This is a genomic window from Hymenobacter rubripertinctus, assembly GCF_003583925.1.
Taxonomy (GTDB): domain Bacteria; phylum Bacteroidota; class Bacteroidia; order Cytophagales; family Hymenobacteraceae; genus Hymenobacter; species Hymenobacter rubripertinctus.
The window spans coordinates 1-110,707 of sequence record NZ_QYCN01000025.1 but is presented as its reverse complement, the minus strand read 5'-3'; the positions used below and the strand labels follow the sequence as shown (position 1 = coordinate 110,707).

Genomic DNA, 110,707 nt, shown 5'->3' with positions numbered 1-110,707 from the left:
CAGGACGATAAGCAAAATGTCGCTCAGGGCGTGGGAGCAGCGACCCGCTACGCGAAAGTCCTGGACGTCGGCAAAATGGTGGTGCAAGTTCATCTGACGAAGGTACCATCCCAGCCAAAATCACCCTATTTGGTGCGGTAGCCCTATTGTCGGCGGAAGTGTTGCGCGGATCAAATAAAAATGAGCAGGCTGTTGTTTCAGGGCGCTAACATACCATCCCCAGGTGGAAGCCCAACCCCACGCTAACGGCCAGCACAGGTGGTGTCGCGGGCGGCCCGGGCGAAGCCGTAGCCCTGCACCAGTGCCCGCCCAAAATAGTCGCAGGCCCGGGCCGGGTCCTGCTGCTGCTGGGCCACCCGCCCCAGCAAAAAATACAGCTGCCCGCTACGCGGCGTAATATCGAGTACTTCCCAATAGTCCTGCTGGGCCGCCTCGTACTGTTGCTGCTTGAAACGGGCCAGGCCCCGGTACGTCAGCAGCTGGCCCCGCAGCCGCGAGTTGGCTGGGGCGAAACGCAGTCCTTGGGTGAATTGCCGGGCCGCCTCCCCAAACTGCAGCCGCCCGAACAGCCGGGCTTCGCCTCGCAGCAGCCAGGCCCGGGCCAGGGTACTATCGAGTTGAGTGGCCCGGGCGTAGGCGGCCTGGGCGGCTTTGGGGCGGCGCAGGGCGGCTTCGCACTGGCCCAGCCGCAGCCACAGCGCCCCTTGCTCGGCGGGCGGAGCTTCCCGCAGTGCGGCCCGGAAGTCGGTGCGGGCGGAGGCGTATTCGCGCAGGCCCAGCTGCTCCACCTCGGCCCGCCGCCGCAGGGCCGGGTAGTAGCCGGGCCTGAAGTGCAGGGCGTCGGTGAAGTAGCCGTGCGCCCCGGCCCAGTCGTGGCGCACGTAGGCCCGCAGCCCACGCCCGTAGTTGCGCCCCCCCGAAACGTGGTCCATCGTAATCTTGACGGAGGCAATGAACAGCAGCAGGCCCAGGCCAAGCAGGGCAGTCAGCCAGTAGTCGCGCCGCGTGAACTTCACCTGCTGGGACGCAATAGGCTGGTAGTGCCGCTCGTGGGCTCCGGCCGGGCGGCGGGTGCGCAGCGGGGCGGGCGGCGGCATGGGCACCCCGTACACCCGCTGGCCCTGGTGGCGGTACTCCTGCTGGCGGCGCACCTCCGCAGCCTGACGGGCGGCCTGGCGCAGCTGCTGGTCGTAGTGGGCGCGGCGGCTTTCGTGGCCCAACACGTGATAGGCGGCGGCCACGGCCTTAAACAGCTCCTCGTAGAGCGTGTTGCCGCCGTGTTTGTCGGGGTGGTACTGCACGGCCAGCCGCCTGTAGGCCAGCCGGATATCCTGGGCCGAAGCCGTGGCCGCAAGCCCCAATACCTGGTAGTGATTCTGACTCAAGGAAACCGCGCTATAGAGTAAAAGTAACTCAATTTCAGACACGCCGCCGCCTTTTCCGTATGGACGACTACCGCGTATTTCGTGGCCGCGTACTTTCCCGCGCCAGTATTCTGTAACATTGTTCTCCGCAAATAGTCTCCCCATGGGCCTTTTCTCCACCGAAGAAGACACTTCCCAAACGCCCCGCACCGATAACCTGATGGGGAATCTGATGGGCTACCTCGATACCCGCATCGATATTCTGCGGCTGGAAGCGCAGGAAAAAGCGAAGACCACCTTCGTGAGCGTGATGCACGGAGTAGCAATGGCCGTTATTGGGCTGTTATTCTTTGTCTTCCTTAACCTGTTCGTGGCTCTTCTGCTCAACGACGTGCTGGACAGCCCGTACTGGGGCTTTGGCATCGTGGCCGCGTTCTACCTGGCCGTGCTGATCGTCTTTATCGTGGGCGTTGACAAGAAAGCCTTCCAGGGTCTGGCCGACAAGCTGCTGAACGACACTATTTACAAATCCGACAAACGCCAAGCCTAACCTCCCTCCATGTCCGATCTGCACAACCCCCTGTTTGAGGATGAAAAAGAGTTTCTGGAACGCCAGAAGCTGGAATACGAGCGCGCTTTACGCGGCGACGTCGAGCAAATCAAAACCAAAACCCTGGAGGTCGGTAAATATGCCGCCATCGGGGCCAGTGTATTGGGTGGCATCTGGTTGGTATCGAAAGCCTTTGGAGGCCGTAGCCAGAAGGCCAAGGGCCTGAAGGAACAATCGGGGCGTGCCCAGAAACGCCTGACTGCCGGCGGCCGGCGGCTGCGCCCCCTGCCCTCCACCACCGTAGACACTGCCGTGGCGGATGATCTGGGTTTTGGGGCGGGTCATCAGCAGACATCCCGCGCCCCCCGCCCCGATGCCGGCCCGTCCAACTCGTTTTCCGGTACCCCCACCCCAGACGAGCAGCCGGATACTTACGCGGGCAACCAGTACCAGACCCCCAGCCCGGAAGCCGACCATTCTTCGGAAGCGTCTTCCATTATGGCGTCGGCCTTTAAAGCATTTATGCAGTCCGATACGGGCAAAATGCTGATAGCCCAGGCGTCCGCCGTGCTCATCGCCTACGTGGCGAAGAAGGCCGGCGAATATTTGCCAGTCCTCAAAAATGTCGACCTTGCGACTCCGGGCGCAAACCACACGGAGCCGGAAACCCGGGACATCGATTTTACTTACCACCACGACGACGCGGATGCGCCTCACCAGCCTGCATGATACGTTAAGCCACCGCCGTGCCCACGGCCAGAAGTCACTGGCCGTGCTGCTGGATCCGGACAATCTGGATGAGGCAGGATGCCGGCACCTGCTTGACCTGAGTGAGCAACACGCGGTAGATTTCTTTTTTATGGGTGGCAGTCTGGTGCTGAGTTCGCGCCAGGCTGCCCTCATTCGTTTTATCAAGAGCCGTTCGGCCGTGCCGGTTCTGCTGTTCCCGAGCCACAGCCTGCACCTCGACGACCAGGCCGACGGGATTCTGCTGCTGTCCTTGATTTCGGGTCGCAACCCCGATTTCCTGATCGGGCAGCACGTTATTGCCGCGCCCCTGCTGCGCCAGAGCAACCTCCAGATTCTGCCCACCGGCTACATGCTGGTCGATACCGGCCGCCAGACCACGGCCAGTTACATCAGCGGTACCACACCCCTGCCCCACGACAAACCCGCCATTGCGGCCTGTACCGCCATGGCGGGCGAACAGCTCGGCCTGCGCCTGATGTACCTCGATGGCGGCAGTGGGGCCATGTACCCGGTTAGCCCGGCCATGATCCGGGCCGTACGCCAGGCCGTGGATGTGCCGCTCGTCGTGGGGGGCGGCATCAACACCGTGGATAAGGCCCGGGCAGCCCTTCAGGCGGGTGCCGACGTCATCGTTATTGGCAACCAGATTGAAAAGGAGCCGAGCTTCCTGGCCGACATGTCGCGCACTGTCCGTCAGTTCAACCAGGATCACGGATTAGCACGGATTTTAACGGATTCCACGGATTTTGTGGACGACTCCGTGCGCAGTACGCCCAAGCTGTAAGGTCTTAACAAGTTAGTGGCAAGTCAACTTTAGCTGCTGAACATTAAACAGCCAACGCTGCCGCTCCAGATGGAGCGGCAGCGTTGGCTGTTTAAGCGTCTACGAAATCCGTGGAATCCGTTAAAATCCGTGCTAACCCGTGATCAGATATTCATGGCCGACTCGCGGCGGCGCATTTTGCCGGCCGGAATCCCGAACATCATTTTAAAGCGGCGGCAGAAATAAGCGGTATCCTTGTAGCCCACCTCTTTACCGATGTCGCGGATGCTCTTTTTGGTGGTGCGAAGCAGGAACACGGCGCGCTCCATACGCTGGTACTCGATGTAGTCCTGGGGGTTGATGCCGGTCAGCATCTTGAAATACTGGCCCACGTAGTCCTCACTCACGTTGGCAACGCCCGAGAGCACCTTGTTCGAGAGGTCGCCACCGATGTTCTCCTTGATATAGTTGAACAGGTCGATCAGGCGCGGGTCCTTGAAATAGGTGCTGTTGGTGGCCAGCTGCTCCACGAACATCTTGTTCTTGAGGATGTAGCGCACGATTTCCACCACGATATTCTCGGTGTAGATCGTAATCAGCCGCTCGCGGCCGGGCAGCTCCTGGAGGCTTTCTTCCACCACCTTGATCACCAGATTAGCCAGCTTGGAGTTGTTGGTGATCAGGAAGGCCGGCACGTCCAGGGAAGCAAAGAAGTTCACCGAATCGAACACCTTGGCCTCGAAGCTCACGAAGGAGTGGCTTTCCTCGGCATCCCCGATCAGGTCGAGGTCGGAGTTAGAGTGGAAAAACTTGTCCTTGTTGGTAATCAGGTCGTCGTTGGTGATGCTCTTGCTCGACGTTTCGCCGTAGGTTACCTTGGTAGCGCGGCCGCCGGGGATGAACAGCATCTCGCCCTCTTCTACCACCTGCTCCTCATCGCCGAAAGAAACGCGGCCCTTGTGCAGCAGGATCAGATTATTGCCAACGTCGTAGGAATTGCGAACCGTGAACGGCTGCTGGAGTACGAGGTTTTTCGCCTTGATGTATCGAACACCCAGCGACTCTATCACTTTATTATAATCTTCCATCTTTAACGGGCGGGTGAAATTGTTCAGGTGTGGGTGGCAAATGGTATCCCATACTTATCTAATGCAAAATAACATATAAAAATTCACACAAACACAAAACCCAGCCTAAAAAAGGCTGGGTTTTGTGCAACAGTTCTGACTTTTAGGCAATTCGCCCGTTATTTTAATATTTCCCGCGAGATTACAATTTTCTGAATCTCGGAAGTTCCTTCGTAAATCTGGGTGATTTTAGCGTCGCGCATGAAGCGCTCTACGTGGTATTCCTTCACGAAGCCATAACCGCCGTGCACCTGCACGGCCTCCACGGCCGTGTCCATGGCTACTTTGGAGGCAAATAGCTTAGCCATAGCACCCGACTTGGCATAATCCTGATGCGCGTCCTTATCGTGGGCGGCTTGCAGGCACAGCAAACGGGCGGCGTCGATGTTGGTGGCCATGTCGGCCAGCTTGAACTGGATGGCCTGGTGCTGGGAAATCGGCACGCCGAAAGCCTTACGCTCCTTGGAGTATTTCAGCGACAATTCGTAGGAACCGGAGGCAATGCCCAACGCCTGGGCGGCAATACCGATGCGGCCGCCGGCCAGCACCTGCATGGCGAACTTGAAGCCGAAGCCGTCCTCCCCGATGCGGTTTTCCTTGGGCACCTTCACATCGGTGAACATAAGTGAGCAGGTATCGGAACCCCGAATGCCCAGCTTGTTCTCCTTGGGGCCGGTCACGAAGCCTTCCATGCCCTTGTCGACGATAAGCACGTTGATGCCACGGTGCTTGGCCTCGGCATTGGTCTGGGCCACTACCAGATACACCGACGCGGTGGTACCGTTGGTAATCCAGTTTTTGGTGCCGTTGAGCAGGTAATGGTCGCCCATATCCTCGGCCGTAGTGCGCTGCATGGTGGCATCGGAGCCGGCTTCGGGCTCCGAGAGGGCGAAGGCGCCGATGATTTCACCCGAGGTGAGGCCCGGCAGGTACTTGCGCTTCTGCTCCTCGTTGCCGTACTTCTCCAGCCCCCAGCACACCAGCGAGTTGTTCACCGACATGATAACGGAGCAGGAGGCATCCACCTTGCTGATTTCTTCCATAGCCAGCACGTAACTCACGGTATCCATGCCGCCGCCCCCGTACTCGGGGCTAACCATCATGCCCATGAAGCCCAGCTCGCCCATTTTCTTGATCTGCTCGGCAGGGAACTTCTGGTGTTCGTCGCGCTCAATTACGCCGGCCCAGAGTTCGGATTGGGCAAATTCGCGGGCGGCAGCCTGAACGGCTAATTGTTCTTCGGTGAGCTGGAAATCCATGCGGTGAAAGTGGGGTGGGATGGAAAAACGTATCAGGGGGCGGCCGAGCGTAAATTCGCGGGCCGCGTCAAAATTAACGTACAGCTTTTGGAGATTAGGTAGATGAACTGGTTTTTTTCTCCGCGAACGGTTTTATAAGGCCCAGGGCCGGTTTTTTGTTTCCCAGCCACCAAACTATCTGTCAGTAGCGCCCCGGCAGATTGCCGGCTCCTGGTTTTCGGCCCGCAGCAACAGCCTGGGCTTTTGCAGAATTCCAACAACTCCGGCCCAGCTTACAACCAGCAGCGCCACCCCGAAACCGGAGTGGCGCTGCTGGTTTGCCAGATCCGGTGCGGCTAGTCGCGGCGGCGACCCATGAGCATAGTGGCGTAGTAGAACAGCGTGGCCAGGGAGCCCAGGGCCGCTACTACGTAGGTCATGGCGGCCCACCACAGGGCATCTTTGGCCATAACGTGCTCCTGGGTGGTCACGATGCGGCGCTTGTCCATCCAGGCCAGGGCGCGCTTGGAGGCATCGAACTCCACGGGCAGCGTTACGAAGCTGAAAAGGGTGGTGAGCGAGAACAAGACGACCCCGGCTATCAGCGGATAAGGAGTCCGGTTGAGCAGAAACACCCCGGCAAACAGCAGAATGGGCATGAAGCGGGACACGGCGCTCAAAGCCGGCACCAGGGCCGAGCGGAACTTGAGGGCACTATAGGCGGTGGCGTGCTGCACGGCGTGGCCACACTCGTGGGCGGCCACGGCGGCGGCGGCGGCACTGCGCGGCTCGTACACGGCTTCGCTCAGGTTCACCGTTTTATCGGCGGGGTTGTAGTGGTCGGTGAGGCGGCCGGGGGTGCTGATGACGCGCACATCGGTGATGCCGTGGTCGGCCAGCATGAGTTCGGCAATCTGCCGGCCGGAAAGGTTGTTTTGCAAGCCGACCTGCGAATACCGCTCAAACTTGCTTTTCAGCCGCCGTTGAATCAGCCAGCTGGCAATCATCGTGATGATGACGATGATATAGGCGGGGCTCAGGGAATACATCATGGGAGAAGGAAGAGTTGGAAATGACTGCGGCCCGGGGCGAGCAGGCGGCCTTTCGGGGCCGCCCCGCTAACCGGCAAGCTGCTGGCTGATGCGCTCCACGATGCGCGTGGTACTGTAGCCGGCCACCAGCGGTACGGTGAGCACCTGGCCACCGTTCTGCAACACGGCTTCGTGGCCCACAATTCCACTGAGGGCATAGTCGTCGCCCTTCACCAGAATATCGGGCCGCAGGGCTTCAATCAGGGCCAGCGGCGTTTGCTCGTCGAACAGCACGACGGCGTCCACGAACAAAAGCGAGGCCAGCACCCGGGCGCGTGACACTTCGTCCTGCAAGGGCCGGCCGGGCTTGAGGCGGCTCACCGAAGCATCCGTATTCAGGCCCACCACCAGGCGCTGGCCCAGGTGGCGGGCCTTTTCCAGGTAATCAACGTGGCCGAGGTGGAGCAAATCGAAGCAGCCGTTGGTGAACACTACTTGCTCGCCGGCCGCCTGCCAGGCGGCCACCACCGGTAGCAGGGCCGCCCGGTCGATAATTTTATCTTTTGCCCACATAGCGTAGTTGGAGAAGTTTGTAAGCAGAGAAGTTCGGGCGGCAGATGGGCCTTCGCGACGATGGGCAGAATAGCGGCTTGGTATTACCTCGGGGTCCCTTCGCTTTCCAACTGCCCCACCTCTTCTTCCTGGAACTCCGACGCTTTACCGGATTTGAGCATGCTGGCGGCGAAGCTGATGCCGCCCATCACTACCACCAGCAGCGTCTGGGAGCCGTGCACCACCAGCGCGTAGGCAATGCCGGCTTCCTTGCTGATGCCGTAGGCCAGCAGAATGCCCTGCACCATGATGTGGAACGGCCCGATGCCACCGGCCACCGGCGCGGCCATGCCAAAGGCCCCGAAGGTGAGTACGGCCAGCCCGGCCCGCATGCCCAGGTCGTAGGTATCGGGGAAGGCGAAGAAGGCCAGATAGTCCATGAGGTAGTACACGGCCCAGGTGAAGAAGGTGTGAAAGAGGAACAGACCCTTGTTCTCCAGCTTCAGCACGCTGAAGGCCCCGGCGATGATACCCTTCACGAAGCCCATCGTTTTGTTGAACAGCGCGTTCTGGCGCAGGCGCTCCAGGTTGCGGAACACAGCGTAGGCCAGGCCCAGCAGCAGCACCGTGGCAATGCCCAGGGCCAGCACCAGCGGCGCGGGGTTGCGGGCCAGCGCATCGTAGCGGCCGGCCAGCACCTTATCGGTCACAAAGGCCCAGAAGGTAGTGAAATCAAGTAGCAGCGTGCCGCCCAGCAGGCCCAGCAGCACCAGCACGTCAATCACGCGCTCGGTTACTACCGTGCCCAGGGCCACCTGTACCGGTACGCCGCTGGTACGCCGCAGCACCGAGCACCGGATGACTTCGCCCATGCGCGGCAGCACCAGGTTGGCCAGGTAGCCCACCATCATGGCATGGTACACGTCCCAGAAACGCGGTTGGTGGCCGGTGGGGGTAATCTGCATTTTCCAGCGGTAGGCCCGGCTGAAGTAGCCCAGCACCGACAGCACCATCGTCAGCAGCAGCCACCAATAGTTGGCCCCGCGCACGTACTCGCCGATGCGGCTCAGGTCCTGGCCCTGCAAAGCGTACCACATCAGCAGCCCCGATACGGCCAGCAGCAACGTGTATTTGATAACGTTGAGCAGTTGCTTCATAACGTAGTTTGGTTGTCAGGTGAAGGATGGCGGGCGCGCCGCGCCGGGCTACCCGTTCCGGCGGCCGGACGGGGCCGGCAGCGGCCAGAAGCCCGTATCAGGTCAGGCGGTTGTGCTGATCGGGGAAAATGACCGTAGGCTGGTGGGCTTTGGCCTCGGCAAAGTCAATCAGCCCGTACGAGATGATGATGACAATGTCGCCCACGGCCACGCGCCGGGCGGCCGGGCCGTTCAGGCAGATCATGCCCGAGCCCCGCTCGCCTTTGATGGTGTAGGTTTCGAACCGCTCCCCGTTGTTGATATTGACGATGGTCACCTTCTCGTTTTCCACCATATTGGCGGCATCCAGCAGGTCTTCATCAATGGTGATGCTGCCTACGTAGTGCAGCTCCGCCTGCGTAACTTTTACGCGGTGAATTTTCGACTTAAGAACCTCGATATGCATGACATGAAAAGCGGGTGGACGATTATCCGCAAAGATAGGCAAGGCAAACCGGGGAGTTGAGCCGGGGAAGCAAACCGGGCAGTTGGCTCACCGGTCCACCACTACATTGTCGATCAGGCGCACGCCGCCCAGGTGGGCAGCCAGACACAGGGCCACCGGCCGGCCGGGCCACCAGTTCGTCAGGGGTTGGAGGCTGTGCGCATCCACTACGGCCATGTATTCCAGCTCCAGGCCCGGTACTGTGGCCAGAAAGTCGGTTACGGCAGTGTGTACCGCAGCCGGCTCTGTTTGGGCAGCCCGCACCAGCCGTTCGGCCAGTTGCAGACCCTCGTACAGGCGGGGGGCGGCCGCCCGGGCCTCGGCATTGAGCCGACGGTTGCGCGAGGACATGGCCAGCCCATCGGCTTCCCGCACCGTAGGAAAGGCCACCAGCGTCAGGTCAAACGACAGGTCGCTGACAAGTTGGCGCACGATGGCCACCTGCTGAAAATCTTTCTGCCCGAAGTAGGCCCGGTGCGGGCGGCTCAGGTGAAACAGCTTGCTCACTACCGTAGCCACGCCGTTGAAATGGCCCGGCCGGTGCTCGCCTTCCATCACCCGCTCCAGGGCGCCAAAATCGAAGTGCAGCGCCGTGGGGCGCGGGTACATTTCCTCTACCGAAGGCAGAAACAGCGCCGTGCAGCCGGCCGGGGCCAGCAGGGCCGCATCGGCCTCAGGCAGGCGCGGGTAGAGCCGGAAATCATCGGGGTTATTGAACTGCGTGGGGTTGACGAAGATGCTGGCAATGACCACCTCGCACTCGCGGGCGGCGGCCCGCACCAGTTGCAGATGGCCTTCGTGCAAAGCACCCATCGTGGGTACCAGACCGATGCGCTGGCCCTGCTGGCGCCAGATTTCGGTCTGGACTTGCAACGCGGCAGCCGTATTGAGTATCTCCATAGAGTAAAAGCGGCTTTTGGGCGAGCCGGTAACCGGACCAGATTGAAAATTCCCTCAAAAATGCTTAATTTTGTGCATCCCAAAGTGTTGCCCTTTCCCAATAACCCCAACTGACTCTATATGTCCAAGTTGAGAATACTCTATGCTGCCACGGAAATCAACCCGTTTTTGCAAACCACCAAGGTAGCAGAGTTTTTGCGGCGACTGCCGCAGGGAATGCAGGAAATGGGGATGGAAATCCGCATTTTTGTGCCCCGTTTCGGCATCATTAACGAACGTAAAAACCGCCTGCATGAAGTAGTTCGGCTATCGGGAATTAATATCGCGGTCGGTGAAGATGAGAAACCCCTCATTATTAAGGTGGCTTCTATTCCGAATGCTAAGCTGCAAGTTTACTTCATCGACAACGAAGATTACTTCCACCGCAAGTCCGTACTGGTCGACAAAAACGATAAGTTCCACTCCGACAATGATGAGCGCGCAATTTTCTTTTGCAAAGGCGTGCTCGAAACGGTGAAGAAACTGGGCTGGGCCCCGGATATCGTGCACTGCAACGACTGGATGACGGGCCTGATTCCGATGTATCTGAAAACGACCTACAAGAAGGACCCGATTTTCAAGGATGCCAAATCGGTCTTCACCATTTATAATAACGAGTTCGATTTCAAGTTTGAAGGCGACATCGTGGAGAAGGCCAAAATGCTGGACATTGACGACGACATGCTGGCTTCGCTGAAAACCGCCGATTTCGGGGGCTTCATCAAAGTAGGAATGGAGTATGCCGATACGGTGGTAAAATCCGATGAGGATTTCAGCGAGAACCTGAACAAGCTGTTCACGGAATACTCGACCAAAAAACAAATCGAGCAGGTTGCCGCCGACGACAATCTGCTGACGTCTTACTACGCGCTGTATAATGAATTGGCCAACTAGTGCCAGCCGACTTGCTTCGGTTTCCCTCTGTGCCGTCGGTCTGCTCAGTTTCGCTACGTCCTGCGAAAAGGCCAACGACTTAGGCCTCGACCTGCCCGGTACCTCCCCCATTTCGGCTACTTACCTTGATCTACCCTTGCGGGCTTCTACCGTCCGGCAGCAACCCGTGCAAACGGTTAAGGCAGATCAGTTTTTAGTGGGCCGTTTGCAGGATGCGTACGTGGGCACCACCACGGCTTCCACCTTTATGAACCTGCTGGCCTTGTCCAGCCCGGATTCATTGCCCGCCAAATACACGGCGCTTCGGCTGGATTCCGTCATCCTGAACCTTCCCTTCGACCAGGTGTACGGCTCGGCGGCGCGGCCCCTGCGGCTGGACCTGCTGCCGTTGCAACGGCCCCTCGACGAGCGGACTATTTATACGTCGGAGTCCTCGGCGGCAACCGATAATGCCCTTCTTACCGGCTTTGAAGCCCCGCTCAACCGCAACAAAACGGTTAAGCAGCGCGTGCAGTCCGGCAATAGTACGGACACGACCACGACCGTTATTACGGTTCAGGTACCCGACCGGACGATACGCATTCCTTTCCTGAAATCGGCAGGTACCGCTGCGTTGGCCAACTCGCTTTTCGTGGCGATGCAAAACGCTGCTTTTGGCCAGAGTGGTCTTGATGCCATCTGGAAAGGCTTCCTGCTACAGCCCGCCAACGGGCACACGGCCAATATCGTTGGCTTTCCCCGCACCCCCTCGGCCCGGGTAGTTTTCTACTTTCGGGGTACCAGCGCCGATGGGAAGGTGAGAGCCCGGAACTACTCGCTCTATCTGGCTAGCCTTCCTCCTTTAACCGGCAGCTACAGCGACGGGAAGTACTTCACTCAGATTACCACTTCCTTCGCGGGGACGGCTCTAGCGGGGCTCACCCCGCAAACGGCTCTTCCCTCGGCTGCGACAAACGGCCTGACGTATGTGCAGGAAGGTGTAGGACTGGCCACCCGGATTGAGTTTCAGGGCCTGGATGCGTTGCGCGACGATGCAACACTGGCTATCAACCGTGCTGAGTTGCTGATTCCCATCAAGCAATTCAGCAACGGACTGTTCCCGTACAACAGCGGCCTGTACCTGTACGAAGTGAACGATGCCAATCAACCCCTCATTCGGACCTCCGGGGTCAGTACTGCGGAACGATTAATTCAGGTAGAAGGCATTGTCAAGCTGTCGAACGGGTCTACTTTCCGGGCGAGTCCTACAACGGTAGGAGCCCCTGCGGCGGCAACTTTTCCGCTGGGACAAAACCCCGCTCAGTATTATACCGTTTCGGTTACGGAATACCTGCAAGCATACCTCCAGAATCGGCTGGATGGGGAACTCCCGACAGGCTTATTGCTGTCTCCCATTCTGCGCTCTGCTACCAGCCTGAACCTGAACCGGGCTCAACTGGACGCTAACGAATTTAAACTGCGCGTGTATTACTCCAAGCTCCGCTAGCAGCTGCGGCCGCTAACGGAACTTGCCGAACAGGGCGGCACGGCTTTTGCCGTTGCCGCCCGATTTTTGCTTTCTTTTTCGGAAGTTTCTGTTCTGAACCACCCAAAACATTATGTGCGGAATTGTCGCTTACATCGGGTACCGTGAGGCTTGCCCCATCATCATCAAAGGTCTGCGCCGGCTGGAATACCGCGGCTACGACTCGGCTGGCGTCGCCTTGCTTGACGATAACCAGCTCACCGTGTACAAAAAGAAAGGTAAAGTAGCCGATCTGGAGGGTTTTATCAAGGAGAAGAATACGCACGCCCACATTGGAATGGGCCACACCCGCTGGGCCACCCACGGGGAGCCCAATGATGTGAATGCCCACCCGCATTACTCCACTTCGGAGCGGATTGCCATCATCCATAACGGCATCATCGAGAACTACGCGGCGCTGAAAAAGCACTTGCAGCAGCAGGGCCACGTGTTTCACTCCGATACGGACACGGAAGTTTTCGTGAACCTGATTGAGGAGATTCAAAAGAAGAACAAATGCTCTTTGGAGCAGGCCGTACGCCTAGCCCTGCATGAGGTAGTAGGCGCTTACGCCATTGTGGTGCTGAGCAAGGACAACCCCAACCAGCTGATTGCAGCCCGTAAGGGCTCTCCACTGGTAGTAGGTATCGGCGAAAACGAGTTTTTCCTCGCCTCCGACGCTACGCCCATCATCGAGTACACCAACGAAGTAGTGTATGTAAACGACTATGAGCTGGTCGTTATCAAGGATGGGGAAATGGACCTGCGCAGCCGCGAGGATGTGAAGCAGACGCCTTACATTCAGAAGCTGGAGCTGGAGCTGGACCGCATCGAAAAGGGCGGTTACGAGCACTTCATGATGAAGGAGATTTTCGAGCAGCCCCGCTCGATTCTCGACTCCATGCGCGGCCGTCTGGAGCTGGAAGCCGGTCACCTGAACATGGGCGGCGTGCGGGCTTACGAGCGCAAATTCGTGAATGCCGACCGCATCCTGATTGTGGCCTGCGGCACCTCCTGGCACGCTGGCCTCGTGGCCGAGTACCTGCTGGAGGACCTGGCCCGGATTCCGGTGGAAGTGGAATACGCCTCGGAGTTCCGCTACCGCAACCCCGTGATTACGGAGCGCGACATCGTAATTGCCATTTCCCAGAGCGGTGAAACGGCCGATACGCTGGCCGCCCTGGAACTGGCCAAGAGCCGCGGCGCAACCATCTTCGGCATCTGCAACGTGGTGGGCTCGAGCATTGCCCGCGCCACCGATGCCGGCGCGTACACGCACGCCGGTCCTGAAATTGGTGTAGCCTCTACCAAAGCCTTCACGGCTCAGGTGACGGTACTCACGCTGCTGGCTATGATTGTGGGCCACAAGCGGGGCACGCTCACCGACACCCGCCTGCGCGAGCTGATGGTGGAGCTGAGCACCATTCCGGCCAAAGTGGAGAAAGCGCTGGAGCTGAATACGGAAATCATGCAGATTGCCGAAATTTTCAAAGACTCCACCAACTTCCTCTACCTGGGCCGGGGCTACAACTTCCCCGTGGCCCTGGAAGGTGCCCTGAAGCTCAAGGAAATCAGCTACATCCACGCGGAAGGCTACCCGGCCGCCGAAATGAAGCACGGCCCCATCGCCCTGATCGACGAGAATATGCCGGTGGTGGTCATTGCGACTAAGGACAGCTCCTATGAGAAGGTAGTAAGTAACATCCAAGAGGTGAAGGCCCGCAAAGGCCGCATCATTGCCGTGGTAACTGAAGGCGACGACGTCATTCCGGCTATGGCCGAGTTCACTATTGAGGTGCCGGCCACCAGTGAGGCGCTCATGCCGCTGGTGTCGGTGGTACCGCTGCAGCTGCTCTCCTACCACATTGCCGTTCTGCGCGGTTGCAACGTCGACCAGCCCCGTAACTTGGCCAAGTCGGTGACGGTGGAGTAAGTTGCCTTAACCGAATTCGCATACAAAAACTGCCGCCCCGGAAGCTTCCAGGGCGGCAGTTTGCGTGTAGGGCGTCGGCGGGGTTGGTTTTACAGTGCGAATTGCTCTCCGCGCAGGTACATGGTTTTGAGCAGCGGACACACTTTATAGCGCTCCTCGTGCGTGTCCTGATACAGGGCCTCCAGGGTTTCGTACACCCGGTTCACGCCGATGGCATTGGCCCATTCAAAGGGGCCGTGGGGGTAATTGGTACCCAGCTTCATGCCCAAGTCAATATCCTGGATGGAGGCAGTACCCTCCTGCAACGTGTAGCAGGCCTCGTTGATGATCATGCAAATTATGCGGGGCGTGACGAGGCCCACTCGGTCCTGCACCAGCCGGTAGTCGGTGCCCAGGGCGGCGCAGGTGGCGGCCAGCTCGGCGGCATCGGTGGGGCGGTAAAGGATGGTTTCCAGCAGCGGGCGGTCCAGGAGGGTGGGCAGGCCGCAGAAACCGAACACCGGACCGAACGGGGCCGCTTCGCCCTGGAATACCTGGGCCAGGCTGCGGGCCGTGGTGTCGTAGAACAGGGGCTGGCGGGGCTGCTCGTAGTGCAATTCAGGCCAGTCGCGCAGGTCGAAGGCCGCATCGGCGGCGGCGAGGCGGGCGGTCAGATCGGGCGCAGCGGCGGGGCAGAAGTCGTAGGAATGGGCCTCGCCAAACTTACGGCGCAGCTCCGCTTCCACGGCTTCGCCGCCTACAATGAACAGATGCATAGTTTTTCGGCTTACTTTCGCCCAAAGATAGACGTTCCTTTTCCTCACTCGCAGTTCTGCTTCCGGCATGGCCCATACCATCGTTTTTTCGTCCCAGGCTCCCGCGCCCATCGGCCCTTACAGCCAGGCCATTCAGGCCGGCAACACCGTGTACGTTTCGGGCCAGATTGCCCTCGACTCCACCACCGGCCAGCTGGTTGGGGGCGGTGATGTGGCGGCCGAAACCCACCAGGTGATGCGCAACCTCCAGGCCGTGCTGGCCGCCGCCGGCCTCACCCTGCGCCACGTGGTAAAGTGCAGCATCTTCGTGAAAGATTTGGGCAATTTTGGCCTTATCAACGACATCTACGGCAGCTACTTTGAGGCCGACTATGCCCCCGCCCGCGAAACGGTGGAGGTTAGTCGCCTACCCAAGGATGTGCAGGTTGAAATTTCCTGCATCGCCGTGGGGAGCTAGAGAATTGGCAAGTTTGTGAGTTGAGAAGTTAGAAAGTGGCTCTTTGGGTCTGCTTGCTAGCTCCTTTTCCTCCTTTCTGACAGCACTCCTCCGATGCTTCCGGCTCAGCGTCTACTCACTTTCTGACCTATAAACTTCCCCACTTATAACCTTCAGATCATGCGGGAGTTAGGCATCTTTCTGTTTTGCGCCGGGCTGATTGCTATGCTGGCCCCGTACCTGCTGCCCGCCAACTTCCGGTTTCCGCTCCTCGACTGGATTTATACCTGGGGCCAAACGGTGGCCTGGGCCATTAAGGGCGGAGCCGTGTTGGTGGGTTTGGGGCTCTGGCTCAGCTTTAAAAACCGCCCATAATGCGCCGATCAGTCTCCCGCAAACCGGCCAAAGCCCTGGCCAAACCCACGCATTTCCCGCCCGAAAACGTGCTGCACCGCGTGCTCCCGCCCGAGCTGGTGGGCCAGCGCGAGTTCGAGCAGTTCCACTTTATCGGGTTCGATCTGAGTCAGGCCGATTTAGCGGGGCGGCGGTTCAGTGAGTGCCGGTTTGAGAACTGCAACCTGGCCGGAGCCACGCTGGCAAATACCGGCCTGCAAAACGTGGCCTTTGAGGGCTGCAAGCTGCTGGGCCTCCAGTTCACGGCCTGCCGCGACATGCTCTTCGACGTGCATTTCGACCGCTGCCAGCTCGATTACGCCTCCTTCTGGGGCAAGGTGATGCCCAACACCCGCTTCGTGGGCTGCTCCCTGCAAGAGGCCGATTTCACCCGCACCGACCTTACCAACGCCGTGTTCGACGAGTGCGAGCTGCGCGGGGCCGTATTCAGCCAGACCCGCCTGCTGGGAGCCGACCTGCGCACGACCCGGGATATCGTGCTTGACCCCGAGCTGAACGAGCTGAAAAGGGCACAATTCGCCCTGACCAGCCTGCCCGGCCTGCTGGGCAAATATGGGTTGATAGTGGAATAAAACGGGGAATGCGTGACTCGGAGAATACACGAATTGTCATTCCAACGAAGGAGGAAACTGGGGTGAGTGGTTGAACGAGGCCGTTCGCTACCATTGCCTTCGATTCGTCCTTCGTCGGAAGGGCCGTTCACCAACTCCCCTTTCGTACCTTCGTGGCGCGGTTTTCACCCCTGAAGGTGCCGCGAACTGACTTATGGAAAGAGAAGTACGGGTGCGCTTTGCGCCCAGCCCCACCGGCCCGCTGCACATTGGCGGCGTGCGCACTGCGCTGTATAACTACCTGCTGGCCCGCAAGCTGGGTGGCAAAATGCTGCTGCGCATCGAAGACACCGACCAGAACCGCTTTGTGCCCGGCGCTGAGCAGTACATTATGGACGCGTTGCGCTGGTGCGGCATCGAAATCGACGAGGGTATTGAGCAGGGTGGCCCCCACGCGCCCTACCGCCAGAGTGAGCGCAAGCCCATGTACCGCCAGTACGCCGACCAACTCATTACCGACGGCTACGCCTACTACGCCTTCGATACGCCCGAGGAGCTGGACGCCATGCGCGCCCGCCTCACGGCCGCCAAGGTGCCCAACCCGCAGTACAACAGCATCACCCGCGCCCAAATGCGCAACTCCCTCACCCTACCGGCCGAGGAGGTAGCGCAGCTGCTGGCCGACAACATCCCGTACGTTATCCGCCTGAAAGTACCCCGCAAGGAGGAAGTACGCTTCCAGGACCTGATCCGGGGCTGGGTGGTGGTGCATTCGTCGGCCATCGACGACAAGGTGCTGATGAAGTCCGATGGGATGCCGACCTACCATTTGGCCAACATCGTGGACGACCATCTGATGGAAATCACCCACGTGATCCGGGGCGAGGAGTGGCTGCCTTCCGCGCCTTTGCACGTACTGCTGTACCGCTATTTGGGCTGGGAAAGCACCATGCCCCAGTTTGCCCACCTGCCCCTGCTGCTTAAGCCCGACGGCACCGGCAAGCTCAGCAAGCGCGACGGCGACAAGCTCGGGTTTCCGGTATTCCCGCTCGAATTCCACGGCACGGATGCCCAGACCGGCGAGCCAACCGTGAGCAGTGGCTACCGCGAAGCGGGCTACCTGCCCGACGCCTTCATCAACTTTCTGGCCTTCCTGGGCTGGAACCCCGGCACTACCCAGGAGCTGTTCACGATGGAGGAGCTGATTGAGAACTTCTCGATTGAGCGCGTGAGTAAGTCGCCGGCCCGCTTCGACCAGAACAAAGTGCGCTGGTTCAACGAGCAGTACCTGCGCGCCAAGCCCGACGCCGAGCTGGCCCGCTACCTCATGGACGACCTCACGGCCCAGGGCCTGACCGTGGACGCCGCCAAAGCTGAGCAGATTGCGGCCCTGGTGAAAGAGCGTGCTACCTTCCCGGCCGACCTAGCCCGGGAGGCCCAGTTGTTCTTCCAGCGCCCCAGCAACTACGATGAGCAGGTCATCAGTAAGAAGTGGAACCCGCAGGTAGCGGCCGCGCTGACTGAGTTTGCTGACCAGCTGCCAACGCTGAACGACGCTTCGCCGGAGGGCATCAAGGCCCGCCTGACGGAAGTGCTGGAGGCGCAGGGCGTGAAAATCGGGCAGGTGTTGCAGGCCCTACGCGTGGCCGTGACCGGCCAGGCCGCCGGCCCCGACCTGATGCACATCATGCACATCCTGGGCGCCCAGGAAACGGCCGCCCGCATTAAGGCCGCCGTGGCCGCGCTGCCCGCTTAAACCGCCGTATCACCGCTTACTCAAGCCCGCCCGACCTGCGTCGGGCGGGCTTTTTACTGGCCGGCCGCCAGCAGACGGCGGAGTATCCTTCGGGCGGGGGCTTGCGTACCAAGAAGGCACGGACTTCGGTCCGGCGCCTTCCCTTTACTCTAGCATCCCGCATCATGGCTAAAAAGTCCGTCAACCCAAAGAAAAAGAATGAGCCCGAGAAAAAAGCCCGGGTGCATAAGGAGCTGGAAGGCTTCGAAATCAAGGTGAATCCGCTGGGCGAAATCACCTCCAATTACTCCATCGAGGAAATCAACACGTTCCTCAACCGCCACGTCCGCGACAAGAAGCTGGTTAACCGCGACGGGCAGTTTGGGGAAAAAGACGAGGCGGAGGAAGACCTGCCCGTGGAAGAAGTAGAGGAGTCGGAGGAGGATTTCGTGCGCCGCAGCAGCACCGAGGCCAAGAACAAGCAGCCCAAGGCCGATGCCAGAGGCAAGGAAGTAGACGAAGATGAGGTAACGGACGAAGACGACCAATAGCCGTTCAGCCGAGCACCAAAACGCGCCATGGGGGGGCATTATGCGGGATTATCCTCCGGCATAATGCCCCTCATGGCGCGTTTTATTTGTCTTTCGCTATACTTGTCAATAGCCTTTCACCCTTTCCTTTTTCTTTCTGATGCAGTCACACGAAATCGACTACAAAATCCTGGGCAATGACATTCAGGTGCTCGAAGTGGAGCTGGACCCCAACGAGACGGTGGTGGCCGAAGCCGGGGCCATGGTGTACATGAGCGAAGACATTGCTTTTGAAACCAAGATGGGCGACGGCTCGGAAGCCAACCAGAGCGTGATGGGCAAACTGTTTTCGGCCGGCTCGCGCCTGCTCACGGGCGAGTCGTTGTTTATGACCCACTTCACCCACCGCGGCGGATCCGGCAAGGCCCACGTGGCGTTTTCGGCTCCCTACCCGGGCACCATCATCGCCCTCAACCTGCGCGACCTACCCCAGGGCCTGATTGTGCAGAAGGACGGGTTTCTGGCCGCCGCCAAAGGCACCAAAATCAGTATTCACCTCAATCAGAAACTTGGGGCAGGCTTTTTTGGGGGCGAAGGCTTCATTTTGCAGAAAATAACCGGCGACGGCCGCGCCTTCGTGCACGCCGGCGGCACCATCATCGAAAAGACGCTCAACAACGAACTGCTGCGGGTGGATACGGGCTGCGTAGTAGCTTTCGAGCCGGGTATCGATTTTAGCATTGCCCGGGCCGGGGGCCTTAAATCCATGATTTTTGGGGGCGAAGGGCTGCTGCTGGCCACGCTGCGCGGCACTGGCAAAGTGTGGCTGCAATCCATGCCCGTGAAAAAGCTGATTCAGGCCCTGGCCCCTTCGGGAGGCAACGCCAAGAAGGAAAGCGGCAGTATCCTGGGCGGCTTGGTGGGTGGCATCCTCGACGAATAGCACGCCAGAAGCCGGCGGCTTTGCCCGCGCCAACCAAAGATGGCGCGGGCAAAGTCGCAGACGATGTAAACTCAGCAGCGGTTAATGACCGGCGTTGGCGGCAATAACGCCCAGGCTGGCCAGCAAGGCAAATAGGATGAGCCCCAGAATACTGGCCGTAATGTATTTGGAGCGGGTTTCTGCTTTCTGGTCAGTTTGCAGACGGCTGTAATTGCGGCGGCGGCGGCTGCCCGGGCGGTGTGTTGAGGGAGTAACGGCAGACATAACGTGGGAATTATGGGCTGGAACGAAACGAAATATAAGGCTTTTCTCCAATAATAGCTCAAGCTCATCCATTACAAAAACGACAGCCGGATTGCTACTATTCTAGGGATAACCTACGGCAAGTGACCAGATAGCGGATGTGGGAATAGTGTTTTTTGTAGCTCGTTGCCCAGCTTATCCTCCTCTCTTCATCCACTCTCCATCCTACTTTGCTGTCAGGCAGTATTTCCATTGGAAACAGCAAGCGGGGTGGCGGTTTTCACGCCGTTGAGCTACTACCCGCAGGGCAGCGGCCAGCTCGTTTCGGCCTAATACTGCCAATCCCCGAACAGAAAATGCGGGGAACGGATGCTGTTTCCGTAGCGGGCGTGGCCCCGTTTAGTGCCCGTTGGGGTGGCAGAGGGCCGGCGTCAGCAACGCGCCCGACAGGAGTATCCGGGGCGATGAGAAAGCTGCTGAAGGCATGGGAAGCGAGGGCGAATGGGCTCCGCTACTTACACCTGCTTGTTTAGTTGGGAGAGGATTTCGTCCAGCAACTCCCGGGAATTGCTCAGGCGGGGCACTTTGTGCTGGCCGCCCAGCTTGCCCTTGCCGGCCAGCCAGCACTCAAACGTACCGGCGGGGGCCACCGTGAGCGTGGGCAGGGTCAGGGCCAGGTCGCGGTGGCGCTTGGCGTCGTAGTCGGAGTTGAGCTGGCGCAGGGTATGGTCCAGCACTTCGGTGAAATAGCGCGTATCGGCGGGGGGCTGGGTGAATTCGACCAGCCACTGGTGGCCGCCCCGGGAAGCGCCGTCGTGGGCCGCGAAGTAGATGGGGGCGGCCGTATAGTCGCGGACGGTGGTGGCGGTGGCGTGGCAGGCGGCGGCCAGGGCAGCATCGGCGTGCTCAATTACTACTTCCTCGCCGAAGGCATTAAGAAAATGCTTGGTGCGCCCGCAGATGCGAATCCGGTAGGGGGCCAGGGAAGTAAAGCGCACCGTATCCCCGATTTTGTAGCGCCACAGGCCCGCGTTGGTGCTGATGAGCAGGGCGTAAGTCCGGCCGAGTTCTACCGCATCCAGCCCGATGGCCCGGGGTTCGGACTCGTCCCACTGGCTTTGGGGCAAAAATTCGTAGTAGATGCCGTGGTTGAGCAGCAGCAGCAGGTCTTCGGAGTCAGGCTCATCCTGGAGGGCCAGGTAGCCTTCGGAGGCGTTGTAGATTTCGAGGTAGTGCATCCGGGGGCTCGGGATGAGCTGGCGGAACAGCTCCCGGTAGGGTCCGAAGGCCACCGCCCCGTGCAGGAACAAGCTCAGCCGGGGCCACACGTCGTGCAGCGAGTCGGTGCCGGCCAGCGCCAGCACCCGGCGCAGCAGCACAATCATCCAGGTGGGCACGCCGGCCAGCACCCGCACATCGGCCGTGAGCACATGGCGGGCCACGCGTTCAATCTTATCCTCCCACTCATCCAGCAGGGCCAGCTCCAGCGGGGGCGTACGGATAAACTCGGCCCAGGCGGGCAGGTTCTGCATAATCACCGCCGATACATCCCCGACCCGGGAGCCGGCGTCGGCGGGGCGCAGGGGGTTGGGGGCGTGGGTGCCGCCCAACGACAGGGTTTTGCCGCCCAGCACGTCCAGCTCGGGATAGTGCAGGGTGGCCAGGGCCGTCATGTCGCGGCCGGCGCGGTAGTGGCCCTCGTGCAGGGAGGCGTGGGTGACGGGGATGTACTTGCTGCGGGCGTTGGTGGTGCCGCTGCTCCTGGCAAACCACTCCACCCGGCCGGGCCAGAGCACGTCGGCCTCGCCCCGCAACACCCGCTCCAGCTGCGGATAAAATTCCTCGTAGCTGCTGACGGGCACGCGCTGGGCAAACTCGCGGGCCGAGGGCGCATCGGCGTAGCCGTAGCGGCGACCCCAGTCGGTACCGCGGGCCGTGAGTAACAGGTGGCGCAGCAGCTGCTGCTGCACCTCATGCGGATGCTGGCGGAAATGCTCGATGCTGGCCAGGCGGCGGCGCACGGCCCAGGTCAGAACGGTACCAATCATGTACTCAGTTGCTGGTTGTCAGTTGCTAGTTGTCAGTTGTCAGTTGTCAGTTGTCAGTTGTCAGTAAAGAACGTCATTCAGAGCGAAGCGAAGAATCTCGTGTGCTAACGTCGATGCGTCTTTGCAACGTCAGCACGCGAGATTCTTCGCTTCGCTCTGAATGACGTTCTTTACTGACAACTGACAACTAGCAACTAGCAACTGACAACCGAATCACACCTTACGCTTGAGCTCGAAGTGCTTGCCCAGGTACACGCGGCGCACCATTTCATCGGCGGCCAGCTCTTCGGCGGTGCCGGCCTTGAGCAGCTTGCCTTCGAAGAGCAGGTAGGCCCGGTCCACGATGCTGAGCGTTTCGTTCACGTTGTGGTCGGTGATGAGGATGCCGATGTTCTTGTGCTTGAGCTTGGCCACGATGCCCTGGATTTCCTCCACTGCAATGGGGTCGACGCCGGCGAAGGGCTCGTCGAGGAGCACAAATTTGGGGTCGACGGCCAGGGCGCGGGCTATTTCGGTGCGCCGCCGCTCGCCGCCGCTCAGCACCCGGCCCAGGTTTTTGCGCACGTGGGTCAGGCTGAATTCGTGGAGCAACTCCTCCACCTTATCACGCTGGGCTTGTTTGGACATATCGGTCATTTCCAGCACCGAAAGCACGTTTTCCTCCACCGTCAGGTCGCGGAACACGGAGGCTTCCTGGGCCAGGTAGCCGATGCCGAGGCGGGCGCGCTGGTAGATGGGCAGCTTGGTAATGTCGCGGTCATCGAGGAACACCTTGCCCGCGTTGGGCTTCACCATGCCCACCGTCATGTAGAACGAAGTGGTTTTGCCGGCCCCGTTCGGTCCCAGCAAACCCACGATTTCGCCCTGCTCCACGTGCAGCGACATATCGTTCACCACCGTGCGCGACTTGTACTTCTTAACCAGGTGCTCAGCGCGTAGGATCATCTTGAGTTTGTAAGTCGAATAATCGAATTGTCATTCCGACGCAGGAGGAATCTGGGTGAAATCACTACCATCTCCGCAATAAGTTATCCCAGATTCCTCCTGCGGCGGAATGACATGTTCTTCTCCCCTATCCTTTCAGCAGCGCGTCCTGGAGCTGCTGCTGGGTGGGCGTGGGGCGGGGCACGGATTCAACCAGGTTTTTGACCTGCACCTCGAACTCCTTCGGTGTGGCTTCGCGCTCCTGTACGACGCCGCCGCTGCCGTGGCGGAATTTTAGGCGCACGGCGTCGGCGGTAGTGGGTTCCACGAGGGGGCGCAGCAGCAGCTCGGCGTTCTGCATGGTGAGGGCCTGGTTGTTTACGGCCACGATAACGTCGCCTTCGGCCAAACCGAAAGCATTTTCCGCAGCCTTGGTTTTGGCGGCCCGGAACTGGTCCTGACTCTGGTCATAAGCGAAGCCCAGGTTGCCAAACGCCTTGATGCGGGCGTTGGCCACCGGCTGGTACACCCACCCGATTTTGCCCAGCGACTCGGCCAGCGGCAGCGGCTCGGCTCCCTGCACGAAGCGGCTGAAGAAGGCATCGATTTCTGGGTGGGTGAGGGCCACGATTTCGGGAATGAGGGCAGCGTCGTCGAAGGAGCGGGTGGGGCCGTACTTCGCGCGCAGGGCCAGCAGCACGTCGCGCAGGGTCTGGCGGCCCTGGCTCAGCTCCCGGATGCGGATATCGAGCAGCAGCCCGATGAGCGCGCCTTTGTCGTACACATTCTCATACATGTCCTTGTAGGGCGGCTCCAGAATGTGCTTGCTCATGTCGGTGAACGATACCGGGGCGTACTTATCGGCCTTGTCGATTTTGCCCTTGATGCGCGCCTGAAACTCGGCGGGCGTGGTCAGGCCGCCCTGCACCTGCACCAGCTGCGACACGTATTCCGTCACGCCCTCGTAGAGCCACAGGTGCTGCGACATCTGGGGGTTGCGGAAGTCGAACTCCCCGATTTCGCGGGAGTGAATGTTGAGCGGGGCCAGCATGTGCAGAAATTCGTGCGAGGCCACCTCCAGCACCATGCTTTGCAGGCGGGCCGGGTCGGGCACTTCGGGCAGGAAATAGAGCGAGGAGTAGCTGTGCTCCATGGCCCCGTAGCCGCCCTTTTCGCTGCTCAGGGGCGAATTCAGACTGGGGAAGTAGAACAGAAACTGGTAGCGCGGCACCGGCATCTGGCCGAAGTACTTGGTCAGGGCTTCCGACATGGGCCGCAACATCCGGCTCACCTCGGCCGCTTTCACGGCCCCGGTTTCCGAGAGCACCGCCACCGAAATGCGCGCCCCGCCGGTGCTGAAGCTGGCCGTATCGGGTTGGGCGTACAGAATGGGGCCGTCGGCCAGGGTCACGTAATCGGGAGCCGTGAATACGTCCTGGGTGGCCGAGGCACGGCGCACGGGCAGGGCGGTAGCGCCGTAGAGGTTGGCCGGTTTTTCCACCTCCACTTCGTAGGGCTGCATTTTGTAGCCCTCAAAGTAGCCGTAGAAGCCGTAGTGGTTGATGGTGAAGTTGCGGCCGGCATCGATGTTGGTGCCGCCGGGCTGGAAGATGAAGTGGTCGTCCTGCTTGGCGTCCCAGGTGTCGTCTACGAGGTATTCGAGGCGCACCAGCTGGCGGGCGTTGCTGATGACGAACAGATTGGGGCCGTCGTTTTTCACCTTCAGGGCCTTGCCGTTCTTATCGAAGGCCTTAAAGCCCGTCACGAAGCGGCCGTAATCCTTCTTGGAGTAGGAGCCGGGCACCACCGAGGGCATCACGTAGGTGGCCTGGTCCTCCTGAATGGTGGGCGTGTTGATAACCACCTTCACCCGGTCGTTGGTCACGTGCGCCAGATCGAGGCGGATGTGGTAACCGGCGGGCTGTTGGGCCAGGGCCACCGTGGCCGTAGCCAGACTCAGGCCCAGGGCCAACGGAAATAACTTCATGCGGAAAAATTCGGGGGAGTATAGATAGGTAACGCCTTCACGAAGGTACGTAGTGTATGTTTGCCTGCCGTTCACCCCGCCCCTCCCCCCAGTATGAAACTGAAAGAACCCGCCCGGCTGCTACTGGCCCTGTTTTTCCTCACAGCCGGCCTCATGCACTTTCTGCGGCCCGAGGGGTTTCTGCGCATCGTACCGCCCTACCTGCCCCATCCGCTGCTGCTGGTGCACCTGAGCGGAGCCGCCGAAATAGCAGGGGCTTTGGGGCTGCTGGTGCCCGCCACCCGTCGCTGGGCTGCCTGGGGCCTCATCGCGCTGCTGGTGGCCGTGTTTCCGGCCAACGTGTACATGCTGCAAACCGGCGGCGCGGGCATGGTGGTACCGGAGTGGGCCTTATGGGTGCGCCTGCCCCTGCAACTGGTCCTGCTTGGCTGGGCGTGGTGGGTGCGGCGGTGAGGTGATGAAAAAAGACCCGATGGATTGGCTACACCACGTGCTACTCACCGCTGGAACAATGCTTCCAGGATGCTGCACTAGCCATTGAAGCACCCTGCTTGATGGCGGGCGGGGCAAGCCCCGCCCCTACTTCCACCCTACCCCCGCTCCGCAACCGGGGTTTGCTATCCATTTTTCCAAACGCAAAAAATTGGATAGCAAAACGTTGCCTGATTTGCTATCCACTTTTTTGAGCCCGGGAAAATGGATAGCAAAATGTCCCTCGATTTGCTGTCCATTTTTTTGCGTTTGGAAAAATGAATAGCAGAATAGTAGGAGCACGGCGGGCCGGCATGGGGTGAGCCGCACCAACAACAGGCGGGCAGCGGGGCTCCGGTGGGCGTGGTGGGAAGGGTGGAAACAAAATAATAATCTCCGGAACCCGGAAAACGGCCTTTCCTTTGCTGCGCGCCGCCACAGCGCGTAGTACGCGGCTCATTGGCTTATCCTGTCATCATTTCCCTTTACTTTATGCTTGCTAAAATTATCCTGACCGGCCTGCTGGCCGGTGGGGCCGCGCGGGTTTCCGCGCAGGTTATTACGGAACCCGCCCGCGCCCTGGCCGCCCGCGACTCCCTGCTGCAAACGGCCGCCGCTACCCGCCTGGAGCTGGCTGAGCAAACCACACTGGTCCTGAAAATCCGTCGCAAAACCCGGCGGCACATTGCCCGGGGCTACAGTATCACTCCCCAGGGGATGGATCCGCATACCGGCGAACGGAAACGAGGCGTGGTCTGGGAGCACCGCATCATTTACCGCCGCAACGGGCGCATTCAGGAGAAGTACACCGCCTATCTGCTCGACCGCCCGATTCTGGAAGAACGGTGGCTGAATGGCTCGGTGCTCTGGCTTCGGATGGGAAGGCCGCAGGACTTGCGGATGACGAAGTTTGCGCAGGATCAGCCGGCCTACAATGGCACGTACATCCGGGGCGGCTACGTGAGCTGGCAGGGCCGGAAGTACCGGTTGCCCCAGGGGCTGGAGGCCAGGTAGCGGGTCAGCTTCCCTACCCCTCCCACTTGATGTCCTTCACGCGCAGTTGCAGGGTTTTGGTGCCGCGGTACTCGTTGATTTCCACGGTGTAGCAGACGCTGAAGGGCTGGCCCTGGCGGATCTGGTCGTAGTAGTCGCCCAGGCCAAAGCCGATGGCGTCCACGCGGTGGTGGCCGTCCTGGGTGAGGGCCAGCTTGAGGTGGGAGTTGCCCACGATGCGCGCCGAGTCGGTGGCAGCGTACACGTTTTCGGAGGCGAAAACGGGGTTGGGGTTGCCGGGGCCAAAGGGCTCCATCTGGCTCAGAAGCCGGAAAAACGACGGCGTGATGTCGCTCAGCTGAATAGTGCAGTCGATTTCGACGGGCGGAATGAGCTGCTCGGGCCGGATGCGGCCGGCCACGATCTGCTCGAACTTCGCCCGGAAGGCCGGCACGTTTTCCACGGGCAGCGTGAGGCCAGCGGCGTACATGTGGCCCCCGTACTGGTCGAGCAACTCGGCGCAGTCCTCAATGGCCTGGTGCACATCGAAGCCCACCACCGAGCGGGCCGAGCCGGTGGCCTTGCCGTTGCTTTCGGTGAGAATGATGGTGGGCCGGTAGTACTTATCGAGGCAGCGGGAGGCCACGATGCCCACCACTCCTTTGTGCCAGTCTTCCTTGAAAAGCACGGTGCTGGAGGCGGTGCGCAGGGTGTCGTCGTCCTCAATCATGGCCAGCGCCTCCTTCGTGATGCTGGTATCGAAGCCCCGGCGCTCCTGGTTGGTTTTGTCCACCACGCCGGCTTTTTCCTTGGCCTGCTCGGCGCTGTCGGCCAGCAACATGGCCACCGCCCGCTTGGCGTCGCCCATGCGGCCGGCGGCATTGATGCGGGGCGAGAAGCCGAACACTAGGCTGCTGATATTGAGCTCGGTGACTTGCAGGCCAGCCAGCTCGCGCAACGCGTCGAAGCCGGGGCGCTGGCGGCGGGCTTTGTCGTTGAGCAGGCGCAGGCCGTGGTAGGCCAGAATGCGGTTTTCGCCGTAGATGGGCACGATATCGGCGGCAATGCTCACGGCCACCAGGTCTAGCAGCTCGTGCAGCTCCGTGGTGGGCAGGCCCTGGTGCTCGGTGAAAGCCTGCATCAGTTTGAAGCCCACCCCGCAGCCGCTCAGTTCTTTGAACGGGTAGGCGCAGTCGGCCCGCTTGGGGTCGAGCACGGCCACGGCGGCGGGCAGCTCGGCGCCGGGCAAGTGGTGGTCGCAGATGATGAAGTCCACGCCCCGCTCGTTGGCGTAGGCCACCTTGTCCACCGATTTCACGCCGCAGTCGAGGGCAATGATGAGCTGGTAGCCTTCTGCCTGGGCATAGTCGATGCCGGCTTCCGACACGCCGTAGCCTTCCTTGTAGCGGTCGGGGATGTAGTACTCAATGCGCTCGGGACCGAAAAACCGGCAGAGGTAGCTGTACACCAACGCCACGGAGGTGGTGCCATCCACGTCGTAATCCCCGAACACGAGCACCCGCTCCCCGGCGTGCAGGGCGCGCACGAGGCGGTCCACGGCGCGGTCCATGTCCCGCATCAGCAGCGGGTCGGGCAGTTGGCTCAGGTCGGGCCGGAAATAGGCGCGGGCGTCCTCAAAGGTGCCGATTTCACGCTGGCAGAGCAGGCGAACAACGGCCTCGTTGACGCGCAACGCGTCGGCCAGAACCCGGACTTGCTCAACATCGGGCGCAGGCTTACGAATCCACCGTTTCTCAATCACAGATGTTGCAGATAGAAATGATTTGTTCTGCTGCGCGACAGGTTAGTGCCACAGCGCAGGATATCAAAAGTACCCAAAATAATCACAGATGTTGCAGATGCTGCAGATGAAAAAGGATCCGTTCTAACGGCAAGGTAGCCGTTAGAACGGATCCTTTTTTATCTGCAGCATCTGCAATTTCTATAATGCGTCGCCGCGCAGCTGGCGGAACCGTTTGCGGGCTTCGGCCACGTAGATGCTGCCGGGATACTTGGTGATGACCTGCTGGTAGAGCTGCTGGGCCTTTTCGCGGTCCTGGAGGTTTTCCTGCTGAATGGTAGCGGCCAGAAACAGGGCGTCGTCGCTGAGCACGTCGTACTTGGGATTGGCCGTGATGCGCTCCAGGGTGCTGAGGGCCCCGGCGTAGTCGCCGGTGCGGCGCAGCAGCTGGGCCTTCAGGTACCATGCTTCATCCTGGAGGGCGTGGCCGGGGTACTTAATGAGCAGGGCATCGAGGCTGCGCAACGCTTCGGGCACCTTGTTCTGGAACACGAGCTGCTCCACCACGGCGTAGTCGCGCAGGGCCAGGCCGGCCGTGTCCATGGCCGTGTTGTCGGTGATGAGCAGGCTGAGCTGCATGGCGTCGTTGGCAATTTCGCGGCTGGTGGCCTGCTTGAGAATGTCGAGGTGGGACTTGGCCAGCTTGAAGTCGCCGGCGAAGTAGCTCAGGCGGGCGTTGCGCAGCTTGGCATCGTAGCCCAGGGGCGTATCCTTGTGCGACTTCTCCACCTGCGAGTACAGGAGAGTGGCTTCCCAGGGCTCGGCCCGCAGCACGTACATATCAGCCAGGTCGATTTTGGCCTGATCCACCACTTCCAGGCTGGCCCGGGGCATAGTAATCACCTCGTTCAGCAGCTGCATGGCCGGCTCCTGCTCGCCGAGCTGGAAAGCCCGCAGCGCGGCCATACTCCGCAGCACGGGGGCCGTTTCAGGGGTGCGGCCCAGGTCGGTGAGCACTTGCTCGTACTCCCGCAGCAGGCTCCGCAGCTGGGCCATATCCACCGGGTAGGTCGCCCGCACCTGCTCTTCGCGGGTTTGCACCAGGCGCTGGCGGGCCAGCGCGTAGTAGGGGCGGTTGGGGTACTCGCGGGCCACGTACTGGTAGCCGCTGATGGCACTTTCGTAGTCTTTGTTGCGGCGGGCAATTTCGGCCACTTCCAGCACCCGCTGGCCCTCGGTGCGGCCCCGACGGTCGAGGGCCTTGGCCTGCACCAAGGCCCCCGTGAAGTCGCGGCGCTGCACCTGCAACCAGAGCAGCAGCTCGCTGTACACGGGCCGGTCGGGGTTGCGCTGCACCAGCGTGAGCAGCTCCTTTTCCAGGGTAGTGAAGTCCTGATCGTTCTGGAGGCTGTTCTGAAGCATGTTGCGCACGAAGGGCAGCTGGCGCTCATCGTTGCCCACCAAGCGCAGGGTTTCCACCAGCAGCTCGTTGGTCTGGCCGGCGCGGGTGTAGAGCTGGATGAGCTGGGGGCCGAACTCGGTTTCATTGGCCGCCAGCTCCCGCCCGCGCAGGTAGGTGCGGGTAGTCCAGGCCGGCAGGTTGAGCTGCTGGAACTCCGTAGCTACGGGCACCACCTGATCGGGGGTGAGCTGGCCAAGCACCCGCTCCCACTGCTTACGCGCCGCCACCGAGTCAGACACGGCGGCGTACACCTGCCCGAGCGTGACGCCCAGGGCCATTTCCCGGGGCCGCTGCTTCTGGGCCCGCTTCACCAGCTTTTCGGCATCCTTGGTCCGGCGCAGGGCCTGCAAGGCGGCCAGGTAGTCGGGCAGAATATTGGGGGCAGCCTGCTCGTCGTTGCGCAGCCGCCCGAACAGGAAGGCGGCCTTCTCGTGCTCCCCCTTGCGCTCGTACTCGCGGGCCAGCTGCACGTTGCTGTCTTCCAGCACCTGGGCCAGGGCCGCCGGGGCCACCGCCAGCAGGGCCAGCAGACTGGCGCCCCTCATCATTCCACGCAACGATTTTTTCATAAGCAGCTAACGAAGAGAACCCGCCGGAAAGTGCCATCGAAAGCCGGGGCGGCGGCGGGGCATAGGGCCTTGAATGAACGAGCCCGCTGAGCGTGAGAAGAAGAGTTGACGCGCAAAAAAAGGGCCATCCCCGAAGGTACGGCCCTTTTGCTTTTCGGTCTGCGAAGTGGCTTCTGGGTTAGAAGAACTTCGTGCGGTTGTCCTTCACGTTGGCCTGCTGCTTGATGGCTTCGTAGATCAGGCCATCGGCGCGGGCGGTGCGCTGGGCGGCCAACTGCTGGCGGGCGGCCTGCACGTCGGCGGCGGCGGGGGCGGGCGTGGTGCTCACGGGCTCCACCACCAGCACGCCCTGCTCGCCGGCAATCGGGGCCGACTTCTGGCCCACTTTCAGTCCGAAGGCGCGGCCCACGGCTACCGGCTCGCTGCCGAGGCCCGGAATCATGGCCTGACCCAGCACCACGTTGTCGGCCGTTTTCACCTGAGCCCCGTTGCCGTAGGCCTGGGCCATCTGCTCCAGGGTGCCTTTGGCGGCACTCAGCTTCTGCTTGATCTGCTCGGCTTTCAGCTCGTTGCGCACCAGGGCCGTTACCTCGGGCTTCACGCTGGCTACGTCGGCGGTGCCTTTGGTCCGCTCGCCGGTGAGCACGGCAATCACGTACTGGTCGCCCAATTCGAAGGCCGGCGATACATCACCGATACCCTGAGCGCCGGGACCCTGCGAGCCATCGGCTCCGTAGGCCCAGCGCACCAGGTCGCGGGCGCCCTGGAGGTTGTTCACGGCCTGGTCGCCGCGGCCGAGGCCTTTGGCTTCCACCTTCTGGAGGCTCTTATCGGCGGCTACGGCCTTGCGGAACGTTTCCAGGTTGGTGGCCTGGCCTTTCATCTCCTGGGCCTTGTTGTAGGCCGCGTCGCGGGTGCCGTCGGTAGGCTGGATGCTCTTTTTCACTGTGGCTACCTGGTAGCTCTGGGTGGTTTTGGGGGCCGTAATTTTGATGATGTGGTAGCCGAACGAGGTCTTCACCAGGTTGGGCAGCAGGCCGGCCGAGGAAGCACCAAACACGGCCTTCTCGAACTCGGGCACCATGCGGCCCTGCTGGAACCAGCCCAGGTCGCCGCCGGTGGCGGTGGTGCCATCCGTGCCGTACTGACGGGCCATAGCGGCGAAATCAGCGCCGCCCTTGATCTTGTTGAGCACCTCCGTGGCTTTGGCTTTGGCGGCGGCATCCGTTTCCGGGGAGGTGCCATCGGCCTTGATGAGGATGTGGCTGGCACGGGCAGCGGCCTGCTCCCCGGCCTTCTGGCCGCTTATTTTATAGAGCGAGAAAGTGCCGTTTTCGGCGTAGGGGCCGTACACTTTGCCCACTTGCAGGGGCAGCTGCTCGCGCAGCTTCTCGGGCATATCGGCTGGCGAGAGGTAGGCGGGGCTGGTGGGATTCTCGGAGTTGAGCTTCACGAAAGCCGAATCCACGGGGGCGGCGGCAAACTGGGTAGCCAGCTCGTTCACGCTGGTCCGGACGGTGGTGCTGTCTTCCTGGGAGGCCGTTACCGGGATGGTCACGTACTCGATGGAGCGGCCGTCTTCCACTTTGTAGCGGCCCTTGTTCTTGTCGATGTAGGCCTGAATTTGCTCATCCGTCACCTTCAGGCTCGAATCCGACACCGTGAAGTAGGGCACGAACAGGTAGCGCAGGTTCACCTGGGCGGCCTGGGCCTCGTTGTAGCGCTTGGCTTCGGCCGTAGTCACGTAGGTGCTCATTTTGAGCAGGTTGGTGTACTTGGTACCGAGGCGCTCGGGGCGCAGGTTGTTTTCGAAGTTGGCAAACGCGGCCTGGGCCTGGGGGTCCATCTTGTCGAGGTTGCGCAGGTACTCCTTCACTTTGAGTACATCGAACTGGCCGGTCTGCTGGTCAGTAAATGCCTGGCGGATGCTGGGGTGCACGTTGTTGCCCTGCACCATGTCGGTGAGCTCTTCGTCGGATACTTTCAGGCCCAGCTCCTCGAACTGCTTCTGGAAGGCAATGCGGTAGAGCAGCTGGTTCCAGGCCTGGTCGCGCAGGTAGCCCATCGTCTGCTCGTCGGGCTGGCGGCCCTGCTGCTGGATGAACTGCTGCTTGGCCTGCTCCAGGGTGGCCTGAAACTGGTCGTACTCCACCTTTTCGCCGGCTATTTCGCCCACCGAACGGTCGTTGCGACCGAAGAAGCTGTTTTGCCCGGTGAACAGGTCGCCGCCCACCATAAACAGCAGCAGGCCGATGACAATGGCCCCGACGGCCCAGCCCGATTTTTCCCGGATCGTATTGATTAATGCCATTTACTTGAAAAAAAGCGCGGTAAGAAAAGGTGAAAGAGGCGCAAAATAACCAAAAAAGATGGTCAATAGATAATGTTGGTCAAAACCAGTCCGCCCGACTGGAATAGCCGGGCGGGTGGGAACAGGCAGACGGGTAGTGAGGGCCGACCAAAGTGGCCGCCCGCCCGGGTAACTACTTCTTCTTTTTCGGCTTGCGGCCGGTTTTGGAAGCTGGCTTTGCCGCTGCTTTAGCCGCCGTCTTCTGGGCAGCTTCCGCCTCGGCAGCGGCCTCCTTGTCGCGCTGGCGCAGGTAGCGCAACCCGATAACGCAGCCAAACGATACCATGAACAGCCAGTAGTTGTCGTACAACCCATCCATGCCGCCCGTGGCCAGCGTTTGGTAGGAGCCCACCATGAATGTGAACACGCCCAGCACGAACAGTACGGTCTGGCTGATGCCGGGGTCCCAGAATCGTTTCATAGGGCGTTAGCGGTTGGCGGGCACAGGGGGCGCGGTGGGGGCCTCCTGCAACGTGAACACGCCGGTGGGCGTGAGGATGCGGTAGCGCGAAAAATCCTGGTTGGCCGTCAGGCCCCGGCCCGTGAGCACCTCGGTGGGCGTGGTCACCTTGATTTCGGTTGTTTCCTTGGTGTAAATCGAGGCCTTATTCTGGTCGTAGAAAGCTTCCTCGGTGTTCATCCGCTGCTGCTGGGGCACGTTGGTTACGCGCACGTCGCCGCGCATGGTGTAGAGGTTTTTGCTCTTCTCGAACTTGCCGTACTTGCCCGTAATGGTGTTCACCACCGTCTTGCCGTCGGTGTCCATGAAGGTGAGCTTCACTCCTTTCGGATACGCTGAGTCGCCGGACTCGAAATCCTGCTGCAAGGGGGCCGTGAGCCGCACCCGCAGCCGGGCCGAGTCGCTGACGAGCATGAGCACGTTTTCCGTTTCCAGCATTGGCCCCTTGTAGTCCACCGTCTTCACCGGGGCCGCGTCGTCGGCCGGGTGGCAGGCGGTTGCCAGCAGGGCCGTGCCCAGCACCAGCGCCCGGCTCCAGGAAAGCAGGCGCAGCGGTATAAAGGCCACCCTACTCAATGCGCCGTTTGATAAACCAGCGGTTGTTGAGCGTGACGCCCAACTGCATCCGCACGTACTCCTCCTTCACGTTGCGCTCGAATGCGCCCCCGGGAAGCTCGCGCACATCGGTGTTGCCGCGCTGCCCGTAGGTGAAGCCCAGGCTGATGGTGGTGGCATCGACCGAGGTGGCCGTGGGTAGCGGGAAGGCAAAGCCCCAGCTCACCGACCGGTCGTAGAGCGTGGTGCCGCCCGGGCGGTACGGGAGCTGGGCCAGGCTCAGGCCGGCCCGGTAGGTTACCCGGTTGAAGTAGTTATCTACCGACGTAGCATCCGGGGTCAGCTCTCCGCCCACACCGAAGCGGTAGGTGTCGCTGAGCGGAATGCCCGACGAGCCGCCCTGCTCCCCGAAGGCCCGGAACTGCGACCATTGCTGGCGGGTGCCTTCCAGGCTCAGGGTCCAGTTGCGGTTGTTGTCGAAGCTGACACCCAGCTGGGTGAGGGCCGGCACCTGGGCCCGGCCCGGCACTTCGGCATCCAGCACCACCGCCGACGTCTGGACGCCACTGGCGTCCTCGCGCAGCAGGTTCAGGCTTCTATCCCCGTTGAGGTTGGTACGGAAGCTGTAGGTACCGCCCAGGTTGTAGTTGATTTTGTCGCTCATCTTCCCCCGGTAATGCACCCCCGTGCGAAAGGCAAAATCGGAGTAGTACACGTGCTGCTGGTAAATATCCCGGTTGGAGAGGGCCAGACCTACTGTACTGGTGCCGATGCGGGTGCTGGTTTCCTGGTCGATGCTGCCGAACACGTAGCCGGCCGAGGCACCTACCACCAGGCCCTTGGCCACCCGCACGGCGTGGCTCATGTAGGCTTCGGCCAGGCCCCCGCTACCGGTGTACTGCTTTTCTACCTGCGCGTTCGGGTCGCCGGCCACCGTATTGTCGAGGGTCGTCGACTGATAATCGACCATGCTGTAGGGCTTGAGCCCGATAGCCGCCGCCCAGCCCCGGTTGATGGGAACGGCTAGGGCCAGGTAGCCCAGCGTGCCCGTTCCCGTCTGCTGACTGCTGACGTTGTTGCGCAGGGTTTTGAACTGCCCGGTATAGCCCGCCTCGAAGGTGGTGCGGTTGGTGTAGTAGAGCAGAGCCGGGTTAAGCTCGTTCACGTTGACGCCGTTGGGCGCGGCCACGCCGATTCCGCCCATACCCATCTGCCGGACCCCACCCGTGTTGAGGCTGGCGTCGCCCAGGCCCAGGCGCGAATACGGCGAGTTGCCCAGGCCCTGGCCCAGGGCTCCTGACGATGCGGCCAGCAGCCCCAGCAGCGAAAGACCACCGGCCAGGCCGGAGAAGTTAGGTTGCGACATGATGTACTAAAATTCGATGGAGCCCGATTAACACGAGCTCAGGAACAACAAAGATAGGCCGTTTCAGGCGGGCACGGAAAAAAGGCGCGTCGCCGCCGGCCAGCACCACGGCCAGGTGCGGGAACCGGGCTTCGTAGTGGGCCAGCAAGCCGGCCACCTCGGCCACCGCCCCGTTCAGCACCCCACTCCGGATAGCTTCCTGGGTATCGGTGCCGGTGAGGGGTATTTCGGCCGTGGCTTCGGGCAGGCCGGCCACCAGCGGCAGCCGTCCGGTAAACGTGTGCAGGGCCTGAAACCGCATAGTCAGGCCGGGCGCAATGCTGCCGCCCCGGAATACGCCGTCCGCATCCACCATATCACACTTGATGGCGGTACCGGCGTCCACAATCACCACATCCCGCCCGGGCAGCAACCAGGCCGCGCCCACGGCGGCGGCTAGCCGGTCGGCGCCCAGAGTGTGGGGCGTGGCGTAGGCGTTGCCGATGGGCAGCCGGGTGGTAGCGGGCACGAACTCCAGGATTTCACCCGGTACCAGCGCCCGCAGCTCGGCGGCCCAGTCGGCGGTAGGGCCGGCCACCGAGGCCAGCACCACGTGCTCGGGCCGCAACCGCTGCACAGCCGCCCGCACCTGGGCGGGCGTCTGGCCGGTGGCCGACTCCCGCAGCGCATCCTGCTCGAAGTAGCCGTACTTCACGGCCGTATTACCAATATCGAGGGACAGCGTACGCAATTTTTTCAGTGTTCAGTTGCCGGTATTCAGTTGCCCGTTGTCGGGGAGAGTATCGAACGTCATTCAGAGCAAAACGAAGAATCCCGCGTGCTGACGTTGCAAAGATGCACCGACGTTAGCACCCGAGATTCTTCGCTTCGCTCTGAATGACACTCTTTCCGACAACATACTACCGGGAGCCGCAAAGGCCCCGGCAGGTTGCGTGACTACATGAAATACTTGAGGCGGATGACTTCCTTCTCGCTCAGGAAGCGCCACTTGCCCCGGGGCAGGTCCTTTTTGGTGAGGCCGGCATACTGCACCCGGTCCAGGGTCACGACATCATACCCCAGGTGCTCGAAAATGCGGCGCACGATGCGGTTACGGCCAATATGGATTTCCACGCCCACGAAGTGCGGGTTGCCGGCCACTACGGCCACATCATCGACTTCGGCCTTACCGTCTTCCAGCATCACCCCATCGGCAATCTGCCGCAGGTGCTCTTCCGTCAGGGGCTTGTCGAGCTCCACCTGGTAGATTTTCTTGTTGCGGTGCGAGGGGTGGGAGAGTTTCTGGGCTACTTCGCCATCATTAGTGAAGAGCAGCAGGCCCGTGGTGTTACGGTCGAGGCGGCCCACCGGGAACACCCGTTCCTTGGAGGCCGACTTGATGAGCTCCATCACCGTGCGGCGGCCCTCGGGGTCGTCGGTGGTGGTGAGGAAGTCCTTGGGCTTATTGAGGAGCAGGTATACCTGCTTCTCGCGGTTGAGGTTGGTTTTGCCGTACTGCACGGTGTCGGTGGGCTGCACCTTGTAGCCCATCTCCGTCACCACTTCCCCGTTCACCTTGATTTCGCCGGCCGCAATGAGGGCATCCGCATCGCGGCGCGAGCAGATGCCGGCGTTGGCGATGTAGCGGTTGAGGCGTACTTCGTTGCTGTCGGTGTCCTCCTCCTCGCGGCGGCGCTTGTTGCCGCGGGTTTTGTCGTCCTCGTAATGGCGCAGGTTGGCGTAGTCGGGGGCCTGGCCCGCTACCTCGCCGCGCCGGGGCTTGCCGGCCTGGTTGGACGCCGGAGCCGCGTCTGCCCGCCGGTCCTGGTCGTGGGCGCGGCGCGGCCGCTCCTCACCCGGGCGGCTGTCGCGGCGTTCGTTGCCGAACGGGCGCTTCTTATCGAAGCTGCTGCTGCCCCGACGGTCGTCGCGGTCGAAGCCACGCGGCGCGCGGCGGTCGTCGCGCTCCGGACGCTCATTCCGCTCACTGCCAAAGGAGCCGGGCCGGGCTGTGCGCCGCTCCCCGCTGGCTCCGGCCCCGAAGCCCTGGGGCTTCCGGTCGCCGGAGTCGCGCTGGTCGCGGCCGAAATCGTCGTCGCGGCGGGCAGGGCGCACCGGACGCTCTTCCTGATCCTCGGAACGGGCGGGGCGCTGGTCGGCCAGATCCTCGGGGCGACCCCGGAAATCGAAGGAGCGGGCGGGCCGCACGGGGCGGTCGAGGCCGTACTCCTTCGAGCCCTGGAAATCCTCCTGGGGCCGGGGCCGGGGAGCTTCCTGCCGGGGCTCATCGGCGGCGTTGGGGTTCTGCTTCACAAACTTGCGGTTGCGCTCCCCGGGCAAGCCCCGCGGCACGGCCGTCTGGCCATCCTCGCGCCGGTAGGGCTGGCCCTCCCAGGTCTTTTTGCTCTCGAAGTCGCGTACCGGCCGCGCATCACGGGCGGGCCGCTCGTCGCGGGTATCGCGGCGGGGGCGCTCGTCGCGGCCTTCGCGGTTAAAGCCACCACCGTTGCCGCCACTGTTGCCAAACTTGCGCGGACCGCCGAAGCTGCCGCCGCCGTTGCCGAATTTGCGGGGGCCACCCGTACCCCCATCCGCCGGCCGGCCAAAGGAGGGCCGGTCGTTGCCGCGGCTGGGGCGCTCGTCGCGGCGGAACTCGCCCCGGTCGTTGCCGGGGCGCCCGCCACCACCGGGGCGGTTGGCGCGCTCCTGGCCCGGCTGAACGAATTTGCGGAAGCCATCGGCTCCCGGCCCCGTGGGCCGGCTGGAATCGGTGGAGCGGCCTTTGCGGCCGGAGGCGTCGCCGGAGGAATGTTTCTTACCCATGGTGGTAAAAGCGTGCGTGCCGTATCGCTACGGTACAGTGAAAAAAATCAATCAGGAGAAAAGCGAAAACGCCGCTTGTCTGAAAACAGTGCCCGGACCAGCCCCACCGCCGCCGCGAAGCGGGGCCGGGGGCTGGTCCGGGCAAATAAGGCAGCCAGCAGCGGGATTAGTCGCGACGGGCCATTTTGGCTTCGATGGAGTGCTGGGTGTGGGGCACGGCCCGCAGACGCTCCTTCTGGATCAGTTTGCCGGTGCCGATGCACACGCCGTAGGTTCCGTTCTTGATACGAACCAGCGCGTTTTCGAGCTGCTGAATGAACTTCATCTGGCGCGAGGCCAGCTGGTTCATGCTCTCTTTCTCGGCCGTGTCGGCCCCGTCTTCCAGCACCTTCGAGGAAGAGGCCGTGTTGTCGGTGCCCGTATCGTTTTTGCGACTCAGGGTTTCCTTGATAAAAGAAACTTCCTTGCGGGCAGCCGTGAGCTTGTCCTGAATGATTTGCTCAAACTCGGCCAGTTCTTCCCTGGAATAGCGTAGGGATTCGTCATTCATGTCGTTCGGGAAGGAAGTTTAACGGATGTGGTGATTGGCATTGTTGGCGGCGGCAGTAGGGTCCAAAACCCAGGTAGCAGGCCCAACGTCAGTGGGCAGGAATAAGTTTACCTGATTCCTGCACCGATAACCGGGTCAGCGCCACTGGTTTTCCGACAGGCCCGATGGCAGTCGTATTCGGCCGCAAAGCTACGGTTTTGTCCGCTAATCAACCTGATACCGTTCGGACACTCTGCGGCGGGCCGGGCTAAAAGCCCAACATATGGATGGCCGCAACCGCACCCTCCACGCCCTTGTTGCCGTGCTTGCCGCCGGCCCGGTCCCAAGCCTGCTCTAGGGTGTTGGTGGTTACGAGTCCGAAAATGACGGGCTTGTTGAACTTGAGGCCCACGTTGGTGATGCCGCTGGCTACCGCGTGGCAGATGTAGTCGTCGTGCTTGGTTTCGCCCTGAATAACTACCCCGAGGCAGATGACGGCGTCAATTTCCTCGTGCTGGGCCAGCAGCTGAGCCCCCAGCGTGAGCTCGAAGCTGCCGGGCACCGTGTTGCGGAAGATATTCTCTGGCTTGGCCCCGTGCTTGAGTAGGGTATCGTACGCCCCCTGGGCCAGGGTATCGGTGATTTCGCGGTTCCACTCCGCCACCACCAGCCCAAAGCGCTTGTCGGTAATGTCGATGAAGTGGTCGGAAGTATAATCGCTCAGGTTTTTGAGAGAAGTAGCCATGAAGGTTAGGCAGAAATGATTGGTGTCGCAAAGATAGCGTAGTGGCCGTGGGTGGCCCGGAGTTCACTACCCAACAAAAAAGGCGGCCAGTTGGCCGCCTTTCTGTTCAGCGAAATCAAGCACTACCTATTTACCCGACATACCCTCGGCCCGGGCTTTGTACTCCTTGGCCTCGTTGGCTTCGGCAGCGGCGGGGTAGTCGGTCAGGATTTTATCGTAGGCCGTAATGGCGGCAGCATAGTCCTTGGCCTGCTCGCGGGCGGTGGCTTCCTTGAGCAGGTAGCCGGGCGAGAAGAACTCGTTGGCGTTGTAGTTGGCGGCCTTGTTGTAAAAGTCGGCGGCTTCCTTGGCCTGGTTGAGCTCCAGATGGGCATCGCCCAGCAGGGCATAGGCGCGGGCCTGCACCAGATAGTCGTCGGAGCTGAAGTCTTCGAGGTAGTCAATGGCTTCCTTGTACTTGCTCTGCTTGAGGGCGGCCACACCGGCGTAGAAGTTGGCCAGGTTGCCGGCATCGGTGCCGCTGTACTCCGAAGCCACGCGCTCCAGACCCAGGTTGCGGCCGTCGCCCTTCATGGCTTTCTGCAACGAGTCGGCTTCCCAATAGTCGACGGCCTGAAACAGGGCGGCCTGGCCTTTGGTATCCTGGGTGCCCCGCCACAGGTAGTAGCCGAAGCCCCCGGCCACGGCCAGCACCACCAGGGCCAGCAGGCTCAGCAGCACGTTTTTGTTGCGGCGCACGAAATCCTCCGATTCTACCAGGCGCAGGGCCAGAGCATCGGGGTCTTCCATCAGCGGATGCTCGGGGTTATAGGCTTCGGCGGGCTGCAACGGGTCCGTGGAAACGGGCTGCTGCTGGCGGGCCTGCTGGCTCTTGCCCGTGTAAGGAATCTTTGACATGATGTAAGTTACTCGAAAAAGAGGCCACCGGGGGCGACCGGAAAAACGTCCGCCCGACTAGTCGCGGATGTAAGGATAATCCTGCTGCACGTACACGTCCTTGTACAGCTCATCGGCCGTGGGGTAAGGCGAGTTCTCAGCGAATTCCACCGACTCTGTTACCTGCGCCTTGATGCGCTCATCAATGGCTTCCAACTCGGCCTCGGTGGCCATGCTGTTGGTCAGGATGGTGTGGCGTACCGACTCGATGGTGTCACGGGAACGGTAGTCTTCCAGCTCGTCTTTGGTGCGGTACTTGGCCGGGTCGCTCATCGAGTGCCCCTTGTAGCGGTAGGTTTTGAACTCCAGGAATGTAGGGCCTTCGCCGGCCCGGGCCCGCTCGGCAGCGCGGGCCACGGCCTCGTGCACGTCTTCCACACTCATGCCATTCACCGGCTCCGAGGGCATGTCGTAGGCTTCCCCGATGGTGTAGAGCTCGGTTACGTTGGACGTGCGCTGCACCGACGTGCCCATGGCGTAGCCGTTGTTCTCCACTACGAAGATGACGGGTAGCTTCCAGAGCATGGCCATATTGAACGCCTCGTGCAACGCGCCCTGGCGCACGGCCCCATCGCCCATGTAGGCGATGCACACGTTGCCGGTCTTGTTGTACTTCTCGGCGAAGGCAATACCGGCCCCCATGGGCACCTGCGCCCCCACGATGCCGTGGCCGCCGATGAAGTTCACTTCCTTGTCGAACATGTGCATGGAACCGCCCTTGCCCTTGGAGCAACCGGTGGCTTTAGCAAACAGCTCGGCCATAATGGCGTTGGGCGAGGTGCCCAGGGCCAATGGATGAGCGTGGTCACGATACGCAGTAATCCACTTATCGTCCTTGGTCAGGGCCGACACGGCACCGGCTACGCAAGCTTCCTGGCCAATGTAGAGGTGGCAGAAGCCTTTAATTTTCTGCTGGCCGTAAAGCTGGCCGGCCTTTTCCTCGAACTTGCGCATGAGCATCATCTGCTCGTACCAGGTGAGGTAGGTTTGCTGGGAAAACTCGGGTTGGGCCGGCGAGGTTGCCTTCGGAGCACCCGTCGCTTTCTTGGCCGCCTTGTTGGCAACAGTCAGGGTGGCGGCCGGTTGCTTGGCCGTTTTCACCGTAGCTTTCGTCGCCTGACCCTCGGGCGCGGCCATAGAGTCCGACGATTTTTTCGTCGAGTTGGAAGCCTTGGGGGCAGCCTTTACTTTCGTCTCCGCCATCTTGCTTTCGATTGTTCGCGTTTGGGAGGCGAAAGTACGTAAAAGGATTGCAATTCCGAACCCCAAGCATGAACCTTGAAAGCCTCCATCTGCTATTCTTCAAGAATTACGAAGAAGCCCAGTTATCCTTTTCTCCGCACATCAATTGTTTCATCGGCGACAATGGCAGCGGCAAGACGAACCTGCTGGATGCCATCCATTACCTCTCGCTGACCAAAAGTGCCTTCACCGTTTCCGATACCCAGAGCATCAAGCAGGGCGAGGAGTTCTTCGTGACCCGGGGCCGGTTCAACGGCCTGGGCGATGAGCCGGGCCAGACGATTCAGTGCAGCCTGCGCCTGGGCCAGAAGAAATCCGTGACCCACGACAAGCAACCCTACGAGCGGGTGTCCGACCACATCGGCCGCTACCCGGTCGTGCTCATTTCGCCCTACGATACCGACCTGATCCGGCAGGGTAGCGAGGAGCGGCGCAAGTATTTCGACAGTCTGATTTCCCAGCTCGACCACGCCTACCTGGAGCAGCTCATCCGCTACACCCAGCTGCTCAGGCAGCGCAACTCCCTGCTCAAGCTGGCCACCGACCGCCAAGCCGGTTACGACCGCGACTACCTGCTGGTGCTGGACGAGCAGCTGGCCCCCGCCGGGGAAGATCTGGTGCGGCGGCGCCAGGAGTTTCTGACGGATTTCGAGCCCGTGTTCCAGCGCCACTACGCCCAGCTGGCCGACGGCCAGGAGCAGGTAACCCTTACCTATAAGAGTGAGCTCCCCGGGGCCGACTTTCTGAAACTGCTGCGCCTGCAAGAGCGACGCGACCTGAGCCTGCAGCGCACTACCATCGGCCCCCACCGCGACGACTTCACGTTTTGGATGGATGAGCTGCCCGTGAAAGGCTACGGCTCCCAGGGCCAGCAGAAGTCGTTTGCCATTGCCCTCAAGCTGGCCCAGTTTGAGGTGCTGGCCCAGCGCAAGCAGCAGAAGCCCCTGCTGCTGCTCGATGATATTTTCGACCGCCTCGATGAGAAGCGCATCACCCGCCTGATGCAGCTGGTAGCCAACCACACCTTCGGCCAGATTTTTCTGACCGATACTCACCTAGAGCGCACCGACCGGGTGCTGGCCAGCCTCTCGGAAGATATCCGCCGGTTCCGGGTTGAATCGGGTACTGTCACGCGGCTTTAGGCACCGGGCACGGTACCTTTGCAGAGCGGGCAGTTCGAGTGCAATGTTCGCGCGTTAAGAACTGCAATGGCGTATAAAAACCCTTCCTCTTTCGAAAATTCCCGCAGGTCGGATATCGTTCCGCTCAAGGATGGCATCACGGCATTGCTGCGGGCTTACCGCCTCCAGGGCAAGCTGAACGAGGTGACGGTGGTAGCCAGCTGGGAGCGAATTATGGGGAAGGCCGTGGCCATGAAAACCCAGCAGATTTACGTGAGCAACAACAAGCTTTTCGTGCGCCTCTCCTCGGCCCCGCTCAAACACGAGCTGGTGATGGCCAAGACCCAGGTGCTGGCCAACATCAACGCCGAGGTTGGGGAGGACGTGATCAAGGAAGTGGTCTTCCTGTAGGGCTTCCTTCCCCTTTCGGTTGTAGTGCTGCGTTGCCCACTCCTTTCCGGGGGCGGGCACTTTTATTCAGGCGTTTTCGACGAGATGCGAAGCAAAGGCTTCGCGCAACTGACCCGGCAGGTCGCTGTTCCAGTTGGCGGTGTTCCGCTGCCTTTTCCCAGGTACGACTGGGCCGCATATTGTGGGTCCACGACTTCAGTCAGTTGAAACATTGGCGGGTCATCTCCGGCCACCGTTATCGTCCCTTGCCTCAGAAGAACAGTAAGGGTCGAGGTTCGGCTGCCGTCGGGCCAGACACCGACGGCAGCCGAGCGGCTCGCCTCCCACTACCCCACCGGCAAACCGTTAGCCAGGCGGACTTCACGTGGCCGGTCTACTTAACCTCGCACTGTTGGAGATGACACAGCAGGGGGCTTCTAATAAAGCGCCCGGTTCAGGTGCGTTGGTTACCGATGCGGTCGGTTGTTGTGTAGGTTTGGCTGGCGAAGAAAAGCGGGTTGTGGTATTTCATACGTCTGCCTGTTCCCAGACCGCGACATCCGGCTACCCACCTGCTTTTAGTAGGCCAGTTGGCACCGCTCATTTTCCAGCAGGTGCAACTGGTCCACTACTGCCAGAATGGTGCGGGCGTTGTCGAACTCCTGGTGGTACCGGGCCTTGAACTCGCGGCGCTTGATGGCCTCCTGAAATCGGCGGGTGTCGTCGCGGGTTTCCAGCAGCAGGCCGGGCACCAGGGTGGGCTTACCCGCATCGTTTTTGGCCACCATGGTAAAGTAGCACGTGTTGGTGTGCTTGACGCTCCCGGTGCGCACGTCTTCGGCCGTTACCTTGATACCTACCAGCACGGAAGTGCGGCCCACATAGTTCACGGAAGCCAGCAGGGAAACCAGCTCCCCCACCTCCACTGGCTGGAGGAAGTTGACGCCATCCACGCTCACCGTCACGCAGTAGTTGCCGGCATGTTTGGAGGCGGCGGCATAAGCCACTTTGTCCATGAGGGAGAGCAGAATTCCGCCGTGAATTTTTCCGCCGAAGTTGGCGTAGGAAGGAATCATGAGCTCAGTGAGCGTGACCCGGGAATAAGAAACAGGCCGGTAGTCGGGCAGCAGGGAAGCGGGCATCAGGCAGCAGTAAAAACAGTACTCCGCCGCAAGATACAGGGCCGCAGTTCAGCCTCCTCAACCCTCACCGCTGTTGCCCCTTAAAGCCTTGTGTATCGACCCTGGATCTACCTGTATCACGCTCCATGGAACACCGCTTGTACACTGCTGCCAAGGTTTAGCAACAGTACCGTATCACGGTGTTGCCCGGACCCCTGAACAGATATGTTTCACGTGGAACACAGGCCTTTACTTGGGGCCGTACACCTTTAACAGCAAACCGTTGTAGTCTTCGAGCAGGGCAATATACTTCTGCTGAAGCGTCATCAGCTGTTTTAGACTATCCGCGTCTGCGGGCAACGAAACAGTGTTACGCATTGCAACAGGTGTATCAGGTGTTACAGTAACAGGTTTTGATACAGGTGTAACACTCAATGATAGATCAACCTGTTGTAACGTTGTAAAATCTTGCGAGAAATCGTGTCCGATTATTTCTCCAATTCTCTTTACAAAGTTGTAATCGAGTGATGCATCCTTGAATTTACGGTAGATCGTAGGCCGTGTAATACCCAGCTCTTCCACAAGGTGTGTAATCGAAATTCCGCTGTTTTTAATGACTTCTTGCAGTATTTCGCCCTGATGTGGCATAGAGACAGTGTGTAACGGATGTCGAGTTTGTAAATATCACGAAACGCCCCAACGTAATCAAGTATTACACGAACGTATTCAACGTTACACGTATCATTATCGGCGAATTTGTAACAAGTGTTCAGTGTACAAACCCTTGTTACACGCACTACTGGTGTAACAAAGACTATTACATCTGTCGTGCGTGTTACGATCTGTGTTACGCATTACACTGCTGCCAGGGGTACATACTCAGCGTAACGCCAGCAGCCGATTGGGGTAATCGGTCGTAATACCCCAGGGGGCCAGCGCTAGTACTCGTTGCATATCCAGCACGTCGTTCACCGTCCAGGGCACGAGCTTTATGTGCTGTTCGCGAAGCTCCGCTCCCAGGGCCGGCGTGAGCAAACCGAAGTCCGGGCCGAGCACTTCCGGCCGGAAACCCAGTTCCATCAGATGGTGCGCCAGCGGCAGCTTATCCTCTATCAGCAGGCAGAGCGGCAGTGTGGGCAGCGCCGGGCGGGCCAGTTGCAGAACGCGCTTATCGAAGCTGAGCAGCGTGGTGCGGGGCAGGATTTCCAGGGTGCGCAACTCGGCCAGTACCAGCTTCAGAAACACGGCCGGCGGGGGCTGAAACTGCGGCTCCTCCCCTTCCCCACTCTTCACCTCAATGCTGTAGCCAACGGGTGAACGGCCCAGCTGCCGGGCCAGATTTTCCAACTCCGTTACCACTTCGCGCAGCAGCGGTTTGCAGGCCGGCACGGGCCGCTGCTCCGGAAAACTGGGGTGACGGGTGAGGCCGCAGTCGTACTCGCGGATGCGGGCGTAGGGCAGCTGGTAGAGGTTGTGCCGGAGCTGTCCGGCGGCGGCAATGGCAGCCCCCGCCGGCGTGCGGCAAATGGCGGCCGACATCCAGGGCTCGTGCGAAACCACCACCTGGTGGTCGGCAGAAATAACTACGTCCAGTTCCACCACATCTACGCCCAGCCGCAAAGCTTCGCGAAAGGCGGGCATGGTGTTTTCGGGAAGCAGACCGCGACAGCCCCGGTGGCCGTGAATTTCCGGGAATGGCCGCGTAAGCGCAGATGACATAATAGTAGCAGTGAGCAGGAGCCGCGAAGTTGCGGCCGGCGTTCTGCATTACGCAAGGCGGGTAATCAGCGCACCAAAATCAGACTACTTTTACACTCCGAACCCCTTCTCAACTCTCCTACTAACCCGCTCGTCTGGCATTCTGCGTCATGAAAAAACTCCTCATTCTAATCGTGCTCGTGGCCGTGGCCGTCGGGGGCTACCTCTACTTCTACCACGTCCGGACCACGCCCGAGTACTCGCTGATGCAGGCCTACAAGGCCCTGGACGACCACGACGTGGCGGCCTTTGAGCAGTACGTAGACGTGAACAGCGTTACCAACAACTTAGTCAACGACGTCACGCAGAACAGCTCGGCGCTGGGCCTGCTCAACCCCGGAGGCTTGGCCATGAAGGGGGCTCTGAGTCTGCTTAAGCCCCAGCTGGTGCAGGCGGCCCGCAAGGAAGTGCAGCGCTACGTGGAAACCGGCTCGGCTGAGGCAGCGGCCGCGCCCAGGCGGCTTGTCAATGTTTCCATCCTGGGGCTAGCCGGCAAAGTGGTGGGTGAAGGCAGCCGCTTCAAAGGCGTGCAGTACACCCGCCAGGAAGGTGAGCAGGCACTGGTGGGCCTGGAGTTCACGCAGCCCCGCTACGATACCACGCTGGTACTGGAGGTGAAAATGCGCAACCAGGGCGACCATTGGCAGGCCACGGAAATCACGAATACCGGCGCTATTCTGCAACACGTGGCGCGCATGGAAAAGCGGCGGCTGGTAGGCGGCCGGTAAGCCGCCTGCCCCGGCAACCATAGCTTACCCCTTCATAAAGAAGCACAAAAAAGGGTCCCGCGTGCATGGCACGCGGGACCCTTTTTTGTGCTGTTGTTCGCCGGCTACTTCCGGCCCGAGAAAAGGAAGTAGATAATGGAACCACCGAAGGGGAAGAACCAAATGATCAGGCCCCAGATGATTTTTTTGCCCGTCGACCAGTCCTGCTTGATCAGGCTCAGGAAGGCGGCTATGGCCAGCAGGATGTAGAGCACTCCAAAAATGGAGAGAGAGCCACTATCGGTACGGCCGCTGCACGAAGTGAGCAGAGAGGCCACCGTGAGGGAAAGCAGGAGCGAGAAAGCCGGGAGGCGCTGGGTAAGGGTGCGTACAGAGTTCATACTGCAGGGAGGTTGAGTGTTGGGGAGAGATTACGCGTCCCTTTACGCATTAAGCCCGAAATGGATATTAGCCCGGCAACGTTTTCATATTAATATATTGAAAATGAGTTAGTTATGAAATATAGGCTTGTAATTGTTCCCAAAAAATCCCCGCAGCGCGCGGTATCAGAATGAGGGTGAGCACGATACCATAAATAGCGCCGTAGAAGTGGGCATCATGGTTGATATTGTCGCTTCCGGGGCGCTGGCTCATGTAGTAGGAGTAGCCCAGATACAAAAAGCCGAAGATGAAGCCCGGAATAGCTATTGGCAGCGGGAAGATGTAGAGGCCGGCTACGGGGTTGAACAGGATGGCTGAGAAGATAACCGAGGCCACCCCGCCCGAAGCTCCGAGGCTGCGGTAGCTGGGGTCGTTGCGGTGGCGCAGGTAGGTGGGGATGTCGGATACCACAATGCCGCCCAGGTAAAGTAGCAGGAAGTAGAGCAGGCCGGTAATGGGGCCGAATACTTCGGTGAACACGCCTTCGACCAGCTGGCTGAAGGAGTAAAAGGCGAGCATGTTGAAGAGCAGGTGAGTGATATCGGCGTGCAGAAAACCGGAGGTAATGAAGCGGTACCAGTCGTTGTTACGCTGCATCCGGTAGGGTTCCAGAATCCAGCTTTCCAGGAACGCGGGATTCGACCAGGCATAAAACGCGGGGCTTGTCCCCGCCCGCCGTTGACAAGTAGCAGCAGATTTCATTTAGCCAGACCGTTGTAACGGCGGGCGGGGGCAAGCCCCGCCCCTACAGCCTATGCGGCAGCCTACTGCTCGCGCTCCAGGAGTTGCAGGGCCAGCTGGTGCAGGGGCTTCTTGCGCGTTTCGGGGGCCGCTACGCGCTCCAGGTGCTGCAAGGCATCGAGGAAGTAGTCGTTGATGAGGGCCTCGGTCTGGGGGCGGATTTCGAGCTCGTCGTAGATGGCCCGCACGGCCTCGACCTTGGCGTCTTCATCCGTTACGGGCTGGCCGATGTGGCGGGCCAGCACGGCCCGCTGGGCGGGGCTGGCCTGGGCCTGGGCCGTGAGCAGCAGGTAGGTCTTTTTATCAGCCAGGATGTCGCCGCCCACGCGCTTGCCGAAGGTCGCGGCGTCGCCGTACACGTCGAGCAGGTCGTCGCGGAGCTGGAAAGCCAGGCCGATGCCTTCCCCGAACTGGCGCAGGTGGTCGGCATCGGCTTCCGAAGACCCGCCGAGCCGGGCGCCCAGCTCCAGCGCAAAGCCCAGCAGCACGGCCGTTTTCAGCCGGATCATATCCAGGTACTGGGCAATGCTGACGTCGGACTGGGTTTCGAAATGCATATCCCACTGCTGGCCCTCGCAGACCTCGGCGGCCGTTTGCGAGAAGCGGCGAAGCAGGGGGGCCAGTAGGGGTCCGGGCACATCGAAGAGCAGCTCGTAGGCGCGCACCAGCATCACGTCGCCGCTGAGGATGGCCACGTTGGGGTTCCACTTCTCGTGCACCGTGGCCTGGCCCCGGCGCAGGGGCGCCTGGTCCATCAGGTCGTCGTGGAGCAGGGTGAAATTGTGGAAGACTTCGGTGGCCAGGGCGGGCTTCACGATGGCATCAAGCTCGTCGGTGAACAGGTGGGCCCCGAGCAGCGTGAGCACGGGCCGGATGCGCTTGCCACCGAGGCTCATGATGTAGCGGATGGGCTCGTAGAGGCTCGTCGGCTGGTCGCCGTAGGACAGGCCGGCCAGACCGGCGTTGAGTTTATCGGTAACGAAAGAGAGGTCCACGCAGAGGGCTAAAGGTTGAGATGGGAAAGGTACGGCGGGTTGCGGGAAGCGCTGCCTGCTACTCCTTTGTACCTTCCCTTCCATGAGAGCCAAAACCCCGCTGCTACTATTGGTTTCGCTGCTGCTCCCGGTAATGGGTGTAGCTCAGAACTCCTACAACCGCTGGGATGCCCGCCCGCCCGACCCCCTCGTACCACTGCCCCGTAAAACGACCCGGCAGCCTACTGCTCCGAAGCCGAGCCCGCCAACTCCGGCCGCCCCCGATTCGGTAGCGCTTACTACAGGCAAGTATGTACGGGTGGAGACGAAGCCCAGCTTTCTGGGCGGGGCGCAGGCCATGTACACAATCATCAGCAAGAACCTGAAACGCCCGCCCGGCCCCCGGCAGCGTGGGCAGGTGATGGTGCAGTTCACGGTGCTCGCATCCGGGGCCTTAACCGGCATCGGAGTAGTGCCGGGCCGGGGCCTAAACCCGGCCTACGATGCCGCAGCAGTAGCGGCAGTAAGCCGATTGAATACCTTCACTCCGGGCAAGCGCGGCGGGCTCCCCGTTGATATGGTGCTGACGGTACCGGTAGACTTCCAATAGGCAGCCGGCGCTGGCAGCAAAAAACCCCTACCACCGTTACCGGCGATAGGGGCTACTTACTCGATCAGGCAACGTCTTTTAGAGAGGAAGCGTTACCGGCGGCGCTTGCCCCCGCCGCCTTTGCTGCTGCTCTTGCCATCGGAGCGGCCGCCGGCGCTGTTGCTGCTGTTTTTACCGTCGCTCCGGCCACCCTTGCTGCTGCCACTGCCCGACTTGCCGCCACTGCGCTCGGGGCGGTAGCCACGGGGGCTGCTGCTGCTGTCGCGGCGCTCCTGCTGCTCGCGCTGCTTTACGTCGTCGGGGCGGTCATCCACGAGGGCAAAGTCGATGGTACGGTCGAGCAGGTTCACAGCTTTCACCTCCACCTGCAGCTCGTCGCCGAACTGAATGATGCGCTTGCTGCCGTGGCCCACGAGGCGGTAGTTGTCCTTGTCGAGCTCAAAGGTGTCGCCGGGAATGTCGCTGATGCGAATCATGCCCTCGCACTTGTTCTCGGCAATTTCGACGTACATGCCCCACTCGGTGAGGCCCGAAACCACGCCGGTGAACTGCTCGCCAATGTGGTCCTGCAGGAACTCGACCTGCTTGAACTTGATGCTGGCGCGCTCGGCGCTGGCGGCCAGTTTCTCGCGCTCCGACGAGTGCTTGCATTCCTCCTCAATGGGCTCCACTTCCACGTTCTTGCCCCCTTCGAGGTAGTGCTCCAGCAGGCGGTGGGCCATCATGTCGGGGTAGCGACGGATGGGCGAAGTGAAGTGCGAGTAGTGCTCGAAGGCTAGGCCGAAGTGCCCGCGCGGGTCGGTGGTGTAGGTGGCCTTGGCCATGGTCCGGATGGCCAGGGTCTGGAGCACGTTCTGCTCGGGGCGGCCCACCACTTCGGTGTTCAGCCCGTTGAGTTCGGTGCTGATTTTTTGGGGATTGTTGAGGTCGAGCTGGTAGCCGAATTTCTTGGCAAACAGGGCGAAGTTCTGGAGCCGCTCGGGGTCGGGCGAGTCGTGGACGCGGTAGACCATCGTGAAGCGCGGCTTGGTCTTTTTGAGCTTGAACACGAACTCGGCCACCTTGCGGTTGGCCAGCAGCATGAACTCCTCAATCATCTTGTGGGCATCCTTGCGCTCCTTCACATACACGCCCAAGGGCTTGCCATCCTCGTCGAGGCGGAACTTCACCTCCTGGGTTTCAAAGCTGATGGCCCCCTGCTTGAAGCGGGCGGCGCAGAGCTTCTTGGCGATACGGTTCATGAGCTGCACCTCCTGGGTGTAGTCGGAATCGAGGCCCTCAATCCGCTCCTGGGCATCTTCGTAGGCGAAGCGGCGGTCGGAGTGAATGATGGTTTTTCCCAGCCAGGTGCTGTAGAGCTTGCCGTTCTCATCGAGTTCGAACACGGCCGAGAAGGTCAGCTTGTCCTCGTTGGGCCGTAGCGAGCAGAGGCCGTTGCTCAGGCGCTCGGGCAACATCGGAATCACGCGGTCGACGAGGTACACTGAGGTAGCACGCTGGCGGGCTTCGCTCTCCAGGGCCGTGTCGAGGCGCACGTAGTGCGTTACGTCAGCAATGTGCACCCCAATTTCCCAGTGCCCGTTTTCGAGCTGCTGAATCGACAGCGCATCGTCGAAGTCCTTGGCATCGGCCGGGTCGATAGTGAAGGTCGTGACGCCCCGGAAGTCGCGGCGGCGCTCGATTTCGGCGGCCTCCATCTCGGTGCTCATCTCCTCCGACTCAGCCTCTACCTCGGCCGGGAATTCAAACGGCAGCCCGAACTCGGCCATGATGGCGTTGATCTCGGCCTCGTTGCCACCGGCCTGTCCGAAGCTGCGCTCAATTACGCCGGCGGGCGAACGGTCGGAGCCTTCCTCCGGAAACTCGGTTACATGAACGAGGACTTTCTCGCCGTGCTGGGCACCGTTGAGGTCGTCCTGGCTCACGTACACATCGAAGTACAGCTTACGGTTGTCGGGCTTCACGAAGGCCACGTTGTCGCGGATCTGGAGGCGGCCTACTACTTCGGGGCGCTTGCGGTCGAGCACTTCCACCACGTCGCCCACCGGGCGGCCGTCGCGGGAGCTGCGCAGCCGCAGCCGCACCGTGTCGCCCTGCATGGCAAACTGGAGGCGGTCGGTGAACACGCGCACGTCTTTCTCCGTCTCCTCGCTAATCACGAAGGCGTACTTGTCGGTGGCCAGGGCCACGGTACCCACAATGGTGTCGCCCCCGCTCTCGCGGCGGCGGCGGGGCGCCTGGGGCTCGTTGGCACCGGGAAAGTCGAAGCCGGCCTCGCGGCGGCGGTGCACCACGGGGTCCTGGCCGAACTCGCTCTCGGCCACCCGGCCACCGCGGGGCAGCTTCTTGCCGGGCGGCAGTTCGCCGGGCTCGGTGGGCGTCTCGGCCGCTTCCGTTTCGGCACCGTCGTTCTTGGCTTTTCGGCTGCCCTTGATGCGGCCTTTCGGGGCGGCTTCGAAGGCGGCGGCCGCTTCGTCGGTCAGGCGGTACTCGTCGTTCTGAATCAGGAGCAGCTGGTCGTCCTGGCGCAGCTCGCGCAGGTGGGCAAACACCACTTCGCGCTGGTCTTTGGTGGTTACACCGAGGCGGCGCGAAAGCTGGCGGTAAGTGAGCACCTTACCGGGGTTGTCGCGGAAAATCCGCATAATCTGGTCCTGGCTGATGGTGGCCGAGGTGGCTGGGGCCGATGCTTCGGCGGCGGGTTGGGCCTTCGCGCGGGGGGCGCGGGGGGCTTTGGAAGAGGGTTGTTTCATGTAGTCGGGCCGCCGGTAATGGTCTGTTCTCAGGCGGCAGAGGTTGAATGAGGGGAAAGCCGGAAACTGTCCGGGCCTTTCGGGAAATGGAAAAAGGGGCCGGCGAACCGGCTTGGTAAGATACTACGGAATATAACGGTGAATAACTATATCGGGGTTAGCTGGCGTAGTAAACGAACGTCATGCAGAGCGGAGCGAAGCAAGCATCTCGCGTGCTGACGTTGCCAACGTGCTCCTGCGTCAGCACGCGAGATGCTTCGCTCCGCTCTGCATGACGTTCAGTTTACGCCCGGCTGGCCACGGCGGCCCGGATGTCGGCGGGGGTGTCTTTGGGGATGGCGGCCAGCAGTTGTTGCGTGTACGGATGCTGGGGGTTGGCGTAAATATCGGCGGCGGGGCCGCTTTCCACAATCTGGCCCTGGCGCATCACCAGCAGCCGGTCGCTCATAAACCGGGCCACCGACAAGTCGTGGGTGATGAAGAGGTAAGTGATGCCGAACTCGCGCTTGAGGTCGTTGAGCAGGTTGAGCACCTGGGCCTGCACCGACACATCGAGGGCCGACACGGATTCGTCGCAGATGATGCACTTGGGTTGCAGGGCCAGGGCGCGGGCAATGCAGATGCGCTGGCGCTGGCCGCCGCTGAACTCGTGGGGGTAGCGCATAAAGTGCTCCTCCCGCAGGCCCACCGTGCGCAGCAGCTCCAGCACCTTGGCTTTTTGCTGCTGCTTGGTGCCGCCTACGCCGTGTACCCGCATGGGCTCCACAATGGCCTCGCCCACGGTCATCATGGGGTTGAGGGCGGCGTAGGGGTCCTGGAACACCATCTGGAAGTCGCGGCGGCGGCGGCGTAGCGCCTCAGCCGGCAGCTTCGCCAGATCGTCGCCCTCGAACAGAATGCGGCCCGACGTTGGTTCCACCAGCCGCAGCAGCGCCCGGCCCAGCGTCGTCTTACCGCAGCCCGACTCCCCTACCAGCCCCACCGTTTCGCCGGGGTAAATCTCGAAGCTCACCCCATCAACCGCCCGCACGAACTCCGGCTTGCGGTTGAAGAACCCTTTGCGAATGGGGAAGTGCACGTTCAGGTCCTGCACTGCCAGCAACGGCACCTGCGTCCCTGGGTTGAAACCCTGGGCTACGGAGCGAGAAGCGGAAGCCGTGTCAGTGGCCAAGGCATCATCCGCCGCTACATCCGCGTCCATGCCCGGCTCCCTGACTAGCCCAGGGCTTAAGCCCTGGTTCGCCGGGTCGTAGGAGAGCGGAAGTTCCACGCCCGATTCGGCACTGGGAGCCGATTCAAGGCCAAAATGCGGTTCCACGGGGCGTGAAACACCATGTTCCACGGGGAACATTTTGGTGGTTTCACGCTCACTGTGAGAGGGCACAGCGTCGGCAGCACCGCTTTCATCATCAGGCACTTGACCTGGGGAAGTTTCAGTGGCAATAAAGCCCCCGTCGGCTGTTTCACGCATGAAATCGGCCACTACGGGAAGTTTTTTGCGACCCACCGAAAGTTTTGGGCGGCAGGCCAGTAGTCCCTTCGTGTAGGGGTGCTGGGGGTTGGTGAAAATATCGAGCACCGGCCCCTGCTCCACCACGTGGCCCCGGTACATGACGAGGATGCGGTCGGCTATTTCGGCTACTACGCCCAGGTCGTGGGTGATGAAGATGACGGCCGTGTTGTGCTCGCGGCGCAACTCATCAATGAGGCGTAGCATCTGGGCCTGCACCGTCACGTCGAGGGCCGTGGTGGGTTCGTCGGCGATGAGCAGGGCGGGGTTGCAGGCCATGGCCATGGCAATCATCACGCGCTGCTTCTGGCCGCCGCTGATTTCGTGGGGGTAGCTGGCGAAAATTTTCTCGGGCCGGGGCAGGCGGGCCATCGTGAACAGATCCACGGTGCGGACCCGGGCCTGCTTTTCGCTCAGGCTGGTGTGCAGGCGCAGGGCTTCCACCACCTGGCTGCCGCAGGTATACACCGGGTTCAGCGAGGTCATGGGCTCCTGAAAAATCATCCCGATGTCGTTGCCCCGCACCTGCTGGAGCTCATCGTCGCGGAGCGTGAGCAGGTCTACCTCCCCCAGCGCCTCGCTCTGGAACCGGGCCTCGCCGCTGGCAATCCGGCCGGGCGGCATCGGAATCAGCCCCATTAAGGCCAGGGAAGTTACCGACTTGCCCGAGCCCGATTCACCCACGATGGCCAGCGTTTCGCCCCGGTGCAGGTCGAAGCTGATGCCCTCCACGGCCCGGGTATTGCCCCGGTGGCTGTGGAAATCAATGGTCAGGTCGCGGACGGAGAGAATGGGCATTGGTTGAATTAAAAATTAAAAATGAAGAATTAAAAATTGCCTGAACTACCCGTCATCCTGACGAAGGAAGGACCTTATCCCATCCAAACGAGTCTCTGTTACGACTGTTCAGTGCGATAAGGTCCTTCCTTCGTCAGGATGACAGGTTTTTTCAGTCAGTCCTCAACTATTCAACTGGCAATTAACAACTGACATTTACGCCACTTCCGAAGCTTCGGCGTTGCGACGGGCCTGCGCCTCCGCTTCGGCGGCTTCAAAGTGGCCGCCGTAGAAGCGGTTCTGGAAAATCAGAATCAGGGCTACGCCCACGAAAATGGCGGAATCGGCGATGTTGAAAATAGGCCAGAGCGAGAGGTGGGACCCGCCCACCAGTGGCCAGGTGGAAGGCAGAATGCCTTCGTAGAGGTCGGCGTAGAGCATGTCAATCACCTGGCCGTGGAACCAGGGCGTGGGCGAACCAAAAGGGGCGTTGTCATAGATGATACCGTAGAAAATCGAGTCGATTAGGTTACCAATGGCCCCGCCCTGAATCATGGCGATGCAGATAATCAGGCCGTTAGGTGCATGTTGCTTCCAGAGGCGGTAGATGTAGTACCCAATGCCCGTGACGGCCACCAGCCGGAACAGCGTGAGCATCACCTTGCCGTAGGGCGGCGGCAGCTGCACGCCGAAGGCCATGCCCGGATTCAGGATGTAGTGCAGCTTGAACCAGTCGCCGAAAACGGGGATTTCGCCGGGCATGCCCATGGGCATGTAGCGGTGCACGGCCCACTTGGAGAGTTGGTCGATGACGATGACGAGCAGGGCCACCAGGTAATATTTCCAGTACTTCATAAGCACAAAGAGAAGCGAAATTTTAAACTGATCCGCAAAACACACTGCCGCCGCAGTATGTGGCCGAAGGATGGTTTTGTGCCGGTTTGAACCCCTTTTTTGGGGCTTTGTGCGGCGGATTGCTAAACGGCATTCAGGGGGCAAACTTACGGCAAAGGCCCCGGTTTCCGGGCGCGGTTGCGTAAACTGCTTTTCGGTAGCGGGCTGGTGCCGCCCCCGGGGTTTCGTACGGTTTGCCTGATCCGGTTCTGTTATGAGCAAAGCAATGAGGAGAATCCTGAGGGTGTCAGGCATACTGGGGCTGCTGGCTAGTGGCCCCGCCCGCGCCCAACAGCCCGATACCCTGGCTCAGACCTACACCGATGCGCGGTTGGGCCTGCGGCTGGCACTACCGGCCAGCTTCCAGGCCACGCCTCACCCCCTCGGCCCCCCCGAACCCGAACTGACGGCCCGGCTGGGGCAACTGGCCGGCCCCGCGGCGGCGGCCGGGGCTTCGGTGCTGGCCGTTATCCGGCAGCAAAACGCCCCCCGCAGTACCCTCACGGTGGTACACCTGCCTACCGGGGCTGCCCTAGCGTGGCTGGGCTGGGGCTTCGAGGCCTGGCGGCCGGGGCGCTACTACCGGGGCAGCAGCAGCCCGCCGCTTACCCAGGAGCTGGCCTGCGCGCTGCCAGCGGGCGGCTGGCTCTATTTGCGGGCCGAGGTGGAGCGGGCGGCTTACGGAGGGGGCCTGGGCCAGTACCCCAACCTGCAACGAACCCTCGATATTCTGTACGGCAGCCGCATTTTCCCGGCCCTGGAACTGCCCGGAACCCCACCCCTGCCCGATGTAGCCGCCCTGGCCCGGTACGCCGACAGCCTGGTTCGGCACGCTCCCGGCGGCAACCCGCAGCCGGCGCTGGCTACGTTGCAGGAGGGCCGGCACGCGGCCGGGGCCAACCAGATTACGCCTGCCGAGTACGCGGCCGACTCCAGCCTCTCCCGCTACCAGCACCGCTACCGCACCATAGCTTACCGCACCACCCTGGCCCTGGCAAACGGCCTCGACAAATACGAATCGTTCGTGAATGCCCCCGCGCAACGGTGGCTACGAAGCGAGTCGGACCTGGACTTCATCTCCTTGCCGCAGCCCCAGTACAGCACCGATGGCACCTTTGGCTGCATGGCGGACGAAATTTATTCGGTCCACGAAGCCCATTCCGATATTCTGCGCCAGACGAAAGGCAAGCAGGTGGCCCTGTTCGACGAAAATGTGCACCGGCCGCATCACCGGACGCTGGTAGCGCAATTATTGCCCGAGTTGTACGCGCAGGGATTTCGCTACCTGCTGGTGAGTACGCTCAACGGGGCTGCCCCTCTGCTTGGTCAGCAGCCCTACCCAGCCGTCAGCCGCCACGAATTCGCGGCCGAGTACCAGTTCGCCAACCTTATCCGCACCGCCCGGCAGCAGGGATTTACGCTCGTTGGCTACGCCGACACCATCCAGCCGGCCGGCATCGACCATGTCATCCGGCATACGTCTGACTTCGGCGCTGAACGACGCCAGAATGAGCACCTCCAGCGGCAGCAACAAAACCTCCGGCGCGCCCTGGAGCAGTTGCCCAAACACGCGCGGGTGGTGCTGTTTACGTCTATGTCCGAAGGCAACTGGGACAACAGGGAGTCGTGGCGGGATGTGCGCCGCCGACTGCTGGCCGGTTGGGGAGGCAAGTCGGTGGTCGTCGTCAACCAGAGCCACACCGAGCACGACCAGTGCATTCCCTACAAGGAGCTGCACCTGCCGCCGCACTGGCAGCACCTCGACTCGCTGGCGGCTCCGGGCCTGGCCCGGAGCATTTACAAGCAGCTGTTGTACCCGGAAAAACCCACCCGCCGCCCGCCCGAAGCCCTTTTAAGCACGGCCGATATAACGGTGTACAACCGCCTCGACGCCCGGCGGCTACCCCTGCCCTACCCGGCCGCCACCAACGCCCGCCCTGTCACGCTCGACCTCGCGCCCTACCGGGCCACCAGTGCCACCGGCCGCCGGGTGCTGCAACTCTACCTGCTGGAAGAACTCAGCGGCCCGCACCCCGACCAGGTACCGCCCGTTTTCACCTCTGAAATCGGCCCGCAGGCCGGGCCGCTAACGTTGCAGCTGTGCCCAGGCCGCTACCGCTACTTTATCCGCGCCACCGCGCCCCTGGCCGAAGTGCAGGCCGATATAACGGTGCCAGAATGAGGCTGCCGGTTGACCGGGCCGCACAAAAAAAGGCTCCGAAACCGTAGTTTCGGAGCCTTGCTGGTGAGCCGGTATCAGGCTCAGGCAGTTGCCACTTCCAGGCGGGCGGGCACCGAGTAGTCGTCGAATTCGAGCACCGTACCGTCGCTGATTTCCGGGGCGAAATCCAGGCTCAGGGCCTGCACTTCTTCCCGGATGTAGTCGCCGAAGGCCTGCACGGCGGCTTGTAGCTCGGGCTGCTGGCCCAGGGTTACGCGGATTTTGTCCTGCACTTCCAGGCCGCTGTCTTTGCGCAGGTTCTGGAGGCGGTTCACCAGCTCGCGGGCCACGCCTTCCTGGCGCAGCTCGTCGGTCAGGGTCACGTCGAGGGCCACGGTGAGGGCGCCGTCGGTGGCCACGAGCCAGCCGGGCAGGTCCTGGGTGCGGATTTCCACGTCGTCGGGGGCCAGGGTGTAGGTTTCACCCTCGATGTCCACGGTCAGCTGGCCGGTTTTTTCGATGGTGCTGATTTCCTCGGCCGTCATCTGCTGAATGCGCGCGCCTACCACCTTCAGCTTGGGGCCATACTGCTGGCCGAGGCGCTTGAAGTTGGGCTTCACCGATTTCACCAGCACGCCGCTGGTGTCGTCGAGGAACTCCACGTGCTTGATGTTCAGCTCGGCGCAGATCAGGTCCTCCACTTTGCCCACCTGGGCGCGGGTGTTGTCGTTGAACACCGGCACCAGAATGCGCTGAAGCGGCTGGCGCACCTTCAGCACCGACTTTTTGCGGAGCGAGTGGGTGAGCGAGGAAATCCGCTGGGCCAGTTCCATGCGTTCCTCCAGGGCCGGGTCGATGCGGGTTTCATCGGCCTGCACGAGAAGCGTAAGGTGGACCGATTCGGGGGCGAACGGGCTGCTTTCGGCAACGCCGGCGGCGCGCAGGCCGTCGGTCATGTTCTGGTAGAGCCACTCGGCGAAGAAGGGCGCGATGGGGGCCATGAGCTGGGCCACGGTGGTGAGGCACTCCTGGAGCGTTTCGTAGGCCGCCCGCTTGTCGGGGGTCAGGTCGCCCTTCCAGAACCGCCGCCGCGAGAGGCGCACGTGCCAGTTGGAGAGCTGGTCGGTGACGAAATCCTGGATGGCCCGGGCCGCTTTGGTGGGGTCATAGGCGTCGTAGTGGCCGCGTACTTCCTTGATCAAGGATTGCAGCTTGCTCAGAATCCACCGGTCCAGTTCGCTTAGCTCGTGGTGGGGCACGCGGGCCGTTTCGGTGGCTTGGAAGCCGTCGAGGTTGGCGTAGAGGGCATAGAACGAGTAGGTGTTGAAGAGCGTGCCGAAGAAGCGGCGCTGCACCTCCGTGATGCCGGCCACGTCGAACTTGAGGTTGTCCCAGGGTTGGGCGTTGGCAATCATGTACCAGCGCGTGGCGTCGGGGCCGTACTGGCTGATGGTGGCAAACGGGTCGACGGCGTTGCCGAGGCGCTTGCTCATCTTGTTGCCGTTCTTGTCGAGCACTAGGCCGTTGGCCATCACGTTCTTGTAGGCCACCGAGTCTTCCAGCATCACGGCCAGCGCGTGCAGCGTGAAGAACCAGCCGCGGGTCTGGTCCACGCCTTCGGCAATGAAATCGGCCGGGAAATTCTTCTGGAATTTCTCACCGTTTTCGAGCGGGTAGTGCCACTGGGCGTAGGGCATGGCACCACTGTCGAACCAGACGTCAATCAGGTCGGGCTCGCGGTACATGGGCTGGCCGCTGGGGCTCACCAGGAAAATATCGTCCACGTAGGGACGGTGCAGGTCTACCTTTTCGCCGTTGGCGTAGGGGTTGTGGGTCATGATTTCGGCCGTTACAGCCTTGTCAATCTCCTGCTTCATCTGCTCGATGCTGCCGATGCAGATTTCCTCGGTGCCGTCCTGGGTGCGCCAGATGGGCAGCGGCGTGCCCCAGTAGCGGGAGCGGCTCAGGTTCCAGTCGACCAGGTTTTCGAGCCAGTTGCCGAAGCGGCCGGTGCCGGTGCTGGCGGGCTGCCAGTTGATGGTTTTGTTGAGCTCGATGAGCCGGTCCTTGACGGCCGTGGTCTTGATAAACCAGGAATCGAGGGGGTAGTAGAGCACGGGCTTGTCGGTGCGCCAGCAGTGCGGGTAGGTGTGCTCGTACTTCTCCACTTTGAAGGCCGTGCCGTCGCCTTTCATGCGGATGGCAATGCTTTCGTCGAGCGTTTTGTAGTCGGCCCCGCTCTGGTCGTGGCCGTCGTAGTTCTTCACCCAACGGCCGCCGAATTCGCCCATCTGGGCCACGTAGCGGCCCGTCCGGTCCACGATGGGGCTCAACTTGCCTTCATCGTCGGCTACCATCAGCGCCGGAATGCCGTTCTGCTGGGCCACCCGGAAGTCATCCGCGCCAAACGTGGGCGAGATGTGCACGATGCCGGTGCCGTCCTCCGTGGTCACGAAGTCGCCGACAATCACGCGGAAGGCGTTTTCCTCGTTTTCAAAGGCTGGGAAGCCAGTGGCGTGGCCGAAGAGACGCTCGTACTTAATGCCGACGAGGTCAGCGCCTTTGAAGGTGTTTTCGATGCGCCAGGGCAGCACTTTATCACCGGACTTGAAGTCCTCAAAGGACGCCTCTTTGCCTTTCTCGGTGAAGTATTTGCCCACCAGCGCCTCTGCCAGCACCACCCGGACGGGCGTGCCGGTGTAGGGGTTGAACGTACGCACCAGCACGTAGGGAATGTTCTTACCCACGGCCAGACCGGTGTTGGCCGGCAGCGTCCAGGGCGTCGTCGTCCAGGCCAGAATGTGGAGTGGCGCGGCATCATCCGCCGCGAACAGCTTCTCCGAAGCCGCATCCCGCACTACCTTGAACTGGGCCACGACGGTCGTGTCCATCACGTCACGGTAGGTGCCGGGCTGGTTGAGTTCGTGCGAGCTTAGGCCGGTGCCGGCCGCCGGCGAGTAGGGCTGGATGGTGTAGCCTTTGTAAAGAAAACCCTTGTCGTAGAGCTTCTTGAGCAGCGCCCAGCAGCTTTCGATGTACTCGGGCTCGAAGGTGATGTAGGGGTCGTCGAGGTCGACCCAGTAGCCCATTTTCTCGGTCAGGTCGTCCCACTGGGCCTTGAAGCGCATGACGGTTTCGCGGCAGCGCTGGTTGTACTCCTCAATGCTGATTTTCTTGCCGATATCCTCCTTCGTGATGCCCAGCTCCTTTTCCACCTGCAACTCGATGGGCAGACCGTGGGTGTCCCAGCCGCCCTTGCGGGGCACTTGCTTGCCGAGCAGCGTCTGGTAGCGGCAGAAGATGTCTTTTACCGTCCGGGCCATCACGTGGTGGATACCGGGCGCGCCGTTGGCCGAGGGCGGACCCTCATAGAATACGAACGTGGGCTGGCCTTCGCGGCTGCTCACGCTTTTCTCAAAGATGCTGTTCTGCTTCCACCAGGCCAGGATATCGGTGCCAACCTGGCCGTAGTTGAGCGGCTGCTTGTATTCGGGGTAGGACATTTTATGTTGGGTATTTCTAGTCGCCTCACGGTCGCCTCACCCCCTAGCCCCCTCTCCGAAAAGGAGAGGGGGGACTAGAGCTAGACGCAACGGATTAGAGCTAGAATCAAGTGTAAGTTTTAGGCTAGTCCCCCCTCTCCTTTTCGGAGAGGGGGCTAGGGGGTGAGGCGACCGTAGGACGTAAAGTGAGGACAATTAACTCTTCCGCATCCTCGCCAGATTCAGTTCCAAGTCGTCGTCCTCGGCGTGGTAGTTGTCATCGTAGTGCTTGATGGCCGACTGGTCGATGGTGGTTTCGTCGGCCCCGTGCTCGAAGGTAACGAGCAGGCAGGGCAGCAGAATCAGGTTGGAGAAGTTGGTGATGAGCAGGCTGGCCGACATGAGCAGGCCCAGGGCCTTAGTGCCCCCGAACTCGGAGAAGGCAAACACCGAAAAGCCCAGAAACAGCACGATGCTGGTGTAAATCATGCTCGTGCCGGCCTCCGAAAGCGTGGTGCTGATGGCGGCCCGCACCCGGCGGCCGTTGCTGGCCATTTCCTGCCGGAACTTGGCCAGCAGGTGGATGGAGTTGTCGCCATCAATACCCAGCGCAATACTGAAAATGAGGGCCGTGCTGGGCTTGAGCGGGATGCCGAAGTAGCCCATAATGCCGCCCGTGAGCAGCAGGGTGAAGAAGTTGGGCAGCAGGGCGAAAAACACCGTCCGGATGCTGCGAAACAGCACCAGCACCACCAGCCCCACCAGCAGGAACGCGTGCAGCAAACTGCTTTTGAGCGTCCCGATCAGGAATTCGTTGCCTTTGGTGAAGATGATGGTGGTGCCGGTCAGCTTCACGTTCATGCCCGTGCCCTTGAAAATCTTATCGATTTCGGGGCGGATCTGCTTGCTGAGCAGCGTGTCGAGGTTTTGGGAGCCGATGTCGGCAATTTTGAGCGAGATGCGCGCCTCCCGCATGGTGGAGTCGGTGAAGGAGCGCATGAGCTTGCTGGTCAGGGCGCCTTCCGAACCCTGCTTCGACTGTGAGCGGGCCAGGTAGCTGAAGATGTAGTTCTTCTCGGAGTTGTCGGGCAGGCGGTAGAAGGCGGGGCTACCGTTGTAGAAGGCCTGGGTGGAGGCTTTCAGGAACGTGACGATGCTGACCGGGCTCGTGAGCACGGGCTGGGTGCGCAGGTACTTTTCGAGGCGGTCGATGCGCTCCAGGTTCTTGATTTTGAGCAGGCCCTTGGCCTTGCCCGTATCCACGACCAGCTCCAGCGGCATTACCCCATTAAAGTGTTGCTCGAAGAACTTGAGGTCGGAATTCACCGTCGAATCCTTGGGTAAATCGTCCACCATATAGGAAACCGACTTCACCTTGCTCACGCCCACGCCGGCCAGCACGGCCAGGGCCAGGGCCGTCAGGTACACCGTGCGGCGGCGCTCCAGCACCAGGTAATCGAAGAATTCGAGCAGCTTAATGAGCGGCTTGGCTTCGAGGTGGTCCAGTTGCTTGGCCGTGGGCGGCGGCAGAATGGTGAAGATGATAGGCATCAGAATAAACGACACCAAAAAGGCGACGTAAATATTGATGGTGGCCACCAACCCGAACTGGAACAGAATGGCAATGTTGGTGAAGCAGAACACCACAAACCCAATGGCCGTGGTGGTGTTGTTCATCAGGGTAACCAGGCCAATTTTGCGCACCACCCGTGTCATGGCCAGCACCTGGTTGCCCGATTTGCGGTAGTCGTAGTGGTAGCGGCTGAGTAAGTAGGTGCAGTTGGGAATGCCGATAACGATGATGATGCTCGGAATCAGGCCCGTGAGCAGGTTAATTTTGTAGCCCAGCAACACCATGCTCCCGATGCACCAGATGACTACAATCATCACAATGAGCAGCGGAAACACCACCGCCGACCAGGTCCGGAAGAACATGAGCAGCGTGAGGGCCATCATGACCAGTGTCAGGGCCACGAAGAACTTCATTTCCGAGGCCACCTTGGTGGTCATGGTGGCCCGCACGTAGGGCAGGCCGGCGTAGTGCAGCCGGATGCCGGTTTTGCGCTCGAAACGGTGGGCATGGGCCAGAATTTCGTCCATCACGGCCCCGCGCCGACTGGAATTCAGGTACTTAGGGTCGAGAGTAAGGGCCAGCAGGGTGGCGCCGGTAACGGGCGAAATCAGCTGGCCCTTGTAGAACTCCTGTTCGTTCACGACGCGCATCAGCGAGTCGAGCTCGGCCTGCGATTTGGGCGGGTTACGGAAGATGGGCACGGCCCGGAAGGTCCGGGCCGTGGTGTCCTTTTCGAGGCGCGGCAGGCGCGGAACGCCCAGCACGCCGTTTACGCCTTCCACGGCGCTGAGCGTGTCGGTGAGCAGGCGCAGCTCGTTGAAGTTGCCCAGCTCGTAGACCGAGCTATCCTGCATGCCCAGCACGAGCACGTTGCCGTCTTCGCCAAACTGGCGCTTGAACTGCTGGAAGTACACCATGTCCGGATCGTCGGGACTCACGACTTGGGCGAAATCGTAGGTCATTTCCACCTTGCGGGCTTCCCAGGCCATGAAGCCGGTAATCACCACCAGCAGCCCAATCAGCAGCCGACGATTCTTAATCACAAACAGGGCAAGGTTTCTCCACATAGGCCGTTAAAATGCAGCAAAGGTACGCAACCCCGGGCAGGTTGCGGGTGAGAATCAGCGGTTAAACCCGCAGGGACTCCCGGCATCCAAACGGCACCACAATTGGAAAAAGCGTTTTTTCTTCCGAATATAGTGAACATTTTATGCCCTATATCTCGTAACCATGCGCAATTCAAGTCGTTGCGTAGCTGAAAAATTGCACTCTACTCCTTTCGGCTTGTTATTTTTTCTTTTAACATGACCTTGTACCATTCCCCGGATGCGTCGTTGACGTACAATCCGGTATCTGAAACCCTGCACCTGAGCTACAACGCCACGGCGTTGTCTATTTCATTCGGCCAGGCCTACCAACGGGCCCTGGAAGAAATGCTGACCCAGAACGTGGGCAAGCTGCTCCTGGATCTGAAGCGCAACGCCCCCCCGACCGATGATATGGAGGAGTTGCTGGCCCCCCTCACCGAGGCCCTGGCTGAGCAGCCCAAACGCCCACTCTTCATTGCTGCCGTCGTATCCGAGGGCCAGTACCAGTACCAGATCGGCAGCTCCATCGCCTCCTCCACCCTGCCCCCCGCCCAGGTGGAGTTCAACTACTTCACCTCCCGCCGCGACGCCACCCAGTGGCTGAGCGAGAATTGATTGAGGACGTATAGAAGAGTTTAAAAAAACTGTCATTCCGACGAAGGAGGAATCTGAGTTGAATCGTTGAACAGGCTCGTTCAACGATTCAACTCAGATTCCTCCTTCGTCGGAATGACAGTTTTTTTGCGTTCCGGCTCCTAGCCTTCCAACTTCTCAAATATGCGCGAGAAGCTCACGGCCTCGCCGATGTAGGCGCGCAGCTCGGCAATCGGCATACGGGTTTGCTCGCGCGAGTCGCGGTGGCGGACCGTCACGGTGTCGTCCTCCAGGGTCTGGCCATCCACCACGATGCAAAAGGGCGTGCCGATCAGGTCCTGGCGGGTGTAGCGCTTGCCGATAGCGTCGCGCTCCTCCATAATCACGCGGAAATCGTGGCGCAGGCTGTTAAAGATTTCGGTGGCCTTCTCGGGCATGCCGTCCTTTTTCACCAGCGGGAAGATGGCCGCCTTGATGGGCGCTACGGCCGGGTGCAGGCGCAGCAGGGTACGGGTTTTGGTTTGCTGCTGCTCGCCTTCGCCCTCGGTAATCGTTTCCTCCTGGTAGGCCTGGCAGAGCGTGGCCAGGAACAGGCGGTCGGCGCCCACCGACGTTTCCACCACGAAGGGCACGTAGTTGCCGTAGGCTTTGCCGGTAGCGGGGTCGATGTCGGCATCGAAGTACTGCTGCTTCTTCTTGCTCAGCGTCTGGTGCTGGGTCAGGTCGAAGTCGCCCCGCGAGTGGATGCCCTCGATTTCCTTGAAGCCAAACGGGAACTCGTACTCAATATCCACGGCGGCTTTGGCGTAGTGGGCCAGCTTGTCGTGGTCGTGGAAGCGGAGCTTGGCGGCGGGCAGGCCCAGGGCCTCGTGCCAGCGGCGGCGCATGGTTTTCCAATGCTCATACCACTCGCCCTCGGTGCCGGGGCGCACGAAGAATTGCAGCTCCATCTGCTCAAACTCCCGCATGCGGAAGATGAACTGCCGGGCCACAATCTCGTTGCGGAAGGCCTTGCCGATCTGGGCAATGCCGAACGGCACCTTCTGGCGGGCCGATTTCTGCACGTTCAAAAAGTTGACGAAGATGCCCTGGGCCGTTTCGGGGCGCAGGTAAATCTGGCTCGAATCCTCGGCCACCGCCCCCACCTGCGTACTGAACATGAGGTTGAACTGGCGCACGTCGGTCCAGTTGCCGGTTTTGCTGACGGGGCACACGATTTTCTCGTCGATGATGAGCTGCTTGACGCCGGCCAGATCTTCGCTGGTCAGCAGACGGCCCATTTCAGCCAGCAGGGTTTCGGCCCGGGCCAGCTCACCGTTCTTCTCGTGCTCGGCGGCCCGGTCTTCGAGCAGCACGTCGGCGCGGTAGCGCTTCTTGCTGTCGAGGTTGTCAATCATGGGGTCCGAAAAGCCGTCGACGTGGCCGGAGGCTTTCCAGGTGAGCGGGTGCATGAAGATGGCCGCGTCGATGCCCACCACGTTCTGGTGGAGCTGGGTCATGGCCTTCCACCAAAGCTGCTTGAGGTTGTTCTTGAGTTCCACGCCGTTGGGGCCGTAGTCGTACACGGCAGCCAGGCCGTCGTAGATTTCCGATGACTGGAATACGAAGCCATATTCCTTGGCGTGCGACACAATATTGGCCAGCGTGCCTTCGGTAGTGGCGGCGGCGGCGGGTTTGGGGGCGTTGCTCATAAGGGGCAAAGTTAGTAGTTCTGCTGTTGCTTACTTAGCCGCCTCTGCCAGATCCCCGAAAAGGGTTTTTTGCCACAGATTGTAGCGAAACGTGAAAGAATAGCACAGGAACTTATCATCTCGGTTGTCTAAAATTCCATTGTATAAATAATGAGCCGCAATATCATAAACAAATTTTTTATTTTTACTAATGTAACCAAAACCTCCGTCAACGCTGTTATTCTCTGGCTTTAATTTTATCTGTTTAGTAAGATAATTAGTCATATAAGATTGCCCAACATTTTGAATACCTACACCCAGCATAATTCTATGTGGAAAAAACCTTATTCTAGATTCATTTATAGTCTTATTCACATGAAAATCTAAATCAATAGAAATTCCTTTCTTATCTTTTATACCATATTTACTCCAATACGAGTGTAGGTAACCGTATCTAAAATATGGAACAAATGATATTTTTAATTTATTTCCTACTTCTACGCTAGGCCCTAACGCTATAACTTGATAATTTCTTTCATAGTCATACGCGATAAATGGATCATATCTAATAGCCCTAAAATTGAAGACATTCATTAAGGTACTTCTTATTTTTATGGATGGACTTAAAATTAAAGTAATCTTGCCTGATAAATTTTGACTATTAGCTAAATTTGCAAAAAAAATAATAATCAAAATAAGGATCCAAGTTATTAGATTTTTATTTTCCTTAGTTTTCATGTTACTAATTTTTAATATTTTTTTCATCAATTAGTAACGTTCATCACCTACCTGATATTGTATGCTGTTTACAATAACTTGATGTCCTTGGTAGAAGAACGGATTTCCAAAATCTCCTGTAGAATACCAGGGATTATCTGAATTAGTTCTAATACTTTGATCTCTCGTAATGATTTCTTGTATATAGACTCCATCATCTGACCGATAAGAAATTCGCAGATTGAGATTATTTTGAAATGATGCAGTCCTTTCACCAGTAGGCCAGGGATCCGCCTCGTATACAATATAGAAAGCATGATCAGCATCTCTATCGTAACTATTCTTATAACCAGGACTAGGATACCAATATGGGTTCCAACTGGAAACTAACCTAGCGTTAACGTCTACCCAAGTTTGCTTATCGACTTCTTTTCGTGAAAAATCTCTAATACTAGATCCATTAAAATCATAATTAGGAAGCCCAGATCCTACAAAGAAGGAAGTAGGAACATCATTTGGAGCAGGAGGATTGAAAGGATTAGTATTAGAGGCATTATTCCAAACTATACTTCCAGCAATGGCTATGTCACTTGCACCTGCTGGCCAGCTCTCTTTCTTTTCTTTCACGGACATAAGTCCAATAGCAGCATTTACAGTAGTCCCAGTTGGCCTATTAGATGTAGAAGAATAATTTTTAATTGCTTTATCTTCTTCGTCTCTATTAATCTTCTCATCAAGAGAAATAATTATCACTGGATTTTTGTTAACATATTTTTCATTTATAAATATTTTTTCAAATTTATTATCATATTTATACCCATTAAAAAACGGAAAATCTTTATCGTTTTCTCCAGCATACGAAAACAAAGAATATTTACCATTCAACAACTTTCCTTGGTCTTTTAAATCATTATATGACGGAATATATATCTTTATTTTCCAATCAATATTATCTATTCCATTAAAGGCTCTTAAACTTACAACGACATCTGCTTGACCATCTATTTTACCAGATACCTGGATCATTTCATCAACAAGATCAATGCCATTTATTTTATATATACCAATTAATTTTTTTAAAATAATTTGTTTCTCCTCCGAAACTATTTTATCAAGCTCCGCCAATAAAATAGTTCTATTTTATTTGTCGTTCAAAACATAAAGTAAAGATTTCCCCACTACATCGAGGTGCTGATGGGTGTAGGCAACCTGCTCTATGTAAGGGGCATTGGCAATGGCTTTGGGACCATTATTGATCTTGGGGCTGATGGCCATGTCATCAAGCGGACGTTCGCAGGAGCAACATAGCAAGGCACTGCACAAGGCAGCGCCTAAATGGTAGCTGAGCTTTTTCATTAAAGTTTGTTTTCAGAGAGAATAAGAACGGAAAGATCAAAGGTATTCAAACATATTAGAACAGTAATATTATTTCTTTAACACGCATCTCAACTGCTGAGCAATAGTTGAGGCTTCTTAGAATAGATCTTCGCCAATCACTTACCGAAAGCCGCTTCTTTAGGCCGGGCTTCCTCTTCAACCATTGTTGACAGCCTGCGTTTAGCGCCTCAACCGCCCCCCTTACTGAACGGGTCCGGTAACAATTTCATAATCTTGCCCCGCCTAAGGGTCCGTTTACCTTTGGGATGACTTAAACCTGAGTTCTCACTAATCCCCCCCGTATGTTTGGCTTAGAGCCTCATGTGCTGCTGCTGCTCGTCGTCTGTCTGATGGCCGCCTGCGCATTTGAATTCGTCAACGGTTTTCACGACACGGCCAACGCCGTGGCTACCGTTATCTACACCAACGCGTTGCGTCCCTGGGTGGCCGTTATCTGGTCGGCCTTCTGGAACTTCATTGGCGTACTCACCGGCGGTATTGCCGTGGCCATGGGCATCGTGTACCTGCTGCCCGTGGAAAGCCTAGTGGACCAGAACGTGTACCACGGCATTGCCATGGTGGGCGCCCTCATCATAGGCGCCATCATCTGGAACGTGGGCACCTGGTACTACGGATTGCCCTCGTCGTCGTCGCACGCTTTAATTGGGTCCATCCTGGGCGTGGGTATTGCCTACAGCTTGCTGCCCGGCGTGCACGACGCGGCCGTGAACTGGGCCAAGGCCGGTGAGGCCGGCCTGGCCCTGATTGTGGGTCCCGTATTCGGCTTCACGCTCACCATTCTGATGATGTTCATTCTCAAGCGGGTATCTACCAGCAAGGTCATCTTCAAGGAGCCCCACAAGCGCAAGCCCCCACCCCTCTGGATCCGCCTCACGCTGGTGGTTACCTGCACGCTGGTAAGCTACTTCCACGGCTCGAACGACGGCCAGAAGGGCGTGGGCCTGATTATGCTCATCCTCATTGGCATCGTGCCCTCTTACTTCGCCCTCGATCAGAGCAAGAACCCGCTCGATATGCGCGATTCATTGGTGCGCGTGGAGCAGGTGATGAGCCGCGTGAACGTGAACGACCTGAGCACGGTGGACAAGAAAGCAGTAGCCGAAATTCAGGCCCAGACCAATACGCTGGACCAGATTTTCGCCAGCGCCCAGACCGTGGAACAACTACCCCAGCAGGCCCGTTTCGAGATTCGCAAGGCCATTCTGCTACTCTCGAACCGCGCCAAGAAGATTCAGGACAGCGACAAAGTACGCCTCAGCACCCTCGACCGGACGACGCTGTCGACGGGTCTGGACAACATGAAAGGCTTCACGGACTACGCCCCCACCTGGGTGTTCGTCATCGTGTCCATCTCGCTCGGCGTAGGTACTATGGTGGGCTGGCAGCGCATCGTGAAAACCATCGGGGAGCGCATCGGCAAGGAGCATCTCACTTACGCCCAGGGCGCTTCCTCGGAGCTGGTAGCCGCCACCATGATCGGGGCCAGCTCGGCCATGGGCCTGCCTTCCTCCACTACGCACGTGCTCTCGTCGGCCATTGCGGGTAGCATGGTGGCCAACCGCGGCATCAAGAACCTCAACCCCCAGATGGTGCGCAACATCGGTCTGGCCTGGGCGCTCACGCTGCCGGTAACCATGGCCCTTTCGGGTGGTCTGTTCCTGCTCTTCCGCGCCCTGATGCCCTCGTAGGCGGCGCAAGAAAGAACAAGCTCCATCTTGTAATTACACAAAAAAGTCCCGCCGGTTCCGGCGGGACTTTTTTGCTGTTGGGCTGACTATCAGGCCGCTGAGGCTGAGGCCGACTAATAGCCTCAAAGTGGGAAACACTGTTGAAAACTCCGGATTATTAGCGAGTTATCAACTTATCCACAAGCATTTACGGGGTATTTGTGGACAACTCAGCGCTAAGCGGGCCATTGCACCTCCAGGTCTTCGTTGATGAAGACGCCGAAGTTGACGAATTGCAGTTCGTTTTCGTCGAAATACATATCAATCATTTCCTTTTCGTAGGAGATGCGCATCTCGCCAGTATCCATTTTCTCCACTTCGCTCTGTTCGTGGCCGTGGCGCTTCATGAGGGCCTGAATTTCTTCGGGACTCTTGCCGTGGATGGCTTCCCCGTAGAGGCGGATGCCGGGGTGGTCGGTTTCGATGCAGCTCAGGCGGTAGTCGTCTTCGCGGTCGAAATACAGGGAGTAGCCTTCTTCGAGGTAGTTCCAGGCCTGGTGCTCAAACTCGTCGTCGTCTTCCGACTCTTCAATTTCTTCGGGCTCGCCCATCAGGGCGCGCACCTCGTCCATGGAGGCACCGAACTTGAGCGGGCCCATGCCGATGCCGAGGCTGATTTCGTTTTCTTCGGTGCTGGAGGGTTGGGCGGAAGTCTGCATTGCCGGGGGTCTTGAAAAGGTAGAGGGTTGAGGAAAGCAAAGGTAGATGTTTCAAAGGGTCATTTGCCGTAACGGTCTTCGAAGGCGGCGCGTTGGGTCTGGTAGGCGGGGTGGGCGCGGGCCTCATCCCAGCGGAGCTTGAAGAGGGCGGCGGCCTCGGCCTTCACGGGGTCTTCGGGCGAACGGGGCAGCTCCGGCCGGCCATGGGCGCCGCTCTGGCCCTTCTTATCGGCCGGCACGGGTCCCGCGTACTTTTTCCCGCCCTGGTGGTTGGCGTAGCGCCGGGCCCGCGTGTAGCCCATCTGCAGGAACTTGCGGGCCATGTCGGCCCCCACGAAATCGTCTTGCGCCAGGTAGGCCTCAAACAGCCCGTAAATCGTAGCGGCCGACTCCCGGGCCACTTCGGGCGTGCGGAAGCGCCAGTGGGGCAGAATCTCGCCTTTATAGGGCTGTACCAGCAGCACGCCCTGCTCGCCCTTGCCCACCTGGTAGAGTTCCGGGTGTTGGCGGAAGTCCACGGTCCGAAAGTCCAGCGTGTAGTCGAAGGGCATGAGCGGCGGGGGTAATGGGCGCAAGCGCCGTGGGCGGGGCGTTTTTATACGCCGCTCCGGTGCCGGAGGCTGCCTCGGAAGCCCAAAATTCTGAAAAGCCGTGGATAACTGCGGGTTTTCGGTGGATAATGCTCTCTTGGTAACTGCTGTTACGCAGGTCGCTTCCGGTAGCTGCGGTGGCAGGTCGTTTTTCGTTTTTCGTTACTCGTTTTTCGGGGCTGATTGGTTAATGAAGACGAATCAGCCCCGAAAAACGAGCAACGAAAAACGAATGCTTCAACGGCTACTGCGTAACAGCAGTGGGTAAGTGGATAACAGGCCCGGGCAGTTCGGCAGTTCTTTTTTCCGCCAGACTCGCGCCTGTTTTGGGGGTACCGCCGGACCGCCGCACTGCTCCCGGCCCGGCGGGCTCCTGGCGGCAACCGGAAGCGACTGCCGGACCGGGTGCCAACCAGGAGTTGGAAGTCCGGTCCGCTTATCCACAGGGTTAATAACTTTTAAGATTCTTTTTTTAAATAAATTCTTTTTGTCCCCCATCGTTAGGGCTGTTGATAAGTGGATAAGATTCAGGAGTTATCCACCGTCGGGATAACATGTGTACAAGAATCGACTTATCCACCGTCCATCAACAGGGTGTGTGGATAATAAATGGCTTTTCGTCAGCGGGTTAAAGCAGTTTTTAACAATCCACAGGACTTATCCAGAAATCCACAATCCACAGCCCGGAGCCAGTGTGGATTGTGGCATTTTCGGGGGATAGTTATCCACCGCTATCCACACCCGGTGTGGGGAAAGGAACCCCTGTTAACGGGAGCAGGAAGCCAAAAAAACTTCTCCGCAAGTTCTCCACGCATTATCCCCAGGTTTCCCCACCATTATCCACAGGTTATGCGCCCAGGTCTTGGGAACGTGGAAAACTATGTGGATTACGGGGAAGCACTACCCCTGAAAAGGCCTCTCCGCTCCCCAAGTCCCGATTTGCTATGTGGATATCTTTGAGGCCAGTTCGCTATATAGAACGAAGTAGGACTTTAGCCGGTCAGCCCCGCAACTGGCCGCTTCTCTCCCCTCCCAATCAGACACTGCTGCTCCGACACACGTCGGCCCGGAAACCGATAAAGATTTCCGGGCCGATACCAGCGGTATATGCTGGCCGATTAGGCTTGCGTAGTGGGCACCTCGGCCGCCGAAGGGTACTGCCGGGCTTTGCCGGGCAGGGTTTTGTGCTTCTCCTTGCCCAGGGCGGCGGCGGGCTCGGGCACCCAGTGGTGGCGGCCGCCGGCTTTTTCGTCGTTGAACTCGGTGGGGATGTCGCCCGCGGCGGTGCGTTCCTTCCAGGTGAGGTGGGCCGTGCCATCGTCCTGGCGGTCCATGGTGATGCAGTCTTCCACGGGGCAGACCAGGGAGCACAGGTTGCAGCCCACGCAGTTGGCCTCGATGATTTCGGGCACGCGGGTGCCGGCATTGAGCTGGATGGCCTGGTGGGCGCCGTCTTCGCAGGCGGTGTAGCAGAGCTGGCAGCCGATGCACTTTTCCGCGTGGATGTTGGCCGTCACCTTGTACTTCATATTGAGCTCTTCCCAGGGCAGCACGTTGGGCAGGGCTTTGCCCACGAAGTCGTAGATGGTGTGGAAGCCCTTATCCGTCATGTACTGCTCCAGGCCGCTGGTCATCTCGCGGATGATGCCGAAGCCGTAGTGCATGGCGGCGGTGCAGACCTGCACGCTGCTGGCCCCGAGCAGGATGTGCTCCACCGCGTCGCGCCAGGTTTCGATGCCGCCGATGCCGGAGATGGGCAGGCGCACGCCCGGGTGCTGGGCGCAGTTCTTGAGCATGTTCAGGGCAATGGGCTTCACGGCCGGGCCGCAGTAGCCGCCGTTGGAGCCCTTGCCGTCCACGATGGGATAGGGCGCGAACAGGTCCAGATCGACGCCCACGATGCTCTGAATCGTGTTGATGAGCGAAATGGCGTCGGCCCCGCCCCGGCGGGCGGCCAGCGCGGGCTCGGTAATGTCACTGATGTTGGGCGTGAGCTTGACAATCACCGGAATCTTGGCCACTTCCATCACCCACTCCACAATGGTCTGGAGCACGTCGGGCTCCTGGCCCACAGCCGAGCCCATGCCCCGCTCGCACATGCCGTGGGGGCAGCCAAAGTTCAGCTCGATGCCGTCGGCCCCGGCTTCCTGGCTCTGGCGCACGATGTCGTGCCACTCCTGCCGGCTCTGCACCATGAGGGAGGCAATGACGGCGTGGTTTGGAAAGCGCTTCTTGACTTCCTCGATTTCGCGCAGGTTGTCGGAGAGGGGGCGGTCCGAAATCAGCTCGATGTTGTTGAAGCCCATCATGCGCTTGTCGCGGTAGTTCACGCTGCCGTAGCGGCTCGACACGTTCACGACGGGCACGCCCAGCGTTTTCCACACCGCCCCGCCCCAGCCCGCATCGAAGGCTTTCATCACCTGGTAGCCGGAGTTGGTGGGTGGGGCCGAGGCCAGCCAGAAGGGGTTCGGGGATTTGATGCCGGCAAAATTGATGGAGAGGTCGGGCATGGTTTTTTTCGATTCTGTCATCCTGAGCCTGCGAAGGACCTTATCACGGCCACCGCTACTTTCCGGATAATTGATTTACGGCAAAATGGGCAGCTGGCATTAGGTCCTTCGCAGGCTCAGGATGACAGTTCCAGTTGTGATTACTTGCTCAGGTATTCGTGGATGCCCCGCGCCGTGGCTTTGGCTTCGGCGGCGGCGTTAACGACTTCCGCGCCGCCGTTGCGGGCGTCGCCGGAGGCGAAGTATTGCGGGTTGGTGGTCTGGCCCGTGCGCTCATCGGCGATGATGCGGCCTTTGCCGTCGGTTTTCAGGCCTTCGATCAGGCCCAGAAATTCGGTCTGCTTGGCCTGGCCGGTGGCTTTAATCACCATGTCGCAGGGCTCGATGAACTCGGAGCCGGGTACGGTTTGCACCTGGCCCTCGTGCAGGGCGGTGCGGATGAACTTGATGCCCTCCACCTTGCCGTTGCCCATGATTTCGACCGGGGCCACGTGGAACAGGCCCTTCACGCCCACGCCCTTCGCCAGGTCGTACTCAAACTCGTAGGCGCCCATGTCTTCTTTTCCCCGGCGGTAGGCCAGAATCACGCTGTCGGCCCCCATACGCGAGGACTCCGAGGCGGCGTCCATGGCCGTGTTGCCGCCGCCGAGCACGATGACCTTGCGGCCCACGGCAGTGCCGTGGTGGTTCAGGCGCAGCTGCTCAATGAACTCGACGGCCCCCACGCAGTTTTCGCGGTCTTCACCGGGCAGCCCCAGCGTGCTGGTTTTGCCCAGGCCGATGCCCAGGAAAATGGCGTCGTACTGTTCTTCCAACTGCTGCAATTCCGCGCGGGAGCGGATGGGCGCGTTGTAGGCAACCGAGTAGCCGAGCTGCTGTTGGAGGTAAGCCATTTCGGCCAGCACTTCCTCGTTGGTGATTTTGTAGGGCGCCACGCCGTACACCGTCAGGCCCGAGGGCTGGGCTTTGGCCTCGAACACGTCCACCGCGTAACCTAGCGTGCGCAACTCGCAGGCGCAGCTGATGCCGGCCGGACCCGCCCCGATGATGGCCACCTTGCGGCCGTTGGGAATGCCGGGAGCCATGAGCGGCTTTTCCTCCTCAATGGCCTTGCGGGTGGCAAAGCTCTGGAGGCGCCCGATTTCGATAGGCTTCACGTCCTGGAGGTTGTACACGCAGGCGCCCTCGCAGAGCACTTCCGTGGGGCAAACCTTGCCGCAGGCGTTGCCGAAGTAGTTGGCCTCGTAGATGGTGCGGGCCGCGCCGGTGTCGTTGCCGGAGTTAATCTGGCGGATGAACTGCGGAATGTCGATGCCCGTGGGGCAGGCCTGGATGCAGGGGGCATCGAAGCAGAACAGGCAGCGCGAGCTTTCAAACAAGGCCTCGGAGCTGTTCATCCGGGGCTTGAGCTGAGCAAAGTTCGCGTCGAATTCCGGCTCGGAAGTAGGGGTAGAGTATTCGGCCACAGCTCTTTTGAATTATGAGATTTGAGTTAGGAGTTATGAGTTGGGGGCGTTGCTTTTGCGTTGGCTTTGGTGGTGAGCAAGATGCTGGACAGGACTTTGATAATCTCCCCGTTTTCCTGATGTATAGAATTAAACAGCGGACCAGGAAGAAATTCATTATCGTGTAATAACCGGAGCCAGTAGGAAGTTTCGCGGGCTTCTTTGGCCGCAATAGTGAGTTTATGAATGAAGTCGGCAGTCGAGCTGGCCGCTAGTGCTTCTTCCACATTAGCGCCGATTGAAGTACCGCTCCTGAGCACTTGCTTCGAGAGAATAAATTCCCGTTGCTCACTGGTCAGATACTTATACATTTTTACAATCCGCGAAGCAAAGTCATAAGACTTGCGCTGAATTATGCTCTCCTTCATCATGAATTTCCAAGCACCCGGAAACAACTCATAACTCCCAACTCCCAACTCATAACTCAATTACAGCTCCACCAGCTTCTCGTAGGTTTCGGGGCGACGGTCGCGGAAGAACTGCCAGGTGTTGCGCACTTCCTCGATCAGGTCGAGGTCGAAGTCGGCGATGAGCAGCTCGTCCTGGTCCTCGGAGGCCTGGGCGATGGTCTGGCCGCGCGGGTCCACGAAGTAGCTGGTGCCGTAGAAGCGGCCCAGGTTCCAGGGCTTCTCCTCGCCCACCCGGTTGATGCAGCCCATGAAGTAGCCGTTGGCCGCCGCGTGGGCGGGCTGCTCCAGCTTCCAGAGGTACTGCGAGAGGCCCGCCACCGTAGCCGAAGGGTTGTACACGATTTCCGCGCCGTTGAGGCCCAGCACCCGCGCGCCGTCGGGGAAGTGGCGGTCGTAGCAGATGTACACGCCCACTTTGGCATACTTGGTCTGGAACACGGGGTAGCCCAGGTTGCCGGGGCGGAAGAAGAACTTCTCCCAAAAGCCGGTGGTGTGCGGAATGTGGTTCTTGCGGTATTTGCCCAGGTAGGTGCCATCGGCGTCAATCACGGCGGCCGTGTTGTAGAGGAAGCCGGCCGACTCCCGCTCGTACACGGGCACGATGATGACCATGTCGTACTTTTTGGCGTACTCGGCCATGCGGTCCGTGGTGGGGCCGGGCACCGACTCGGCCGAGGCGTACCAGGCCTTGTCCTGGCCGGGGCAGAAGTAGGGCGTGTTGAAGATTTCCTGCAAACACAGAATCTGCACGCCCTGGCGGCCGGCTTCCTCAATGAGTGGAATGTGCTTCTGCACCATGGCTTCCATAATTTCGGCCATCGTGCCTTCGCCTTCAGTCATCGGCAGACTCATCTGAATGAGGCCGGATTTAATCATTCTGGGCATAAAAGAGAAAAGTGTTGGGGGAATGAGTTTGAACGTCGATGGGTACTAGAGCTAGAAGTTGTCAGTTCCCCTCCTTTTTTAAGGAGGGGTTAGGGGTGGTAAAAATCGTTGCACGACCTAGTAGTTCTAGCTCTAGTCAACCACCCCGCCCTGCGGACACCCCTCCTTGAAAAAAGGAGGAGAATTTTCTAGCTTCAAAAAGCCGTTTTGCCGCGCTTAATAAACTGCCCGTAGCCTTTCGCAATTTTAGTTTCGCCTGCATCCACGGCCACTTTACCGCGGAGCAGCACCGTTTCAATTTTGCCGGTCAGCTCCCAGCCTTCGTAGGCCGAGTAGTCCACGTTCATGTGGTGGGTATCGGCCGAAATCGTGTGCTTTTTCTCGGGGTCGAGGATGAGCAGGTCGGCATCGGCCCCGATGCTGATGGTGCCTTTGCGGGGAAACAGACCGAAGATTTTGGCCGCGTTGGTGCTGGTCACTGCCACGAATTTCTGCGGAGTGATACGGCCCGTGTTCACGCCTTCCGAAAACAGCAGCTCCAGGCGGTGCTCGATGGCCGGGTGGCCGTTCGGAATTTTGGAAAAGTCGTCTTTACCCATGAGCTTCTGCTCCCACATAAACGGGCAGTGGTCGGTGCCCACCACGTTCACCAGGCCCTGGTTGATGCCGGCCCAGAGCGTGGCCTGGTCCTTCTTCTCCCGCAGGGGCGGCGACATGACGTATTTGGCCCCATTGGCCTCGTCCTCATACAGCGAAGCGTCGAGCACCAGGTACTGAATGCAGGTTTCGACCAGCACACGCTGGTTACGCTCGGTGGCCCGACGCACCTGGTTGAGCGCGCCCTCGCAGGTGAGGTGCACGATGTAGGCCTGCACGCCCGTGTAATTGGCAATGTCGGCGAAGCGGCCTGAGGCCTCGGCTTCGGTCACTTCGGGCTGGCTGAGGTAGTGGTAGAGCGGGGTGAGCTTGCCCTGGGCGCGGTGCTGGGCAATGAGCGTGTCAATCATGTCGCCGTTGGTGGCGTGGGCCGTTACCAGGCCGCCGTGCTTCTTCACCTCCTGCATCAGGCCCACCATCTGCGCGTCGTCAATCATGAGCGCGCCCTTGTAGGCCATGAAGGTCTTGAAGGACGTGATGCCCTCGGCCACCATGTCCTTGATTTCCTCCTTGGTGCCCGGGTTGAAATCCGTTACGGCCATGTGGAAGCTGTAGTCGCCCACGGCATTGCCGGTGGCCCGGCCGCTCCACTCCTCGAAAGCCGAGCGCAGGGAGTTGCCCTGCTTTTGCAGGATGAAGTCGATGACGGTGGTGGTGCCGCCGTGCAGGGCGGCGCGGGTGCCGGTTTCGTAGGTGTCGGAGCTGAAGGTGCCCATAAACGGCATTTCCAGGTGCACGTGCGGGTCGATGCCGCCGGGCATAATCAGCTTGCCGGTGCAGTCAATCACCTGCGCCCCCTCCGCCGACAAATTCCGGCCGATTGACACGATGGTTTCGCCCTCAATGAGGATGTCGCAAACGGCGTCGGAATCCGCCGTTACCACGCGGCCATTTTTAAGCAGAATAGAATTCATCAAAATCTAGATAATGAGCGAATTACAGTTGGAAAAAGTAGCCCTTTTCACTGTCGAAAACAAGCTGGCGGAGCAAAAAAACGACAACAGCCAGGGCTAAGCCGGCGGAGAAACCGGCTGGGGAAAGACCAGGAAAAGGTGGGATATTTTACCTCAGAACGTCAATCCTCGGCTGCGCCCAGAATGGCGTTTTGTGGCACTCAATGCACGTACTCATCGGCAATGCTGAGAGCTTCGGAAATAATGGCCAGCCCCTCGTCAATCTCGTCCTTGGTAATATTCAGCGGGGGGCAGATGAAGATGTAGCTCCAGCGCACGAAGGTGTACATGCCCAACTCCTTTATTTTGGCAGCCACCTTGTTCATAATGTCCATCTGGGCGGGCGTGGCGTTCCAGGGGGCCATGGGCTCCTTGGTTTCCCGGTTCTTCACCAGCTCCAGGCAGCCGAAGAGGCCCGTGTTGCGCCAGTCGCCGATGCTGGGGTGGTGGCGCATGAGCTGGGCTACCTGCTGGTCCATGTACTCGCCCATCTGCACGGTGTTTTCGAGCAGGTTGTCTGTCTCGTAAATGTCGAGCACGGCTACGGCGGCGGCGCAGGAAACCGGGTGCGCCGAGTAGGTCAGACCCAGCGGCAGGGGCTTGTCGTCGAAGTGGTGGGCAATGGTGTCGTCCACCATCACCGCGCCCAGGGGCAGGTAGCCGGCCGTGATGCCCTTGGCCATGCACATGATGTCGATTTTGACATTGTGATGGTCGGAGCCGAACCACTTGCCGGTGCGCCCAAAGCCCGACATCACCTCGTCGGCAATGAGCAGAATGCCGTGCTTATCGCAGATTTCGCGGATGCGCGTCCAGTAGCCGGGCGGGTACTTGATGCAGCCCGAAGTGCCCGACTCACCCTCCAGGATAATGGCCGCCACGCTGCCCGGGTTCTCGTAGCCTATTATTCGCTCCATGGCGTCGGCGGCGCGCTGGGCGCACTGCGCCGGGGTTTCGGAGTACCAGGGGCAGCGGTAGGCGTAGGGGTTTTCCACGTGCACCGTGCCGGGCATGGCCTGGCTATCCACGGCAAACTTGCGCGGGTCGCCACCTACGCTCATCGCCCCGTAGCTGGCCCCGTGAAACGACTGGTACAAGGACACAATCTTGTGGCGGCCGGTATACACCCGGGCCAGCTTGATGGCGTTTTCGATGGCTTCGGCCCCGCCCAGCGTGAAAAATGCCTTGGTGAGGTTGGGCGCAGTAATTTCGGCCAGCTTGCGGCCCAAATCGCCCCGGGCCTTGGTAATCATGCCGGGGTACACGTAGCTCAGCTCGCGCATCTGGGCGGCCACGGCCTCGGTCACGCGCTGGTCGCCGTGCCCGATGTTCACGTTCATCAGCTGGGCCGAGAAGTCGAGGTAGCGCTTGCCGTCCCGGTCGTATACGTACAGGCCCTCGGCGCGCTCGGCGCTGATGGGGTTCAGCCCCGACTGTTTCGACCAGGAAAAAAGCGTGTGGTCGAGGTTGTCGTGCAGGATCTGGTCTTTATCGAGGTCGAAAGTGGTTTCCATGATGTGCAGGCGTTGCGCCTCACCCCCTAGCCCCCTCTCCGAAAAGGAGAGGGGGGACTAGCTTTAGCAGCCAGAGGTCAGGAGTAGAGGAAAAAATTAAGGGTACAAAAAACTAGTGCTAGTCCCCCCTCTCCTTTTCGGAGAGGGGGCTAGGGGGTGAGGCGAACGAGCCTAGCTCATCCAGTTCACCCGCGACTCGGGGTTCCACTTGGTGGTGGTCTTCTTGAGCTGGGTCCAGAACTCGATGGAGCTTTTGCCCGTGATGTCGCAGGCCCCGAACTTGGAGTCGTTCCAGCCGCCGAAGGAGAAGGGCTCCCGGGGCACGGGCACGCCGATGTTCACGCCAATCATGCCGGCGTTGGCGTGGTCCATCACGTAGCGGGCGCTGCTGCCGCTGCTGGTGAACACGGCGGCGGCGTTGCCGTAGGGGTTGTTGTTTTCGATGCTCAGGGCTTCGTCCAGGGTGTTGGTGCGCATGATGGCCAGCACCGGCCCGAATACTTCCTCCTGGGCAATGCGCATGTCGGGCGTCACGTAGTCGATGACGGTGGCGCCCACGTAGTAACCGTCCTCGTGATCCTGTACGCGGGCGTTGCGGCCATCGAGGAGCACTTTCGCGCCGGCGGCTTCGGCCTCCGTAATGTGCTGCTCGATGCGCTCCTTGGCGGCCTTGCTGATAACCGAGCCCAGGTTCTGGCCGACTACAATCTTGCGGGCCTCTTCCACGATTTTGGCCACGATATCGTCCACTGCGCCCACGCCCACCATCGTGGAGCCGGCCATGCAGCGCTGCCCCGCGCAGCCCGACATGGAGGCGGCCACGTTGGAGGCCGTCATGTCGGGGTGGGCGTCGGGCAGCACCAGCAGGTGGTTTTTGGCCCCGCCCAGCGCCACGCAGCGCTTCAGGTGGCTGGTAGCGCGGATGTAGACCACCTTGGCAATGGCCGTGGAGCCCACGAACGACACGGCCTGAATACCGGGATGGTCGCAGATGGCTTCCACGATTTCCCGGTCGCCGTGCACAATGTTGAGTACGCCGTCGGGCAGGCCGGCTTCCTGGAGTAGCTCGGCAATGCGGCCCGCGCTCAGGGGCACGATTTCCGAAGGTTTGAGAATCATGGTGTTGCCCAGCACCAGGGCGTTCGGAATGGTCCAGTGGGGCACCATGTTGGGGAAGTTGAAGGGCGCGATGCTGGCCACCACGCCCAGGGGCTTGCGCTCCACGCGGGCTTCCACGCCCTTGCTTACTTCCAGAAACTCGCCCTGAATCAGCTGGGGCAGGGAGCAGGCAAATTCGGTCAGCTCAATGGCCTTCTCCACCTCGGCGCGGGCCTCGTCGAACGTCTTGCCGTTTTCTTCCTGCACCAGCTCGGCCAGGGCCTGCATATCACGCTCGAGCAGGGTTTTGTAGCGGTAGAAAATCTGGACCCTTTCCTTGATGGGCGTGGCCGCCCAGGCCGGATACGCGGCCTGGGCGGCCTGCACGGCGGCATCCAGGGCGGTGGCCCCGCTCAGGGGCACCGAGGAAATAACCACGCCGGTGAGCGGGCTGAACACGTCCAGCGAAGTGGCCGGAGCATCCTCCACGAACCGGCCACCCACATAATTGCGGATAGCTGGGTATTTTACAGTTTCTACTTCCATGTTACGGGAATGTTACGTAACGGCAAGTAACCGTTTTTTCAGAAACAACCAACCTGCCACCCAAATATTTTGATTGAATTCAACGGAATATAGTCACTGATAAGACCCTGAAATATAGAAGAGGAGCAGCTTACTGGTTTCGTAATCTGCTCCGGTGCCGCGCCCTCCATTTCCCAGCCGAACCCCATGAGTTTCCCGTAACCAGCTGGCCGTCCCGTGCTGGCAGTAGCGGGTGCCAGCGGAATAATACTATTAGGGAATCAGGCCTTAGCGCTGTTCCCCACATGAGGGCAATAAGTAACTGCCAGCCAGCCCTGCCCAGCCAGGCCGCCCGAGAACTAGCGGGCCTTTGCGGACTGCCAAGTATACTCGCCGCGCGGCGGCCGACAGAACCGGGCTAAGGGCCGGATGGCGCCGGTATTCGTGCCACCGCTTATCTGTCCGTGCGCCGGTAGCACGAGCCGGTAGCCGGGGTGTAGTGGCCACAGAAGTTGTATGGGTATTTTCGTAAAACTGAAAATACCCATACAACTTCTGCGCACGGTTTCGGGTGGGGAAACCATCGGGTCCGGGTAGCTGCGGCTTAGCGGCTATCGGAATAGGTAAAGCCCTTGTCATCCCGACGAAGGAGGAGGCTGAGCATTGATGCTGAGTGATTATCCCCCGATTCCTCCTTCGTCGGAATGACAACTTCCTATTGCTGGCTGGGCTGGTTGGCATCAAAAAAGCCCCTGGCTCGTCCGGTGGGGCGGGCCAGGGGCTGAAAGAGCGGGCGACTATTAGAAGCTCAGGGTTTCCACGTTGTCGAAGTTGGAGCGGATCTGGATGGCTTTGGGCAGCAGGTACACCGGCTCCGGCGGGGTGCGCAGGTCCGGGGCACCGCCTTGCCAGCGGCCGTCCTGGTTGGCATCCGTCAGCACCCGGACGCGGTAGGTACCCGGCAACAGGTTGTCGAAGCGGTAGGTGCCTTTGGGGGTGTCGAGGGTTTGGCGCACCTGGCCGCGCTCATCCAACAGCTGCACCCAATAGCGCTTGGCAGTGGTCTTCAGGGGGCCGCTGAGCGTGCCGGTGGTGGTTTTCTCACTGACGCGCAGCTTCAGCGGTTGCAGGCCCAGGGGCTGGCCCGTGACGCCCTGCACCACGGTAGTGTCGAGAATGAACGTGACGGTTTTGCGGGCGTTGGTGTTCAGGTTCAGGGCCAGCGTGGTGCGGTCGGGGCTGAGCGTGCCGTCCTGGGGCAGGCGCAGCGGGCGGCGTTTCAGCGAGTCTTCTACCAGCGTGCCGAGGGGCTTGTTGGGCACGAGGCGCAGGGGCTCCAGGAACACGAACTGCACCTGGCCCTGGCGGTACACTTCCCTCGGGTTGCCCTCCACCGAGTACTTGGGCGCGGGCTTGGCGGCCACCTTCGGCGCTTCGGCAAACTTCACCGTCAGCGTGTCGTGGCCCAGGTTGCCGGCGCTGTCGGTGGCGGCCAGCAGGTAGCGGCCTTCCACCAGGGCCGGGGTGCGGTAGAGCACCACGGTCCGGCCGCGCTCGGCCAGCTGCACGGCTTCGTTGAGCGCGGCGGGTGCTTTGGCCGTTCCCAGGGGCGTGAGCACGGCCTGGGTGAGGCCCTCGTTGTAGCTCACGCGCAGGTCGGTGGCATTGGCTTTCTGGGTGGTCACGAGCGGGCGGCGGGTGTCGGGGCGGGTGAGCAGGAAGCGCAGGCTGTCGTTGCGGCCGCCGGTGCCCACTGTGAGCAGGTCGGGCAGGTAGCCAATGAGCTCGGGCTCCTCGTAACGGTTGTTCTGGTTTTTGTCGGCCAACGCGTAGGCGCGGTACCGGCCGGCCTTGAGGTAATCGAGCGCGAAGCGGCCCGACTTGTCGGTGCGGGCCAGGTAGTAGGGCCGGCCCCGGCGGATGTTGGCCGTATCGGCTTCGGGGTAGAGCACCACCGACACGTTCTCGACGGGCTGCTGGCTGAGCACGTCCATGACTGCCCCGCGCACCGAGGCCGAGTCCAGCTCGGGGCCGGTGCTGAAGCTGACGCGGGCGTTGGCGGCCTTGTTGCTCTCGGTGATGTCGCTGATGGCCTCGCCGAAGTTGAACGAGTAGGTCGTGTTCGGGGCGAAGGGCTTGTCGAAGGTGAGCGTGAGGGCCGTGCGGTCTTCGCGCAGCTTGTAGGGGTTGTCGGCGTCGAGCAGGGGGGCTACGATGAGGTTCTTGGCCAGATCCTTCACCTGCACCTGCTCCGAAAACTCCAGCCGCACGCTCTGGCCGCGCACGTTGCGGGCTCCGTTGGCGGGCGTGGTGCCCACGAGCTTGGGCGGCGTGGTGTCGCGGACCCCGCCCTCGGGCGAGCTGATGGCCGCGCAGCCGCTCAGGCCCGCGGCGGCGGCGGTCAGCAGGAGGGAAAACAGTAAGCGCATCGCGGATTTTGCGGATTGATAGGATGTCGCGGATTTTAGAAACGGCGGGCGGAAGCAATTCCTGCCGCCTGCCCGGCCGGCCCCGAAGGTACGGTCCCTAACGCCACCCGCCCCGCAAACCGGTACACCAGTGGCCGGGCAACTCGTCAACATCCTGACCTGCCGGGCAGTGGCCCCTCCCCTACCCCACCGGCTACCGCTTGTGGGCCACGTAAATCAGGCTGCTGTACTGGCCCTCGTGCTGGGCGGCGTACTGGTTGGATTTGTAGCCGGCCTTGAGCACCGTGAGCATTCCGCCGCCCCGCTCGGCCCGGTGCTTCTCGCTGAGCATGCTCACATAATACGCATCCAGGGGCATGGGCAGCAGCTCCGAAACCTGCATTTTGTGCTTTTTAAGCAGCTGCTTCATGGTTTTGGGGCTGAAATGGTAGAGGTGACGGGGCACATCGTAGGCGGCCCAGTCCTGGCGGTAATGCTGGGCGTCGAGGCTGTCCACGTTGGGCACGGCAATCAGCAGGGTGCCGCCGGGCTTCAACAACCGGATGAGCTGCTGGAGGGTATCGTTCAGCTCATGAACGTGTTCGAGGACGTGCCAGAGGGTAATGGCATCGAAGGACGCCTCCTGGAACTGCACCAGGCTTTCGCTGCCCACGGGCTGACCCACGCGCTGGCTGGCTTCCTGGCGGGCCCGGGCGTTGGGTTCCCAGCCGGCCACCTGCCAGCCATCGGCCCGGGCGGCAGCCAGGAAATGGCCCGTGCCGCAGCCGTAATCAAACAGCCGGCCCTTGGTCGCCAGCTTATTCACCAGGGCCACTTTCCGGCGCATGGTGAACACGCGGGCCACTTTGTAGGCCTGATTGATAATGCCCCCCGCCCCGCTGTTGTGCGACACGTACTCGTCCGACTCGTAGTAGCGGCCGATGTGGGCGGCGTCGGGCCGGGGGTTGGTGAACTGGAAGGTGCAGGCCTCGCACTGCTGGATGGCGAAGCTCTCCTTGCTCACCGACTTATCCTCGACCACCAGCTTGTTGCGAAACTCCGTTTTGCCGCAGACCGGGCACTTCTCCAATCGTTCGTAGACCACTTCGTTTTCTAATTAAAAATTAAAAGGTAAAAGTGAAAAATTGAGAAGGAGCCGCCTCCAAGGCCGGATAAAGCCTGAAAGACCGATAAGAGTCTGCAATGCTTCAAGCAGTGAACGGCCAATTTTTAATTTTTCACTTTTAATTTTTAATTGAATTACCGGCCAAGGTACACCATCAGCACGGAAACGTCGGCGGGGCTCACGCCGCTGATGCGGCTGGCTTGGCCCAGGGTTTCGGGCTGCACTTTGAGCAGCTTTTCGCGGGCTTCGTGGGAGAGGGCGGGCATGGCCATGTAGTCGAGGCGGCCCTGAATCACGAAGTTTTCCAGCTCCTGAACCCGGGCGGCCTGCTGGTGCTCCTTCTCCAGGTAGGCCTCGTATTTCACCAGAATTTCGGCCTGCTCCAGGGCGTCGGGGCGGTAGGGGGCCAGGGCCAGCGTGAGGGCGGGCAGCACCCGGGCCAAGGCCGGCAGCTCGATGCCGGGGCGGCGCAGCAGGTTCACGGCCCGGGTTTTCTCACTGATAACGGCCGAGCCGATTTCGGTGAGCCAGCCGTTGATTTCCTGGGGCTCAATGCCGAACGTTTTGAGCAGCTTGGCCACGGCCTGGGTCTGCTGCTCCTTCTCGCGCACGCGTTCCATGCGCTCTTCCGAAGCCAGGCCCAGCTCGTAGCCCAGGGGCGTGAGGCGGAGGTCGGCGTTGTCCTGGCGCAGCAACAGGCGGTGCTCGGCCCGGCTCGTAAACATGCGGTAGGGCTCGTCGGTGCCCTTGTTGACGAGGTCGTCAATGAGCACGCCGATGTAAGCCTCGCTGCGCTTGAGTACGAAGGAAGCCTTGCCGTGGACCTTGTTATGGGCGTTGATGCCGGCCATCAGGCCCTGGCAGGCGGCTTCCTCGTAGCCCGTGGTGCCGTTGATCTGGCCCGCGAAGTAGAGGTTCTCGACCCGCTTGGTTTCCAACGTCAGGTGGAGCTGGGTGGGCGGGAAGAAGTCGTACTCGATGGCGTAGCCGGGGCGGAACATCTTGGCGTTTTCAAAGCCGGCAATCTTGCGCAGGGCGCGGTACTGCACGTCTTCGGGCAGGCTGCTCGAAAAGCCGTTCACGTACACTTCCACCGTGTTCCAGCCCTCGGGCTCCACAAAAATCTGGTGGCGGTCCTTGTCGGCGAAACGGTTGATTTTGTCCTCCACGCTCGGGCAGTAGCGCGGCCCCAGGCCCTTGATGCGGCCCTGGAACATGGGCGACTTCTCGAAGCCCTCCTTGAGGATTTCGTGGACCTCGGGGTTGGTGTAGGTGATGTAGCAGGGGCGCTGGTTTTGCAGGGCGGGCGTGTCGAGGTAGCTGAACTTGCCGGGCACCTCGTCGCCGGGCTGGGCCTCCATCTTGCTGTAGTCGAGCGAGCGGCCATCTACCCGGGGTGGAGTGCCGGTTTTCATGCGGCCGGCCTCAAAGCCCAGCTCCAGCAGCTGCTCGGTGAGGCCGGTACTGCCCTTTTCGGCCGCCCGGCCCCCACCGAACTGCTTCTCGCCAATGTGAATGAGGCCGTTGAGGAAGGTGCCGTTGGTGAGCACCACCGATTTGCCCCGGAACTCGATGCCGAGCTGGGTTTTCACACCCACGCATACCCCCTCTTCCACCACGAGGCCCGTTACGGCTTCCTGCCAGAAATCCACGTTGGGCGTTTGTTCCAGCGTCAGGCGCCACTCCTCGGCGAAGCGCATCCGGTCCGATTGCGCCCGGGGGCTCCACATGGCGGGGCCTTTAGAGCGGTTGAGCATCCGGAACTGGATCATGGTTTTATCGGTAATCAGGCCCGACTGCCCGCCCAGCGCGTCCACCTCGCGCACAATCTGGCCCTTGGCCACGCCGCCCATGGCCGGGTTGCACGACATCTGGGCGATGGTGTTCATGTTCATCGTCACCAGCAGAACCTTGGAGCCCAGGTTGGCGGCCGCGGCGGCGGCTTCGCAGCCGGCGTGGCCGGCTCCTACTACAATAACGTCGTACTCTTCTTGCTGAAACATGAATTCGCGGATTTTAGGCAGGTGGGGCGTTTTGCGCAGTCGGGCGGCCCTGACCCATGAACCAGGATGGGACCCCAGGTGCCCCGTTGGGCCGGCCGCTTGCCGCAAACAGGTAGCCCGAAGCGAAAAGTTCGGATGGCCAGTAAACACGAAGCGCCCGCGGGTAGGCAGGCGCGGCTTCCACAAAACCCCAGGTCGCAAGCCCGCCCCTACCCGCTCAAAACGTGGGCAAAGATACGCACTTAGCCGCTTGTTCGCGCGCCCCGGCGCTTATTCGGGGTCCTGCTCCCACTCCTCCTTCGCCTGCCAACCGGCCAGCAGCTCAGCAGATTGCTCCCGCACCGCGTCCCAGGCAAAGGGCTGCCACTCACTGCGCCGGCAGTCGAACACCTCCGTGGCGGCCAGGCAGGGAAACAGCTTATAGTCGAATTTAGGGTAGTTGTTGACGAGGTAGCCGGGGTAGTAGTACACGTGGCCGCAGCGGCGGGCGTGCTCCAGCTTAAGCAGCATCAGGTACTTGCCCAGGCTGTTTTTGCGGTAGGCGGGGTCGTAGAAGTTCATGATGCCGGCCAGCGTGCGGGCGCCCCGGTCGAAGATGCCGGCCGCAATCAGCCGGCCCTCGTCGCGCACGGCCAGCACCTCGGTCCGGAACACGTTGTGGGTGGCCCCGGCCAGCAGGAAAGCCTCCACCGTATCGGGCGCCTCAAAGCTGATGTTGCGGCGGTAACGGGCATAGAGCTCCTCCAGCTCCGGGGTGAGCTGAAACGGCTGGATGGTTACGGAAAATGGCGCGTTCAGGCGCAGCAGGCGGCGCTGGGTGGGGCCGTACTGCACATCGGCCAGCCGGAGCCGCAGCCAGTGCACGGTGTAGAGCTCCCCCTCGATGGGCAGAAACCGGCAGGTAAACAGGTCCTGGTGCATCCGGTAGTAGCCCTGGCCCAGGTAGAAATCCAGCGCCTCGCCGGGAATGATACGAAGGGGTTGCGGCGTAACGGACATAGTAGAACAGGGAGGAGAAAGTAGGGCGAAAGTCCGTTTCGCCCTACCTAAAAACGCCCGCGTTGCGGCGGGCGTTTCTGGCAAAAGAGCAAGTGCAGTCGTTCTAGAACGCCCGCAGCAACAGGCAGTCGTCCTCTTTCTTGCGCATGGCCGTCTGGCTGAGCAGGTCCTTGTCGGCGTAGCCCAGCAGGTGAAGCACGCCGTGAATCATCACGCGGTGCAGCTCGTCGCGGAACGACACGCCGTGGGTGGTGGCATTTTCGCGCACCCGGTCCACGGAAATGAAGATGTCGCCCTCGATGATGTCGGCGTCGTCGGCGTTATCGAACGTGATGACGTCGGTGTAGGTGTCGTGGTCGAGGTACTCCACGTTCACCTTGTGCAGGTACTCGTCGGAGCAGAAGACGTAGGTCAGCTGCACAATTTCGTACTCGTGCACCTGGGCTACGCGCTCAATCCAGGACGTCAGGTCCTGGGCGTCGGCCAGCTCAAACTCCACATCTTCCACCAGGAACTCAATTCCGGGTGATTCGGCCCCGAATCCCTCGTTTTCCAGATCATTGGGCTCAGTTGGCAGGTCGCTCATAAGGGCAGCAGGCAGGTGGTAACGAACGAAGAGCAGAAAACCCGGGCTGGCAGCGCGACCCGGCAGGTAGTTTAGAGGGCTTCATTGACGGCCGAGTGCGCGGCTTCCGATGCGCTGGCGGCCGTGGGCAGCATAAACGTCAGCTGCACATGGCGGCCCTCCTTGCTGAAGTCTACCTCGTCGGCCAGGTGGCGAATGAGGAAAATGCCGCGGCCACCGGGGTTTTCGATGTTTTCGGGAGCGGTAGGGTCCAGCAGGTTATCGTAGTCAAAGCCGGCCCCCTCGTCTTCTACCTCAAACTTCACCCGGTCGGGCTCCACGAACAACGACAGAAACACGTTTTTGTCCTTGTCGAACTTGTTGCCGTGGCGAATGGCGTTGTTCACGGCTTCCGTGACGGCTACCATGATGTTGCCGTAAATATCGTCGTCGATGAGAAACGTATCCTTCGAGTTGTCGATAAAACTCTCTACAACACGAATATTTTCAACGAGCGAAGGAATCTGAATTTTGACCTGCTTCATAAGGGGGAAAAAGGAAGGGCAGCGGGTAAGGGAGGTAAAATTAGCGGAATGCTATTTTATTTTCTGAAAATATTCGCTCACCTCCCGCTGATAGTACGGAGTAAGGGCTGGTGGTACGGTACGTAGCAACTCCGTCTGGCGGTTTTGCTGGCGTTTATACTGCTGAAACGCCGGCGGGAAAACCGGCGGACGCTGCTGGGCCGTCTGGGCCTCGCGCTTATCATCCTGATCCCGCTCCCGGGCCGATTTCTCGGCCTCCAGCAAGCGGGTCAGGATTTGGCGCTGGCGCATAACAGTCTGCTCCGTCAGCCGCTTGTTTACGAGGTCGGTTTCGGTTTGTTCCATCATTTTTTTGATGTCGCCGAGGCCGCCGGCCCCGTCCTGGCCCTGGCCGTTCTGGTTGGAACCGGGCTTGCCGCCGCCTTTTTGCTGCATGCGCTCCAGCTCCTGCATGGCCTGGCGCAGCATCTGCTGCTGGCCGGCCAGCTTGGCCAGCTCCTCGGAGAGGGCGCGGCCGGTTTTGCCGCTCTGCTGGAGCTGCTGAATCTGCTGGTTGAGCTGCTGCTGCAGGCGGCCCATCTGGCCTTCGCCGGCCGAGCTGCCTTTCTTTTTCTGGCGGCCCGGCTTGCCCCCACCCTGCATCTGCTGCTGCTGCTGGCCCTCGCGCTGCTGCTGCTGCATCTGCTGGAGGGCATCGTTGAGCATCAGGGCCAGGTTGTTCATGCTGGTCATGGCCTGCTGCTGGGTGCTGGTGGCCCGGCCCACGTTGCGGTCCTTGATATGGCCCAGGGCCTCGTCCATGCGGCCGTTCATCTCGCCCACCTCCCGGGTCACGAAGCTCTTGATCTGGGACACGCGGTTGGCCAGCGCATACAGCGAATCCTGCACCACCCGGGCGTCGTCCTTGAGCTTGCGCTGGGTCTGGCCGAGCTGCACGAAGCGCGGGTCGCTCTGGTCCACCTGGCGGAACTGCTGCATCAGGCTTTCCTCGTCGAAGCTGAGCTTGAGCAGGTTTTCGAGGATGTCGCGCAAGTCGTCGATGTTCTGCTGCTGCTGGTCCTGCTGCTCCTGCTCCATCTGCTGCTGCATCTTCTGGGCCATCTGCTGCATCTTCTGGGCGGCCTGGCGCTGGCTTTGGCTGGCCTTCTGGTTCTGGTTTTTGCTTAGCTGCTGCTGGCTCTGCTGCTGCTGCTCATCCACCTGCTGCTGGTCCTGCTTCATCTCGTCGGCCCCGTTCTGATCGTCGAGCTGCTTGTCCATCTCTTTCAGATCCTTGAGGTCTTCCTTCACCTCCTCGAACTTTTGCTGCTGCTCGGTTTGCTGGTCTTTTAGCTTTTCGTTGTTGGCCTTTTGCTGTTCGTTGGACTGCTTGCTGTCCGGATTGTTCTTGTCGTTCTTCTCGGTCTGTTCGGCCAGCTTCTGCTGGTCCTGGGCCAGCTGCTGGAGCTTCTCGAGGGCCTGGTCCTGCTTCTGCTCAAACTGGAGCTGCTTGAACATTTCCAGGGCCCGCTCCAGCTCCTTTTGCAGGGTGTTTTCCTTGTTTTCGAGCTGTTGGAGTAGCTTCTGCATCTCGGGTTGGTTCTGGTCCTGCTGCTGCTCCAGCAGCTTGCGCAGCTCCTCGTAGAGCTTCTTGGTTTCGGGGTCGAGCAAATCGTCCATCAGCTTTTGCAGCTCCTTGGCTTTCTCGGCCAGCTCCTCGTTTTTCTGGGGGTCGAGCTGGTTTTGCTGCTCCTGCAACTGCTCGAACTGGCGCTTGAGGTCGGCCAGGGCCTGGTCCATCTGCTGCTTCTCGTCGAGCATGTCTTTGAGCTGCTTGCGGTCCTGGAAGTTGAGGTCGCGCTTCACCTTGAGCTTGTCTTCGGCCTTGGCCAGCTCGCGCTCCATTTTCTTCGATTCCTTGGCTGCCTGGCTCATCTGGCTCTGCATGGCCTGGGTCTGGGAGGCCAGCTGCTGGCGCTGCTCGGTGCGCGAGGGCAGCCGGAATTCGGCCGTGCGGCTGCGGCCCGGCTTGGCCCCGTTCACGCCGTCGTTGTCCCAGACCTGCACGAAGTATTCGAGCCGGTCGCCGGGCAGCAGGTTCAGCCGGCGCACGTCCCACTGGTAGGCGTAGCTCTGGCTGGGGCCGGTGCCCAGGGGCAGCGCCCGGCTCTGGTAGGCGGCGTTGGGCTTGCTTTTGCTGAGCACACGGTAGTGCAGTTGCAGGCGCGAGAAGCCGTAGTCGTCGCGCAGGTTGCCGCCCAGGGCCAGAAACTGGCGGGCAGTGGTGTCCTGGAAGCTTTCGAGCGTGACCTCGGGCGCGGCGTCGGCCACCACGGTGAGCTGGTACTCTATCGGGTCGCGGTTGGGGCTGACGGCGTTGCGCAGACGCACGGCGTAACTCTGGCTACGGGTGGCGCGGCGGCGCACCCGGAACTGGCCGGCAGCGGCCTGGTCGGGCGTGGCGGCCACAGTTTCATCGGGACTCCGGAATTGGAGTTGGAGCCGGTCGGTGGCCTCGGTCCGGAACTCCCAGCGCAGGTCGGTGCCCTCGGGCACGGTGAGGTTGCCGGTGTTGCGGATGGTTTCGGCCGGGCGGCCCAGGTAGGCCGGGTACACGGCCCGCACGGCGAAGTCGCGCAGGTTGGGCCGCTGCTTTACCTTCAGATTGTATCCTTCAGAAGAAAAGCCCGCCGCTTCCAACTGAAAAGCCACGTTGCTGCGCAGCTGGCGGAAGTCGTAGCGGAAGTGGTTGCCGGCTTCGCGGGTCAGGCGGCGCTCCTTGCCCTCGTATTGAATGCTGATTTCGTTGGGCAGCACGTCGCCTTCCACCGTCACGTTCAAACTGAAATCTTCCCCTTTGAAAGCCGTGAGGTCCTGGTTTTCGACCACGAACCGGAACGGCGCGGGCGGGCTGTACTGCTGGTTGTAGTTGAGAATCCGGCCGGTGCCCTGCACGAAGAAAGCCGGGTAGGCCAGCAGCAGCACGGCCACCACGGCGGCGGGCACGGCCGCGTACTTCCACAGTGGCCGGGTCTGGCGCTGGATATTGATGCCCTGCGAGAACTCAACGCCCCGCAATTGCCCGGCCCGCTGCTCCAGGCTGGCGGCTAGCAGGGCGTTTTCCTGGGCCTGCCCGCGCAGTTGCAGGGCGTTCAGGAGCTTGTCCTGCACTTCCGGGAACAGCTCGCCCACCCGGCGGGCGGCCTGCTCGTCGCTGAGCATGCGCCGCAAATGGGTGAGGGCCGCCAGCGGCTGCCAGATCCAGCGCGCGAAGGCGTAGACCATGCCGCCCACGAAGCCGAACAGCAGCCCGGCCCGCACCCCGGTGGGCAGATACAGGAAGTATTCGAGCAGGTTGAACACCAGGAACAGGCTCAGCAGCAGGCCGCCGGCCACCAGGGCCCCGCGCACCAGCAGGCTCAGATAAAACTTGCGCTTAAACGCATCGAGGCGGGCCAGCACATCGTCCAAAGCCCGGGTCGTTGCGGGGTCTTGCTCCACTACCATATACTTCCTAAGCTGTTAGCTGCTAGCTATAAGCTGTTAGATTTTTTTCTGACCTGCAACGGCTCATACAAACCGCGCTACGCAGGCAAGGTTGAATAGCCTCTTTCGCCACCCGTTTCAGGCCTGGGAAAGATACGTATTTCGGCCCGCCGGCTGCATGTAGTGGACAAACTGCGGGGGGCAAGTGGTTCCTTTGGCTGGGCTGTTTGCCTTTAGCTGTTGTTTAGATATACTGATTACTGGCAGATTTGTCCCCGTGGCTCGCTCTAGACAGCTTGCCCGGTAAAGAAAACGCCCTCCTCACATTGTGAGCAGGGCGTTGAAAGGTAAGGTTAGCAGTTTCGCTGCTAACTTTACCGGCTACTGAGTGATTTGCAACTGGTGGTTTTCCCATTTGTTGCCCTGCCTGGCGCGGATCTGGTAGAGGCCCGGACGCAGCCCCCGCAGGTTCAGGCGCAACTGGCCGTTTTGGCTGCGGCCCTGCCGCAGGGCCTTGCCCTGCCCGTTATAGAGCGTCACGTCGAAGTCTGAGGCGACGGTCGTTCTGGCTTCGGTTAAGCGAGCTGCTGCGGATTGGCTGGCAACCGTGACTTCCTCCTGGGCCGGGTTGGGATACACGGTGAAGTAGTACCCCTGACACCCCGGCACCTGCACCGTGCGGCCCATGTACGTGGTACCACAGTGGTTGCTAACACCTATCCGAATGTAGCCCTCGCCCGTCCGGCCAGCAGTTTTGACGTTGAAGGTGCCGGTAGCGGTATTGAACCCGCCAAGTTGACGCAACGCACCGCTTACGTTGATGGAGTAGCTAAGCGAAGGGTCGTAGTTGGCGACCTGAAAAGTACCACCGAACTCTGAGGTGGTCTAGCTGAGCGAGACAGAATTGGGTGGTATTTTCCGCCTATGGAAAAGCCCGATAAACGCCGCAAGTACGATGCGGCCTTCCGCAGCGAAGCGTTGCGTGTGGTCGCCGAAAGCCGCTCGACGCCGGCCGCGGCCCGTGCCCTGAACCTGGACCCCAAGCTGCTCTACAAGTGGCAGCGCGACGCCCAGCCCGCCCTGCCGATCGACCCGGTGGAGGCGGCTGAGGTGCGCCAGTTGCGGGCCGCCAACCGACGGCTGGCGCAGGAACTGGAGGTTTTAAAAAAAGCCATCGCCATTTTTTCGACCAGCCCGCCGACGCCATGAGCCGCTATCAATTTATTGACCAGCAGCGCGGTAGCTATCCAGTGCGCTTGCTTTGCCGGGTGCTAACGGTGGTGCCAGGGCGCTACTACGCTTGGCGCAAACAAGCCACGCTGCCCCTGGCTAGCGCTGCGCCCGTGGCCTGGGAAGTAGCCTTGGAAAAAGCCTTCACCCGCCATAAAAAGCGCTACGGTACCCGTCGTCTGCGCGTCGAGTTGCGGGAAGAAGGCCACCAGGTAGGCCGCCAGCGTCTGCGCACGGCTATGCGGGCGCGCGGACTGCGCGCGCTACAGCCACGCGCCTTCACCCCGCGTACGACCGACTCGACCCACGGGCTGCGCTGCGCGCCCAACCGCCTGCTCGACCAGCCGGCTGCCACCCGTGCCAACCAGATTTGGGTCAGCGACATCACCTACTTGCCGCTGGCCTCGGGGGCGTGGGCCTACCTGTGCGCCTTTCAAGACAGCTTTACCCGCCAGGTGGTGGGCTGGCAGGTGCGCGAGACGATGCCCGAAGAACTCGTGCTCAGCGCCTTGCGCCGGGCGTTGCTAGCCCGTACGCCCGCCCCTGGCCTGTTGGTGCATGCTGACCGGGGCGGGCAGTACTGCGGCAATGCCTACCGGGCCTTACTGGCCGAGCATGGGTGTCTGCGCTCGCAAAGTCGCCGGGCCGAGTGCCTGGATAATGCGCAGGCCGAGAGCCTGTGGTCGCGGCTCAAAACCGAAGAACTGGAGGCCCGTGAATGGCCTGTTTTCCGCAATCTGGCCGACGCCCAACAGAGCGTGGCCACTTATTTTGACTACTACAATCACGACCGTCGCCACTCAGCGCTGGCCTACCAAAGTCCTCAAACCTTTTACCTTCAACAACTTAAAAATACACCCCTAGACTGTCTCGCTTAACTGGACCACCTCAATGTACTGTTTACGTCCATCTCCAACCCGGTATACTTGCACCCCTAGAGTTCCGCCATTGAATGTCGGGTCATACTCAAAATAGAGGTTATCGCCCAGACCCACCCGGCCTTTGGGTGTCCAAGCTTTACCATCAATGAGGCAGCCGAAGGTATTGGCCCCGGTTTGGGTGGCGGGCGGGAGCTGGCTGAGCGGGTCGGGGTCTTTCTTCTTGCACTGGCTCAGGCCCAGCAGGGCCGCCAGCAGGAGGGTAGCGTGTTTCATAGAGATGAGGAAAGAAAGGGTGAGCGGAAAGCCAGGGCAACAAAAAAGCTCGTGCCTATGCCGGCCAGTGAGGGCCAGGGCAACAGCAGGAGCTAGGTGTGGGGTAGTAGGGTTGCGGGAGCGAAGAGTGCCGGAAAGGTAGGCTCTTGCTGCGAGTAGAACAATAAGTCGGTGGTTATTCTGTGCACTAACATTTTCCAATAGCCCCTTCGCGCTCATTGCAGGGCAGACGACGTGTTACGGCCGGAGAATGTCGCTTTCGGGTAAACCAGAACCGGCCCGGCTCGCACTGCGCGAACCGGGCCGGGTTTATTCAGCAGCGAAGAACGGTTAGTCCTTGTCTTTGTCGCGCTTGGATTTGCGCTTCTCCTTCTTGCCCTTGGCGCTCTTGGTCACCACTTTCATCTTCTCGGTTTCCAGGGGCGGGGTAATGGCGGCAGGAGCGGGCGTAGCCGTGGCTACGCGGTTGCCGTCGTTATCGAGTTCCACTACCTCGTAGCCCAGCTCGTTGAGGCCGGGGAAGGCCTGGGCCCGGTCGCCGACCACCACGATGTACATCTTCTCGGCGGGCAGGTACTTCTGAGCAATGCCCTGCACATCTTCCTTGCGGAGGCTGTTGAGGATGACGCCCTGCTGCTTCACGTAATCCATGGGCAGGTCGTACTCCAGCAAACGGCTCAGGAAAGCGGCTTTCTGCTGGCCCGTTTCATACTTGAGCGCGTCGCTCTGGCCCACCGAGGCTTGCAGGAATTGCAGCTCCTCGTCGGTGATGCCGTTGCGGTAGTTCTGGATTTCCGACATGAACTCCTTCACCGAAGCCGCCGTGGCATCGGCGCGCACCCCGGCTGCGGCCGTGTAGGGGCCGGCGTGGCGCGTGGCCTGGAAGCCCGAGCGGGCCCCGTAGGTGTAGCCCTTGTCTTCGCGCAGGTTCAGGTTGATGCGCGAGTTGAAGGCCCCGCCCAACACGTAGTTGCTCAGGTAGGCACGGTAGTAGTCGCCGGTGACGTCGTAGGTGAGGGGCGAGAGGTAGCCCACCCGGATTTCCGACTGCGCGGCCCCGTCCTTGTTCACGAAGTAAATGCGCGTTTTGTCGGGCTGGGTGGCCATTTCGCCGGCCGGCAGGCTGATCTGCTTCTGCTGCCAGCCCTTCAGAAAGCCGAGCTGAGTGGTGAAGGTGGCCTGATCCACGTCGCCGGTCGCCACGAGGTAGCTCACGTTGGGCGCGTAGTACTGCTCGTAGAACTTCTTCACGTCGTCGAGGGTGATGCCCGTGATGGTGGCCGCCGTGCCGCTGGCCGGCACGCTCATAATGTCGGCCGGGTTATACACCAGCCGGGCGAAGGCATTGTTGGCAATGACCACGGGCTGGGTCACCTGGTTGGCAATGCCTTCGAGGGTCTGCTTTTTGAGGCGGTCGAAGTCGGCCTGCTCGAAGCGCGGGTGCAGCAGGCGCTGCTCCAGCAGCTTTATAGTAGCGGGCAGGTTCTTGGTCAGACTCTGCACGTACACGGTCGTGTTGTCGTCGCTGGCCCCTACCTGGATGGTGCTGCCGAGCTTGTCGAGTTCCGCGCTGAACTGCTCCGAAGTGTATTTCTCGGTGCCCTCGTTCATGAGCGCGGCCGTGAGGGCGGCAATGCCGGCCTGGTTGCGGTTGAGCTGCTCGAGGCGGTGGCCGCCCCGGATGGTGAGCAGCAGGGTGGCGGTCGGAATCTCGGCGTTGCGGTTGCCCATCACGCGCAGGCCGTTATCAAACCGGCTCTGCCACACTTCGGGCACCTGCACCAGCGGGGCAGCGCCGGCCTTGGGCTGCTTACTGCGGTCGAAGCTGTCGGTGGCCTTGGTGTAGATGAGGCCCTCGTAGCCGTAGTTGGGGGCCTGGTAGCCGTCCTGAGAAGCCGTGTAGTTGTCGGCTTTGGCCGGCGGCACGGCCCCGGTTTTGGGTACCACGCTCAGCACCACGGCATGCTTGCCCCTGATATACTTCTCATACACCCGGTTCACGTCGGCCGGCGTCACGGCCCGCAACGCCTTTAGCTCCAGGGGCAGGCGGTTGGGGTTGTTGTAGTAGGTCTGGTTGGCAGCCAGCTGGCTCACCTTGCCCCTCACGCTGGCCAGGCTGTTCACCACCTGAGCCTCGGTACCCGATTTGAAGCGGGCTACCTGCTCGGCGGTAGCGCCGGTTTTCTCGAACTCGGCCAGCGTGGCGCGCACCTCCGTTTCGAGGTCGGTGAGGGCCTTGCCGGGGAAGGGCAGGGCCATTATTGTAAACTCGCCGGCCAGCTCCGAGCTGGCGTTGTAGGCCTGAGCCTGCACGGCCTGCTGGGGCTTGATGAGGTTCTTGTAGAGCAGCGAATTCTTGCCCTGGCCGATTATTTCGGCCAGCGCATCGAGGGCGGCTTCGTCGGGGTGGCCGCTGGGCACGGTCGGGAACACCACCTGCAGCATCGGGAAGCGCACGTTGTCTTGGTAGCTCACGTAGCGGTCCTGGCTGAGCTTGGGGGCGGGCAGCTGCTGGGCCGCTACGGCGGGGCCTTTGGCAATGGGGCCGAAGTACTTGGCGGCCAGCTTGAGCACGTCCTGGGTTTTCACGTCGCCGCCTACCGTGAGGGTGGCGTTGTTGGGCCCGTACCAGCGCAGGAAGAAGTTCTTCAGGTCGTCGACGTTGGAGCGGTCCAGGTCTTCGAGGTAGCCGATGGTGAGCCAGCTGTAGGGGTGGCCGTAGGGGTAGAGCGTCTTGGAGACGTTCTCGGAAGCCAGGCCGTAGGGACGGTTGTCGTAGTTCTGGCCCCGCTCGTTTTTCACGGTCGAGCGCTGCACCTCAAACTTCTGCTGGGTTACGGCGTCGAGCAGGAAGCCCATGCGGTCAGCTTCGAGCCAGAGCGCGGTTTCGAGCTGGTTGCTGGGTACGGTTTCGAAGTAGTTGGTCCGGTCGCGGTTGGTGCTGCCATTGAGCGTGCCGCCGGCGGCCGTTACCAGCTTGAAGTGCTGCTCGTCGCCCACGTTGTCGGAGCCCTGGAACATCATGTGCTCGAAGAAGTGGGCAAAGCCCGACTTCCCGATCTGCTCCCGGGCCGAACCCACGTGGTAGGTCACGTCCACGTGCACCAGCGGGTCGGAATGGTCTTCGGTTATCACCACCGTCAGGCCGTTGGGCAGCACGTACTTCTCATAAGGGATAACCAGCTCGCCGGGCTTCTTGGTCACTTTTTCCACCAGCCGGGCCCCGCCCACCAGCGTGGCGGACGTTTTGGCGGGCATGGGGTTTTTCTGGGCCAGGGCCGGCTGCATCGACAGGGAAGCGCCGAGGCCCAAGAGCAGCAAGTGGTTACGCGTCATCGGAACAGGAAAAGAGATAAAGGAGGAGAATGGGGCGGGAAGGTACTAAAGGCAAGGACAAACGCGCCTGCGCGGGGCTGCATACGGTGGCTGCATACGGTGAATGAGTGAAGGGGTGAATGAGTGAAGGGATGAACTGTCATTCCGACGAAGGAGGAATCTGGGTAGAGCCATTGAACATCATCGTTGGATAACGTTGAGTCAGATTCCTCCTTCGTCGGAATGACAGTTCATCCCTTCACTCATTCACCGATTCACCACTTCACCGATTCTGCCCAAAAATCAGCACCTTGAAGGTCGTACCCAACCCCCTGTCTATGCGCCTACTCTCCTCCCCCACCCTACTCGCCGCGCCGCTGCTGCTGCTGGGGCTGCTCAGCGGCTGCCAGAGCAATTCCACCACCGAAACGGCCACCACCACCGACCCCGCCGAAATGGCCGCCGCCCCCACCGATACGGCCATCGTCTCGCCGCCCGATGGCATCACGGCCGCCGACATCGGCCAGCGCATCAAGGTGTTGTCGTCCGATGCGTTTCAGGGCCGCAAGCCGTTCACCATCGGCGAGGAAAAGGCCACCATGTACCTGGCCGAGGAGTTCCGCAAGCTGGGTTTGAAGCCGGGCAATAAGGGTTCCTTCTTCCAGGAAGTGCCGCTGGTCGAAATCACCGGCCAGCCCACCCAGCCGCTCACCATCAAGGGCAAGGGTCAGGACCTGAAGCTTGATTTCAAGACCGATTTCATGGCTTTCACCGAGCGCGAAGTGCCGGCGGTGGAGCTTAAAAGCTCCGAGCTGGTGTTTGCCGGCTACGGCGTGGTGGCCCCCGAGTACCAGTGGAACGACTACGCCGGCCTCAATGTGAAGGGCAAAACGGTGGTGGTGCTGGTAAACGACCCCGGCTACGCTAGCTCCGACTCGACCCTGTTCAAGGGCCGGGCCATGACCTACTACGGCCGCTGGATGTACAAATACGAGGAGGCGGCCCGCCAGGGCGCGGCCGGTTTGCTCATCATCCACGACACCAAGCCGGCCGCCTACCCGTGGTCGGTGGTCCAGACGAGCTACTCCGGGGCCAAGCTGCGCCCCCAGACCGCCGATAAAGGGGCCAGCAAAGCCGCCGTGGAAGGCTGGCTTACCCTGGACGCGGCCAAGAAGATTTTTCAGGCCGCCGGCCAGAACTACGACCAGCTGTATGCCGCCGCCGGTAAGCGCGGCTTCAAGGCCGTGCCCCTGGGCCTCACGGCCAGTACCCGCATCGAAAACACGCTCCGCCGCCGCACCTCCAAAAACGTGGTGGCGTTGCTGCCCGGCGATGCCCGGGCCGACGAGCACATCATCTATTCGGCCCACTGGGACCATCTGGGCATCGGGCCGGTCGTGAATGGCGACTCGATTTACAACGGCGCCCTCGACAACGCCAGCGGCTGCGCCGGGCTGCTGGCCATTGCCCGCGCCTTCACGCGCCTGCCCCAGCGGCCGGCCCGCAGCGTGGTGTTTCTGGCCGTTACGGGCGAAGAGCAAGGCCTGCTGGGCTCGGCCTACTACGCCGCCCACCCCGTGTTCCCGCTCCGCACCACCGTGGCCGACCTGAACATGGACGACCTCGGGGCCGATGGGCCGATGCGCGACGTCACCGTCGTCGGCTACGGCCAGTCGGACCTCGATGACTACGCCCGCGCCGCCGCCAGGGAGCAGAACCGCTACATCCAGCCCGATCAGCAGGCCGAAAAAGGCTACTACTACCGCTCCGACCACTTCAGCTTCGCCAAGGTGGGCGTGCCCTCGCTCTACGCCAGCGGGGCCGCCGACAGCCGGGCCAAGGGCAAGGACTACATCCGCCGCCAGCACGAGGAGTTCGAGGCCCAGCACTACCACCAGCCCTCCGACGAGTACAACCCCGCCTGGGATTTGCGCGGCATGGAGCAGGATGCCCGCCTGTTGTTCGAAATCGGCCGTAAGCTGGCCAACGAGAGCACCTTCCCCAACTGGAAAGCCAGCTCCGAGTTCCGGGCCGTGCGCGACCAGAGCCGGGGCCGCCAGCCGGGCCGGTAAGGGTTTCTGCTACGCCGGAGCTTCCGGCCGGCGGCCGATCAAACAAAGCAGTGGCCCGGGTTGTCTGACCGACGACCCGGGCCACTGCTTTGTTTTAACTTTGTGGCCGGCTTCCCCCCGGGTGCTGCCGTAGTACGCTTGCTTTTCCTTTGCTCAGTCGATGCCCGATTCGGATTACGTTCGCCTCTCCTACCGCCCCGATCTGCGGGTGCTGTTCATGCGCTGGAGCCGTCCGGCCACTTCGGCCGAGCACCGCGCCGGCTACCAGGCGGCCCTGGAGCTGGCCCGCCCCCAGCAGGCCGGCTGCTGGCTGATCGATCTGCGCAGCCGGGGCCTGGCCGATGCGCCCGATCTGGTCTGGATTCTGGAGGACTTCCGGCGTGCGTTCCAGGCGGCCGTGCCGAACAGCACCCGGCGCATTGCCTACTTCACCACCCCCTACCACGCCGGCATTCTGGTGCCCCGGCTGGCCGAATACGATAAAGCCGGCAACAACGGCACCGAAATCAGGGTGTTCGTGGAAGAAACCCCCGCCTGCCAGTGGCTCCAAAGCTGAGCTGCCCCGCTTCAACCGTAGCACCTCTTTCAGCTAAACAGGCCCGCCGACTTTGTGCAAAGTCAGCGGGCCTGTTTAGCTGAAAGAGGTGCTACGGTTGAGCCGGGCTACAAATTGGGGTTGGATTCGACGGTGGTGTCGTAGGCCGGGGAGCTGGTGTGGATGGTCTGCGCGGCGGTGGTCAGCTGGATGTCGTCGGCGTCATCGACGCGCAACGTGAGCAAGCCGGCGATGATCATGGAAACCCCGCCCAGCACCAGCGTGTACACCGATTCGCCGTGGAAGACGGTTTTGGTGAAGAAGCCCAGAATCAGGCCCGCCACTACCTGCGGAACCACGATGAAAAAGTTGAACACGCCCATGTAGTAGCCCATTTTGTTGGCCGGCAGTGCCCCGGCCAGCATGGCGTAGGGCACGCTCAGAATGGAGGCCCAGGCAATGCCCACGCCCACCATCGAGAGCAGCAGCATGTTGGGATCCTGAATAAAGAAGATGGAAATCAGGCCCAGGCCGCCGGCTACCAAACAAAGCAAGTGCGTTACGCGGCGGCTGGTGCGCCGGGCAATAAGGGGCAGCAGCAGCGCCGCAATGGCCGATACGCCGTTGTAGACCGCGAAGCAGATGCCCACCCAGTCGGCACCCTCGTTGTAGAGTTTGGAGGTGGTGTCGGTGGTGTGGTAAATGTGGCTCGTGACGGCGGGCGTGGTGTAAATCCACATCGAAAACAAGGCCAGCCAGCTGAAAAACTGCACGATGGCCAACTGCCGCATCGTTTTGGGCATGTGGAAAATGCCGCTGAACGACTCGCGGATGCCGTTCCAGAAACCGGCCGTGCGGCGCTTCTCCTCCTCAAACTCTTCCAAGTTCTCGGGCGGGTACTCCTTGGTGTTGAACACCGTCCAGAGCACGGCCGCCAGGAACACGGCCCCGCCAATGTAGAAGGCGTACTTCACCGACAGCGGAATCTGGCCGGCCGGGGCCGTATTGCTGATGCCGAACCAGTTGGTGAACATCCAGGGCAAGGAAGAAGCTACTACGGCGCCCACACCGATGAAGAACGTCTGGGCCGCGAAGCCGGTGGTGCGCTGCTCCGAGGGCAGCAAGTCGCCCACCAGCGCCCGAAACGGTTCCATGCTGATGTTGATGCTCGAATCCATGATCCAGAGCATGCCCACCGCCATCCAGAGGGCCGTTACGTTGGGCATCACCAGCAGCGCCAGCGAGGCCAGCACCGCGCCCACCAGGAAAAACGGCCGCCGCCGCCCCCACTTCGGACTCCAGGTCCGGTCCGACATATAGCCGATAATCGGCTGCACGAGCATGCCCGTCAGGGGCGCGGCCAGCCAGTACAGGGCGATTTCGGTGCCGCCCAAAGTTTCAAAAATGCGGCTCACGTTGGCGTTCTGCAACGCAAAACCAAACTGGATGCCCAGAAAGCCGAAGCTCATGTTCCAGATCTGCCAGAAACTCAAACGGGGTTTTTCGCGGGTGCCGGTGGGAGCGGCCGCTACACTGGATGCCATAATGGGGGAATTGGGGAGGTTAGGGCTTGAGTTGAGGGGCGTTTTTGGAAGGGCAGAAGGTTTTAGAACGTTGTCATGCTGAGCGAAGGCGCAGCCGAAGTCGAAGCATCTCTACCGCAATGGTAACCCTGACGCTTGGGGCTGGTATCACAACGAAGCGGTAGAGATGCTTCGGCTTCGCTCAGCATGACAGTTTTCCGGGGCTCTCCTACTTCTCCTTTATCTCGAAAATGTACGCGCTTTGCGGGGCCAGCGTGACGGTGAGGTTGCTGGTGGCCGGGGCCTGGCTGAGTAGCTCGGTGTAGGTGTAGAGCTGGTTGCCGGGCAGGCCCAGGCGCTCCAGCACCTTCTCGGGCAGTTGCAGGTTGGGGCGGTAGGTCTGGTCGGGGCTGAAGTTGACGATGATGAGCAGGCGCTCGGTATCAGTGTAACGCAGGTAGCTGTACACGCGGTCCTGATGGTACTGCGGGTCGAGGTTGTAGGTGTCCTGGAGCTCGTAGAACCGGCCCCGGCGGATGGCCTCGCGCTGGCCGCTGAGCGTGAGCAGGCGGGCGTAGAAGTCGTGGAGCTGCTTCTGCTCGGGACTCAGGCGGCCGCCGTCGAACTTGCCGCCGTTCATCCATTTCTGGTGTTCGGGCACGCCCCAGTAGTCGAAAATGCTGGTGCGGCCGTCCTCGCCCGAGAAGCCCTCCGAGCCGTAGGCCGGCTCGCCCACGTCCTGCCCGAAGTAGAGCATCACCGGGCCGGTGCCCAGGGTGGCCGAAACCGTCATGGCCGGAATGGCGGCGCGGGGGTTGCCAGCAAAATCCTGGCTGGCAATGCGCTGCTCGTCGTGGTTTTCCAGAAAGCGCAGCATGTGGCCCGAGAAACCCCGGCTTTCCTGGCTCCAGACGCGGGTAATGTCCTCGGTGGTACCCTCGTTGCGCATCAGGCGGCGCAGGCCGTCGTAGAGGCCCACCTTGTCGTAGAGGTAATCGAAGTGGCCGCGCTCAAGGTACATCTGGTACGTTTTGGCGTCGTAGGCTTCGCCGATGAATACGAGGTCGGGCTTCACCTTTTTGAGCTCCGGAATCACCCAGGCCCAGAACTCGACGGGCACCATCTCGGCCATGTCGCAGCGGAAACCGTCCACGTCTTTGCCGGCCCAGAACACCAGAATGTCGCGCATCTTGGTCCAGGTATCGGGTATCGGCTCGAAGTGCGGCTGGCGGCCGTTTTGGTAATCGACACCGTAGTTGAGCTTGATGGTTTCGAACCAGTCGTTGACGCTGGGCGTGGCCGAAAACACGTCGTTGCCGGTGGCCTTGGCGGGGTTTTCGTTGAACTTGCCATCCTCGCTTGGGCCCTTTTGGGCGCCGAGCGGGTTGTAGCCGGCCGGCACCACGAAACGCTGGCCGGGCAGGTAGTAGAAGTTGTTGGAGGGCTTGAACGCCTGAGTCTTATCATCCTGCTCGCCCAAGTCCACCACGCCGGCCGGCTTGGCATCCGATTGATAGGAGCGGGCCACGTGGTTGGGAATGAAGTCGATGATGACTTTAAGGTCGTGGGCGTGGGTGCGTTTTACCAGGGCCTCGAACTCCTGCATGCGCTGCTTCACGTCCACGGCCAGGTCGGGGGCCACGTCGTAGTAGTCGCGGATGGCGTAGGGCGAGCCGGCGCGGCCTTTCACCACGTCGGCGTCGTCGGGGGTGATACCGTCCTTTTTGTAGTCGGTGAGCGTGGCGTGTTCGAGCACGCCGGTAAACCAGACGTGGCTCACGCCTAGCTTTTTGATGGCTTGCAGGGCCTGGTCGTTGATGTCGTTGAACTTGCCCGCGCCGTTTTCCTGGATGGTGCCGTAGGGCTTGTTCAGGGCGGTTTTGTTGCCGAACAGGCGGGTCATCAACTGGTAAATTACCAGCTTATGGTCCTGGGGCTGTTCGTCGGTGGTGTTGTGGTCAGGCACGGCAGCAGTTGAGATGGGAGCTCCGGCGGCGACGGCAGTGCTGGCCGGCTGACCGGGGGAGCAGGCGCTCAAACCACAGCACGCCGCGAAGGCTGCCGGAAGAAACAAAGATTTCATAAAGCGGTGGGGGATGAAGGTGCGGAGCGAACGGGCAACGGGGCACTGGCCGCCATAACCGGTTCAGGTTGGCTGCGCGGCCTGCCTGCTCCGGCGGCGGCCGTTGCCAGGCCTACCACACCTGCGACATGGGGTGGAGCATGAGCTCATCAACCACCACGTGGGCGGGGGCCTCCAGCACGTAGCGCACGGCCTGGGCCACGTCGGAGGGGCGCAGGTGGGTTTTTTCGGCGGCCGGGCTGCCGGGGCGGGAGTCGTTGAAGTAGGTATCCACCATGCCCGGGTAAATGATGCTCACCTTGATGCCGTGGGGCCGTACCTCCTTCCGCAACGAGCCCAGCAGGGCATCCTGAGCGTATTTGCTGGCCCCGTAAGCCGTGCCGTGCTCGAAGGTGCGCTTGCTCACATCGGAGGCAATGCCCACGATATGGCCCCGGCCCTGGGCTTTGAAATGGGGCACCACGGCCTTGCAGAGCAGGAAGGTGCCCTTCACGTTCACGTCGAACAGCTGGTCCCACTCGGCGGCATCGAAGTGCTCCAGCAACCCGAAGGAGCCCACCCCGGCGTTGCAGATGAGTATATCGAGGCGGCCAAAGCGGCTCAGGGTTTCGGTGACGACGTGGGTGGCGTCGGCCTCGTCGGCCACGTCGGCCGGAATGGCCAGGCCCTGGGTTTTGGCGTTGAGCTCTTCCAGCTCCTCGGCGGAGCGGGCCACGGCTACTACCTTGGCCCCCTGCAAAGCCAGCAGCAGGGAAATGGCGCGCCCGATGCCCCGGCTGGCACCCGTGACGATGGCTACTTGATCGGTCAGGTCAGTCATGATATTATGAGTTTGGGTGGTTCCCGTAGAGGAGCGCGGAGGAAAACACGGAGGTTCGCAGAGGGTTAGTCGAGGCCGTTTACTTTCCGGATGATGCCTTCCTTGACATGGGCCACGTTGAAGTTGATGAGCAAGCCAAGTTTCAGGCCGGCTAATTTCAGATAAGTCAGTAATTACTTGTGATGCACATCCAGCAACGTATCCACGGACTTAATTTCGACAATTACCTTTTCTTCCACCAACAAGTCGAGGCGAAATCCGACTTCCATTCGTTCCGATTTGTACAGCATGGGCAGCGGAACTTGGCTTCGTACCCGCAGGCCGGCCTGGCGAATTTCATAAGCCAGAGCGTGCTTATACACCGATTCCAGCAGACCTAGTCCCAGGACAGTATGCACGTCGAAAGCGGCTTTGCGCACTAAGTAAGAAACATCGTTTTCGTGCATAAGCTCTGCGGACCTCTGCGGGAACCATTGTTAGGATAGAATTCCCTAAGCTAGAACTACTTCCGCAATTCCATCACCCAGGCCGTATGCCCGGGAATGGTAAAGGACTTCAAATCAGCCAGCACCGTCCCGGTAGTCACTTCCATCCCGGAAGTAAACCCGCCGGTGCGCTCCGCGAACCGCATGCCGTCCACCGTTTTCTCGTCCTTGCTGCCGTTGAGCATCACCATCACGGTGCCTTCCGGCGCGTAGCGGAAATACACGTACACACCGTCCTGGGGGATAAACTGCATAAGCTTGCCGCTATGCAGAAAGGCGTGGTCTTTCCGGTAGTTGGCTAACTTACGCACGTACTCGAACGCCTCGCCGGGCTGGCCGGGGCGGGCCTGGAAGTAGTTGAGCGCATCGCCGGAAAACCCGCCGGGAAAGTCGGCGCGCACCAGGCCGTCGGGGTTGCTGAAGTTCTTCATCAGCACCTCGGTACCGTAGTAGAGCTGCGGGATGCCGCGCATGGTGAGCAGCCAGGCCAGGCCCATCTTGTACTTGGCGAAGTCCTCCCCGATTACGGAGTAGAACCGGCTCATGTCGTGGTTGTCGAGGAAGGTGACGTTGCGCGAGGCGTCCTCGTACATCCAGTCGCCCTGCACGGCTTCGTAGAGCTTGTTGAGGTTGGGCTGCTCGCCCTTGAGCGCGTCGTAGAGGGCAAACGTCGACTGGAAATCGAACACCGATTCCAGGTTCGACTTGAACCCATCGACGGGCTGGAAGATGTTGCGGGCGAAGAAGGCCTGCTGGGCCGTGCTGCCCACCCAGGCCTCGCCAAACTTGAACAGGCTGGGAAACTCCTCATTCATGGCCTGGCCCCACTGCATCAGGAAATTGGGGTCGGAGTAGGGGTAGGTGTCGATGCGGTAGGCGTCGAGGCCGGTGTACTCCACCCACCACAAAAAGTTCTGGATCAGGTAGGTGGCTACCAGCGGGTTGCGCTGGTTCACGTCGGGCATGGTGGTATCAAACCAGCCCTGGTTATACAGTTTGCGGTCCAGCTGGGAGCCGTAGGGGTCGTTGAGGGCCGAGGCGTTGTAGTTGCTGCGCGTGAAGCGGGGCCACTGGTTGAACCAGTCGGGGGCGGGCTGATCGAGGAACAGGTAGTTGCCCGAGCCCATGTGGTTGAGCACCACGTCGTGGACCACTTTCAGGCCGCTGGCGTGGGCGTGGTCCACAAACTGCTTGTACTGCTCGGTGGTGCCGTAGCGGCGGTCGGTGTTGTAATAGTCGGTAAGGGCGTAGCCGTGGTAGCTGGCCTTGGGCATGTCGTTTTCCACCACCGGCGTCATCCAGAGGGCCGTTACACCCAGCTGCCGGAAGTAGTCGAAGTGGTTCTCGATGCCCTTCAGGTCGCCGCCGTGGCGGCTGTACATGGAGTCGCGGGCCACTTTGGGGGCGCGCATGGAGGCCAGGTAGTCATTCTTCGGGTCGCCGTTGGAGAAGCGGTCCGGCATCAGGAAGTAGATGAAATCCTGCTGACTCAGGCCCTGCACCTTGCTTTTATCGCCGGGCGTGGTGCGCTCCTTCAGCTCGTAGGCGTAGCTGAACTTCTGGCGGCCTTTAAACTCCAGTTGTAGCTTGCCGGGCTTGGCCGTGGGGCTGATGGTAAGGTTGAGCAGCAGGTAGTTCGGGCTTTCGAGCCTCTGCGCCCCGTCGAGGGTCACGCCTGCGTAGGCGCGCAGGGTGGCCGTGGTGCTGGCAATGCCGGGGCCGTGCACCAGCAGTTGCAGCTTGGGGTTCTTCATACCCACCCACCAGAACGTGGGGTCGATGCGGGAAACGGGGGCAGTTTTGGCGGCGGGGGCGGCCAGGGCAGTAACGGCTACGAGCGCCGGAACGGGGGCTGCCGTGGCCCGGGCGGGAGCCGTGGCCGCCAGCAGCGCGCCGGCCAGCAGCGGGAGTAATCGGAAAGTTAGCATACCAGTGAGTGGGAAGTCAGGAACGTGGCGGGCAAGGTACGGTGCCCGGCCCCGGCCGCGCTACTGCTTCACCACCCCAAACTAGTGGGCTATTGACGAATATTGCGTGCCTCGTTGCGCGCCACGGGCATTGTCGCGTCACTGCCCGGCCAATGTGGCCCGGACTTCAATCCGTAGCCCGCCTGACCAGAACGTGCTACCAAGCGGGCTACGGACTGAAGTCCGGGCCACAGTCGGCCCACGAGAAAGCCCCGCCGCCTGAATCAGGCAGCGGGGCTTTTCAACTCAGCAATGCAACGCTTTACTGCAATTTGGCCAGCCAGAGCGAGGCGTTCAGGTGCAGGCGGGCGTGGCTCACGTTCTCGCTCCAGCCGTTGTACACGGTGTTGCCGGGCGAGCCGGTGCCATCGTCGGCCGGCGAGGAGTCGCCGATGATAACCACCCGACCCGTGCCGAAGGTGCTGCTGGCGGCCATGGCCAGGCTGGTGCCCTGGCTGGCAGTTTTGCGCCAGATCAGGCCCTGCACCGTGCTGTTGGCCGTCGGGTTAAGCGTCATGGTGGCGCCGTTGTGGAAGGACAGCTGCGACACCAGACCCTGCGAGCCGTTCATGATGGGGTTGCTGGCACTTACCAGGGCGTTGGCGCTGTTTTCTACCACATTATCGGAGTTGATGCTGAAGCCAAACGGATTCACTTTCACCGAGTTGTTGCTCATCAGGTCGTTCCAGATCTGGGGCGAGTCCCAGCCGTCGTTGTTACGGTCCGAAATCATGTGGTCCGAAATCATGAACAGGCCGCCGCCATTCTGCACAAACTGCAGGATGGCCGTTTTCTCAGTAGAGGAAAATACCGTGTTGGGCTCATCGACCACGAACACCGTGTAGTTGCTCAGATCCTGGGGGTTATTGCTGTTGCCGTAGCTGATGGCCGTGCCGGCCGGCAGCTGCTCCACCGAGTGGCCCAGCTTCACCAGGGCCACGCCCCAGGCCGAAACGGCCCCCGTCCAGTAGGTTTCCGGCGTGCTGCTGGTGATACCCGATGCGGCCGGCGAAGGGTAGCGCGAGGCCACGCCGCTATTCACATCCAGCACCCAGTCGGCGTTGCCGGCCAACTCCCCGTGCGAGCCGTCGAAGAGGAACTTCTTGCTGCTCGTGCTCGGGGGCGGCGTAGTAGTGCCGCCGCCGGAGCCGTACTGCTCCACCGTCAGGTTATCGAAGCTGATGCGGCTGCTGCCGCCCGAGGTTTTGCGGATTTGCAGGCGCACATTGCCGCTCTGGTTCACCGTAAACGAGGCCGTGCTCAGGCTGGTGCTGCTGGTGGTTATGGTGCTGCCCACTTTGGCGTAGCTGCCACCGTTCTGGCTCACCCACAGCTCCCACTGCGAGGTGCCATCCGAGCCGTATTTGGCGTGCTGCACCGTGACCACGCCCGCGCCGGTGCTGGCGTTGAAGTTCATGGTGAGCGAGCCGGTATTGCGCACCCGCGCCGACTGGGAGCCGGTTTTGCGGTCGGAGCTGGTGTTGCCCAGCAGGGCGTCGGTAAACGTCCAGGAGCCCGAGCCGAGCGTGACAGAGCCGGTGGAATATGCTGTTTTGGTGCCCGTTTCGAAGCTTTCCGGGAATCCGGCGCTGCTTACATCGGCCGAGGAGCTTGCCGTGACTACGGGCGCGGGCAGGTTGTCCTGCTGGGCGCACGAGAGAACGGTGAGGCTGAGCACGGCGGCCGTAAGCCAGCGGAGAGGGTGGTGCATAGAGCAGTTGGTTGTGGTGAAAAGAACGAGTAGGCCGCAAAGCTACCCCGCTTGGTTGGGGGGAGCCGGCTGCCGGGAGTTACGTAATTGTTACTAAATCAGCTGTCTACAATTTATGGGGCTTTACGAAGCCGGGCCGCGGGCTGCCGGAGCCCCGGATTTTCGGTCCGTAGGGGTCCGGGGCGGGAGCGGTAATGATGCCTGTTTGCTTATTATCGGTGGCTGATTTGCATTTTGTGCTTTCCCGCCAAATCGTTGCGGGCCGCTACGCACTTTTCCGCTTTTTTTGGGTTCCGATGCGCGGCTTGGCTCCGGTCTGGCCGCCGTTTCTTCTTTCACTTCCCCCTGACGCTTTTTGCCTTATGGCCTTCGAATTTACCTCCTACACGCCCGCTCCCGAGTTTGCCACCCCGGCCGCCTACTTTTCCATGGAATTCGCCCTCGACCAGGCCCTGAAAACCTACTCCGGCGGCCTGGGCTTTCTGGCTGGCTCCCACATGCGCTCCGTGTACGAGCTCAAGCAGAATGTTATCGGTATCAGCATTCTGTGGAGCTTCGGCTACTACGACCAGGGCCGCAACGAGGATCAGACCATGCGGGCCGACTTCCGCCAGAAGCACTACAGCTTCCTGCACGATACCGGCCTGACTTTCCCCATCACCATCCACAACGCCCAGGTGCTGGTGCGCGCCCTTTACCTGGCCCCCGACACGTTCGGCACGGCCCCCATGTTCTTCCTGACCACCGATATTCCGGAGAACGACTACCTCTCGCGCACCATTTCCCACCACCTCTACGAAGCCGATACGGCCGCCCGCGTGGCCCAGAGCATTCTACTGGGTGTGGGTGGTGGCAAGCTGCTCGACCTGCTGGGCCGCCACACGGAGGTGTACCACCTCAACGAGGGCCACGGCCTGCCCCTGGCCTTCTATCTCTACGACAAGTTCGGCCGCGACCAGCAGAAAGTGCGCGACCACCTTGTGTTTACCACCCACACGCCCGAGCTGGCTGGCAACGAGGAACACCCCCTGGACCTGCTTTATAAGATGTCGTTCTTCGGCACCCTCAACCTGGAGCAGGTGCGGGCCCTGGGCATCGTGGAAAACGAGCGGGTGAACTACACGCTCACCGCCCTGCGCTTCGCCCGCATCAGCAACGGCGTATCCAAGGTGCACGGTAAAGTAGCCAACGAAATGTGGGGCCACAATGAAGGCATCAGCCCCATCATCGCCATTACCAACTCCCAGAACGGCACCTACTGGCGCGACCAGCCCCTGCACGAGGCCCTGGAAGCCAACGACGATAAGGCTTTGGTGGCCCGCAAACGGGAGCTCAAAAAGCAGCTTTTCGACATCGTGGCCGACCAGACCGGGACCCTGCTCGACCCCGACGCCCTCACCCTGGTCTGGGCCCGCCGCTTCGCCAGCTACAAGCGCGCCGACCTGATTCTGCGGGATTTTGAGCGGTTCCGCAAGCTCGTAACCGACTCCGAGCGGCCTTTGCAGGTGATCTGGGCCGGTAAGCCCTACCCCAAAGACTACGGCGCCATCGGGGTGTTCAACAGCCTCATCGAGAAGACCAAGCACTTCAATACCTGCGCCGTGCTCACGGGCTACGAGCTGGCCCTGTCGGCGGCAATGAAAAAGGGCTCCGACCTGTGGCTGAACACGCCCCGCTTCCCCCGCGAGGCCTCCGGCACCAGCGGCATGACGGCCGCCATGAACGGCAGCATCAGCCTGAGCATCCCCGACGGCTGGATTCCCGAATTCGCCCGCCACGGCGAAAACAGCTTCCTGCTACCCCTGGCCGAGCTCAATGAGGCCGATAACGTGAAGGATGACTTAGAGGCCAAAGGCGTGCTCGACGTGCTCGAAAACGAAATCATCCCGCTCTACTACGACGCGCCCGAGAAGTTCCTGGCCATCCGCAAAGCCGCCATGCGCGACGTGGAGCCAGAGTTCGAATCCGGCCGCATGGCCACCGAGTACTACCAGCGCATGTACGACGCGAAGTAGGCCCACGGCCGTAGCGCTGCCCAACGCAACAGCGCGCGTCCAAAAACCGGCCCGCCCCGGTCCTGGCAGAACCGTCGTTCGAACGACGGTTCTGCCAGGA

90 protein-coding genes and 1 pseudogene are annotated in these 110,707 nt (G+C 60.8%); 26 read left to right on the top strand and 65 right to left on the bottom strand.

Annotated features, from left to right (window positions below):
* Positions 1–242: 242 nt before the first annotated feature.
* Positions 243–1,385 carry a J domain-containing protein gene (locus tag D0T11_RS15535; protein WP_182888441.1) on the bottom strand — a complete coding sequence of 381 codons (1,143 nt, stop codon included), beginning with the start codon at positions 1,383–1,385 and terminating at the stop codon, positions 243–245.
* 142 nt (positions 1,386–1,527) lie between these two features.
* Between D0T11_RS15535 and D0T11_RS15530 the strand changes: the two genes are divergently transcribed.
* From D0T11_RS15530 to D0T11_RS15520, 3 genes are read left to right on the top strand one after another with little or no spacing between them, the layout of a single operon-like run.
* On the top strand, positions 1,528–1,914 hold the full coding sequence (locus D0T11_RS15530; RefSeq protein WP_119656713.1) for a phage holin family protein: 387 nt from the start codon (positions 1,528–1,530) through the stop codon (positions 1,912–1,914).
* Between the two features lie 9 nt (positions 1,915–1,923).
* Positions 1,924–2,643 carry a hypothetical protein gene (locus D0T11_RS15525; RefSeq protein ID WP_119656712.1) on the top strand — a complete coding sequence of 240 codons (720 nt, stop codon included), beginning with the start codon at positions 1,924–1,926 and terminating at the stop codon, positions 2,641–2,643.
* Positions 2,621–3,448, top strand: coding sequence for a geranylgeranylglyceryl/heptaprenylglyceryl phosphate synthase (locus tag D0T11_RS15520; RefSeq protein WP_119656711.1), 828 nt, complete (start codon positions 2,621–2,623; stop codon positions 3,446–3,448). The genes D0T11_RS15525 and D0T11_RS15520 overlap by 23 nt, the downstream gene beginning before the upstream one ends.
* A gap of 143 nt (positions 3,449–3,591) precedes the next feature.
* Here the strand turns inward: D0T11_RS15520 and D0T11_RS15515 are convergent, their stop codons facing one another.
* The 7 genes from D0T11_RS15515 to panC all read right to left on the bottom strand — a co-directional run bounded on the left by D0T11_RS15515 (position 3,592) and on the right by panC (position 9,916).
* Positions 3,592–4,515, bottom strand: coding sequence for a helix-turn-helix domain-containing protein (locus tag D0T11_RS15515; protein ID WP_119656710.1), 924 nt, complete (start codon positions 4,513–4,515; stop codon positions 3,592–3,594).
* 158 nt (positions 4,516–4,673) lie between these two features.
* Positions 4,674–5,813, bottom strand: coding sequence for an acyl-CoA dehydrogenase family protein (locus D0T11_RS15510; protein ID WP_119656709.1), 1,140 nt, complete (start codon positions 5,811–5,813; stop codon positions 4,674–4,676).
* Between the two features lie 335 nt (positions 5,814–6,148).
* Positions 6,149–6,841 (bottom strand): zinc metallopeptidase, encoded by a 693-nt coding sequence (locus tag D0T11_RS15505; protein WP_119656723.1) that lies wholly within the window; start codon positions 6,839–6,841, stop codon positions 6,149–6,151.
* A 69-nt stretch (positions 6,842–6,910) separates the two neighbouring features.
* Positions 6,911–7,396: a D-glycero-beta-D-manno-heptose 1-phosphate adenylyltransferase gene (gene rfaE2, locus D0T11_RS15500; RefSeq protein ID WP_119656708.1), complete on the bottom strand. Its 486-nt coding sequence runs from the start codon at positions 7,394–7,396 to the stop codon at positions 6,911–6,913.
* A gap of 83 nt (positions 7,397–7,479) precedes the next feature.
* Complete coding sequence (locus D0T11_RS15495; protein WP_119656707.1) at positions 7,480–8,532, bottom strand: lysylphosphatidylglycerol synthase transmembrane domain-containing protein; 1,053 nt, start codon at positions 8,530–8,532, stop codon at positions 7,480–7,482.
* 97 nt (positions 8,533–8,629) lie between these two features.
* Positions 8,630–8,977, bottom strand: a complete 348-nt coding sequence (gene panD / locus D0T11_RS15490; protein WP_119656706.1) for an aspartate 1-decarboxylase — start codon at positions 8,975–8,977, stop codon at positions 8,630–8,632.
* A gap of 87 nt (positions 8,978–9,064) precedes the next feature.
* On the bottom strand, positions 9,065–9,916 hold the full coding sequence (gene panC / locus D0T11_RS15485) for a pantoate--beta-alanine ligase (RefSeq protein WP_119656705.1): 852 nt from the start codon (positions 9,914–9,916) through the stop codon (positions 9,065–9,067).
* 120 nt (positions 9,917–10,036) lie between these two features.
* Here panC and D0T11_RS15480 point away from each other — a divergent pair, with 120 nt between their 5' ends.
* From D0T11_RS15480 to glmS, 3 genes are all read left to right on the top strand, one after another.
* Positions 10,037–10,849: a glycogen/starch synthase gene (locus D0T11_RS15480; protein ID WP_119656704.1), complete on the top strand. Its 813-nt coding sequence runs from the start codon at positions 10,037–10,039 to the stop codon at positions 10,847–10,849.
* Positions 10,833–12,335 carry a DUF4270 family protein gene (locus D0T11_RS15475; RefSeq protein WP_119656703.1) on the top strand — a complete coding sequence of 501 codons (1,503 nt, stop codon included), beginning with the start codon at positions 10,833–10,835 and terminating at the stop codon, positions 12,333–12,335. Before D0T11_RS15480 ends, D0T11_RS15475 begins: the two co-directional genes overlap by 17 nt.
* Before the next feature lie 112 nt (positions 12,336–12,447).
* Positions 12,448–14,286 (top strand): glutamine--fructose-6-phosphate transaminase (isomerizing), encoded by a 1,839-nt coding sequence (glmS, locus tag D0T11_RS15470; RefSeq protein WP_119656702.1) that lies wholly within the window; start codon positions 12,448–12,450, stop codon positions 14,284–14,286.
* 89 nt (positions 14,287–14,375) lie between these two features.
* Here glmS and D0T11_RS15465 read toward each other — a convergent pair whose 3' ends face one another.
* Complete coding sequence (locus D0T11_RS15465) at positions 14,376–15,041, bottom strand: 3-hydroxyacyl-CoA dehydrogenase family protein (RefSeq protein WP_119656701.1); 666 nt, start codon at positions 15,039–15,041, stop codon at positions 14,376–14,378.
* A 67-nt stretch (positions 15,042–15,108) separates the two neighbouring features.
* Between D0T11_RS15465 and D0T11_RS15460 the strand changes: the two genes are divergently transcribed.
* From D0T11_RS15460 to D0T11_RS15435, 6 genes are all read left to right on the top strand, one after another.
* On the top strand, positions 15,109–15,498 hold the full coding sequence (locus tag D0T11_RS15460) for a RidA family protein (RefSeq protein ID WP_119656700.1): 390 nt from the start codon (positions 15,109–15,111) through the stop codon (positions 15,496–15,498).
* 159 nt (positions 15,499–15,657) lie between these two features.
* Positions 15,658–15,852, top strand: a complete 195-nt coding sequence (locus D0T11_RS15455; RefSeq protein ID WP_119656699.1) for a hypothetical protein — start codon at positions 15,658–15,660, stop codon at positions 15,850–15,852.
* The gene (locus D0T11_RS15450; RefSeq protein ID WP_119656698.1) at positions 15,852–16,463 is read left to right on the top strand and encodes a pentapeptide repeat-containing protein; all 612 of its coding nucleotides are present in this window, start codon (positions 15,852–15,854) and stop codon (positions 16,461–16,463) included. Before D0T11_RS15455 ends, D0T11_RS15450 begins: the two co-directional genes overlap by 1 nt.
* Positions 16,464–16,656: 193 nt before the next feature.
* Entirely contained in the window at positions 16,657–18,198 is a 1,542-nt protein-coding gene (gltX, locus tag D0T11_RS15445; RefSeq protein WP_119656697.1) for a glutamate--tRNA ligase, read from the top strand.
* Between the two features lie 164 nt (positions 18,199–18,362).
* The gene (locus D0T11_RS15440; RefSeq protein ID WP_119656696.1) at positions 18,363–18,728 is read left to right on the top strand and encodes a hypothetical protein; all 366 of its coding nucleotides are present in this window, start codon (positions 18,363–18,365) and stop codon (positions 18,726–18,728) included.
* A gap of 139 nt (positions 18,729–18,867) precedes the next feature.
* Positions 18,868–19,650 (top strand): TIGR00266 family protein, encoded by a 783-nt coding sequence (locus D0T11_RS15435; RefSeq protein WP_182888440.1) that lies wholly within the window; start codon positions 18,868–18,870, stop codon positions 19,648–19,650.
* Between the two features lie 81 nt (positions 19,651–19,731).
* Here D0T11_RS15435 and D0T11_RS15430 read toward each other — a convergent pair whose 3' ends face one another.
* From D0T11_RS15430 to D0T11_RS15415, 4 genes are all read right to left on the bottom strand, one after another.
* Positions 19,732–19,914, bottom strand: a complete 183-nt coding sequence (locus D0T11_RS15430) for a hypothetical protein (RefSeq protein ID WP_119656694.1) — start codon at positions 19,912–19,914, stop codon at positions 19,732–19,734.
* 494 nt (positions 19,915–20,408) lie between these two features.
* Positions 20,409–21,941, bottom strand: coding sequence for a GH3 auxin-responsive promoter family protein (locus D0T11_RS15425; RefSeq protein ID WP_119656693.1), 1,533 nt, complete (start codon positions 21,939–21,941; stop codon positions 20,409–20,411).
* Between the two features lie 213 nt (positions 21,942–22,154).
* Entirely contained in the window at positions 22,155–22,886 is a 732-nt protein-coding gene (gene lptB, locus D0T11_RS15420; protein WP_119656692.1) for an LPS export ABC transporter ATP-binding protein, read from the bottom strand.
* Between the two features lie 127 nt (positions 22,887–23,013).
* Positions 23,014–24,852 (bottom strand): M61 family metallopeptidase, encoded by a 1,839-nt coding sequence (locus tag D0T11_RS15415; RefSeq protein ID WP_119656691.1) that lies wholly within the window; start codon positions 24,850–24,852, stop codon positions 23,014–23,016.
* Positions 24,853–24,945: 93 nt separating this feature from the next.
* Between D0T11_RS15415 and D0T11_RS15410 the strand changes: the two genes are divergently transcribed.
* Positions 24,946–25,305, top strand: coding sequence for a DoxX family protein (locus tag D0T11_RS15410; RefSeq protein WP_119656690.1), 360 nt, complete (start codon positions 24,946–24,948; stop codon positions 25,303–25,305).
* A 510-nt stretch (positions 25,306–25,815) separates the two neighbouring features.
* The gene (locus tag D0T11_RS15405) at positions 25,816–26,337 is read left to right on the top strand and encodes a hypothetical protein (protein ID WP_119656689.1); all 522 of its coding nucleotides are present in this window, start codon (positions 25,816–25,818) and stop codon (positions 26,335–26,337) included.
* Positions 26,338–26,350: 13 nt separating this feature from the next.
* Here D0T11_RS15405 and recJ read toward each other — a convergent pair whose 3' ends face one another.
* The 12 genes from recJ to pdhA form a co-directional block, all read right to left on the bottom strand.
* Positions 26,351–28,078: a single-stranded-DNA-specific exonuclease RecJ gene (gene recJ / locus D0T11_RS15400; RefSeq protein WP_119656688.1), complete on the bottom strand. Its 1,728-nt coding sequence runs from the start codon at positions 28,076–28,078 to the stop codon at positions 26,351–26,353.
* Between the two features lie 180 nt (positions 28,079–28,258).
* Positions 28,259–30,067 (bottom strand): tetratricopeptide repeat protein, encoded by a 1,809-nt coding sequence (locus D0T11_RS15395; protein ID WP_119656687.1) that lies wholly within the window; start codon positions 30,065–30,067, stop codon positions 28,259–28,261.
* A gap of 199 nt (positions 30,068–30,266) precedes the next feature.
* Complete coding sequence (locus D0T11_RS15390; protein WP_119656686.1) at positions 30,267–32,399, bottom strand: SurA N-terminal domain-containing protein; 2,133 nt, start codon at positions 32,397–32,399, stop codon at positions 30,267–30,269.
* Between the two features lie 172 nt (positions 32,400–32,571).
* Entirely contained in the window at positions 32,572–32,859 is a 288-nt protein-coding gene (locus D0T11_RS15385) for a hypothetical protein (protein ID WP_119656685.1), read from the bottom strand.
* 6 nt (positions 32,860–32,865) lie between these two features.
* Complete coding sequence (lptC, locus tag D0T11_RS15380) at positions 32,866–33,465, bottom strand: LPS export ABC transporter periplasmic protein LptC (RefSeq protein WP_182888439.1); 600 nt, start codon at positions 33,463–33,465, stop codon at positions 32,866–32,868.
* A gap of 1 nt (position 33,466) precedes the next feature.
* Positions 33,467–34,819: an OmpP1/FadL family transporter gene (locus D0T11_RS15375; RefSeq protein WP_119656683.1), complete on the bottom strand. Its 1,353-nt coding sequence runs from the start codon at positions 34,817–34,819 to the stop codon at positions 33,467–33,469.
* Positions 34,806–35,549, bottom strand: a complete 744-nt coding sequence (locus tag D0T11_RS15370) for a type III pantothenate kinase (RefSeq protein ID WP_119656682.1) — start codon at positions 35,547–35,549, stop codon at positions 34,806–34,808. Before D0T11_RS15370 ends, D0T11_RS15375 begins: the two co-directional genes overlap by 14 nt.
* 206 nt (positions 35,550–35,755) lie before the next feature.
* Entirely contained in the window at positions 35,756–37,621 is a 1,866-nt protein-coding gene (locus D0T11_RS22610; RefSeq protein ID WP_182888438.1) for a pseudouridine synthase, read from the bottom strand.
* Between the two features lie 166 nt (positions 37,622–37,787).
* Positions 37,788–38,171, bottom strand: coding sequence for a TraR/DksA family transcriptional regulator (locus D0T11_RS15360; protein WP_119656681.1), 384 nt, complete (start codon positions 38,169–38,171; stop codon positions 37,788–37,790).
* Positions 38,172–38,418: 247 nt separating this feature from the next.
* A complete protein-coding gene (ribH, locus tag D0T11_RS15355; RefSeq protein WP_119656680.1) occupies positions 38,419–38,895 on the bottom strand; it encodes a 6,7-dimethyl-8-ribityllumazine synthase in 477 nt (158 codons plus the stop codon).
* Positions 38,896–39,021: 126 nt separating this feature from the next.
* Entirely contained in the window at positions 39,022–39,792 is a 771-nt protein-coding gene (locus D0T11_RS15350) for a tetratricopeptide repeat protein (protein WP_119656679.1), read from the bottom strand.
* 57 nt (positions 39,793–39,849) lie between these two features.
* Positions 39,850–41,034, bottom strand: coding sequence for a pyruvate dehydrogenase (acetyl-transferring) E1 component subunit alpha (pdhA, locus tag D0T11_RS15345; protein WP_245990911.1), 1,185 nt, complete (start codon positions 41,032–41,034; stop codon positions 39,850–39,852).
* A 68-nt stretch (positions 41,035–41,102) separates the two neighbouring features.
* Between pdhA and recF the strand changes: the two genes are divergently transcribed.
* Together recF and D0T11_RS15335 are read left to right on the top strand one after the other, a co-directional pair.
* Positions 41,103–42,215 carry a DNA replication/repair protein RecF gene (gene recF, locus D0T11_RS15340; protein WP_119656678.1) on the top strand — a complete coding sequence of 371 codons (1,113 nt, stop codon included), beginning with the start codon at positions 41,103–41,105 and terminating at the stop codon, positions 42,213–42,215.
* Positions 42,216–42,281: 66 nt separating this feature from the next.
* On the top strand, positions 42,282–42,605 hold the full coding sequence (locus D0T11_RS15335; RefSeq protein ID WP_119656677.1) for a DUF721 domain-containing protein: 324 nt from the start codon (positions 42,282–42,284) through the stop codon (positions 42,603–42,605).
* A 557-nt stretch (positions 42,606–43,162) separates the two neighbouring features.
* Here D0T11_RS15335 and D0T11_RS15330 read toward each other — a convergent pair.
* From D0T11_RS15330 to D0T11_RS15325, 3 genes are all read right to left on the bottom strand, one after another.
* Entirely contained in the window at positions 43,163–43,726 is a 564-nt protein-coding gene (locus tag D0T11_RS15330) for an acyl-CoA thioesterase (RefSeq protein WP_245990909.1), read from the bottom strand.
* Positions 43,727–43,954: 228 nt separating this feature from the next.
* Positions 43,955–44,353 carry a helix-turn-helix domain-containing protein gene (locus tag D0T11_RS22185; RefSeq protein WP_147374682.1) on the bottom strand — a complete coding sequence of 133 codons (399 nt, stop codon included), beginning with the start codon at positions 44,351–44,353 and terminating at the stop codon, positions 43,955–43,957.
* A gap of 231 nt (positions 44,354–44,584) precedes the next feature.
* Complete coding sequence (locus D0T11_RS15325; RefSeq protein ID WP_119656676.1) at positions 44,585–45,424, bottom strand: glycerophosphodiester phosphodiesterase family protein; 840 nt, start codon at positions 45,422–45,424, stop codon at positions 44,585–44,587.
* 149 nt (positions 45,425–45,573) lie between these two features.
* On the opposite strand from D0T11_RS15325, the gene D0T11_RS15320 reads away from it, so the two are divergent.
* Positions 45,574–46,191, top strand: coding sequence for a hypothetical protein (locus D0T11_RS15320; RefSeq protein WP_119656675.1), 618 nt, complete (start codon positions 45,574–45,576; stop codon positions 46,189–46,191).
* Positions 46,192–46,295: 104 nt separating this feature from the next.
* Here D0T11_RS15320 and D0T11_RS15315 read toward each other — a convergent pair whose 3' ends face one another.
* From D0T11_RS15315 to D0T11_RS15305, 3 genes are all read right to left on the bottom strand, one after another.
* Positions 46,296–46,571 carry a PLD nuclease N-terminal domain-containing protein gene (locus D0T11_RS15315; protein WP_119656674.1) on the bottom strand — a complete coding sequence of 92 codons (276 nt, stop codon included), beginning with the start codon at positions 46,569–46,571 and terminating at the stop codon, positions 46,296–46,298.
* Positions 46,572–46,683: 112 nt separating this feature from the next.
* Positions 46,684–47,313, bottom strand: coding sequence for a rhomboid family intramembrane serine protease (locus D0T11_RS15310; protein ID WP_119656673.1), 630 nt, complete (start codon positions 47,311–47,313; stop codon positions 46,684–46,686).
* A gap of 62 nt (positions 47,314–47,375) precedes the next feature.
* Positions 47,376–48,347 (bottom strand): polyprenyl synthetase family protein, encoded by a 972-nt coding sequence (locus D0T11_RS15305; RefSeq protein ID WP_119656672.1) that lies wholly within the window; start codon positions 48,345–48,347, stop codon positions 47,376–47,378.
* Positions 48,348–48,429: 82 nt separating this feature from the next.
* Between D0T11_RS15305 and D0T11_RS15300 the strand changes: the two genes are divergently transcribed.
* Positions 48,430–48,936, top strand: a complete 507-nt coding sequence (locus D0T11_RS15300) for a TonB family protein (RefSeq protein WP_119656671.1) — start codon at positions 48,430–48,432, stop codon at positions 48,934–48,936.
* 92 nt (positions 48,937–49,028) lie between these two features.
* On the opposite strand, the gene rnr is transcribed toward D0T11_RS15300, so the two are convergent.
* The 3 genes from rnr to D0T11_RS15285 form a co-directional block, all read right to left on the bottom strand.
* The gene (gene rnr / locus D0T11_RS15295; RefSeq protein WP_119656670.1) at positions 49,029–51,689 is read right to left on the bottom strand and encodes a ribonuclease R; all 2,661 of its coding nucleotides are present in this window, start codon (positions 51,687–51,689) and stop codon (positions 49,029–49,031) included.
* 283 nt (positions 51,690–51,972) lie between these two features.
* On the bottom strand, positions 51,973–53,997 hold the full coding sequence (locus D0T11_RS15290; protein WP_119656669.1) for an ABC transporter ATP-binding protein: 2,025 nt from the start codon (positions 53,995–53,997) through the stop codon (positions 51,973–51,975).
* 195 nt (positions 53,998–54,192) lie between these two features.
* Entirely contained in the window at positions 54,193–54,831 is a 639-nt protein-coding gene (locus tag D0T11_RS15285; RefSeq protein ID WP_119656668.1) for a lipoprotein signal peptidase, read from the bottom strand.
* Positions 54,832–55,114: 283 nt separating this feature from the next.
* Between D0T11_RS15285 and D0T11_RS15280 the strand changes: the two genes are divergently transcribed.
* Complete coding sequence (locus D0T11_RS15280) at positions 55,115–57,052, top strand: hypothetical protein (protein WP_119656667.1); 1,938 nt, start codon at positions 55,115–55,117, stop codon at positions 57,050–57,052.
* Between the two features lie 80 nt (positions 57,053–57,132).
* On the opposite strand, the gene ileS is transcribed toward D0T11_RS15280, so the two are convergent.
* Positions 57,133–60,534, bottom strand: a complete 3,402-nt coding sequence (ileS, locus tag D0T11_RS15275; protein WP_119656666.1) for an isoleucine--tRNA ligase — start codon at positions 60,532–60,534, stop codon at positions 57,133–57,135.
* A gap of 195 nt (positions 60,535–60,729) precedes the next feature.
* Complete coding sequence (locus tag D0T11_RS15270) at positions 60,730–63,153, bottom strand: efflux RND transporter permease subunit (protein WP_119656665.1); 2,424 nt, start codon at positions 63,151–63,153, stop codon at positions 60,730–60,732.
* A gap of 237 nt (positions 63,154–63,390) precedes the next feature.
* Between D0T11_RS15270 and D0T11_RS15265 the strand changes: the two genes are divergently transcribed.
* Positions 63,391–63,789 (top strand): hypothetical protein, encoded by a 399-nt coding sequence (locus D0T11_RS15265; protein WP_119656664.1) that lies wholly within the window; start codon positions 63,391–63,393, stop codon positions 63,787–63,789.
* 140 nt (positions 63,790–63,929) lie between these two features.
* Here the strand turns inward: D0T11_RS15265 and D0T11_RS15260 are convergent, their stop codons facing one another.
* The 4 genes from D0T11_RS15260 to D0T11_RS22170 are packed head-to-tail and all read right to left on the bottom strand — an operon-like array spanning position 63,930 to position 67,511.
* Entirely contained in the window at positions 63,930–65,459 is a 1,530-nt protein-coding gene (locus tag D0T11_RS15260; protein ID WP_119656663.1) for a glycine--tRNA ligase, read from the bottom strand.
* Positions 65,460–65,489: 30 nt separating this feature from the next.
* A complete protein-coding gene (locus tag D0T11_RS22180; protein ID WP_147374681.1) occupies positions 65,490–66,203 on the bottom strand; it encodes a hypothetical protein in 714 nt (237 codons plus the stop codon).
* 3 nt (positions 66,204–66,206) lie between these two features.
* A complete protein-coding gene (locus D0T11_RS22175) occupies positions 66,207–67,280 on the bottom strand; it encodes a hypothetical protein (protein ID WP_147374680.1) in 1,074 nt (357 codons plus the stop codon).
* Positions 67,281–67,295: 15 nt separating this feature from the next.
* Positions 67,296–67,511: a hypothetical protein gene (locus D0T11_RS22170; RefSeq protein ID WP_147374679.1), complete on the bottom strand. Its 216-nt coding sequence runs from the start codon at positions 67,509–67,511 to the stop codon at positions 67,296–67,298.
* A 323-nt stretch (positions 67,512–67,834) separates the two neighbouring features.
* On the opposite strand from D0T11_RS22170, the gene D0T11_RS15250 reads away from it, so the two are divergent.
* Positions 67,835–69,241 carry an inorganic phosphate transporter gene (locus tag D0T11_RS15250; protein WP_119656661.1) on the top strand — a complete coding sequence of 469 codons (1,407 nt, stop codon included), beginning with the start codon at positions 67,835–67,837 and terminating at the stop codon, positions 69,239–69,241.
* Between the two features lie 215 nt (positions 69,242–69,456).
* Here D0T11_RS15250 and D0T11_RS15245 read toward each other — a convergent pair whose 3' ends face one another.
* From D0T11_RS15245 to D0T11_RS15165, 17 genes are all read right to left on the bottom strand, one after another.
* The gene (locus tag D0T11_RS15245; RefSeq protein WP_119656660.1) at positions 69,457–69,939 is read right to left on the bottom strand and encodes a hypothetical protein; all 483 of its coding nucleotides are present in this window, start codon (positions 69,937–69,939) and stop codon (positions 69,457–69,459) included.
* A 59-nt stretch (positions 69,940–69,998) separates the two neighbouring features.
* Complete coding sequence (locus D0T11_RS15240; RefSeq protein ID WP_182888437.1) at positions 69,999–70,490, bottom strand: DUF4385 domain-containing protein; 492 nt, start codon at positions 70,488–70,490, stop codon at positions 69,999–70,001.
* A gap of 1,157 nt (positions 70,491–71,647) precedes the next feature.
* Positions 71,648–73,039: an NAD-dependent dihydropyrimidine dehydrogenase subunit PreA gene (gene preA, locus D0T11_RS15235; protein ID WP_119656718.1), complete on the bottom strand. Its 1,392-nt coding sequence runs from the start codon at positions 73,037–73,039 to the stop codon at positions 71,648–71,650.
* A gap of 140 nt (positions 73,040–73,179) precedes the next feature.
* Positions 73,180–74,505 carry an FAD-dependent oxidoreductase gene (locus tag D0T11_RS15230; protein ID WP_119656659.1) on the bottom strand — a complete coding sequence of 442 codons (1,326 nt, stop codon included), beginning with the start codon at positions 74,503–74,505 and terminating at the stop codon, positions 73,180–73,182.
* A 26-nt stretch (positions 74,506–74,531) separates the two neighbouring features.
* On the bottom strand, positions 74,532–74,915 hold the full coding sequence (locus tag D0T11_RS15225) for a four helix bundle protein (protein ID WP_317127275.1): 384 nt from the start codon (positions 74,913–74,915) through the stop codon (positions 74,532–74,534).
* 57 nt (positions 74,916–74,972) lie between these two features.
* A complete protein-coding gene (locus tag D0T11_RS15220; protein WP_182888436.1) occupies positions 74,973–75,839 on the bottom strand; it encodes a nitrilase-related carbon-nitrogen hydrolase in 867 nt (288 codons plus the stop codon).
* Positions 75,840–76,033: 194 nt separating this feature from the next.
* Positions 76,034–77,410, bottom strand: coding sequence for a dihydropyrimidinase (gene hydA / locus D0T11_RS15215; protein WP_119656658.1), 1,377 nt, complete (start codon positions 77,408–77,410; stop codon positions 76,034–76,036).
* A gap of 200 nt (positions 77,411–77,610) precedes the next feature.
* Entirely contained in the window at positions 77,611–78,963 is a 1,353-nt protein-coding gene (locus D0T11_RS15210) for an aminotransferase class III-fold pyridoxal phosphate-dependent enzyme (RefSeq protein WP_119656657.1), read from the bottom strand.
* 171 nt (positions 78,964–79,134) lie between these two features.
* Positions 79,135–80,607, bottom strand: a complete 1,473-nt coding sequence (locus tag D0T11_RS15205; RefSeq protein WP_119656656.1) for a CoA-acylating methylmalonate-semialdehyde dehydrogenase — start codon at positions 80,605–80,607, stop codon at positions 79,135–79,137.
* Positions 80,608–81,386: 779 nt separating this feature from the next.
* Positions 81,387–83,015 (bottom strand): Ig-like domain-containing protein, encoded by a 1,629-nt coding sequence (locus D0T11_RS15200; protein ID WP_182888435.1) that lies wholly within the window; start codon positions 83,013–83,015, stop codon positions 81,387–81,389.
* 193 nt (positions 83,016–83,208) lie between these two features.
* The gene (locus D0T11_RS15195; protein WP_119656654.1) at positions 83,209–84,099 is read right to left on the bottom strand and encodes a class I SAM-dependent methyltransferase; all 891 of its coding nucleotides are present in this window, start codon (positions 84,097–84,099) and stop codon (positions 83,209–83,211) included.
* Positions 84,100–84,254: 155 nt separating this feature from the next.
* Positions 84,255–86,123, bottom strand: coding sequence for a tRNA uridine-5-carboxymethylaminomethyl(34) synthesis enzyme MnmG (gene mnmG, locus D0T11_RS15190; RefSeq protein ID WP_119656653.1), 1,869 nt, complete (start codon positions 86,121–86,123; stop codon positions 84,255–84,257).
* Positions 86,124–86,393: 270 nt separating this feature from the next.
* Positions 86,394–87,122 carry a GNAT family N-acetyltransferase gene (locus D0T11_RS15185; protein ID WP_182888434.1) on the bottom strand — a complete coding sequence of 243 codons (729 nt, stop codon included), beginning with the start codon at positions 87,120–87,122 and terminating at the stop codon, positions 86,394–86,396.
* 103 nt (positions 87,123–87,225) lie between these two features.
* Complete coding sequence (ybeY, locus tag D0T11_RS15180; protein WP_119656652.1) at positions 87,226–87,708, bottom strand: rRNA maturation RNase YbeY; 483 nt, start codon at positions 87,706–87,708, stop codon at positions 87,226–87,228.
* 71 nt (positions 87,709–87,779) lie between these two features.
* Positions 87,780–88,232, bottom strand: a complete 453-nt coding sequence (locus D0T11_RS15175; protein WP_119656651.1) for an ATP-binding protein — start codon at positions 88,230–88,232, stop codon at positions 87,780–87,782.
* Positions 88,233–88,283: 51 nt separating this feature from the next.
* Entirely contained in the window at positions 88,284–91,718 is a 3,435-nt protein-coding gene (locus D0T11_RS15170; protein WP_119656650.1) for a DUF4175 family protein, read from the bottom strand.
* Positions 91,719–92,078: 360 nt separating this feature from the next.
* The gene (locus D0T11_RS15165; RefSeq protein WP_147374678.1) at positions 92,079–92,501 is read right to left on the bottom strand and encodes a T9SS type A sorting domain-containing protein; all 423 of its coding nucleotides are present in this window, start codon (positions 92,499–92,501) and stop codon (positions 92,079–92,081) included.
* A 120-nt stretch (positions 92,502–92,621) separates the two neighbouring features.
* Between D0T11_RS15165 and D0T11_RS15160 the strand changes: the two genes are divergently transcribed.
* A complete protein-coding gene (locus D0T11_RS15160; RefSeq protein WP_119656648.1) occupies positions 92,622–92,906 on the top strand; it encodes a transposase in 285 nt (94 codons plus the stop codon).
* Positions 92,903–93,805 carry an IS3 family transposase gene (locus tag D0T11_RS15155; protein ID WP_119656647.1) on the top strand — a complete coding sequence of 301 codons (903 nt, stop codon included), beginning with the start codon at positions 92,903–92,905 and terminating at the stop codon, positions 93,803–93,805. The genes D0T11_RS15160 and D0T11_RS15155 overlap by 4 nt, the downstream gene beginning before the upstream one ends.
* Here the strand turns inward: D0T11_RS15155 and D0T11_RS15150 are convergent.
* Positions 93,788–94,081: a hypothetical protein gene (locus D0T11_RS15150; RefSeq protein WP_119656646.1), complete on the bottom strand. Its 294-nt coding sequence runs from the start codon at positions 94,079–94,081 to the stop codon at positions 93,788–93,790. The two genes, D0T11_RS15155 and D0T11_RS15150, sit on opposite strands and share 18 nt — an antisense overlap.
* 330 nt (positions 94,082–94,411) lie before the next feature.
* Positions 94,412–97,417 carry a M16 family metallopeptidase gene (locus D0T11_RS15145; RefSeq protein ID WP_119656645.1) on the bottom strand — a complete coding sequence of 1,002 codons (3,006 nt, stop codon included), beginning with the start codon at positions 97,415–97,417 and terminating at the stop codon, positions 94,412–94,414.
* Between the two features lie 317 nt (positions 97,418–97,734).
* Between D0T11_RS15145 and D0T11_RS15140 the strand changes: the two genes are divergently transcribed.
* Together D0T11_RS15140 and D0T11_RS15135 are read left to right on the top strand one after the other, a co-directional pair.
* Positions 97,735–99,468: a M28 family metallopeptidase gene (locus tag D0T11_RS15140; RefSeq protein ID WP_119656644.1), complete on the top strand. Its 1,734-nt coding sequence runs from the start codon at positions 97,735–97,737 to the stop codon at positions 99,466–99,468.
* A 160-nt stretch (positions 99,469–99,628) separates the two neighbouring features.
* On the top strand, positions 99,629–100,024 hold the full coding sequence (locus D0T11_RS15135) for a hypothetical protein (RefSeq protein WP_119656643.1): 396 nt from the start codon (positions 99,629–99,631) through the stop codon (positions 100,022–100,024).
* 107 nt (positions 100,025–100,131) lie between these two features.
* On the opposite strand, the gene D0T11_RS15130 is transcribed toward D0T11_RS15135, so the two are convergent.
* The 6 genes and pseudogenes from D0T11_RS15130 to D0T11_RS15105 form a co-directional block, all read right to left on the bottom strand.
* Positions 100,132–101,547: an MFS transporter gene (locus tag D0T11_RS15130; protein ID WP_220473735.1), complete on the bottom strand. Its 1,416-nt coding sequence runs from the start codon at positions 101,545–101,547 to the stop codon at positions 100,132–100,134.
* A gap of 208 nt (positions 101,548–101,755) precedes the next feature.
* Positions 101,756–103,429, bottom strand: coding sequence for an alpha-amylase family glycosyl hydrolase (locus D0T11_RS15125; protein ID WP_245990915.1), 1,674 nt, complete (start codon positions 103,427–103,429; stop codon positions 101,756–101,758).
* Positions 103,430–103,721: 292 nt separating this feature from the next.
* Positions 103,722–104,429: an SDR family oxidoreductase gene (locus D0T11_RS15120; protein ID WP_119656640.1), complete on the bottom strand. Its 708-nt coding sequence runs from the start codon at positions 104,427–104,429 to the stop codon at positions 103,722–103,724.
* Between the two features lie 65 nt (positions 104,430–104,494).
* A pseudogene (locus D0T11_RS15115) lies at positions 104,495–104,875 on the bottom strand (GxxExxY protein).
* A 56-nt stretch (positions 104,876–104,931) separates the two neighbouring features.
* Positions 104,932–106,842, bottom strand: a complete 1,911-nt coding sequence (locus D0T11_RS15110; RefSeq protein ID WP_119656639.1) for an alpha-amylase family glycosyl hydrolase — start codon at positions 106,840–106,842, stop codon at positions 104,932–104,934.
* A gap of 301 nt (positions 106,843–107,143) precedes the next feature.
* Positions 107,144–108,592 (bottom strand): hydrolase, encoded by a 1,449-nt coding sequence (locus D0T11_RS15105; protein ID WP_119656638.1) that lies wholly within the window; start codon positions 108,590–108,592, stop codon positions 107,144–107,146.
* Between the two features lie 362 nt (positions 108,593–108,954).
* On the opposite strand from D0T11_RS15105, the gene glgP reads away from it, so the two are divergent.
* The gene (gene glgP, locus D0T11_RS15100; protein WP_119656637.1) at positions 108,955–110,607 is read left to right on the top strand and encodes an alpha-glucan family phosphorylase; all 1,653 of its coding nucleotides are present in this window, start codon (positions 108,955–108,957) and stop codon (positions 110,605–110,607) included.
* Positions 110,608–110,707 lie beyond the last annotated feature (100 nt).

What these genes read in the sequence shown, in the direction of transcription:
- D0T11_RS15435 (WP_182888440.1), top strand. Translation starts at nt 18,868, where the DNA reads ATGCAGTCACACGAAATCGACTACAAAATCCTGGGCAATGACATTCAG.
- D0T11_RS22170 (WP_147374679.1), bottom strand. Translation starts at nt 67,511, where the DNA reads ATGAAAAAGCTCAGCTACCATTTAGGCGCTGCCTTGTGCAGTGCCTTG.
- D0T11_RS15200 (WP_182888435.1), bottom strand. Translation starts at nt 83,015, where the DNA reads ATGCGCTTACTGTTTTCCCTCCTGCTGACCGCCGCCGCCGCGGGCCTG.
- D0T11_RS15475 (WP_119656703.1), top strand. Translation starts at nt 10,833, where the DNA reads ATGAATTGGCCAACTAGTGCCAGCCGACTTGCTTCGGTTTCCCTCTGT.
- D0T11_RS15510 (WP_119656709.1), bottom strand. Translation starts at nt 5,813, where the DNA reads ATGGATTTCCAGCTCACCGAAGAACAATTAGCCGTTCAGGCTGCCGCC.
- D0T11_RS15505 (WP_119656723.1), bottom strand. Translation starts at nt 6,841, where the DNA reads ATGTATTCCCTGAGCCCCGCCTATATCATCGTCATCATCACGATGATT.
- D0T11_RS15315 (WP_119656674.1), bottom strand. Translation starts at nt 46,571, where the DNA reads ATGAACTCTGTACGCACCCTTACCCAGCGCCTCCCGGCTTTCTCGCTC.
- D0T11_RS15205 (WP_119656656.1), bottom strand. Translation starts at nt 80,607, where the DNA reads ATGGAAGTAGAAACTGTAAAATACCCAGCTATCCGCAATTATGTGGGT.
- D0T11_RS15140 (WP_119656644.1), top strand. Translation starts at nt 97,735, where the DNA reads ATGCGCCTACTCTCCTCCCCCACCCTACTCGCCGCGCCGCTGCTGCTG.
- D0T11_RS15245 (WP_119656660.1), bottom strand. Translation starts at nt 69,939, where the DNA reads ATGCAGACTTCCGCCCAACCCTCCAGCACCGAAGAAAACGAAATCAGC.
- D0T11_RS22180 (WP_147374681.1), bottom strand. Translation starts at nt 66,203, where the DNA reads ATGAAAAAAATATTAAAAATTAGTAACATGAAAACTAAGGAAAATAAA.
- preA (WP_119656718.1), bottom strand. Translation starts at nt 73,039, where the DNA reads ATGCCCGACCTCTCCATCAATTTTGCCGGCATCAAATCCCCGAACCCC.
- D0T11_RS22185 (WP_147374682.1), bottom strand. Translation starts at nt 44,353, where the DNA reads ATGCCACATCAGGGCGAAATACTGCAAGAAGTCATTAAAAACAGCGGA.
- D0T11_RS15480 (WP_119656704.1), top strand. Translation starts at nt 10,037, where the DNA reads ATGTCCAAGTTGAGAATACTCTATGCTGCCACGGAAATCAACCCGTTT.
- D0T11_RS15410 (WP_119656690.1), top strand. Translation starts at nt 24,946, where the DNA reads ATGAAACTGAAAGAACCCGCCCGGCTGCTACTGGCCCTGTTTTTCCTC.
- D0T11_RS15425 (WP_119656693.1), bottom strand. Translation starts at nt 21,941, where the DNA reads ATGATTGGTACCGTTCTGACCTGGGCCGTGCGCCGCCGCCTGGCCAGC.
- rnr (WP_119656670.1), bottom strand. Translation starts at nt 51,689, where the DNA reads ATGAAACAACCCTCTTCCAAAGCCCCCCGCGCCCCCCGCGCGAAGGCC.
- glmS (WP_119656702.1), top strand. Translation starts at nt 12,448, where the DNA reads ATGTGCGGAATTGTCGCTTACATCGGGTACCGTGAGGCTTGCCCCATC.
- panD (WP_119656706.1), bottom strand. Translation starts at nt 8,977, where the DNA reads ATGCATATCGAGGTTCTTAAGTCGAAAATTCACCGCGTAAAAGTTACG.
- D0T11_RS15465 (WP_119656701.1), bottom strand. Translation starts at nt 15,041, where the DNA reads ATGCATCTGTTCATTGTAGGCGGCGAAGCCGTGGAAGCGGAGCTGCGC.
- D0T11_RS15460 (WP_119656700.1), top strand. Translation starts at nt 15,109, where the DNA reads ATGGCCCATACCATCGTTTTTTCGTCCCAGGCTCCCGCGCCCATCGGC.
- glgP (WP_119656637.1), top strand. Translation starts at nt 108,955, where the DNA reads ATGGCCTTCGAATTTACCTCCTACACGCCCGCTCCCGAGTTTGCCACC.
- D0T11_RS15335 (WP_119656677.1), top strand. Translation starts at nt 42,282, where the DNA reads ATGGCGTATAAAAACCCTTCCTCTTTCGAAAATTCCCGCAGGTCGGAT.
- D0T11_RS15210 (WP_119656657.1), bottom strand. Translation starts at nt 78,963, where the DNA reads ATGGAAACCACTTTCGACCTCGATAAAGACCAGATCCTGCACGACAAC.
- D0T11_RS15450 (WP_119656698.1), top strand. Translation starts at nt 15,852, where the DNA reads ATGCGCCGATCAGTCTCCCGCAAACCGGCCAAAGCCCTGGCCAAACCC.
- D0T11_RS15265 (WP_119656664.1), top strand. Translation starts at nt 63,391, where the DNA reads ATGACCTTGTACCATTCCCCGGATGCGTCGTTGACGTACAATCCGGTA.
- panC (WP_119656705.1), bottom strand. Translation starts at nt 9,916, where the DNA reads ATGGAGATACTCAATACGGCTGCCGCGTTGCAAGTCCAGACCGAAATC.
- D0T11_RS15495 (WP_119656707.1), bottom strand. Translation starts at nt 8,532, where the DNA reads ATGAAGCAACTGCTCAACGTTATCAAATACACGTTGCTGCTGGCCGTA.
- D0T11_RS15185 (WP_182888434.1), bottom strand. Translation starts at nt 87,122, where the DNA reads ATGTCCGTTACGCCGCAACCCCTTCGTATCATTCCCGGCGAGGCGCTG.
- D0T11_RS15375 (WP_119656683.1), bottom strand. Translation starts at nt 34,819, where the DNA reads ATGTCGCAACCTAACTTCTCCGGCCTGGCCGGTGGTCTTTCGCTGCTG.
- D0T11_RS15285 (WP_119656668.1), bottom strand. Translation starts at nt 54,831, where the DNA reads ATGAAGTACTGGAAATATTACCTGGTGGCCCTGCTCGTCATCGTCATC.
- D0T11_RS15105 (WP_119656638.1), bottom strand. Translation starts at nt 108,592, where the DNA reads ATGCACCACCCTCTCCGCTGGCTTACGGCCGCCGTGCTCAGCCTCACC.
- D0T11_RS15385 (WP_119656685.1), bottom strand. Translation starts at nt 32,859, where the DNA reads ATGAAACGATTCTGGGACCCCGGCATCAGCCAGACCGTACTGTTCGTG.
- D0T11_RS15430 (WP_119656694.1), bottom strand. Translation starts at nt 19,914, where the DNA reads ATGTCTGCCGTTACTCCCTCAACACACCGCCCGGGCAGCCGCCGCCGC.
- mnmG (WP_119656653.1), bottom strand. Translation starts at nt 86,123, where the DNA reads ATGTTTCAGCAAGAAGAGTACGACGTTATTGTAGTAGGAGCCGGCCAC.
- D0T11_RS15520 (WP_119656711.1), top strand. Translation starts at nt 2,621, where the DNA reads ATGCGCCTCACCAGCCTGCATGATACGTTAAGCCACCGCCGTGCCCAC.
- D0T11_RS15260 (WP_119656663.1), bottom strand. Translation starts at nt 65,459, where the DNA reads ATGAGCAACGCCCCCAAACCCGCCGCCGCCGCCACTACCGAAGGCACG.
- D0T11_RS15360 (WP_119656681.1), bottom strand. Translation starts at nt 38,171, where the DNA reads ATGAATGACGAATCCCTACGCTATTCCAGGGAAGAACTGGCCGAGTTT.
- hydA (WP_119656658.1), bottom strand. Translation starts at nt 77,410, where the DNA reads ATGAATTCTATTCTGCTTAAAAATGGCCGCGTGGTAACGGCGGATTCC.
- D0T11_RS15220 (WP_182888436.1), bottom strand. Translation starts at nt 75,839, where the DNA reads ATGCCCAGAATGATTAAATCCGGCCTCATTCAGATGAGTCTGCCGATG.
- D0T11_RS15110 (WP_119656639.1), bottom strand. Translation starts at nt 106,842, where the DNA reads ATGCTAACTTTCCGATTACTCCCGCTGCTGGCCGGCGCGCTGCTGGCG.
- D0T11_RS15120 (WP_119656640.1), bottom strand. Translation starts at nt 104,429, where the DNA reads ATGACTGACCTGACCGATCAAGTAGCCATCGTCACGGGTGCCAGCCGG.
- D0T11_RS15150 (WP_119656646.1), bottom strand. Translation starts at nt 94,081, where the DNA reads ATGAAACACGCTACCCTCCTGCTGGCGGCCCTGCTGGGCCTGAGCCAG.
- D0T11_RS15125 (WP_245990915.1), bottom strand. Translation starts at nt 103,429, where the DNA reads ATGACCCGCCTGTTCGGCAACAAAACCGCCCTGAACAAGCCCTACGGC.
- rfaE2 (WP_119656708.1), bottom strand. Translation starts at nt 7,396, where the DNA reads ATGTGGGCAAAAGATAAAATTATCGACCGGGCGGCCCTGCTACCGGTG.
- D0T11_RS15525 (WP_119656712.1), top strand. Translation starts at nt 1,924, where the DNA reads ATGTCCGATCTGCACAACCCCCTGTTTGAGGATGAAAAAGAGTTTCTG.
- D0T11_RS15130 (WP_220473735.1), bottom strand. Translation starts at nt 101,547, where the DNA reads ATGGCATCCAGTGTAGCGGCCGCTCCCACCGGCACCCGCGAAAAACCC.
- D0T11_RS15155 (WP_119656647.1), top strand. Translation starts at nt 92,903, where the DNA reads ATGAGCCGCTATCAATTTATTGACCAGCAGCGCGGTAGCTATCCAGTG.
- D0T11_RS15330 (WP_245990909.1), bottom strand. Translation starts at nt 43,726, where the DNA reads ATGCCCGCTTCCCTGCTGCCCGACTACCGGCCTGTTTCTTATTCCCGG.
- D0T11_RS15250 (WP_119656661.1), top strand. Translation starts at nt 67,835, where the DNA reads ATGTTTGGCTTAGAGCCTCATGTGCTGCTGCTGCTCGTCGTCTGTCTG.
- D0T11_RS15135 (WP_119656643.1), top strand. Translation starts at nt 99,629, where the DNA reads ATGCCCGATTCGGATTACGTTCGCCTCTCCTACCGCCCCGATCTGCGG.
- ribH (WP_119656680.1), bottom strand. Translation starts at nt 38,895, where the DNA reads ATGGCTACTTCTCTCAAAAACCTGAGCGATTATACTTCCGACCACTTC.
- D0T11_RS15300 (WP_119656671.1), top strand. Translation starts at nt 48,430, where the DNA reads ATGAGAGCCAAAACCCCGCTGCTACTATTGGTTTCGCTGCTGCTCCCG.
- ybeY (WP_119656652.1), bottom strand. Translation starts at nt 87,708, where the DNA reads ATGAGCGACCTGCCAACTGAGCCCAATGATCTGGAAAACGAGGGATTC.
- D0T11_RS15320 (WP_119656675.1), top strand. Translation starts at nt 45,574, where the DNA reads ATGAAAAAACTCCTCATTCTAATCGTGCTCGTGGCCGTGGCCGTCGGG.
- D0T11_RS15405 (WP_119656689.1), top strand. Translation starts at nt 25,816, where the DNA reads ATGCTTGCTAAAATTATCCTGACCGGCCTGCTGGCCGGTGGGGCCGCG.
- D0T11_RS15290 (WP_119656669.1), bottom strand. Translation starts at nt 53,997, where the DNA reads ATGCCCATTCTCTCCGTCCGCGACCTGACCATTGATTTCCACAGCCAC.
- pdhA (WP_245990911.1), bottom strand. Translation starts at nt 41,034, where the DNA reads ATGGCGGAGACGAAAGTAAAGGCTGCCCCCAAGGCTTCCAACTCGACG.
- D0T11_RS15440 (WP_119656696.1), top strand. Translation starts at nt 18,363, where the DNA reads ATGGCTAAAAAGTCCGTCAACCCAAAGAAAAAGAATGAGCCCGAGAAA.
- recF (WP_119656678.1), top strand. Translation starts at nt 41,103, where the DNA reads ATGAACCTTGAAAGCCTCCATCTGCTATTCTTCAAGAATTACGAAGAA.
- D0T11_RS15310 (WP_119656673.1), bottom strand. Translation starts at nt 47,313, where the DNA reads ATGAAATCTGCTGCTACTTGTCAACGGCGGGCGGGGACAAGCCCCGCG.
- D0T11_RS15515 (WP_119656710.1), bottom strand. Translation starts at nt 4,515, where the DNA reads ATGGAAGATTATAATAAAGTGATAGAGTCGCTGGGTGTTCGATACATC.
- D0T11_RS15240 (WP_182888437.1), bottom strand. Translation starts at nt 70,490, where the DNA reads ATGCCCTTCGACTACACGCTGGACTTTCGGACCGTGGACTTCCGCCAA.
- D0T11_RS15350 (WP_119656679.1), bottom strand. Translation starts at nt 39,792, where the DNA reads ATGTCAAAGATTCCTTACACGGGCAAGAGCCAGCAGGCCCGCCAGCAG.
- D0T11_RS15225 (WP_317127275.1), bottom strand. Translation starts at nt 74,915, where the DNA reads ATGATGAAGGAGAGCATAATTCAGCGCAAGTCTTATGACTTTGCTTCG.
- lptB (WP_119656692.1), bottom strand. Translation starts at nt 22,886, where the DNA reads ATGATCCTACGCGCTGAGCACCTGGTTAAGAAGTACAAGTCGCGCACG.
- D0T11_RS15415 (WP_119656691.1), bottom strand. Translation starts at nt 24,852, where the DNA reads ATGAAGTTATTTCCGTTGGCCCTGGGCCTGAGTCTGGCTACGGCCACG.
- D0T11_RS15175 (WP_119656651.1), bottom strand. Translation starts at nt 88,232, where the DNA reads ATGAAGCAGGTCAAAATTCAGATTCCTTCGCTCGTTGAAAATATTCGT.
- D0T11_RS15270 (WP_119656665.1), bottom strand. Translation starts at nt 63,153, where the DNA reads ATGTGGAGAAACCTTGCCCTGTTTGTGATTAAGAATCGTCGGCTGCTG.
- D0T11_RS15160 (WP_119656648.1), top strand. Translation starts at nt 92,622, where the DNA reads ATGGAAAAGCCCGATAAACGCCGCAAGTACGATGCGGCCTTCCGCAGC.
- D0T11_RS15530 (WP_119656713.1), top strand. Translation starts at nt 1,528, where the DNA reads ATGGGCCTTTTCTCCACCGAAGAAGACACTTCCCAAACGCCCCGCACC.
- D0T11_RS22610 (WP_182888438.1), bottom strand. Translation starts at nt 37,621, where the DNA reads ATGGGTAAGAAACATTCCTCCGGCGACGCCTCCGGCCGCAAAGGCCGC.
- D0T11_RS15395 (WP_119656687.1), bottom strand. Translation starts at nt 30,067, where the DNA reads ATGATGAGGGGCGCCAGTCTGCTGGCCCTGCTGGCGGTGGCCCCGGCG.
- D0T11_RS15170 (WP_119656650.1), bottom strand. Translation starts at nt 91,718, where the DNA reads ATGGTAGTGGAGCAAGACCCCGCAACGACCCGGGCTTTGGACGATGTG.
- gltX (WP_119656697.1), top strand. Translation starts at nt 16,657, where the DNA reads ATGGAAAGAGAAGTACGGGTGCGCTTTGCGCCCAGCCCCACCGGCCCG.
- ileS (WP_119656666.1), bottom strand. Translation starts at nt 60,534, where the DNA reads ATGTCCTACCCCGAATACAAGCAGCCGCTCAACTACGGCCAGGTTGGC.
- D0T11_RS15390 (WP_119656686.1), bottom strand. Translation starts at nt 32,399, where the DNA reads ATGGCATTAATCAATACGATCCGGGAAAAATCGGGCTGGGCCGTCGGG.
- D0T11_RS15145 (WP_119656645.1), bottom strand. Translation starts at nt 97,417, where the DNA reads ATGACGCGTAACCACTTGCTGCTCTTGGGCCTCGGCGCTTCCCTGTCG.
- D0T11_RS15455 (WP_119656699.1), top strand. Translation starts at nt 15,658, where the DNA reads ATGCGGGAGTTAGGCATCTTTCTGTTTTGCGCCGGGCTGATTGCTATG.
- D0T11_RS15325 (WP_119656676.1), bottom strand. Translation starts at nt 45,424, where the DNA reads ATGTCATCTGCGCTTACGCGGCCATTCCCGGAAATTCACGGCCACCGG.